The organism is Streptomyces sp. NPDC104761, assembly GCF_055583445.1.
This window is the reverse complement of sequence record NZ_JBVJNZ010000008.1, coordinates 277,047-390,046: the sequence shown is the minus strand read 5'-3', so window position 1 is coordinate 390,046 and position 113,000 is coordinate 277,047. Positions and strand designations below refer to the sequence as shown.

Here is a 113,000-nt window from a genome sequence, read left to right as displayed (position 1 = left end):
GGGCCCATTGGCGGCACTCAGTGCCGCCAACCTGCTCATCCTGCCCCCTTGTCTCTCTATGTGGAAGGGCTCTGTGACCTTCACGACTCATTTGATCGATCATTTTTCCGGAGATCGCTCCGGGCGAGCCGGAAGTCCAGCGCCGTACAGCGCCGACCTGCCGATACCGTGCGTACCGCCTGGCCGATCGCCTTGCGCGAACCGACGAGGACGACCAGCTTCCTGGCCCGGGTGACCGCGGTGTAGAGCAGGTTCCGCTGCAGCATCATCCAGGCTCCGGTGGTGACCGGGATCACCACCGCCGGATATTCACTCCCCTGTGAACGGTGAATGGTCACAGCGTAGGCATGGGCCAGTTCGTCCAGTTCGTCGAATTCGTACGGCACCTCCTCGTCCTCGTCGGTCAGCACGGTGAGGCGCTGGTCGACCGGGTCGAGCGAGGTGACCACTCCCACGGTGCCGTTGAAGACGCCGTTCTCGCCCTTCTCGTAGTTGTTGCGGATCTGGGTGACCTTGTCGCCGACCCGGAACACCCGCCCGCCGAACCGCTTTTCGGGCAGCTCGGGCCGGGCCGGGGTGATGACCTGCTGGAGCAGGCCGTTGAGCACGCCGGCGCCGGCCGGTCCGCGGTGCATGGGGGTGAGGACCTGCACGTCACGCCGCGGGTCGAGCCCGAACCTGGCCGGGACCCGACGGGCGGCGACGTCGACGGCCAGCTTGCCGGCCTCCTCCGTCTCGTCCTCCACGAAGAGGAAGAAGTCCTTCATGCCGTCGGTGACGGGGTGCTGTCCCGCGTTGATCCGGTGCGCGTTGGTCACCACCCCGGACTGCTGGGCCTGCCGGAAGACCCGGGTGAGCCGGACGGCGGGGACGGGACTGCCTTCGGCGAGCAGGTCGCGGAGCACCTCACCGGCGCCGACGCTGGGCAGTTGGTCGACGTCCCCGACGAAGAGGAGATGCGCGCCGGGGGGCACGGCCTTCACCAGTTTGTTGGCGAGGAGGAGGTCCAGCATCGAGGCCTCGTCGACCACGACCAGGTCGGCGTCGAGCGGCCGGTCCCGGTCGTAGGCCGCGTCCCCGCCCGGCTTCAGCTCGAGCAGCCGGTGCACGGTCGACGCCTCGGCCCCGGTCAGCTCGGCGAGCCGCTTGGCCGCCCGCCCGGTGGGAGCGGCGAGCACCACCTTCGCCTTCTTCGCCCGCGCCAGCTCCACGATCGACCTGACGGTGAACGACTTGCCGCAGCCGGGCCCGCCGGTCAGCACCGCGACCTTCTCCGTCAGCGCCAGCCTGACGGCCGCCTCCTGCTCGGGGGCGAGGTCGACGCCGGTGCGGTCCTTCAGCCAGGCGAGCGCCTTGTCCCACGCGACGTCGTGGAACGACGGCATCCGGTCGTCGTCAGTGTGCAGCAGGCGCAGCAGCTGGGATGCGAGGGCGACTTCGGCCCGGTGGAAGGGGACGAGGTAGACGGCGGTGACGGGTTCGGCGTCCGGGGCCGGGCCGGGGAGCTTCTCCCGTACGACGCCCGGGTCCTCCCCGTCCTCGGGCGGCGCCGCCAGCTCGGCGAGGCACTCGATGACAAGGCCCGTGTCGGCCTGGAGGAGTTTCACGGCGTCCGCGATGAGCCGCTCCTCGGGGAGGTAGCAGTGCCCCTGGTCGGCGGACTGGGAAAGGGCGTACTGCAGACCGGCCTTGACCCGCTCCGGACTGTCGTGCGGAATCCCGACGGACTGGGCGATCTTGTCGGCGGTCAGGAACCCGATGCCCCAGACGTCCGCGGCGAGCCGGTACGGCTGGTTCTTCACGACCGAGATCGACGCGTCCCCGTACTTCTTGTAGATCCGCACGGCGATCGACGTCGACACCTCGACGGTCTGGAGGAAGAGCATGACCTCCTTGATCGCCTTCTGCTCCTCCCAGGCGTCGGCGATCTTCTTCGTCCGTTTCGGCCCGAGCCCCGGCACCTCGACGAGCCGCTTCGGCTCCTCCTCGATGATCCGCAGGGTGTCCACCCCGAAGTGCTGGGTGATCCGGTCGGCGAACACCGGCCCGATGCCCTTGACCAGCCCCGACCCCAGGTAACGCCGTATCCCCTGCACGGTGGCGGGCAACACGGTCGTGTAGTTCTCGACGGTGAACTGCTTCCCGTACTGCGGATGCGACCCCCAGCGCCCCTCCATCCGCAGCGACTCCCCCACCTGGGCGCCGAGCAGCGCACCGACGACCGTGAGGAGGTCACCGGCGCCTCTGCCGGTGTCGACGCGGGCGACCGTGTACCCGTTCTCCTCGTTCGCGTACGTGATCCGTTCGAGCACGCCTTCGACGGTGGCGAGCCGCCGTTCGCCGGTGGGGGTCCCCGTCTGCTGAGCCATGGTCCGACGGTACCGGGGCGGTCTGACAGCGATGCCGTCGAGCGGCGGCGGGTAGGTGGGGGCTTGTCGCGCAGTGCCTCCCCCAGCCTTCGGCCGGGGGTGCCCCCAGCGCCCCTCATGGGCGCCCGTGCAGGCGCCCCTCCGCTGCCGGGCACCAAAAGTCGCACAGCTGTACGGCGATCACACCTTATGATCACCCCGCCCCGGCGTCCGCCACCGCCGCACACACCTCCGAGACAGGCCGAAGACGATGACGAGCGCCACCCGCACAGCTCCCCGCCGCCTTGCCCGCGCCGCGCAGACCGCGATCGCCGCGGCGGCCGTGACGGACGTGTTCCGTACGGTGGCGCTCCGGGACCACTATCTGCACCCCTCGGACGCGTCCCTGCGGAGGTCGGGCGACGTCTCCATGGTCTTCGTCGATCTGATGACCCTCACGACCGTCCTGTTCCTCGTGTGGCTCGCCCGGTCCCGGCGCAACGCCCAGGAGTTGTCCCCCGGGGCCACGGTTCCGAGCCCGGGCTGGACGATCGGCGCGTGGTTCATACCGGTGGTCAACCTCATCGCCCCGCGCGGTTGCGTCCTCGGCATCGGGCGTGCCGTCTCCCCCTCGTGGGAGAAGCGGGACACGACGCTGGTGAATCTGTGGTGGGCCGCCTGGGTCGGGCACGCGCTGGTGCTCACGGCGGCGAACCTGGCGGCCCCCGGCTCGATGGCCCTCCTCGTGGTGACGGAGGCGCTCTTCCTCGCGGCAGCCGTGCTGGTGGGGCTCGTCATCGAGCGGATCACGGCACTTCAGGGCGCCGCCCTCCGCGTCACGGTTCCTGTCGCCGCCCCGCAGCCTTGATCCCCTCGACGAAGCCGGCGAAGGCTCCGGCCGGGAAGGTGAGGGTGCGAGCGGCCGGGGCCTTGGAGTCGCGGACGGCGGTGTGGGTGGGGGTGGTGGATATCTCCACGCAGTTGTTGCCGTCGCCCTCGCCTGAGTAGGACGACTTGCGCCAGTTGTCCATAGGGGCCTCACAGCTCTTTCAGTAGCCGGTTGATGAAGTCGCGCGAGCGATCCGGTTCGAGCGATACACCCTCCACCTTATGGAAACGTGTTCGATAGGTGCCGAGTTGGGCCTCGGAATCGAGGAAGACCGAGCCATGGGGAGCGTCGCGGGAGACCGTGTCCAGCTTGGGTACAGGACCGCCTACGTACGTCATCGTGCTGGACGCCACAGCGAAGCCATCCAGGTCGAAGGGAATGGCTCGCAAGATGATGCGCTCCGTTTCGGACAGCTCCAGGAGTCGGATGAGTTGAGCCCTCGCGGCGGCACGGTCACCGACTCGGATGCGCAGCGCCGACTCGTGGATCACGATCTCGTGCGGGAAGTCGACTTTGGTCTGGCGGGCCATTCGGTGACTGACACGCAACTCCAGCTCCTCGCGGGTCAGTTCCGGGAGTCGGGAAGAGAAGACCGCGCGAGCGTACTCCTCCGTCTGCAGCAGGCCCGGCACGTACAGGATGGCCACGTCTTTCTGAAACGCTGCATGGTGGTCGAGTTCCGACAGGTCCATGAACGAGGTGGGCAGCAGTCCCCGGTACTCCTCCCACCAGCCCCGCGTCCGGTCGGTGGCCATCTCGACCAGCGCTTCGACGAACTCCGCGTCCGTGCAGGCGTAATGGGACGCCAGTCGACGCACCCGCTCCTCGCTGACGCCCGTGAGCCCCAGCTCGATGTGGCTGATCTGGACCCTGTTCGCCCCGAGAAGGGCTGCCGCCTGCGCACCGGTCATTCCGGCCGCCTCACGGAGCCTGCGCAACTCGACACCCAGACGCACCTGACGGGCTGTCGGCTCACGCCTCTGGACCATGAGTTGCTCTCCTCTTTCGGGGGCGGATCACGCGATCAGCTTGCCACGGGTAACAGATTACCCATACCGTCGGTGACGCAACGCTCACGCAGCGGAAGTGCACCGCCCCGTCCTGCCACGACGGGCGCGGCAACGCCACCGCGAGTGAAACTCCCCCACGATCACCGGAGTTGATGACGCATGCCCGAAGCCTGGGAGTACACGCTCACCATCCCCAACGACCTCCGCGCCGTCACCGTCAGCCGGCACACCCTCAGACTGATCCTCACCGCGCATCAGCTGACCCGGTTCCTCGACGTCGGCGAACTCCTCGCCACCGAGCTGGTCTCCAACGCCGTACGGCATACGAAGGGGCCCGCCGCGCTGCGGGTCCGCTGGTCACCGCCCGGCACCCTCCGGATCGGCGCGTGGGACGCCGACCCGGAACCGCCGGAGCCGCCCGCGCGGTTGGAGCGGCTCGGGGATGTGGAGGAGGGGCGCGGGCTGGCGCTCGTCCGGGCCTGTTCGGATCTGTGGGGGTGGCAGCCGCTGTCGAGGTTCGGGAACCGGGGGAAGTACGTGTGGTGCGAGCTGGCCGCGGCGTAGGCCGACCGCCGGCCCGCACCTCCCGCCGCTGGAGTCAGGCCACGGTGAACCCTCCGTCGACGGGCAGGATCGAGCCAGTGACGTAGGTCGCGCCGATGAGATAGCGGACCGCGTCGGCGACGTCCTCAGGCCGGCCGATCCGCTTCGCGGGCACGGTGTCGGCGGCCGCCGCGAACTGTGCCTGCTTCTGTTCTTCGGGCAGGAAGGACCACCACGGAGTGTCGATGGCCCCCGGCGAGACGGCATTGACCCGTACGGGCGCGAGTTCGGCGGCCAGGGGCGACACGCTGCGCTCGATCGCGCCGTTCACCGCGGCGAACGCCACCGTCCCGGCCAGACCCGACCGTGCTGTCGAGGCGGAGATCAGCGTGATGGAGCCGGTCACCCGGGCCTGCTGAATGGCGAACAGGTACGGGAAGAGTTTGCCGTCGAACGCCGCCCTGACGTCCGCCAACTTGGTGCCGGCGAGTGGTCCGAGGCCGACGGCGCCCGGACTGAACGCAAGGACCAGGTGATCGAACGTGCCGATCCGGCCGAAGAAAGCCGTGACGTCGTCCTCGGATGTGCCGTCGAGCCGTTCCGCGACAGCCGCGCACCGCTTGGCCGCGGCCAGCTTCTCCGGATCACGGCCGGTGACGATCACCTCGGCACCGTGGGCCGTCAGGTTCTGGGCAGTGGCCAGACCGATACCGGACGTGCCGCCCATGATGACAACGCGCATCTCGCCCCTCCTTTTCGAGTCGTAGCGTCTCGTTTCTATATCGAGACGTCGCGTCTTGTAAAGTGGGATCCATGACGAGTGATCGGCGACCAGGACGACCGCGCAGCGAGACGGCACGGCGGGCCATCCTCAGCGCGGCCATGGATGAGTTGCAGCAGCACGGGTATGCCGCGCTGACCATGGAGGGGATCGCCGGCCGCGCCGGGGTGGGCAAACAGACGATCTATCGGTGGTGGCCGTCCAAGGCGGACGTCGTGCTCGACTCTCTGCTCGACCTGGCAGCGGAGAGAATCACGGTTCCGGACGAGGGTTCCCTCCCCGCCGATCTGGTGGCGTTCCTGAGCGAGACCTTCGAGCAGCGCGGTCAGCGTCCCGTCCTGATCGGCCTGATGGCCCAGGCGCTGCTCGATCCGGTCTTCGCCGCGGCGTTCCGGGACCGGTTTCTGTTCGGTCGTCGGGCCGCGCTGCGGGAAATCCTGGATCGGGCGATCACACGCGGGGAGATCGCCCCGGACGTGGATCCCGAGCTCCTGATCGACGTCGTGTACGGCGTGCTGTGGTACCGACTGCTGCTGGACCACGCGCCGTTGGACGCGGTGGCGGGCCGACAGCTCGCCTCGCTGGTCGTCCGTGCGGTGCGCTGAGCACGGGCCCCGAGCCGCCCGCGGCGTAAGCCAGTCCACTTTGTTGGGACTGGCCATGTCCTCGCGGTCCGGGCGCCCGCTGTGATGGCGCTGATGCCGTCGACGAAAGGCCGTGATGACCATGCCGCCACGCACCCGCCCGTTCGTCCAGGTCGACGTGTTCTCGACGAGGCCCTATCAGGGCAACCCGGTCGCGGTCGTCCTCGACGGGGTGGATCTGACCGATGAGGAGATGCAGCTCGTTGCGCAGTGGACGAACCTGTCCGAGACCACGTTCGTGGTGGCTCCGACCCTCGGCGGGGCGGACTACCGGCTGCGGATCTTCACGCCGGATGGTGAGCTGCCGTTCGCGGGACACCCCACGCTCGGATCGGCCCGTGCGTGGCTGGACGGCGGCGGTGTGCCGCGGCACGCGGACCGGATCGTGCAGGAGTGCGGCGCCGGTCTGGTCACCGTGCGCCGCGGGGAGGGTGTGCTGTCCTTCGCCGCGCCGCCGCTGGTGCGGGACGGTGCGCTCGACGAGGGGTATGTGGAGCAGATCGCCGGCGCGTTCGGGATCGGGCGGGAGCGGGTTCTCGCCCATCAGTGGGTCGACAACGGGCCTGGGTGGGCCGTCGTCCGGCTGGCCACCGCCGAGGAGGTGCTGGCGCTCGAACCCGACCTGTCCCGGATCCCGGACGCGATGGTCGGCGCGATCGGGGCCTACCCCGAGGGGTCGCCGTACGACTTCGAGATGCGGACCTTCGCGCCGCGCTGCGGTGTGCCCGAGGACCCCGCCTGCGGCAGCATGAACGCCGGCGTCGGGCTGTGGCTGACCTCCACCGGCGCGGCCCCGGCCGCCTACCGGGTCTCCCAGGGCGCGCGCGTGGGACGGGCCGCGACCATCGAGGTCGGCGCCGACGCGGACGGCACGGTGTGGGTGAGCGGTGCGACGACCGTCTGCATCCGGGGCACGATCACCGTGTGAGCATGAAATTGCGCAGAATCTGCTACTAGCACAATCCTGCGCCCCGGTCGCCGCGCAATATACTGCCGATGTTGCCGGGATTCGTTCGCCTCCCCGGTTCCGTCGGTCACGCTTGACCGCGTCACACCGACCGACCACGGAAGGGGCTCGCAACCATGCCGGGCAGCAGCACAGTCACCGTCCACGCCGATCGCGAGGTCCTTCCGCAGCGCGCCGTGGCCCCGCCCATCTACCAGACGGCGGCCTTCTCGGCCCCGGACGGCGAGACGTTCGCGCGGGCCGCCGTGGACCCGCGCGGCCAGGACTTCTACACCCGCTTCGGCAACCCGAACCACGCCCAGGTCGCGGCCGTCGTCGCGGAGTTGGAGGGGACCGAGGCGGCCATGGTGACCGCGTCGGGGATGGCCGCGCTCACCACCGCCGTACTGGCTCTGGTCTCCGCGGGTGACCATGTCGTCGGGCAGCGGTCGACCTACGGCGGGACGGCCTCGGTGCTGCTGAACCTGCTGCCCCGGTTCGGCGTGACGACCACGCTGGTCGACCAGACCGATCCGGGCGCGTTCGACAAGGCGCTGACCCCCCGGACCCGCCTGATCCTGGTGGAGACGCCGAGCAATCCCCTGCTCCAGATCACCGACCTGCGCGCCGTCACGGACCTCGCCCGCGCGCACGACGTGCCGACCATGGCCGACAACACCTTCGCCACCCCGCTGAACCAGCGCCCGGCGGACTTCGGCGTCGACCTGGTCTGGCACAGCGCGACCAAGTACCTCAACGGCCACACCGATGTGTCCGCCGGAGTGCTGGCCGGTCCGGCCGAGCTCCTGGACAAGGTCTGGGACACCGGTCTGCTCACCGGTGCCGTACTCGGGCCGTTCGACGCGTGGCTGCTGCTGCGCGGGATGCGCACCCTGCCGTTGCGGATGCCCCGGCACAACGCCAACGGCCAGGCGCTCGCGGAGGCGCTGGACGCCCATCCGGCCGTGAGCCGGGTGCACTATCCCGGCCTGGCCTCCCACCCGCAGCACAAGCTGGCGGCCGATCAGATGACCGGGTTCGGCGGAGTGTTGAGCGTCGAGTTCACCGGCGGTTTCGAGGCGGCCGACGCGTTCCTCGGCCGGCTGCGCTACGCCCGCCGGTCGGCCAGCCTCGGCGGCGTGGAGTCGCTGGCCGTGCACCCGGCCTCCATGTGGCGGGGCATGCTCGACGAGGAGCAGATCGCCGCCGCGGTCCCACCGGGTCTGGTCCGGCTGGCCGCGGGCACGGAGGACACGGCCGACCTGGTCGCCGACGTGGTCGCGGCGGCCGACTCGGTGGCCGCGGGCAGCCGCACCTGAGTCAGAGCGTCTTCATGGTGACGTAGCTGCTGACCGTGGCGACTCCGGGCAGGTCGGCCAGCCGGTTGGCGTGGAAGGCCTCGTAGGCCGGCAGGTCGGCGACCTCGACCTGGAGCAGGTAGTCGTAGTTGCCGGTGACGTGGTGAACATGGACCACCTCGGGAAGCTGGACGACCGCGCGTTCGAACGCGGCCACGTCACCGCGGTTGTGCCGCATCAGGCGGACACCCGCGAACACCCGGAGACTGCGGCCCACGGCCGCCGGGTCGATCTCCGCCCGGTAGCCGCGGATCACCCCGGTCTCCTCCAGGCGGTGCACGCGCCGCAGGCACGGTGACGGCGACAGGCCGACCCGCGCGGCGAGCTCCGCGTTGCTGATCCGCCCGTGCTTCTCGAGCACGGCGAGGATGGACCGATCCACATCATCCATGGGGGCAGATTATTGCTTCACCGCCTCCCTTTACCACCATCCAATGCCCTGCCTCGGCGCAATTTCCTGCCGACGTTGCCAGGATCGGCTTACATCCACGCGCCGCGCGACAAGACTTGTCCGCATCGTCAATGCGGACGAACCACCACTTTTCGCAGAGGAGTTTTCTGATGAGGATCCTGCTCACCGGCGGCACCGTGGTCAGCATGGACCCGGCCGTCGGCGATCTCGCACGCGGTGACGTACTGATCGAGGACGGTGTGATCGCCGAGGTGGCCGAGGACGTCGACGCCCCGGACGCCGAGGTGATCGACGCGACGGACCGGATCGTCATGCCCGGCTTCGTCGACACCCACCGGCACACCTGGCAGACCGCCTTCCGCGGGGTCGGCGCGGACTGGACGTTCCCCGAGTGGGCGCAGGCGATGCACAGGACGCTCAAGCCCCGCTACCAGCCCGAGGACGTCTACCTGGGCACCCTGCTCGGCCGCCTGGAGGCCCTGCACTCTGGGGTGACCACGATGCTCGACTGGTTCCACTGCGCGCGGAGCCCCGAGCACGCGGACGCCGGTGTCGCGGCACTGCGCGACGCTCCGGGGCGGTCGGTCTTCTGCCACGGTGCCGGGTGGGGCACCGCCGACCCGGTCGAGGCCGAGATCCGGCGCGTACGGGCCGTGCTCTCCTCGGACGACGGCCTGCTCACCATGTCGTTCGGGCTGCGCGGCGCGGAGGACACCTCCTTCGACACCGTCGCGGACGAGCTGAAGCTGGCGGCCGAACTCGGTCTGCGCAGCAGCCTGCACGTCGAGTCCGAAGGGGTCCGGCGCCCGGTCGCCGACCTGCACGAGCACGGACTGCTGCGGGACACCACGACGTTCGTGCACGCAAACGGGCTCGGCGACGACGAGCTGCGGATGCTCGCCGACGCCGGCGCCTCGGTGTCCGTCAGCCCGGACGTCGAGCTGAAGATGGGGTTCGGGTGGCCGATGACCGGCCGCATGCTCGCCGCCGGCCTGCGCCCGACCCTGTCCATCGACGACGTCCCGTCGGTCGGCGGCGACATGTTCTCCACCATGCGCACCACCTATGTCGTACAGCGCGGCCTGGACGGCGGCCTCGACTCCCGTGACCTGCTGGAGTTCGCCACCGTCGACGGCGCCCACGCCCTGGGCCTCGCCGCCCGCACCGGCAGCCTCACTCCCGGCAAGGACGCCGACGTGATCCTGCTGCGCACCGACGACCTCACCGTCTTCCCGGTCACCGACCCGGCCGGCACGATCGTCGCCGCCGGTCACCCGGGCCTGGTCGACACGGTTCTGGTCGCGGGCCGCGTGGTCAAGCGCGACGGCGTACTGGTCGACGTGGACCTGCGGGCACTGCGGACCCGCCTGCTGGAGTCCCGCGACCGGGTCGCGGCGGCCGCCGGCGTACCGCTGGACGGCACCTGGCAGCCACAGCCGCAGCCGAAGTCGGCGTGACCGCAGCTCATTTCGTATCGGCGTCGGCGTCGGCGTCGGCGTCGGCGTCGGCGTCGGCGTCGGCGTCGGCGTCGGCGTCGGCGTCGGCGTCGGCGTCGGCGTCGGCGTCGGCCAGGGTGAAACCGGCCCGGGTGAACTCCCGTCGGCTGTGCACGATCAGCTCGCGGACCGGCGGGTTGTGCGCGCCCCGCCAGACCAGGGCCAGCAGCGCCGGCGTCTCGACGTCGTCGACGGTGCGGGCGACGAGCCGGTCACGGTGGCCCGCGGCCATCGACTCGCTGAGGACTGCCACGCCGAGCCCGCGCGCGGCGAGGTCGGCGATGGCGTCCGGGGCACTGGCCTGCAGTGCGATCGTGGGCCGGAGATTCTGCGTGGCGCAGGCCTGGTCGAACACCGCGCGCAGGCCGGTCCCGGTCGGCATGCACACGATCGGATGGCTCAGCAGGTCCCGCAGGGCGAGGCGCTCCCGGCCGGCCAGGGGGTGCCCGGCCGGGACGGCGGCGACGATCCGCTCGCTGATGACGGTCAGCGCCTCCAGCCCGTCGGGGGTGGCGCTCGCGGTCCCGACGAGCGCCAGGTCCACGGCCCCGCTGCGGACACCGTCGACGAGCCGGTCCGAGCCGTCCTCGAGCAGCAGGAGCTCCACACCGGGATGCGCCCCGTGGAACGCGGCGAGGGCGTCGAACAGCGGGGTGAGGGTGCAGCCGATGACCATCCCGACGGTGAGCCGCCCCCGGATCAGGCCGGTCACCTCCCCCACCGCCTGGCCGACGGCCCCGGCCGCGGTGAGCGCGGCGCGGGCGTAGTCGAGCGCGGCCTGGCCCGCGACGGTGAGGGTGACCGTGCGGGCCGACCGGTCGAACAGCTCGGCACCGAGCTCACGTTCGAGCTGGCGGATCTGGGCGCTGACCCCGGACTGGCTGATGCGCACCCGCTCGGCAGCCCGTGTGAAGTTCCGCTCCTCGGCGACCGCGACGAAGTACTCCAGCTGCCTCAGCTCCATGACCTCAACTCCCGAACTCCCACGACCGCACCCGCACCCGCACCCGCACATCCATGACTGGGAATTCTAGTTCACAGAAGATCTATCTGTTGGAATTCTGGCACTTCGCCGACCACCCTGGAGGACACCGAAGTCCGAGCCGAGGAGGCGTCCCATGACGGAGTACGAGAAGGCCATGCGGCCCGAGGACATCACCCGCCTGTTCGTCGAGCGGTCCAACGCCGGCGACGCGGCCGGGGTCGCCGCGCTCTACGAGGAGGACGCGGTGCTGGCCTTCCCGCCCGGCGAGCTGACGGTGGGGCGGGAGGCGATCCGCGCGCTGTGGGAGAAGGTGCTGGCCGGCCGTCCGCGCTTCGAGCCGGAGCAGCCGCTGCCGACGCTGCTCAGCGGCGACATCGCCCTCACCTCGACCCCGCCGAAGGACGGGACCGGCGCACGGGCCCAGGTCGTCAGGCGCCAGCCGGACGGCAGCTGGCTGCGCCTGCTGGACCAGCCCGAGTTCCTGGCGCCGCCGCAGCGCCGGGGGGCGTGACCCGGCCGGGGACCGCCTCCCGGTGAGCGGACCGTAAAACCCCGGCCGTTCCGGTGGCGGAAACCGGCCAGGGCGGTGAGGGTGGGCGGCGGGGAACTTTTTCGCGCGCAGGGAGAGCTGGAGATGCCCGAAGTCACTACTCCGTACCCGACCGGAACCCCTTGCTGGGTCGATCTGATGGCGCAGGACCAGCAGGCCGCGCTGGACTTCTACCGTGACCTGTTCGGCTGGCAGGGCGAGGTCGGCGGGGCCGACTTCGGCGGGTACGCGGTCTGCACCCTGCACGGCAAGCCGGTGGCCGGCATCGGCTCGGCCATGGCACCCGAGGGGCAGCCGGAGCCGCCGACCGTCTGGACCACCTACCTGGCCAGCACCGACGCACAGGCCACCCAGGACACGATCGTCTCGGCGGGCGGCACGCTGATCGCCCCGGTGATGGACGTCGGTGACATCGGCCGGATGCTGATCGCGGCCGATCCGCAGGGCGCGGTGTTCGGGGTGTGGCAGCCGGGCGACTTCCACGGCGCGGGGATCGTCAACGAGCCGGGCGCGCTGATCTGGAACGAGCTGAACACCAGCGACGTACCCGCCGCCACCGGCTTCTACGGCGAGTCCTTCGGGATCGAGATCCAGCCGATGGAGGGCGCCGACGGGACCTACTGGTCGCTCAACGTCGGCGGCCGGAGCGTCGGCGGGGCCGCCCAGCTCGGCGACGACCGTCCCGGCGTCCCGCCGCACTGGCTCACCTACTTCGCGGTCGACGACGTCGACTCCACCGTGGACGCCCTGGTCAAGCGCAACGGCACCGTGTTCGCACCGCCGTTCGAGATGATGGCCGGCCGCATGTCCGTGGTCGCCGACCCGCAGGGCGCGACCTTCGCGGTGTTCAAGCCGAAGGAGATGTGAGCCACCGCGAGACACCTCCGGCAGAGCAGCCCCCTGCCGAAGGCGCCAGGTCCTGACCCCCTTCCGCTTTCCGCACGGCCCGGGATACCTCTGAGGAGACCTGCGGTACGGGAACGGAAGGGGACCGGGTCATGGGAACCGAACAGGCCGGGCACGGCTGGCGGGTGGACGGGCGCTGCACCAACTGCGATGTGGCGCGGCAGCTCGCCCCGGGGCTCGTCGGGGAGGTCGCGGGAAGGTCAGCCGTACTGCGCCAGCCGCGCGACACGGCGGAGGCGGCGCGGCTGCACGCGGCGGCGCACGCCTGCCCCACCCGGTCCGTCCGGCCACCGGGCGGGCGGCTGGACCCGGCCCGGGACCCGTTCCCGATGCCCCTGGACGACACCGGCACCGTGCTGCTGTGCGGCCACAACTCCCCGCACACCGCGGGCGCCAACTCCTACCTCCTGCGCCGCCCCGACGGCACGTCGATGATGATCGACACCCCGCGTTGGAGCCCGGCGCTCGCCGCCCGTTACGAGGCGCCGGGGCCCGTCACCGACGTACTCCTCACCCACCGCGACCACGCCGCGCACGGCCGCAGGTACGCCGACCGCTTCCACGCCCGGCTGTGGATCCACGAGGGCGACCTCGCCGCCGCCCCGGACGCCGACCGGGTACTGCGCGGCCCCGAACCGGCCGAGATCGCCGACGGCGTCCTCGCCGTCCCCTTCCCCGGACACACCCGGGGCAGCGTGCTCTACCTCGCCGACGAGCGGTACTGCTTCAGTGGCGACAGCTTCTACTGGTCGCGTACGACGGCGGACATCGAGGTGGCCGACAGCGTCACCTGGTACTCCATCCGCGAACTGGCCACCTCCCTGACCCGGACCGCCGACCGGCTGCACTTCGAGTGGCTGCTGCCGGGCCACGGCGACCGCCGCCACCTCCCCCACCAGGAAATGGCCGCGCGCATAAGGCACTTGACGACACGGACTCGCAAACTCACGCCCCGCCCGGTGGACTTCACCGCAGTCCGCTGGTGAGTTCGGCCCCGCCCGCCGCCGCTCGGTGGTAGGACGGGTCTGTGAACCGGTCTGCCGGGAAGGGGAACTGGGCATGACGGCACAGAACATCGACGACGTGGTGGACGGACTCGCCGGGATCGTGCGGGAGGCCGAACGCACCGGTGACCGGATCGGGTACTTCGCGGCGCTGTACCGGCAGGTGACCGTCGAGATCCGTACCGCCATACACGACGGGCTGTTCGACGACGGCCCCCGCATGGACCGTTTCGACACGCTCTTCGGCAACCGCTACTTCGACGCGTACGACGCCTGGCGCCGGGACCGGAGCGGGCCGCGCTGCTGGCGCGAGACGTTCGGGCTGCTGGACGACGCCGACACCGTCATCGTCCAGCACCTGGTGCTCGGCGTGAACGCGCACATCAACCTCGACCTCGCCGTCGCCGCCGCGGGCACCGACCCGGGCACGGACATACAGGCGCTGCGGCACGACTTCCTGCTGATCAACGACATTCTCGCGCGCGTGGTGCTGACGGTGCAGGACTCCGTCGACGCCCTGTCGCCCCTGCTGTCGCTGCTGGACAAGGTCGGCGGCCGCACGGACGAGCGGATCCTCGACTTCAGCATCCGCGAGTCCCGCGCGGAGGCCTGGTACAACGCCGTCCTGCTGGCCGGCCAGAACGCGGCGGAGCGCGCCGCCACCATCGAACGGCTCGACACCCGGGCCACCGTGCTCGCCCGGCTGATCGCACGCCCCGGCGGCATCGTCCGGCCGGCCCTGGAAGTGATCCGGCACACGGAGAGCACCGACGTACCGGCCGTCATCAGGCACCTGGACGGTGCCACGGCGGCGGCGACCGCCTAGCGGCCCTGGCGACGCCGGACGAGGTCCCGCACGTAGACCGCCAGGAACACCAGGTACAGCACCGACACCGTGACCGCCCAGGCCGGGGAGAGCTTCCCGGTGGCGATCAGGGAGCCTTCCATGAGGGCGACGAACAGCAGGAGCGCGCCCTCACGTCGTTCGCTTCGCGTCATCGTCATCGCCATGCCCGCAATCCCACAGGTCAGGCCGCAAGTGAGCCAGTCCCCTCCGGCTCACCTTCGGTCACGATTGGATTTCGGCCACCTCCAGGGCCTTGCCCCGGCGTCGTGTAATCGATTCCAATCCTCGGTACACGCAGCCGTGTAATCGATTCCACAAGGAGGTGGAGCGGCGATGGCGAGCATCAAGGACGTCGCCGCCGAGGCGGGGGTTTCCGTCGCCACGGTGTCCCGGGTCCTGAACGACCATCCGTCGGTCAGCGCCGACGCCCGTACCCGCGTCCTGGCCGCCGTCGCGACGCTGGGCTACCGCCCGAACGCCGTCGCCCGCTCCCTGCGCACCGACCAGACCCACACCCTCGGCCTGGTCATCAGCGACGTGATGAACCCCTACTTCACCGAGCTGGCCCGCTCGGTCGAGGAGGCGGCCCGCGCCCTCGGCTACAGCGTCATCATCGGCAACGCCGACGAGCGGCCGGAACTGCAGGACCACCATGTACGGACGCTGCTCGACCGGCGGATCGACGGCCTGCTCGTCTCCCCCACCGACGGCGGCTCGCCGCTGATGCTGGAGGCGGCGCGGGCCGGGACGCCGATGGTGTTCGTCGACCGGTGGATCCCGGGGGTGGACGTCCCCGTCGTGCGGGCGGACGGGCGGGCCGCGATCCGCGATCTCGTCGCCCACCTGTGTGGGCTCGGGCACCGGCGGGTCGCGATCATCGCCGGGCCTGCGGCGACCACCACCGGCAGCGAACGCGTCCAGGCCTTCCGCGAGGCACTCGCCGAGTACGGCGTCCCCCTCCCCGACGCCTACATCGGCCAGGGCGACTTCCAGGCGGAGAGCGGGCGCCGGGTCACCGAGGGGTTCCTGGACCTGCCCGAGCCGCCCGAGGTCGTGTTCGCCACCGACAACCTGATGGCGCTGGGGGCGCTGGACGCGGTGCGGGCGCGGGGGCTGCGGGTGCCATGTGACATAGCACTGGCCGCCTTCGACGACATCCCGTGGTTCGTGCACACCGACCCCCCGGTCACCGCCATCGCCCAGCCCACCCGTGAACTCGGCCGCGCGGCCGTACGCGCGCTGGTCGACCGCATCGAGGGACGGCCCCCGCAGTCCGTCACACTCCCGGCCCGGCTCGTCGTCCGCCGCTCGTGCGGCGAGGGCCGCGTCCCCCACCCCCCGCAGACCCCCACCCCTGTCCCGCAGACCCCCACCCCTGTGCAAAGGAGCACGTCGTGAGCAACCCGGACGAGTTGCTGCGCATCGAGGGCATACGGAAGTCCTTCCCCGGCGTGGTCGCGCTCGACGGCGTCGACTTCGACCTGCGCCGGGGCGAGGTGCACGTACTCCTCGGTGAGAACGGCGCGGGCAAGAGCACCCTCATCAAGATGCTCTCCGGCGCCTACACCCCCGACACGGGGCGGATCCTGGCCGGCGGCGAGGAGGTGCGCATCCACGGTGCGCAGGACTCCGAGCGGCTCGGGATCGCCACCATCTACCAGGAGTTCAACCTCGTACCCGACCTCACGGTCGCCGAGAACATCTTCCTGGGCCGGCAGCCGCGCCGCTTCGGGATGATCGACCGCAAGCGGATGGAGGCCGACGCCGAGGTCCTGCTGAAGCGGGTCGGTGTGAACGTGTCGCCGCGGGCCCGGGTGCGTGAACTCGGTATCGCCCGGCTCCAGATGGTCGAGATCGCCAAGGCCCTCAGCCTGGACGCACGCGTGCTGATCATGGACGAGCCGACCGCCGTCCTCACCTCGGAGGAGGTGGAGAAGCTCTTCGCGATCGTGCGGCAGCTGCGGGACGACGGCGTCGGGATCGTCTTCATCACACACCACCTGGAGGAGATCGCCGCCCTGGGCGACCGGGTGACGGTGATCCGCGACGGGAAGAGCGTGGGCCAGGTGCCCGCCACCACCCCGCAGGAGGAGCTGGTACGCCTCATGGTCGGGCGGTCCATCGAGCAGCAGTACCCGCGCGAACGCACCGAGACGGGGGCCGCGCTGCTCTCCGTCCAGGGGCTGACCCGCGACGGGGTCTTCCACGACGTGAGCTTCGAGGTGCACGCCGGAGAGGTCGTCGGGATCGCGGGCCTGGTGGGTGCGGGCCGTACGGAGGTCGTACGGGCCGTGTTCGGGGCCGATCCGTACGACAAGGGGGCCGTGCAGGTCGCCGGTACGGCGCTCAGGCGGTACGACGTCAACGCGGCCATGGCGGCCGGGATCGGGCTCGTCCCCGAGGACCGCAAGGGGCAGGGGCTGGTCCTGGACGCCTCCGTCGAGGAGAACCTCGGGCTGGTGACGATGCGCAGGGCCACCCGGGCCGGGATCGTCGACCTCAGGGGCCAGCATGTGGCCGCCGAGCGGATCGCCGGGCAGCTGGGTGTGCGGATGGCCGGGCTCGGCCAGCACGTGCGGACGCTCTCCGGCGGCAACCAGCAGAAGGTCGTCATCGGCAAGTGGCTGCTCGCCGACACCAAGGTGCTGATCCTCGACGAGCCGACGCGCGGCATCGACGTCGGTGCCAAGGTCGAGATCTACCAGCTGATCAACGAACTCACGGCAGCCGGGGCCGCCGTACTGATGATCTCCAGCGACCTGCCGGAGGTCCTCGGGATGAGCGACCGCGTGCTGGTGATGGCCCAGGGACGGATCGCGGGCGAACTGACCGCGGACGAGGCCACCCAGGACTCCGTGATGGCACTCGCCGTCAGCGCCCCCGGCACCCCGGGCACCCCGGGCACCCCCACCACCACAACCGACAAGGAGGCCGGACGTGGCCACTGACACGCTCAAGAGCGGGAGCGCGGGCGCCGGTGGCGTCTCCGGCGTGCGCCGGCTGCTCCTCGACAACGGCGCCCTCACCGCGCTGATCGTTCTCGTCATCGCCATGTCGGCGCTGTCCGGGGACTTCCTCACCACCGACAACCTGCTCAACGTCGGCGTCCAGGCGGCCGTGACCGCCGTCCTCGCCTTCGGCGCGACCTTCGTGATCGTCGCGGCGGGCATCGACCTGTCGGTCGGCTCGGTGGCGGCCCTGTCGGCCACCGTGCTGGCGTGGAGCGCCACCTCGCACGGGGTGCCGGTGTTCCTGGCCGTCGTCCTCGCCGTCGCCACCGGCATCGCTGCCGGTCTCGTCAACGGCTTCCTCATCGCCTACGGCAAGCTGCCGCCGTTCATCGCGACGCTCGCGATGCTGTCGGTGGCCCGCGGCCTGGCGCTGGTGATCTCGGAGGGCTCCCCCATCGCCTTCCCCGGCTCGGTCTCGCACCTCGGTGACACCCTCGGCGGCTGGCTGCCGGTGCCGGTGCTGGTCATGGTCCTCATGGGGCTGGTCGCGGCCTTCGTCCTCGGCCGGACCTACATCGGGCGCTCGATGTACGCGATCGGCGGCAACGAGGAGGCCGCCCGGCTCTCCGGGCTGCGGGTGAACAAGCAGAAACTCGCCATCTACGCGCTGTCCGGGCTGTTCGCGGCCGTCGCCGGCATCGTGCTGGCCGCCCGGCTGTCCTCCGCGCAGCCGCAGGCCGCCAACGGCTACGAGCTGGACGCGATCGCGGCCGTCGTGATCGGCGGCGCCTCGCTGGCGGGCGGCACCGGCAAGGCGTCCGGCACGCTGATCGGCGCGCTGATCCTCGCGGTGCTGCGCAACGGCCTCAACCTGCTCAACGTGTCCGCGTTCTGGCAGCAGGTGGTCATCGGTGTCGTCATCGCGCTGGCCGTGCTCCTGGACACCGTCCGCCGCAAGGCCGGGGCCACCCCGCTCGCCGCCGGCACCGGGGGCAACAAGGGCAGGCAGGCCGGGACGTATGCGCTCGCCGCGGTCGTGACCGTGGCCCTGGTGGCCGCGACCTCGCTGCTGCACACGGGCTCCTCGTCGGGCAGCACGAAGATCGGCCTGTCCCTGTCCACGCTCAACAACCCCTTCTTCGTGCAGATCCGGGCCGGTGCCCAGGCGGAGGCGAAGAAGCAGGGCGTGGACCTGACCGTCACCGACGCCCAGAACGATGCCTCGCAGCAGGCCAACCAGCTGCAGAACTTCACCAGTTCCGGGCTCGGCGCGATCATCGTCAACCCGGTCGACTCGGACGCGGCGAGCAACTCCGTGAAGGCCGCCGGCAAGGCGGACATCCCGGTGATCGCCGTCGACCGCGGTGTGAACAACGCGAAGACGGCGACGCTGGTCGCCTCCGACAACGTCACCGGCGGCGAACTGGCCGCCAAGACGATCGCCGAGAAGCTCGGCGGCCAGGGCAAGATCGTGATCCTGCAGGGCCAGGCCGGTACCTCCGCGGCCCGGGAGCGGGCGCAGGGCTTCGCCAACGGCCTGAAGGCCTACCCCGGCATCCAGGTGGTGGCCCAGCAGCCCGCCGACTTCGACCGCACCAAGGGCCTCGACGTGATGTCGAACCTGCTCCAGGCCCACCCGGACGTCCAGGGCGTCATCGCGGCCAACGACGAGATGGCCCTCGGCGCGATCAAGGCGCTGGGATCCAAGGCCGGTTCCTCGGTCTCGGTGATCGGCTTCGACGGCACGCCGGACGGGCTGGCCGCGGTCAAGAACGGCACGCTGTACGCGTCGGTGGCCCAGCAGCCCAGCCAGCTCGGGAAGATCGCCGTGGACAACGCGCTGAAGGCCGTCAAGGACCAGAAGATCCCCTCGGCGATCAAGGTGCCGGTGAAGGTGGTCACGAAGGACAACGTGGCCGGTTTCACGGGCTGACACACCGGAGCGGCGGCCGGGCGGTTGAATTGACCCCCCGGCCGCCTCACTCCGTCCGCCGTTCAGTCGTTTAGGGAGTCAACTGATGTACGACTACGACCTCCTGGTCGTGGGATCGGCCAACGCCGACCTGGTGATCCGTGTCGAGCGGCGGCCGGGCGCCGGTGAGACCGTGCTCGGCGGCGATCTCGCCACCCATCCCGGTGGCAAGGGCGCCAACCAGGCGGTCGCGGCCGCCCGGCTCGGTGCCCGCACCGCCCTGCTGGCCCGGGTCGGCGACGACGCGCACGGCAGGCTGCTGCTCGACTCGCAGCGGGCGGCCGGTGTGGACACGGTGGGTGTGCTGGCGGGCGGGGCGCCGACCGGGGTCGCCCTGATCACCGTGGACCCTTCCGGCGACAACAGCATCGTCGTCTCGCCGGGCGCGAACGGGCGTCTCACGCCCACGGACGTGCGGGCCGCGGTCAGCCTCTTCCACGCCTCCCGGGTGGTGTCCACGCAGCTGGAGATCCCGCTGGAGACGGTCCTCGAGGTCGTACGGAACCTGGCCCCCGGCAGCCGTCTCGTCCTCAACCCCTCCCCGCCGCGGCCTCTTCCCGGCGAGGTCCTGGCGGCCTGCGACCCGCTGATCGTGAACGAGCACGAGGCGCGGGTGATCCTCGGCGAGGCGTGCGTCAGCGAGGAACCGGCCGACTGGGCGCGGCTCCTGCTCGCCAAGGGCCCGAGGTCGGTGGTGGTGACGCTGGGCGCGGAGGGTGCGCTGGTGGCCGACGGCCACGGGGTCTCGCACGTCGCCTCCGTGAAGGTGGACGCGGTGGACACGACCGGCGCCGGGGACGCGTTCACGGCGGCCCTCGCGGTACGGCTCGGAGCGGGCGCGTCGCTCGCCGAGGCGGCGGCGTACGCGGCGCGGGTCGGGGCGGCGGCGGTGACCAGGCGGGGTGCGCAGGAGTCGTACCCGACGGCGGCGGAGGTCGAGGCGCTGTGAGGCGGGCGGGAATCCTCAACCGTCATCTCGCCGGTGCGCTGGCGGAGTTGGGGCACGGGCACCTGGTGCTGGTGTGCGACGCCGGGATGCCGATCCCGCAGGGCCCGCGGGTCGTGGACCTCGCGTTCCGGGCCGGGGTGCCGTCCTTCGCGGAGGTGCTGGAGGGGCTGCTGGCGGAGCTGGTCGTGGAGGGCGCGACGGCCGCGACAGAGGTGCGCGAGGCCAACCCGGCCGCCGCCGCCCTGCTGGACGGCCACTTCCCCGACCTGGCCCTGGTCCCGCACGAGCGGCTGAAGACCCTGTCCGCACAGTCCCGCCTGATCGTACGAACCGGCGAGGCCCACCCGTACGCGAACGTACTGCTGCGGTGCGGCGTGTTCTTCTGAACGCCGACCAGGTGACGCGCCCCGAAAGGGGCGCGGGGGTCCTTCTGCACCCCGGCCGCGGCCAACGCGCCCCAAAGGGGCGCGGGGAACTGCGCGACCAGCCACGACGGCGCCGCAGACGAAAGACGGCGGAGCGCTCAGGGCTCGGGAAACACCAGGGTCACGCCGTACCGCCGCTCCGCCGCCCGCAGGGCAGGGAAGAGCCGCTGGCGCAGGGTGCGGACCTCGGCGGCGTGGTCCGCGAGGAAACGCGTGCGCAGGCTCAGCCGGGCGGGGTCGCGGACGGCCTCGACGGGACGCATGCAGTCCGCGTAGACACGGCCCATGGCCCGCTCGGTGGCGGGGAGTTCGGCGGGGGCCACGGCCTGCTCGCGGGCGTCGGCCACCCCCATGAAGGCCCTCTCGTCCTTGGCCGGGGCCCCGTGCCCGGCCAGGCAGCCGGGCAGGCCACGCCGGGCCCGGACCGTGGCGGGGGTGCGGTCCACGGCGCCGAGTTCGCCGAACCACCGCTGCTCCAGGGGGAGATAGAGGTCACTCAGCGCGGCCGCGGCCTTCGCGCCCTGTGCCTGGCAGCGGCGCACCTGTGCCGCGCTGCCGGCGCGGGCCGTGGTGGGAGCGGCGGCGGCCGCGGGCACGTCGGCGCTGGCGCTCAGCCCGTGCCGGGCGACGAAGTCCAGGTCGGGCAGGGCGAAGAAGCGGATGAACGCGAGGGGGGGCTCGGCGGGCATCGCGAACCCGCCCTCACGGGCGCAGTCGGCGGCGGCGACCCGGGTCACCTGCTGCCCGAACACGTACAGGCCCTGGGTCCACCGGGTCTCGGCCCCCGTCGCCGGCAGGACCATGCGCACCGGGTCGTCGGGCAGGGTGCGGCCGAGGCGGGCCGGGGCCACGGTCGCGGCCGACGGGCCGGACTGCCGCACGGCGTCGGTGGCACACGCGGTGCCGAGCAGGGCGACGGCCGCCGCGAGCGCCGCGCGCACCAGGACCGGGCGCCGGAACATCCGGACCACTCCTCTCCCCTCCACTTCCTGTGTGTCCTGCGTGTCCTGTGTGTCCTGCGTGTCCTGTGTGTCCTGCTTGTCCTGCGTGTCCCGCACGCGGCGGACAGGGCCTCCGGACCCGCCGGGGACCGGAGGCCCTGGAGCCGGGTCAGTGCACGACGTGGACCGTGTCGCCGCCGTTCGCCGCACTCGCCACGGTGAACGTGGTGTTGTCGGAGACGTCGGTGCACAGCAGCTCGCTGTTGACGGCGTAGGAGCCGTCGTAGAGCCAGATGTAGCCCGCGTCGCACGTCTTCCAGGTGCCGGTGGAGCTGTGGTACAGGCGGCCGGCGTAACCGTCGTAGCCGTAGACCGTCGTGTCGTTGACGTAGGTCAGGTTGAGGTCGCTGCAGCTGCTGCTGGCCGACTTCTTGACGTGGGTACCGCCGGTGCCTTCGTACGCCGAGGTGGTGAGCGTGGACGTCACGCAGGCGTCCGGGGCGGCGGACGCGGCGGGCGCGAACACCAGACAGCCGGCGGCGGCGACGAGCGCGAACGCGCCGGCGGTGATGGCCTTCCTCATGGTTTCCCCCATCTGGTTCGGATGTGAGGTGGATCGGGCACCCGAAACGCTCGCAGAGCACGTGTCCCGCGGACCACACCCTTCGACAGGGGTCTAAAGTCCCCCGCCGGTCGCCGGAGTTCGCCGCTCCGGTGGTACGGGAGACACTCACGTGGCTCGTGGGGCGCGCCCCGAGGTCGACCTGAGCAACGCGGCCCCGAGCGGCGTGAGGGTGTGCAGCACGGTGTTGTGGCGGCGCCGGCTGATGACCAGGCCGGCGTCGCGCAGGACGGTCGTGTGATGGGTGGCCGTGGGCGTCGAGACGCCCAGCAGGCGGGCCAGTTCGGAGGTGGTCGCGCCGAGCGCGAGGAACCGCAGGGCGGCCGCGCGGGTACGGCCGAGCAGTGCGGCGAGCGTGGCGTCGGGCGGGAGTTCGGGGACGGTGCGGCGGGTCCCGTGCACGGGGTAGACCAGGACGGGCCGCAGGGTGTCGTCCGCCATCGAGACCGGTGACTGCCAGCAGAAGTACGAGGGGACCAGGCGCAGCCCGCGGCCGGCGAGATGCAGGTCCCGGTCCTCGACGTAGTCGACCTGGAGGACCGGCGGCTGCCAGCGGACGGCGGGCGACAGGCCGCGGAGCAGTCCGTCGGCCCCCGTGTCGAGGGCGTCGCGCGCCAGCAGGGCACGCTCCGCGGCGACGGCGGCGGCGACCCGGCTCTCGTGGGGTGCGATCACAGCTTCGTGGTAGGTGCGCAGAAGTTTGGCCAGTTCTTCCCTGGTCTGGCGTTCCACCAGCCGGGGCGCCCAGTCGGGGGCGCGGCTTGACCGGTCCAGCATCCGGACCTCGTGGGCGACCCGCTCGGGCGGTGTGTCGACGACGGCCGCGAGTCCGCGGTCCAGGCCGTCGGCGGCCTCGTGCGGGGTGAGGAAGTCGGGCAGGTAGCGGGCCCGGGGCAGGATCGGGATCAGGAGCCGGCGCACGGCCGCGCCGAGCGGGGTGTCGGCGAGGGTGGTCCGGGTCTCGCGGTACCAGTCCGCGTAGGCCCAGCGGCCTCGCGAGGTCTGTAATCGGTGCAGGCTACAGGTGATCTCCCAGAGCGGGTCCGGGGCGCTCGCGACCTCGATGCGGGTCAGATCACGAGGCGTGAAGTGGATGCGCAGCACGAGAACCGCCCCCCGAGTCGAACAGCAGTCCGGTCAGGAGCAGCCTGGAGCACACGGCTCCCGGGAACAACTCAGGAATCGGCCGCACCGGCGCCGGGACGTGCCCGGCCCGCCCGGGCAGGCCCGGACACCCCCGGGCACGCTTCGAGGGGGCCCGGTCCGTCGACCGAACCCCCTCGGCTCTTCCCCCTCCGCGTCAGAACCCCCACGATCCCCCCGGATCCCCCTCCGAAAGCCCTGACGCCAGCTATGACCAGCGGGGCGCCGCGACGGTTGTACGCCGGTCCGAGATTTTCCGTCCGGGGTCGTGTGTACCGCCCGGCGGGGCACCCGACCGTTCCGCAGCGTGCTCACGGGTCACGGGACGTAGCGCGCTCCCGGTCCTCCTCCGGGAGTGATGCGAACCCTGTGCCCGCCGTGCAGTCTGGAGGTGGGAGCGCGTCGTGCGACCGCGAGCGGCGTGGCCGGCAGCGGCGACGTCACCGCCGGCGCCAGACGCAAGGGGAAAGAGGCCCCATGAGCGAACGCCCGCTGATCGAACGCCATGGAATCATCGGTGACCTGCAGACGGCCGCGCTGGTCTCCACCGAGGGGACCATCGACTGGTTCTGCAGCCCGCGATTCGACTCGCCGAGTGTCTTCGGGGCGCTGCTCGACACGGAGAACGGCGGCCACTGGACGATCGCGCCGCGGGCACCGACGTACGCGACGCGGCAGCTCTACTACCCGGACACCTGCGTGCTGCTCACCAGGTTCATGACCGAAGAAGGCGTCGGATCGGTCGTGGACTTCATGCCGCCCGCCTCGCCACGGGCTCCGACGAACCGTCACCGGCTCGTCCGCATGCTGCGGTGCACACGCGGTGAGATCTCGTTCGACATGGAGATCGCCCCCCGGTTCGACTACGCACGCCAACCGCACGAGGTCACCTCGCACACGGGCGGCTGGCACTTCGCCGGCCGCGACACGGAGGTGACCGTCCACACGGTGGACACACCCGGCGAGGAGTGCGTGGGCGACCGGAGGATTCGCGACGACGACGTGTGCATGACCGTGAGGCTGCGGGCCGGCATGACCCGGGGCCTGGTGCTGGAGACGTTCGCCGACGGCCCGCCACGCACCGTCCCACCCGAGGAGTGTGAACGGCTCCTGGAGGACACGATCACCTTCTGGCACCACTGGCTGGCGCGTTCGCGTTACACCGGGCGGTGGCGGGAGATGGTCAACCGCTCCGCCATGACGCTCAAACTCATGACGTACGCCCCGACCGGGGCGATGGTCGCGGCTCCGACCACCAGCCTGCCGGAACAGGTCGGGGGCGAGCGCAACTGGGACTACCGCTACGCGTGGGTACGCGATGCCTCGTTGTCCCTGCACGCGCTGCTCGGGCTGGGATTCACCGAGGAAGCCGTGGCGTTCACCGAGTGGCTGGGCAACCGCGTTCAGGAGTACACCGGTCCGGGCGAGCACCCCCTGAAGGTCATGTACCGCATCGACGGCTCCTCCGACCTCGCGGAACAGACCCTGGGTCACTGGGAAGGCTACCGAGGCTCCGCCCCGGTACGGGTCGGCAACGGGGCCGCCGACCAGTTGCAGCTCGACATCTACGGGTCGGCACTGGAATGCCTCCATTTCGCCGACCAGCAGGGTCTGCCGACGACCTGCCGCATCTGGCAGGCGCTGATCAACACGGTGGACTGGGTGTGCAAGAACTGGGACCGTCCCGAAGCCGGCATCTGGGAGACCCGGGGCGGCGACAAGGACTTCACCTATGGACGGCTCATGAGCTGGACCGCGCTGGACCGGGCCGTCCGCATGGCCACCCGCAGCGGCCGCCCCGCCGAGGTGCAGCGCTGGACGAAGGAACGCGACGCCATCTACTGGCAGATCCTGCGGCGGGGGTGGGATCCGCAGCGGGCGGCGTTCACGCAGTACCTGGGCAGCGACGTCCTGGACTCCGCACTCCTGCGGATGCCCGCGGTGGGGTTCATCCCCCCACAGGATCCGCGGTGGCTCTCGACCCTGGACGCGATCAAGAATGACCTCGTGTCCGACGGCCTCGTGTACCGGTACGACCCCGCTGCCTCTCCCGACGGACTGCTCGGTTCCGAAGGCACCTTCTCCGCATGCACGTTCTGGTACGTCGAAGCCCTCGCCCGCGCCGGACATCTGCGGGAAGGGCGCCTCGTCTTCGAGAAGATGCTCACCTACGCCAACCACCTCGGCCTGTACTCGGAGGAGATCGGGCTGACCGGCGAGCAACTCGGCAACTTCCCACAGGCGTTGACCCACCTCGCCCTCGTCACCGCCGCACTGAACCTCGATGCCCATCTCGACGCCGCCAGGCCCGGCTTCCCTCCCACCTCCCCGTTGCCGGTTCCTTTCCTCGTCGCCCAGCCGATGTCGGCGGCGGCCGAAGGCACACCCCTCACGCCGACCACTCCGTACCCGTCGGACCACGTCATCCGCAGGTGAGCACACCGCCCGGCGCAGTCTCAGGCCGCCGCGTGGCGGCGGGGGCGGTGACGGGAGGCGATGGTCGCGGTCAGGGCTTCCACGGCGTCGACGGTCGCGGTGCTCAGAGCGACGGCGCGGCCGGCCGTGACACTGCCGGAGCCGTCGGTCGTCTCGGCCGGCAGACCCGAGCGGGCGGTGAAGGAGTCGAAAACACGCCGCAGTGCCCCCGGGGCCACGGTCTCGGCTCCGGCGGCGGCGCGGGCCAGGGCGGTGAGGTGTTCATGCAGCGGATCGACCAGTTCGGTCAGCTCCGGCACGGTGTCCTGCGGGGTGCGCGGCAGGTTCTCACCCAGCAGGGTGGCGCATCGGGCAACCGTGGACACCTGGGTCCTGATCTGCTCCAGCTGCGCACCCGACCAGGGGCAGCGGTGCTCGGCCGGCTCGGCATGCGACTGCTCGACCGCTGCTGTCAGGTGCCCCCTGAGCTGCCGTGACCGGGTGCGCAGTGCGTCGACGGCGGCCCGGTCGGCCGCCCCGACGTCGGCGTAGCCGGTCAGCAGCTCGGGCAGCAGCCGGTCCTGCACCCGTAGCCACTCCGCGAGGAGGCCCGGCACCCGCCGAGCGGACCAGGTCGGCCAGACCAGGAAGACGAGTACGGCGAGCACGGCGCCGACCACCGTGTCGGCGGCGCGCGCCCACGCCGTCGGCCCGGGCAGCCCGCCGACGTGGTGGATCAGGAAGACGATCCAGGTGGTCAGCCACAGGTTGAGCATCAGCTGCCCGGTCCGCAGGGTGACGAACGACGCCGCGGCCAGCACCACCGACAGGGCAGCGAGGCCGCCGGGCGACCAGTGCGGCAGGGACAGCGCCCAGGCGAGGACGCCGCCCAGCACGGCCCCGGCCGCCCGTCCCCAGGCGCGGGCGACGGTGTGTCCGTACTCGGGGAAGAGCACCAGCATGGTGGTCAGGGACACCCAGAATCCGTGCGCGGAGATGCCGAGACCACCCCACCCGCCGATCGAGCGGCCGATGACCTCGGCGACCACCACGGCGACCGCGAGCCGCACCGCATGGCGGAAGATCGGTGACTGGGGACGCAGCTGCGCCCGGATCCGCCGGGCGGTGCGCGCCACGGAAGGGGTGCCCGCGTACAGACCCGGCACCTCTGCGTGGGGCTCCAGCACATCGCCGAGGCGGTCGTCGGTCGAGGACCGGGCCAACTGCTCGGCCTGCCGCAGCCGCGCGGCCAGGTCGCGCGGGCCGCGCACGGGCGAGGCGGCCGCCCACGACTCCAGGAGGGTGCCGGCCGAGTCGGCGGGGCGGTGCCCGCGGCCGGAGGCCACCGTACGGGAGACGGCGCCCAGCACCTGCGCGGCGGCGGCCAGCGCCTCCTGGTTCCCGGCCGCCGGTTCCGTCAGCCGGACGGTGTGCAGCGCCCTGCGGATGCGCTCGGCCTCGCCCAGCAGCCCGAACAGGGGCGCCGCGGCCGGCCGGCTGAACTGGGGCAGCAGGTCCAGCATCTGCCGGGCCGTCGTGAACGGAGCGGTCCCGCCCAGGGCGGCGGGTTCGGCCGCGACCGAGGCCTCGGCGAGCGACCGGTACAGGGCGGCGAGGGCGCGGCGCTGGGCGGCGAACCGTGGCCCGTACGGCGGGAGCAGCTGCACCACCACGACGAGCCCGGTCCCGACCGCGATCCACCCGGCCATCACCAGCCCGCCGTGTACGCCGGGAGCGAGATCGGCCGTGATCATCAACCCGATGACCGCGAGGCAGCCCCGGATGCCGGACGCGACGCCCAGCGTCCGCCAGAGCCCGGTGGCGAACGCCGCGACCCCGAGCAACAGCAGGAACGCCCAGGTGGTTCCGTGCACCAGGGCCCCCAGCACCGCCATCGCGCTGAAGGCCGCGGCCATCCCGAGCGCGTTGACCACGGGGTGACGCAACGGGCTCACCATCGTGCCGATGCCGCAGATGAACGCACCGACTCCGGCCATGGCCCCGGCCACCGGGTCGTCCAGCAGCAGGCCGAGGACTGTGGCGAGCAGGACCCCGAGTACGGCCCGCGCGATCGCCGACGGGGCCGCGAACGCCCGCTGGATGCGCAGCCCGTCCCGGCCGATCCTGATCAGCGACGACCACCAGCGCATGTCCGGGCCTCCTCAGCGGCACGGCGCGGGAGCAGCGTTCCCATCCTCCGTCGGCCCCGGCGCGGCCGCCACTCGCCGTACCCAGCCCACAGGCCCCCACGACACCTGCCCCACCCCGGATCGGACGGGGTGGGGCAGGATCTCGGGGCACCCGTCAGTTCTCCAGCCGGACCGGCATCAGGAGCGAGAAGGCGTCCTCGCCGTCGGGCCGGCGGATCGCGATCGGCGCCGTGGGCGCGCCCAGCTCCAGAACCAGCCGGTCACGGGCCCCGGCGGCCAGCGCGGCCAGCAGGAACTCACGATTGACGGCGACGCGCTCGGGGTCGTCGTCGGCGTCGGCGCAGAGGGCGACCGTGCCGTCGTCCGCCACCCTGAGCACGCTGAGGTCGGGTGCCCCGGCCTCCGCGGAGCGGACGGGACCCGTCTCCAGGGCCTGCCGGAAGGCCGCCACCTCGACGACGGCGCGGCGCCCGCCGGGCCGGGGCAGGAGACGGCGGTAGTCGGGGAAGTCGTGGTCCAGGCAGCGGCCGGCCGCCTGCCGGTCCCCGGCCTCCAGTGCCACCCGGTCACCGTCGACGGAGAGCCCCACGGCTGTCTCGCCGTCCAGCAGCGGCCGCATCGCGTCGGCGAGCGGAGCGGGCACGACGACCTGCACCCGGCCGCCCTCGTACCCGGCGACAGCGGCCCGCGCGACCGCCATCCGGTACCGGTCGGTGGCCACGGCGTGCAGGCTGTCGCCCTCGATGTCGAACAGGATCCCGCCGAGCATGGGCAGGTCGGGGTCGGTGCTGGCCGCGAAGCGAACCGTGTCCAGCGCGGCCGCCAGCTCCGGTGCGGCGACGGACAGGCGGACGGCGGCGGTGCGGAGTGAGGTCATGACGTTCTCCCGGTGGTCGAGTAGGGCTCGGAGCGCGGAGAACTCGGTGCGGGCGTCGGACAGCCCCTGTTCCAGACGGCGCAGGTGCACCGCGAGCAGCTTGCGGACCAGGTCGGTGTCCGGGCCGGACCAGCCGGCCAGTACCAGCCGGACGTCCGCCAGCGGCATCCCGGCCCGGCGCAGGCGGGCCAGCAGCCGGGCCTCTTCGAGCTGCGCGGGTTCGTACCAGCGATACCCGCTCACCGGATCCACCCAGGCGGGGACCAGCACACCGGCCCGGTCGTAGAACCGCAGGGCACTCACGCCGAGGCCGCTGTCGTGGGCCATCTCCCCGATGCTGCGCATGTCGTTCTCCACACCCGGCACTCTGGGCCCTGCACCAGGTCGAGGGTCAACCCGCGGGGGCGTGGCCTGCCCGTCGGCACGGGAGCCGGGCAGGCCACCGGCCCGTCAGTCCGAGGTGTGCTCGAGGAAGCGTTCCGCCGTCTCCGCCAGCACCTCCCGTCCGTCCCGCGCCCACAGCCCGTCGTTGAAGAGCTCCACCTCGATGGGGCCGGTGTAACCGGCCGCCTCCACGTATCCCTTCCACTCCCGCATGTCGATCGCGCCGTCGCCGAGCTGGCCGCGGCCGTTGAGGACGCCCTCGGGCAACGGGGTGGTCCAGTCGGCGAGTTGGAAGGTGTGGATACGGCCGCCCGCGCCGGCCCGCGCGATCTGCTCGGGCGCCCGGTCGTCCCACCAGATGTGGTACGTGTCGACCGTGACCCCGACCTGGTGGGCCGGGAAGCGTTCCGCGAGGTCCAGCGCCTGGGTGAGGGTGGAGACCACGCAGCGGTCGGAGGCGAACATCGGGTGGAGGGGTTCGATCGCCAGGCGGACGCCGTGCTGTTCGGCGTAGGGGCCGAGTTCGCCGAGGGCGTCGGCGATGCGTTCGCGGGCGCCGTGCAGGTCCCTGGAGCCCGCGGGCAGGCCGCCGGAGACCAGGACCAGGGTGTCCGTGCCGAGGGTCGCGGCCTCCTCGACCGCCCGGCGGTTGTCGGCCAGGGCCGCCGCGCGCTCGTCCGGGTCGATCGCCGTGAGGAAACCGCCCCGGCACAGGGTGGTGACCGTCAGGCCGGCCTCGCGGACCAGCTTGGCGGTCGCGTCGAGGCCGTAGGACTGGACCGGCTCGCGCCACAGGCCTACGCCAGGTACGCCCAGCTCCTGGCAGGCGTCGGCCAGTTCGGGCAGCGTCAGCTGCTTGACGGTCATCTGGTTGATCGAGAAACGGGACAGGTCGCCGCTCACTGGTTGACTCCGTACAGGGCGAGGAGGGTCCTCATGCGGTCCTCGGCCAGCTTCGGGTCCGGGAACAGGCCCAGCCCGTCGGCGAGTTCGTAGGCGCGCGCGAAGTGCGGCAGGGAGCGTGCCGACTGGAGGCCGCCGACCATCGTGAAGTGGGTCTGGTGTCCGGCCAGCCAGGCCAGGAAGACCACGCCCGTCTTGTAGAAGCGGGTGGGGGTCTGGAAGAGGTGCCGGGAGAGCTCGACCGTGGGGTCCAGGAGGCCTCGGAAGGCAGCCGTGTCGCCCGTGTCCAGGAGCCGTACCGCCTGCGCCGCCAGCGGTCCCAGCGGGTCGAAGATGCCGAGCAGGGCGTGGCTGAAGCCCTGCTCGTCGCCCGCGATCAGCTCGGGGTAGTTGAAGTCGTCGCCGGTGTAGCAGCGGACCCCCTGCGGCAGGCGGCGGCGCAGCTCGACCTCGCGCTGCGCGTCCAGCAGGGAGACCTTGATGCCGTCGACCTTGTCGGGGTGGGCGGCGATGACCTCCAGGAAGGTCTCGGTGGCCGCGTCGAGGTCGGCCGAGCCCCAGTAGCCCGCCAGCGCCGGGTCGAACATCGGGCCCAGCCAGTGCAGGACCACCGGCTCGGCGGCCTGGCGCAGCAGGTGGCCGTAGACGTCGAGGTAGTCCTCGGGGCCGGTGGCCGTGGCGGCGAGCGCTCGGGAGGCCATCAGGATGGCCTGGGCGCCCGACTCCTCGACGAGCGCGAGCTGCTCCTCGTACGCGGCCCGGATCTCGGCGAGGGTGCCGCCGGTGATCTGGTCCGTGCCCACGCCACAGGCGATCCGGCCGCCCACCGCACGGGCCTCGGCGGCGCTGCGGCGGATCAGCTCGGCCGCACCCGCCCAGTCCAGGCCCATCCCGCGCTGGGCGGTGTCCATCGCCTCGGCGACACCCAGGCCGTGCGACCACAGGTGGCGGCGGAAGGCGAGGGTGGCGTCCCAGTCGACGGCAGCGGGCGCGTCGGGGTTGGTGTCGGCGAAGGGGTCGGCGACGACGTGCGCCGCCGAGAAGACCGTACGGGAGGTGAAGGGGGTGCCCGGGGTGACGGCGAGCGGCTCGGTGCGCGGCTCGTAGGCCCGCACCGACCCGTCCGCGGCCGGGAGATGGATGGTCACAGCGCGATCTCCGGGACCTCGATGCGGCGGCCCTCCGTCGAGGACTTCAGGCCCAGCTCGGCGAGCTGCACGCCACGGGCGCCGGCCAGCAGGTCCCAGTGGTAGGGGGCGTCGGCGTAGACGTGCTTGAGGAACAGCTCCCACTGGGCCTTGAAGCCGTTGTCGAACTCGGTGTTGTCGGGGACCTCCTGCCACTGCTCGCGGAAGGCGTAGGTGGCGGGGATGTCCGGGTTCCAGACCGGCTTGGGGGTGGCGCTGCGGTGCTGGACCCGGCAGTTCCGCAGGCCGGCGACCGCTGAGCCTTCGGTGCCGTCCACCTGGAACTCGACCAGTTCGTCGCGGTTGACGCGGACCGCCCAGGAGGAGTTGATCTGGGCGACGGCGCCGCCGTCGAGCTCGAAGATGCCGTACGCGGCGTCGTCCGCCGTCGCGTCGTAGGGCTTGCCGTCCTCGTCCCAGCGCTGCGGGATGTGGGTGGCGGTGAGGGCCTGGACGGACTTCACCCGGCCGAACAGCTCGTGCAGCACGTACTCCCAGTGCGGGAACATGTCGACGACGATGCCGCCGCCGTCCTCCGCCCGGTAGTTCCAGGACGGGCGCTGCGCCTCCTGCCAGTCGCCCTCGAAGACCCAGTAGCCGAACTCGCCGCGGACCGAGAGGATCCGGCCGAAGAAGCCGCCGTCGATGAGCCGCTTCAGCTTCAGCAGGCCGGGCAGGAAGATCTTGTCCTGGACGACGCCGGACTTGACGCCCTTGGCATGTGCGAGCCGGGCCAGCTCCAGGGCGCCGTCGAGGCCGGTGGCCGTCGGCTTCTCGGTGTAGATGTGCTTGCCGGCCGCGACGGCCTGCTGGATGGCCTCCTCGCGGGCGGAGGTGACCTGCGCGTCGAAGTAGATGTCGATGGTGGGGTCGGCGAGCACGGCCGCCAGGTCGGTGGAGATGTGCTCGTCGGAGAGGCCGTGGCGGTCGGCGATCTCGCGGAGCGCGTGCTCGCGACGGCCGACGAGGACCGGTTCCGGCCACAGCACCGTGCCCTCGCCGAGGTCGAGTCCGCCCTGCTCGCGCAGGGCGAGGATCGAGCGGACGAGGTGCTGGCGGTAGCCCATGCGCCCGGTGACGCCGTTCATGGCGATACGCACCGTCTTGCGGTTCACGTGTTTCCCTTCGTCCGCGTGCGTCTCAGCAACGCAGCAAGCGCTTTCTATATGGTCTGAAGTTAGCCTTTGACCCCTGGCCTGTACAAGACCGTGATGCGGTCGAGTTGTTCGAGGGGGCGAACAACAGGAGTGAATGGCCTTATGGTCTGCACGGCAAGGGGGCTTCCTTTGAGCAAGCTGTTGATCGCTCTGTCGATCAGGCTGGGTACGACGGCGTACGACGAGATGCGCGACCGGAGGACGACGAGATGACGGTGACCCTGGCGGACGTGGCGGCCCGCGCCCAGGTCTCGCCCGCGACGGTGTCGCGCGTACTGAACGGCAACTACCCCGTGGCGGCGACCACGCGGGAACGGGTGCTGCGGGCGGTGGACGAGCTGGACTACGTCCTCAACGGGCCGGCGAGCGCGCTCGCCGCGGCCACCTCCGACCTGGTCGGCATCCTCGTCAACGACATCGCCGACCCCTTCTTCGGAATCATGGCCAGCGCGATCCAGGCCGAGATCGGCGGTCCGGGCGGACGCGCGGGCGGCGAGCGGCTCGCGGTGACCTGCAACACCGGGGGGTCGCCGGAGCGGGAGCTGACGTACCTGACCCTGCTGCAGCGGCAGCGGGCGGCCGCGGTCGTCCTGACCGGCGGGGCCGTGGAGGACGCGCCGCACGCGGCCGCGGTGGCGGCGAAGCTGCGCAAGCTGGCGGACGCGGGGACCCGGGTGGTGCTGTGCGGGCGGCCGCCGGCGCCGGACACCGACGCGGTGGCGCTGACCTTCGACAACCGCGGCGGCGGCAAGCAGTTGACCGAGCACCTCATCGGGCTGGGCCACCGGCGCCTCGGCTACATCGCGGGCCCCGAGGAGCGGACGACCACCCGGCACCGCCTGGAGGGCCACCGGGCCGCGCTCGCCGAGGCCGGCATCGAGGAGGACCCGCGCTGGACCGTGCACGGGCGCTACGACCGGCGGGCGGGGTACGAGGCGACGCTGGAGCTGCTGCGCCGGGACCCGTCGCTCACCGCGGTGGTGGCGGCGAACGACTCGGTCGCGCTGGGCGCGTGCGCGGCGCTGCGGGAGTCGGGGCTGCGGATTCCGGCGGACGTGTCGGTGGCCGGCTTCGACGACCTGCCGTTCAGCATCGACGCGGTGCCGTCGCTGACGACGGTCCGGCTGCCGCTCGCGGAAGCGGGGGCGCGGGCCGGCCGCATCGCGATGGGCCGCGAGGAGCCGCCGCCGGGCGGCATCGCCACGGTGCGGGGGGAGCTGATGGTGCGCGGGTCGTCGGGGGTGCCGCGCGGCTGACGGGCGTTCCGCCAGAGCGGTCCGCCGGGAGCGCCGCGACCCACCGTCCGGCGACCGTCGTCTGCGGCACCGTCGTGGCTGGTCGCGCAGTTCCTCCCCCAGCCTTCGGCCGGGGGTACCCCCAGCGTCCCTTCGGGGTGCTGTCTCACCGGGGGCACGGCTCAGATGCCCCGGACGCCCGTGGGGCAAGAGGTTGCACGCACGGATCCGGGTGCCCGAAGGCCGGGCACCCGGATCCGTCCTTTGCTGTCAGCGAGTGTCACTCACCGGTGCTGTCAGGGAGTGTCACTCACCGGCCGCCACCGCCACCGCCGCCGCCGTGGCCGCCGCCACCGCCGCCGCCGTGACCGCCACCGCCATAACCGCCGCCGCCGTGACCGCCGCCGCCATAACCGCCGCCGCCGTAGCCGCCGCCGCCGTAGCCGCCGCCGTAGCCGCCGTGATCGCCATAGCCGCCGTGGTCGCCGTGGCCGCCGTAGCCATAGCCGTAGTCGTCGTCCCAGCCGCCCCAGCCGCCCCAGCCGCCGTAGCCGCCGTGGCCGCCGTAGCCGCCGCCGTAACCTCCGTGACCGCCGTAGCCGCCGCCACCGTAGCCTCCGCCACCGTGACCGCCGCCGCCGTAGCCTCCGCCGCCATGGCCGCCACCGCCGCCGCCGTGGCCACCGCCACCGCCGCCGCCGTGACCGCCGCCGCCACCGCCACCGCCGTTGTCCTGGTAGGTGACGACGTGGTCGGGCGCCGCGTGGGTGGCCGCACTGGCGATGCCGGCTCCGGCGCCGAGCGCCAGGATGGGTGCCGAAATCGCAGCGATGGCGACCCTCTTCATACGTGTGGTGTGCGCGCGCATGGTTTCGCCCCTCTCCGAGGGTGTGGGTTGTTACGACGGCCGCCGTGTCAGAAGGGCCGGCCGCCCTGTTTTGCGTTCCGGAGCCTGCGCGCAGCTCCGGGCGCGTCCGCCGCCCGTGATGCCGGTTCTCCGCACCCGTCCGGGCTGTCCGGCGGACCACGTCACCTTCTCGTTGAAACGGACATAAGTGACGTTCGTGTATAAACCTACGGCGCGGGCGCGGCGAAGTCAAAAGCAGGGCCACGGCTGCGCAAAAAAGAACAAGTAAAGCCTGCGGGGCCGCCGTTCGGGCCGAACGCCTTCCGGCCGGGCGGGGTGGCGGGATAGCCTCGGAGGCACGGTATCTCTGACTCAGTCAACCATCGGGGTCCAGCCATGACCGTCCAGGACGTCCGTGCCTTCAACCGCTTCTACACCAACCTCATCGGTGCCCTCGACTACGGCCGCCACCTCTACGCCCCGTACACCCTCACCGAGGCCCGGGTGCTCTACGAGCTCGCGCACGCCGCCGACACCGACGCGGCCGACCTGCGCTCCGATCTCGCGCTGGACGCCGGGTACTTGAGCCGGATCCTCAACAAATTCGAGGAGGCCGGGCTGATCGAGCGCGCGCCCTCCGCGAAGGACCCGCGGCGGCGGCGCGTCTCGCTCACCCCGGGCGGCCGGTCCGCGGCCGGGCTGCTGGACGAGCGGGCCCGGGAATCGGTCGGCTCGCTGCTGGGCGCGGTCGACCCTGGCGAGCGGGCCCGCCTCGCCGAGGCGATGCGCACCATCCGCACGATCCTCGGCGACGGGCACGCCCCCGAGGGATCCGGCGAGGTCGTGCTGCGCGAGCCGCACCCCGGCGACCTGGGCTGGATCGTGCAGCGCAACGCCGCCCTGTACGCGGCCGAGTACGGCTGGAACACCGACTACGAGGGCCTCGTCGCCCGGATCGTCGCCGACTACGCCGAGGACCACGACCCGCACCTGGAGCGGACCTGGATCGCCGAGTGGGCCGGGCGGCCGGTGGGCTGCGTGATGTGCGTGCGGGACGACGCCCCGGGCACCGCGCGGCTGCGGCTGCTGCTCGTGGAGCCGGAGGCCCGCGGGCTCGGCATCGGCGACCGGCTGGTCACCGCCGTGACCGACTTCGCGCGCGGGGTCGGCTACCGGGAGCTGGTCCTGTGGACCAACGACGTGCTGTCCGCCGCCCGCCGCATCTACCAGCGGCACGGCTTCGTCCTCACCGCAGAGAAACCGCACCGCTCCTTCGGCAAGGACCTGGTCGGCCAGGACTGGCGCCTGGACCTGCACGGAACCGGTGAGTGAGAAGTAGGTTGGTGGGCATGAAGTTCGCCTTCTCCACCCTCGGGGTTCCCGGTCTGCCGGTGCCCGACGTCCTGGCGCTCGCCACGGCCAACGGCTACCACGGCGTGGAGCTGCGCGCCCACCCGGAGGAGCCCGTCCATCCCGGCCTCGGCCCGGCCGCGCGGTCCGACGTGGCCGCCGAGTTCAAGGCGACCGGGGTGGAGGTCCTGGGCGTCGCCGGGTACGCGCGCCTCGCGGCGCCGGGTGACGACGCACCGGTCCTCGACGAGACCCGCCAACTCCTCCAGCTCGCCCACGACCTGGGCGCCTCCTACGTCCGCGTCTTCCCGGGCGCCGACCCGGACCTGCCGGCCGCCGAGTCCGACGCGATCGCCGCCCGGCGGCTCGGCACGGTCGCCGAGGACGCCGCCGCGCTCGGCGTACGGGTCCTCCTCGAGACCCACGACTCGCACCCCACCGGCGCCGCCGCGATCCGCGTCCTCGGCCCGGTCGGGCACCGCATGGTCGGCTCGCTCTGGGACGTCATGCACACCTGGCTGGGCGGCGAGCAGCCCGCCGAGAGCTACGCGGCGCTCGCCCCGCACCTCGGCTACGTCCAGGTCAAGGACATCGCCTCGGCCGACGACACCACCCCGCTGCCGCTCGGCGCCGGGGTCCTCCCCCTCTCCGAGTGCGTGGAGGTGCTCTCCCGGCACGGCTGGGACGGCTGGCTGTGCTGGGAGTACGAGAAGCGCTGGTACGAGGAGGCGGCCCCGCTGCCCGGGCTGCTGGCGGCGGGCCGGGAGCACCTGTCCCGGCTGCTCAACGAGTCGGCCTGACCTCCGCGATCACACGCCGGCGGCCGGGATCCCCCACCCCGCGGCCAGTTCCCCGAACGCCTCGTGGAAGCCGGGGAACGTCTTCCGCACGCATCCCGGGTCGTCGAAGGAGATCCCGGGCGTGCGCAGCCCGGTCACCGCGAAGGACATCACGACGCGGTGGTCGCCGTAGGTCTTGATCTCGGCCGGGGCGGGCGTGCCGGGCCGGATCTCGATCCAGTCCTCGCCCGTGGCGGTCTCGATCCCCAGCCGGCGCAGGTTCTCCGCGCAGGCGTCGAGCCGGTCGCACTCCTTCACCCGGGTGTTCGCCACGTCCTCGATCCGGACGGGACCGCTCGCGAAGGGGGCGATGGCCGCGAGGGTGGGCATGGTGTCGGAGATGTCCCGCATGGCGACGGTCAGGCCGCGCAGCTCGCCGGTGCGCCGGACGGTCGTCCGGTCCTCGCCGATCTCCACGTCCGCACCCATCCGCCGCAGGACGTCCACGAACCCCAGGTCGCCCTGGAGGGCGCCCCGCCCGAGCCCCGGGACGGTGACCTCCCGGCCGGTCACGGCCGCCGCGGCGAAGAAGTAGCTCGCGGTGGAGGCGTCGGGCTCGATCGCGTAGGTCGTGGCCCGGTAGCCGCCGGACGGCACGACGAAGACGTCGCCCTCGCGCGCCACCTCCACCCCGAACGACCGCATCATCGCGAGGGTGATCTCCACGTACGGCGCGGACACCAGGTCCGTCACCCGGATCCGCAGGCCCTTGCGGGTGAGCGGGCCGAGCAGGAGCAGGGCGGTGAGGTACTGCGAGGACTGCCCGGCGTCGAGCGTCACCTCGCCGCCCTCGACCCCGGCCGCCTCGATGCGCAGCGGGTGGTGGCCCTCGGCCGCCTCGTGGCGCAGGTCGACACCGAGGTCGCGCAGGGCGCGGGTGAGCGGGGCGAGGGGACGGCGGCGCATCTGCTCGGAGGCGTCGAAGCGGTAGCTGCCGTGGCCGGCCGCGGCGAGGGTGGGCAGGAAGCGGGCGGTGGTGGCGCCGTCCCGGCAGTAGACCTCGGCCTCGGGGAGGGCGGGGCCCTGCGGGCGGCCGTCCACCTGCCAGGTGTCGGGGGTGCGGCCGACGCGGTAGCCGAGCCGGGCCAGGCCCTCGGCGAAGCCCTCGGTGTCGTCGGAGCGGAGGGGGCGGACGAGGGTGGTGACTCCGTCGGCGGCGGCCGCGAGGAAGAGGGCGCGGGCGGTGACGGACTTGGAACCGGGGATGTCGACGAAGGGCATGCCGCCATGATCGCTTGCCGGGAGGCTCGGGTGGGGGTGTTTCCAGGGGCTGGAACAGGTCGTTCGTCGGGTGCGGGCGGTGGGGGCCGGCCGCGCAGTTCCTCCCCCAGCCTTCGGCCGGGGACCCCCGGCGCCCCTGACGGGAGCTGTCCCTGGCGTAACTTCCAGCTCCCCCCTCCCGAATTACGGAAACGGACCGCCCGACGGGAACCCCTCCCCCGTCCCGTCCGTCCAAAGCCCAGGCTGCCGGAAGAGTCTCCGTGGTGTGGTGTCGGCCCTCGCTGCTGGCTGCGATCGCTGACCTACCCTCTCCGCCGCACCACGGCCGTCGGCCCGCCGCCATCGACGTGCCCCCCTCCAATGCGCCGATGGCGGCCCCTTTCTGGTTACTGTGCATTCCCCACCAAAAGGAGCGCACGTGCCCTCCAGACGCAGCGTCCTCACCGCGACCGCGGGCGTCACCGCGGGACTGGCCGTCGGCACCGGCACGGATGCCTTCGGCTCCGACGGCAAAAGCCCCGGCGGCACAGGCCGCGACGACCGGAGGCCCGACGACCGGAGGCCCGACGACCGGAGGCTCCGCGCGATCGTCTCCCGGATGACGATCGAGGAGAAGGTCGGGCAGCTGTTCGTGATGCGGGTCTACGGGCATTCGGCCACCGACCCCGACCAGGCCGACATCGACGCCAACCTCAAGGAGATCGGCGTCCGCACCGCCGCCGAGCTGATCGCGAAGTACCGGGTCGGCGGGATCATCTACTTCACGTGGACGCACAACACCCGGGACCCGCGGCAGATCGCCGAGCTGTCCAACGGGATCCAGCGGGCCTCGCTGACGCAGCCGCGCGGCCTGCCCGTGCTGATCTCCACCGACCAGGAGCACGGCGCCGTCTGCCGGATCGGGAAGCCCGCCACCCTCTTCCCGGGCGCCATGGCCATGGGGGCCGGCGGCTCGCCGGCCGACGCCCGCACCCTCGGCCGGATCTCCGGCGCGGAGCTGCGGGCGATGGGCATCCGGCAGGACTACTCCCCCGACGCCGACGTGAACGTGAACCCGGCCAACCCGATCATCGGCGTACGGTCCTTCGGGGCCGGCCCGGAGGCGGCCGGGGCGCTGGTCGCCGCCGAGGTTCAGGGGTACCAGGAGGCGGGGGTGGCGGCCACCGCCAAGCACTTCCCCGGGCACGGCGACACCGCCGTGGACAGCCACACCGGCTTCCCGGTGATCACGCACAGCCGGGAGCTGTGGGAGAAGCTGGACGCGGTCCCGTTCCGGGCGGCGATCGAGGCGGGCATCGACTCGGTCATGACCGCGCACATCCAGTTCCCGGCCCTGGACGGCTCCGGCGACCCGGCCACCCTCTCGCACCCCGTCCTCACCGGCATCCTGCGCGGCGAACTCGGCTACGACGGGCTGGTGGTGACCGACTCCCTTGGCATGGAGGGGGTCCGGACGAAGTACGGCGACGACCGGGTGCCGGTGCTCGCGCTGAAGGCCGGCGTCGACCAGCTCCTCGACCCGCCCACCCTGGACGTCGCCTGGAACGCCGTCCTGAAGGCCGTACGGGAGGGCGAGCTGACCGAGGCCCGGCTGGACGAGTCGATCCTGCGGATCCTGCGGCTGAAGTCCCGGCTGGGGCTGCTCGACCGGCCGTACGTCGACACGAAGGACGTCGGCCGGGTGGTCGGCACGGCGCGGCACCTCGCCGCCGCCGACCGCATCGCCGAGCGCACCACCACCCTGCTGGTCAACGAGGGCGGGCTGCTCCCCCTCTCGCGCCGCACGCACCGCACGGTGCTGGTCGCCGGCGCCGACCCGGACTCGCCGTCCGGCACGACGGGCCCGCCGACCGGCGTGCTCGCCGCCGCCCTCACCGAACTGGGCTTCTCGGCAACCGCGTTGCCCACGGGCACGGCCCCCTCCCCCGCGACCGTCGACCAGGCCGTCGCGGCGGCGCGGTCGGCGGACGCGGTGGTCGTCGGGACGTACAACGTGACGGCGGGCAGCGGACAGCAGCAACTGGTGGAACGGCTGGTCGCGACCGGCGTCCCCGTGGTGGCGGTGGCGGTGCGCAATCCGTACGATGTCGCCCAACTCCCCTCCGTCAAGGCCTGCTTGGCGTCCTACTCCTGGACCGACGTCGAACTGCGGGCCGCGGCACGGGTGATCGCGGGCGAGGTGGCACCGCGGGGCCGTCTGCCGGTACCGGTGCAGCGGGCGGACGATCCGGCCCGGGTGCTGTATCCGATCGGCCACGGGCTGACGTACTAGACGTACGCCACAGAACCGGGCGTAATGCCCCCAACAGGCGGAAAGCCTCCCGTACAGCTGACGCGGACCGTGATCGCGGGCCACGCTGGCAGGGGGGTCGCTATGCGGAACAGGCGTTGTGCGGGGGTACTGGTGGCGGTGGCCGTCGTGCTGCTGCCGGCCGGTTGCCGGACGTCGTCGTCCGGGGCGCCGGCGGGCAGCGCGCGGTCGACGGCGAGCCCGGCGCCGGCCGGGTACGGCGCGCAGTTCCTCGCGGTCGGCGAGTGCAGCTCGTTCGGGACCGCCGGCTTCACCGAGGTGCCCTGCACCGGGGAACGCGCGGCGGCCCGGGTGATCGCCCGGTACGACGGCACCGTGGCCGACGGGCCGCTGTGCCCGGCCGTCACCGACTTCGTGCTCCACATAGGCGCCCAGCGCACGGGCGGCGGCGAGGACGGCGACGGAACGATCCCGCAGGGCTACGCCTGCATGCGCAACCTGGAGCCGCCGCACCCCGGTGACCCGGGCGGGGGCGGCGGGCCGCGCACCGTCGTCGGCGACTGCGTCTACGGTTCGGGCCACGGCCAGGTCCGCGAGACCGCCTGCGACGGCTCGGGGAAACGGAAACCGCAGTACCGGGTGGTCCGGGCGGTGACCTCGCGGGACGCCTGCCCGGCGTCCACCGCCCTGTACGTCCAGCTGGGCGGGGAGCAACCGGTGGGCTGCGCACGGCGGTTGTGAACGCCCGTGTCGGCCTGGACCGGGGTGTGCGGAGCCCGGGCCGGAAAGCCGGCGGGCGTCGCGGTCATCCTGCGGGCACCACCACGGTCACCACGACTCGGCCTGCCGGAACAGCGCGACCGCCGCCGCGAAGAACCACACGCAGAACACCAGACACGCACCCCACAGCGCCCACAGGACCCACCGGACCTCTCGTCGTACGCGCACCGGCGGTTCGTCCTTCCTCAGCAAAGGATCCAGCCCGAGCTCACCGAGCTCCCCCCGACCGTGCCCCGCACCCACACGCAGCGGTGTCCCGCGTGGACCGTGACCGGGCCCGCGCGGTGGCTGTACCTGCCCTTGTCGACGACCGGCCGGTTGCCGCGGGCCTGGACGCTGACGGACATCGTCCGCCTGCCGCCGGAGCTCTTGGGCAGGGTGATCGCGCAGACGTAGCCGCCCTGCCGGTAGACGTGCACGGTGCCGCCGGCGAAGGACAGGGTCCGCACCTCGCGTCCGGCGCAGTTCGTGGCCGTCGCGGCCTGCGCCTCGGCCGGTACCACGAGCGCGAGCGCCCCGGAGGCGGCCAGCACGGCCGCACCGAGCGCCAGCCGCCGGCGTATCGCACCACTGTCCACAGTCGTTCCCTCCCGTACCGCAGCCGTGCCCCCACCATGACCGTACTGATGTACGGACGCCCGACATGTGTCGGATGGTTGCACGGCCGTCAGGGAGGCGAGCTCACCGGGTCGCGCCCACCGGCTCCTCCGGCTCCTCCTCGGGCCGGCCGATGAAGGTGCGCCACAGTTCGGCGTACCGGCCGTCGAGGGCCAGCAGTTCGTCGTGGGTGCCGTCCTCGGCGACCCGGCCGTGGTCCATGACCACCACCCGGTCGGCGCGGGCCGCGGTGGTCAGCCGGTGGGCGACCACGAGGGTGGTACGACGCCCCGTCAGCCGGTCGGTGGCCATGTTGACCTGGGCCTCGGTGGCCAGGTCCAGGGCCGCCGTCGCCTCGTCGAGGAGCAGCACGTCGGGGTCGACCAGCTCCGCGCGGGCGAGGGCGATGAGCTGGCGCTGGCCCGCGGAGAGGTTGCGGCCCCGCTCGGCCACCTCGTGAAGGTAGCCGCCCTCGAGGGTGGCGATCATCTCGTGGGCGCCGACCGCGCGGGCCGCCGCCTCCACCTCGGCGTCGGTCGCGTCAGGGCGGCCGTAGGCGATGGCGTCCCGGACGGTCCCGGGAAAGAGGTACGCCTCCTGCGGGACGACCCCGAGCCGGTGGCGGTACGAGGTGAGGTCGAGGTCGCGCAGGTCCGTGCCGTCGACCGTCACCCGGCCGCCCGTCGGGTCGTAGAACCGCGCGACCAGCTTGACCAGGGTCGACTTGCCCGCGCCGGTCTCGCCGACGAAGGCGACGGTCTGCCCGGCGGGGATGGTCAGGTCGATGCCGCCCAGAGCCGCGTCGCCCTCGTCGGCGGCCCCGTATGCGAAGTGCACGTTCTCGAAGGCGATGTCGCCGTGGAGCGACCGCACCTCCCGCGGTCGCTCGGCCGGCCTGGTGGAGGTCGGCTCGCGCAGGAGTTCCTGGATGCGGCCGAGGGAGACGGTCGCCTGCTGGTATCCGTCGAAGACCTGGGAGAGCTGCTGGACGGGGGCGAAGAACAGGTCGATGTAGAGGAGGTAGGCGACCAGGGCGCCGGTGGTGAGGGTGGCCGCCTCGACCCGGTGGGCCCCCGCCATCAGCACGCTCGCCGCGGCCACCGACGACAGCAGCTGGACGAACGGGAAGTAGACCGATATCAGCAACTGCCCCCGGATACGGGCCCTGCGGTAGCTCTCGCTGCGCTCGGTGAAGCGGCGGCCGCTGTCCCGCTCGCGCCGGAAGGCCTGCACGATCCGCAGCCCGGCCACCGACTCCTGGAGGTCGGCGTTGACCACCGACACCCGCTCCCGGGCGAGTTCGTACGCCTTCACGCTCGCCCGGCGGAAGAAGAAGGTCGCGACGATCAGCGGCGGCAGGGTGGTGAAGACGACGAGCGCGAGCTGCACGTCGATCACCAGCAGGGCGACCATGATGCCGAAGAAGGTGACGACCGAGACGAACGCGGTGACCAGACCCGTCTGCAGGAAGGTGGAGAGGGCGTCCACGTCGGTCGTCATCCGCGTCATGATCCGGCCGGTCAGCTCCCGCTCGTAGTAGTCGAGACCGAGCCGCTGGAGCTGCGCGAAGATCTTCAGGCGGAGGGAGTAGAGGACCCGTTCGCCGGTACGGCCGGTCATCCGGGTCTCGCCGATCTGGGCCGCCCACTGGGCGAGCACCGCGAACAGACCGAGCAGCGCGGCCGCCCACACCGCGCCGAGCGCCAGCTTGCTGACGCCCTGGTCGATGCCGTGCCGGATCAGCACCGGGAGCAGCAGGCCCACGCCGGCGTCCACGGCGACCAGCGCGAGGCTGACCAGCAGGGGCGCGCCGAAGCCGCGCAGCAGGCGGCGCAGGCCGTAGGAGTCCTCGGGGCGGACGGCGCCGGCCTCGTCGATGTCGGGGACGTCGGTCGCCGGGGGCAGCGCCTCGACCTGGGCGAGCAGTTCGGGCGTGGCCGGGGTGCCGGCGAGGGCGAGGTCACGGGGCGTGCGGTCGCCGGTCCACAGCCGCGGCGTCACGCCGCGCTCGGCGTCGAACTCGGCGTCCAGCTCGTCCCGCACGGAGGTGTCCTCGCGCGGTTCGAGGGGCAGGGCGTGCCCCGGGGAGACCCCGCCGAGCTCGTCCGGGTCGGTGAGGAGCCTGCGGTAGAGGGCGGACCGCTGCTGGAGCTCCTCGTCGGTGCCGATGTCGGCGAGCCGGCCGCCGTCGAGGACGGCGATGCGGTCGGCGAGGTTGAGGGTGGAGCGGCGGTGCGCGATGAGCAGCGTGGTGCGTCCCCGCATCACGTGCGCGAGGGCCTCGTGGATCTCGTGCTCCACGCGGGCGTCGACGGCCGAGGTGGCGTCGTCGAGGACGAGGAGCCGGGGGTCGGTGAGCAGGGCACGGGCGAGGGCGATGCGCTGGCGCTGGCCACCGGAGAGGGTGAGGCCCTGTTCACCGACCTTGGTGTCGTAGCCGTCGGGCAGATCGGCGATGAACCGGTCGGCCTGGGCGGCGCGGGCGGCGGCGAGGATCTCGTCCTCGGTCGCCTCGGGACGGCCGTAGGCGATGTTGTTGCGGACCGTGTCGGAGAAGAGGAACGAGTCCTCGGGGACCAGGCCGATGGCGGCCCGGAGCGAGTCGTGGGTCAGCTCGCGGACGTCGTGGCCGCCGATCAGGACGGCGCCGTGGGTGACGTCGTAGAAGCGCGGCAGGAGGAGGGAGACCGTGGACTTGCCGGAGCCGGAGGAGCCGACGACTGCGAGGGTCTCGCCCGGCCGGATCTCGAAGCTGAGTCCCTTCAGGACCGGGCGCTCGTCGTCGTACCCGAACGACACGTCGTCGAACTCGACGGTCGCGGGCGCGTCGGCGGGGAGGGTCTTGGTGCCCTCCTTCATGGTGGGCTCGGTGTCGATCAGCTCGAGCACCCGCTCGGTGCCCGCGCGGGCCTGCTGGCCGACGGTGAGCACCACGGCGAGCATCCGGACCGGGCCGACCAGCTGGGCGAGGTAGGAGGAGAAGGCGACGAAGGTGCCGAGGGTGATGTGACCGCGGACGGCGAGCCAGCCGCCGAGCGCGAGCATGGCGACCTGGCCGAGGGCCGGGACCGCCTGGAGGGCCGGGGTGAACCTGCTGTTCAGCCGTATCGTGCGCAGCCGCCCGGCGAAGAGCCTGCGCCCGACCTCCTTCAGCTTCCCGGTCTCCTGCTCCTCCTGCCCGAACCCCTTCACCACGCGCACGCCGCTCACCGCGCCGTCGACCACCCCGGCCACGGCCGCGGCCTGGGCCTGGGCGTACCAGGTGGCGGGGTGCAGCTTGCTGCGGCTGCGCTTGGCTATCCAGTACAGGGCCGGGGCGACGGCGAGGGCGACCAGGGTGAGCGGCGGCGACAGCCAGGCCATGATCGCGAGGGAGATCAGGAAGAGGAGGACGTTGCCGATGGTCATCGGCAGCATGAAGAGGAGCCCCTGGATGAGCTGGAGGTCGCTGGTGGCGCGTCCCACCACCTGGCCCGTGGACAGCTCGTCCTGCCGCCGTCCGTCGAGCCGGGTGAGGGTGCCGTACATCTCGGTCCGCAGGTCGTGCTGGACGTCGAGGGCGAGCCGGCCGCCGTAGTAGCGGCGCACGAAGGTGGCCGCGTAGACGAGGACGGCGGCACCGACCAGGGCACCGGCCCAGGGCCCCATGGACCGGCTGTGGTCGCCGATCACGTCGTCGATGATCACCTTGGTGATCAGGGGTACGACGGCGAGCACCGCCATACCGGCCAGCGAGGACCCGAGCGCGAGCACGACGTCCCGGGGATGCCGCCAGGCATACCCCGCCAGCCTGCGCGCCCAGCCGCCCTGCTGCCGCTCCCCCTGTTGCGCTGCCACGCGGGTGCCCTCCGTTCGCCCTGTTCTTCCACAAGGTCCCAACACGGAACGAAGCGGATTTCATCCTTCCGCAACAAAACGGGGGCGGGGCGCAGGGGGGCTCACCGCGGACGCCTACTCGCGGGGCGCCGATCACCCCGCTCGCGCCGAGCACGACGGACACCCCGTCGGCGTCGAGCCCGGCGTCCCACCTTCGTGACCTTGGCGCAGCGGCGGCGATTGCCGCCAGGGCCGCGGAACGGCCGGTACGGCAGGCACCGCGCGTGGTCGTCGTCGGGATCCCCCTCGGCCATCAGGACGCTCTGTCCTGCGCCCGGTGAGACGGCGCTCGGGCAGGGGGGTGTTCATCGGGTTCCGTCCGGGTTCGGTAACAGGAACGGCCGTCCCGGTGCACGGAGAGTCGGTCGTCCGCGTTCGCTGAATCCCGGCCGAGTCACCAGGATGCATGCTCAGGGGAGCGTGTCGGTGCCGCCCCCGCAGGAGGACCGAGGCGTTCCGGGCCGGCGAGGAGGTGTCCGTCGTCGTCTCGGAGGTCGATCGGTCCCGGCGCAGGGTGTTTCTCGCCGCGCCGGAGCCGCTAGGAACCTGACCGGCCGGCCCCGCCCCGGCGGCCGACCGTGATCGCCCACCGCACGCCCGCCGTCGCGGTCACCTGCACCGTGCCCGGCGTGTGGGGCCGTACCCCGCCGCCGTTCATGTTCATCTCGTTGTCGATGGTGCTGACTTGACCGTCGACGCAGCCGAACGGGAAGTGGAGGCCGAGCGGTTCGACGGTGACGGTCAGTCTGCCCCTGCCTTCGCAGTTCACCTGGACGGAGAGGACGCCGCTGCCGACCCCGCCCTTGATCTCCATCTCCCGGCCGCCGGTGGCGTTCGCCGCCCGGGCGACGACCTCGCCTTCGAGGAGCGCCGGCGCCTTGGTGACGGAGTCATACGTCCTGGCGACGGAGGTCGTCGCCCTCGTCGCCGGAGTGGGCGATGCGGGGGTGGGCGCGGCGTGGCCGGGTCCGCCGGTGCAGCCGGCGGCGAACAGCACGACCGTGGCCGCGGACATCGTCACGGCCGGCACACTCGGGCTTCTCATGGCGCCATCCTCGGGCACGGACCGGACAGCGAGGCACCCGGCCCAGATGACGGTTGCTTAAAGCCCTGACCGCTCGTACAACCATTCGTGCGAATCCGTGTGTCAACGAGGGTATGACTCACAGACGAAGGAGAGGGCTGGTCGCCACCGCGCTCGGCACCGGGTTTCTCATAGCCGGCGTGGCCGCCGCCGCGCCCGCCTCCGCCGCCGCGCCCGCCGTCAGCTGTACGTCCGCCAAGGCGGCTCTCGCCACGAAGCTGAAGAAGGACATCACAGCGGCCATCGCGAACCGCAAGGGGACGATCGCCGTCGGCCTGTACGACCGTTCGACGAAGACGACCTGCACCCTGCGCTCCACCACCCACTACGACTCGGCCAGCACGGTCAAGGTGACCGTCCTCGCCACGCTGCTGTGGGACGCGAAGAAGCACAACCGGTATCTGACCACCACCGAGCAGACGCTCGCCAAGGCCATGATCACCAAGTCGGACAACGACGCCACCACCAAGCTGTGGAAGCAGCTCGGCCTGACGAAGATCAAGGGCTTCCTGAGCGCGGCCGGGATGACGCAGACCACCCCGGGTGCCAACGGCTACTGGGGCCTGACCCAGATCGACGTGCACGACGAGCAGCGGCTGCTCGCGCTCGTCACCGCCAAGAACAGCGTGCTCAGCGACAATTCGCGCGCCTACATCCTGAAGCTGATGGGGCAGGTCGTCTCGTCCCAGCGGTGGGGCACCCCGTACGGCGCCCCGTCCGGTGTCGCCGTGCACGTCAAGAACGGCTGGCTGCAGCGCGCCACGCACGGCTGGCGGGTGCACAGCCTCGGCACGTTCACCGGCGGCGGCCACGACTACCAGATGACCGTCCTGACCCAGGACAACAGCACCATGAGCTACGGCATCAACACCATCCAGGCCGTCGCGAAGGTCGTCCACAAGGACCTCGCGGCCTCCTGAGGCGCGGCGCCGGTTCGCGCGGCGAAGTGCGGTCCCGGCGGCCGGAAACCGACCCTTTCCTTCACGGGGCGGTCTCCACCCCGTCACCGGTTCCCCCTACGGTGACCGCCATGCGCCTGCGAACCGTACTCGCCACCGTCACCGCCGGCCTGGCGGCGGCCACCTGTCTGTCCGCCGCCGGGTCCGCCAACGCCGTCGCGACCCGCACCGACGCGGCCAACACCGCCTCCGCTCACGCGTGTTCGTCCTCGGTCTCCCTCGACAGCTTCTCCGACGCCCTCGACAAGACGACCTTCGGCGGCTACTTCGTCGGCAACCTCTCCGCGCTCGCCGTGGACAAGGACGGCTCGCTCGCCGCCCTCGCCGACCGGTCGTACCTCTTCGACCTGGACGCCAGGACGCTCGCGCCGAGGAAAGTCGTCGGGCTCGCCGACGAGAACGGCGCCGCGCTCGATTCCGAGGGCCTGGTCGTGGACCGGGACGGCACCCGGCTGATCACCTCCGAGACCGAGCCGTCCGTCCGCCGCTACTCGGCGGACGGCACGATCCTGGACCGCCTCCCCGTGCCGTCCTCGCTCCTCGTCTCCCCTGCCGGACGGGCCACCTCCAACCAGACCTTCGAGGGCCTGACCCTCCTGAACGGCGGCCGCACCCTGCTGGCCTCCATGGAGTACGCCCTCTCCGGCGACACCGCCGGGATCGTCCGCTTCCAGACCTGGACCCGGACCAAGGGCGACCACTTCAAGCTGTCGGCCCAGTACGCCTACCGCACCGACGACCCGGTCCTCGGCGTCCCCGAGGTGCAGGCGCTCCCCGACGGCCGGCTCCTCGTCCTGGAGCGCGGCTTCACCTCCGGCGTCGGCAACACCGTCCGCCTCTTCCTGGCCGACCCGCACCGCGCCACGGACACCAGCCGCATCGAGAACCTCACCGGGCAGACCGGCGTACGGCTGATCAAGAAGACCCTGCTCACGGACATCGCCACCTGCCCGACGCTCGGCGCCACGGCCAAGCAGCCGCAGCCCAACCCGCTCCTCGACAACATCGAGGGCATGGTCGTCACCGGCCGCGCGAAGGGCGCGTACCAGGTCCTCCTGGTCAGCGACGACAACCAGAACGCGGCACAGACGACGCGGTTCTACCGGCTGTCGGTCCGCGTGCACTGACGCGGCGCTACAGCGGTACAGCAGGCGCGGAGGGCGGTCGTACCGGCCGTCCTCTTACCGACATCTCACCCATCCACAGCCTGTGCCCAGGATCGGCACAGCCCGCGCCCATCGGCCGCACGCAGGGTGGCATGGTGACATCTGCCACCGATCCCACCCCCCACTCGCCCGTGTCCCCCGACTGGGGCCCGCCCACGGCGACCCCCGCGCCGGCCTCCGCGGCTCCCCTGCCGGGCAAGGCGCCGCGCTGGTCGCTCCCCGCGCTGATCGCGATCCTGATCCTGGCGGCGGTGCTCTACTCCTGGAACCTCTCCGGTTCCGACATGAACACCTTCTACAGCGGCGCCATCTGGGCCGGTACGAAGAGCTGGAAGGCCTGGTTCTTCGGTTCGCTGGACCCGGGCAACTTCCTGACCGTCGACAAACCGCCGTTCGCTCTCATGGTCATGGGCCTGTCCTGCCGTATCTTCGGCTTCGGCACCTGGCAGATGATGGCGCCCGAGATCGTGGTCGCGCTCGCCACGATCTGGATCCTGCACTCCACCGTGAAGCGGGTGTGGGGGCACGGCGCGGCGGCCGTCGCCGCCCTGGTCCTGGCGCTGACCCCGATCACCGTCGCCATCAACCGCGACAACAACCCGGACACCATCCTCGTCTTCCTGATGGTGTCGGGCGCGGCGCTCGCGTTCCGCGCCACCCGTGACGAGAAGCTGCTGCCGCTGCTCGGCTCGGCGGCGTGCTTCGGACTCGCCTTCAACACCAAGCTGCTCGCGGGCTGGATCGCGCTCCCGGCCGTCTTCGCGCTCTACCTCTACGCGTCGAAGGCCACCTGGGCGAAGCGCGCCGTCAACCTGGCCCTCGCCGCGGTCGTGCTGGCCGTCTCCAGCTTCTGGTGGGCGGTCGCCGTCTCCCTGGTCCCGGCCTCGGACCGGCCGTACATCGGCGGCTCCACGGACGGCTCCGCCTGGAACCTGATCATGGGGTACGACGGTCTCGGCCGCGTCTTCGGCGGCGAGGGCAACGGCGGGGGCGGCGGCGGAGGCGCCAGCTTCGCCGGCTCCGCGGGCCTCGGCCGGATGTTCAACGACGTCCTCGGCGGCCAGATCTCCTGGCTGCTCCCCTTCGCGGGCATCGCCCTGGTCGGCGGCCTGGTGCTGTGCGGCCGCGCCCCGCGCACGGACCTGAGGCGGATGGCGCTGGTCCTGTGGGGCGGCTGGACCTTGCTGCACTACGTGATCTTCGCGACCGCGCAGGGCACCATGCACCCGTACTACACGACCGCGCTCGCCCCGGGCATCGCGGTGCTGTGCGGCGGCGGTGGCGCGATGCTGCTGGAGGCGTTCCGCACCGACAAGCGGTGGATCTGGGTGCTCCCGGCCGCCTTCGGCGTCACCGGCATCTGGGCGATCGTGCTGCTGCGCCGGGCCTCGGGCTGGAACACCTGGCTGTGGCCGACGATCGGTGTGCTGACCGTGGCCGGCATCGTGGGCATGGTCCTCTTCCGGTCCGGCAACAAGGCCCGGCTGCTGGCGGCCTCGCTGGCGGCGGCCGTGGTCGCGGCGCTCGCGGGTCCGACGGCGTACGCGGCGACCCTGCCGTTCGGCAGCGGCAGCGGCGGCGGTATGCGCGGCGGCACCAACCCGACCGCCGGCCCCTCGACGGGCAGCGGCTTCGGCGGCGGACCCGGCGGCGGAAACCGGGGCGGCTTCCCGGGCGGCGGCGAGATGCCGGGCGGCACGCAGCAGGGTGGTGGCCAGAACAGCCAGGCCGGCGGCGAGACGGGCGGCGGCTTCCCGGGCGGCGCGAACGGCGAGGCCCCGACCGGCGGCACGAACGGCGGCTTCCCCGGCGGCGGCAACGGGCAGATGACGCCCGGCGGCGGCACCGGCGAACTCCCGAGCGGCGGCAGCGGCAACGGCGAACTGCCCGGCGGCAACGGGGAGATGCCCGGCGGCGGCACCGGTACCGACAGCACGCGCGGCGGCTTCGGCGGCGGCATGGGCGGCGGCGGTGGCATGGGCGGCGGCGTGAGCAGCGACCTGATCGCCTACCTGATGAAGCACATGGACGGAGCCACCTGGCTGCTCGCGGTCTCCAACTCCCAGTCCGCTTCACAGATCGAGCTGAGCTCGAACGAGCCTGTCATCTCCATGTGGGGATTCACCGGCACCGACGGGGCGATGACCGTCGCCAAGCTCAAGGAACTGGTGAAGGCGGGCAAGCTGCACTACATCCAGGTCGGCGGTGGCGGTATGGGAATGGGCGGCAACAACTCGCTCAGCTCCGCGGTGACCGCCTGGGTGGAGAAGAACGGCACGGCGGTCAAGGAGAGCGAGTACAGCAAGACCACGACGAGCGGCTCGACGTCGAACTCGAAGTCCTCCGGCTCCGCTTCGTCCTCGTCCTCCTCGTCCGCCACCTCGCAGAGCACCACCTCCACGCTCTACCGGCTGGACCCGTCGGACGTCAGCTGACGCACCGGCAGCCCCGGGGCCCCCGACCGCACGGTCGGGGGCCTCCTTCGTACGCCCCGTTGCGGACCGGGACCGGTCGTACTACTTCCCTCACACCAGTGAAGTCGATCTTGGGCTCGGGCGTGTCCGCGTGACCGCCAAGGAGCATGGGGGCGCCCCGGCAGCTGGGCCGGGCTCCCCCAACTCCCTTTTCCGGAGGCTCCCGTGAAGCTTCGCACCTGGTCCCTCGCCGCCGCCCTCGCCCTGACCGCGCTCGTCGTCCCCGCCCAGAGCGCCTCCGCCCACGCGGCCGCCGCCCCGTCCTGTCCCGACGGCTCGGTCTGCTTCTGGAGCGGCGAAGGCTTCGGCGGCGACTACTGGGAATGGACGGCCCGCAGCGGCTACCGCGACATGCCGGCGAACCTCCACGACAACGTCGGTTCCTTCGTCGCCTCCACCCGCGCCTGCTTCGTCAACTGGTCGCCGACCGAGAAGCGCGACGTCTTCAACGGCGACTGGCGCTCCCAGTACCGCGGCGACTTCGGGGGCCGGATCGACGGGGTGGGCGCGGGGGCCTGCTGAGCGCTCCGCCGGCAGTGCCACGACAGGCCGTCAGTCGACCGCGGCACCGTCGTGGCTGGTCGCGCCGTTCCTCCCCCAGCCTTCGGCCGGGGGTACCCCCAGCGCCCCTTCGGGGCGCTGGACCGGCTCAGTCCGCCAGGTGCGTCGGCGCGAACATCCGCAGCAGGGCCGGGAGTACGACCACCGAGGGGCCCGGTTCGGCGAGGGCCTTCGCCAGGTCCGTCTCCAGGGTCTCCGGGGAGGTGCGGATCCCCGGGACGCCGAAGGACTCGGCGAGGGCCACGTAGTCGGGGCGGGTCAGTTCCGTCGCGGTGGGCTTGCCGAAGGCGTCGGTCATGTACTCGCGGAGGATGCCGTAGCCGCCGTCGTCGACGATGAGCCAGGTGACCGGGAGGTCGTGCTGCCTCGCGGTCGCCAGTTCGGCGATGGAGTAGAGGGCGCCGCCGTCGCCGGAGACCGCCAGGACCGGGCGGCTCGGGTCGGCGGCGGCCGCGCCGAGGGCCGCGGGGAAGCCGTAGCCGAGGCCGCCGGCGCCCTGGGCGGAGTGCATGAGGTTCGGGGCCTGGGCGTCGAAGGCCGACCAGGCCCAGTACGCCAGGATCGTCATGTCCCAGAAGGACGGGGCGCCCGCGGGCAGGGCGCGGCGGACCGACGCCAGCACGTCCTGTTCCAGGGTGAGTTCCTGGGCGGCGATGCGGTCGGAGACCCGCGCGAGCAGGGTTCGTACGCGCTCCGGTGCCGTCGGGTCCTCGCGTTCGGAAACCGTCTCAAGGAGGGCCTGGAGCGCGAGCCGGGCGTCGGCGTGGATGCCCAGCGCCGGATGGTTGGACTCCAGCTTGCCGAGGTCCGCCTCGATCTGGATCACGCGGCCGCGCGGCTTGAACGTGTGGTAGTTGGAGGAGAGTTCGCCGAGGCCCGAGCCGACGACGAGCAGGACGTCGGCGTCCTCCAGGAAGTCCGTGGTGTGCCGGTCCTCCAGCCAGGACTGGAGGGACAGGGGGTGGTGCCAGGGGAACGCGCCCTTGCCGCCGTACGTGGTGACGACCGGAGCGTTCAGCGTCTCCGCCAGCTGCCGGAGCTTGCCGGACGCGTCCGCCCGTACGACTCCGCCGCCCGCGATGATCGCCGGGCGGGCCGCGCGCGAGAGCAGGTCGGCCGCGACCGCGGTCAGTTCGGGGCGCGGGGGGAGTTCGTCGGGGGTCGCGTCCACCGCCGTCACCACGGGCAGCGAGGTCTCCGCGAGGAGCACGTCCTGCGGGATCTCCACCCACACCGGGCCGTGCGGGGCCGTCAGCGCCGACTGCCAGGCGGCTGCGATCGCGGACGGGATCTGCGACTGGGTGCGGACGGTGTGGACCGACTTCACCACGCCCCGGAAGGAGGCCGCCTGGTCCGGGAGTTCGTGCAGGTAGCCGTGGCGGCCGCCGCCCAGGCCCGCGGTGGGGATCTGGCTGCTGATCGCGAGGACGGGCGCCGATGCCGAGGCCGCCTCGTGCAGCGCGGCCAGCGAGGTCAGCGCGCCGGGGCCGGTGGAGAGGAGCAGCGGGGCCGCCTCGCCCGTGATCCTGCCGTACGCGTCCGCCGCGAAGCCCGCGTTGTTCTCCACCCGCAGGCCGACGTAGCGCAGCGAGGAGCGGCGCAGGGCGTCGAACATGCCGAGGGCGTGCTGGCCGGGCAGCCCGAAGACGGTGGTCGCGCCGAGCCCGGCCAGGGTCTCCACGACCAGGTCCCCGCCGCCTCGGCCGGCGGGCGGGTTCAGGGCTGCGGCCGTCTGCGCCTCGGTCGGGCGGAGCACCAGGTCGTGGTCGTGCGTCACTTCGAACGAGCCTCGGCAATCTGTCGGGTCATGATCGTGGTCAGTTCGTACGCCGTGTGCGAGGCCGCCACCGAGGTGATCTCGGCGTGGTCGTACGCGGGGGCCACCTCGACGACGTCCGCCGAGACGAGGTGGCATGCGGCCAGGCCGCGCAGGATCTCCAGCAGCTCCCTGGACGTCATACCACCCGCCTCGGGCGTGCCGGTGCCCGGGGCGTGAGCGGGGTCCAGACAGTCGATGTCGATCGAGATGTAGAGCGGGCGGTCGCCGATGCGCTGCCGCAGCTGGTCGGCGACCTCGTCGGCGCCCCGGCGGTAGACGTCCGCCGAGGTGACGATGCCGAAGCCCATCTTCTCGTCGTCGGTGAGGTCCTGCTTGCCGTAGAGCGGGCCGCGGGTGCCGACGTGCGAGAGGGCCGAGGTGTCCAGGATGCCCTCCTCCACCGCCCGCCGGAACGGGGTGCCGTGCGTGTACTCGGCGCCGAAGTAGGTGTCCCAGGTGTCGAGGTGGGCGTCGAAGTGGAGGAGCGCTACCGGCCCGTGCTTCCTGGCGACGCTGCGCAGCAGGGGCAGCGCGATGGTGTGGTCGCCGCCGAGGGTCATCAGGCGGGCGCCGGTGCCGAGGAGCTCGTCCGCGGCGGCCTCGATGGTCTCGACGGCCTCGTTGATGTTGAAGGGGTTCACCGCGATGTCGCCGCCGTCCGCCACCTGCGCCAGTGCGAAGGGGGAGGCGTCCTGCGCCGGGTTGTAGGGGCGCAGCAGCCTGGACGCCTCGCGGATGGCGTTGCCGCCGAAGCGGGCGCCGGGCCGGTACGAGACGCCCGAGTCGAACGGCACGCCCACCACGGCGACGTCGGCGCGGCCGACCTCGTCGAGGCGGGGCAGCCGGGCGAAGGTCGCGGGTCCGGCGTACCGCGGTATGCGGGAGGAGTCGACGGGGCCGCGGGGCGTCTCGTTGCTGCTCATGGGGTGCTGCCTTCTTTCCTACGCTTCATCGCGTACGTACCGCTATGCACTGCTTCTCGTACGACTCTACTGGTGGGCCGGGACCGGTTCGGACACGAGTTCGGGACCACTGCGGCCGGCGAGCCGTTCCCGCCAGTTCGCCAGCACCGCCGCGTCGGTCGGCTTCGTCGCCAGCGAGACGGCGACGTACGCGACGAGGGAGGAGAGCAGGCCGTAGTAGACGGGTTCGTTGGCGAGGATGCCGTAGCCCGCCATCAGACCGATCACCGCGAGGCCGCCGACGGTCACGGCGGCCAGGGCGCCCTGGACCGTGCCGCGCTTCCACAGCAGCCCGCCGAGGATCGGGACGAGGAGACCGCCGACGAGCAGGTTGTAGGCCACGGTCAGCGCCTCGACCACGTCGTTGAGGGCGATGGCCGTGCCGATCACGCCGAGTCCCATGACCAGGATGAAGACCCGGTTGCCGCGCACCTCGTCGTGCGCCCGTCCGCCGGAACCGGCCCGCCCCCGCAGCCGCGACCAGATGTCGTTGTTGGCGACGGTCGCGCAGGCGATCAGCGCCCCGGAGGACGTCGACATCACCGCGGCCAGGGCCGCCGCCAGCACCAGCCCCCGCACCCCGACCGGGAGTTCGTCCTTGACGATGGTCGCGAAGGCGTCGTCCGGGCTGCCCAGCTTCGGGTACAGCACCTTGGCCGCCGTACCGATCACCGCCCCGGCGAGGGCGTAGACGAGGCAGTAGGTGCCGGCCACCGTGCCGCCCCACTTCGCCGTCCGGTCGCCGCGCGCCGTGAAGACCCGCTGCCAGATGTCCTGCCCGATGAGCATGCCGAAGGTATAGATCAGCACGTACGTGAAGATGGTCTCGCCGCCGATGCCCAGCGGGTCGAAGTACGTCGTGGGCAGCTTCGCCCTCATCGCGCCGAAGCCGCCCGCCTTCACGACCGCGATGGGCAGCAGGAGCAGCAGCACGCCGATCGTCTTCACCACGAACTGGACCATGTCCGTCAGCGTGATCGACCACATGCCGCCGAGCGTCGAGTAGGCGACGACGATCGAGCCGCCCAGGATGATCGCGACGGTCCGGTTCATGTCGAAGAGGACGTCGAAGATGGTGGCGTACGCGATGGTCGAGGTGACGGCGAGCATGAGCGTGTACGCCCACATCACGACACCCGAGATCACGCCCGCCCGGCCGCCGTACCGGAGGTCCAGCATCTCGGAGACGGTGTACACCTTGAGGCGGGCGATCCGGGCGGAGAAGAAGACGGAGAGGGCGAGCAGTCCGAGGCCGATGGTGAAGACCATCCAGGCGCCGGACAGCCCGTACTGGTAGCCCAGGCCGACCCCGCCGATGGTGGACGCGCCGCCGAGGACGATCGCGGCCATGGTGCCGGAGTACATGGCGGGCCCGAGCCGGCGCCCGGCGACCAGGAAGTCGCTCTTCGACCTGGCCCGGCGCATGCCCCACCAGCCCATGGCCAGCATGCCGGCCAGGTACAGGACGATCACGGTGTAGTCGACGGCCACAGGGCCCTCCTTCGCTGGGGATCTCGCCGGCGGGTGACGTGCCTCGACATTAGGTGGCCGTAAAGCGGCTGCGAAGTGTACGTTTCATCCATTCGAGCCGCACCGGATGGAGGAAACGCACACCATGCCGGATCCCGCGGTTCCCCCCACGCCACCCGTGCCCCTCGCCGCCCTGCTGGCCCGCGAGGACCTCGGTCTGCGCCGGATCGCCGGTCCTTGCGACCCCTCCCTGGTCATCCACGCGGCCCACACCTCGGAGATGGCGGACCCGTACCCGTACCTGCTGGGCGGCGAGCTGCTGCTGACGGCGGGCGTGCACATCCCGGACGCGGCGGGCTCGGGCACCTACTTCGACGACTACGTCTCGCGGATCGTCGCGGCGGGCGGCGCCGCCCTCGGCTTCGGGCTGGCCCCCGTGCACGACACGGTCCCGCGCGCCCTGGTCGAGGCCTGCGACAGCCACGGCCTCCCGCTCCTGGAGGTCCCGCCGCAGACCCCCTTCACCGCCGTCGCCCGCGCGGTCTGGCAGTTGCTGGCCCAGGCCCGCCTGACCGAACTGCGCCGCGTCACGGAGGCCCAGCAGAGCCTGGCCGCCGCCGCGGCCCGCCCCGACCCGGTGCCGTCGGTCCTGCGGCAGCTGGCCCAGCGGACGGGCGGCTGGACGGCCCTGTACGGCCCGGAGGGCACGGAGATCGCGTCGGCGGGCCGGCGCCCCGAACCACCGGTGACCACGTCCCTGGCCGAGCTCGCGCAGGTGGTCCGCCCCTCCGGCCCCGGCACCCCCACCTCCGCCACCCACGCCACCGCCGGCACCCACCTCGCCGCCTACACCCTCAGCACCGGCTTCGCACTCGGCATGGCCACCCCCAGCCGCGAACCGGGCGACCACACCATCGCCTCGGTCGCCACGGTCCTGCTCACCCTCCTCACCGGCGAACAGCAGAGCGGCTCGGGCGCGGCCCGCACCTCGGCGCTCGTACGGCTCCTGCTGGGCGGCACGGCGGAGGAGGTCGCGCCGCTGCTGGGCGGGGACGGCACCTGGCTCGTCGTGCACGCCTCGCCGGACCACCGACGGGACCTTCCCGCGCCCTCAGGGACGCGGGACCCGGTCGACATGCGGCTCCGCCGCGGGGCGCGACCGGCGCCCACGCACCCGCAGCCGCCCGACCTCCTGGCCGCCACCGCACTGGGCGCCGCACTGGGCTCGGCTCTCATCGACCCCGTAGGGGACATCGTCCAGCTCCTCGTCCCCGCCGGCCGGACCCTTCAGCCACAGCCCGGCTGGACCCTCGGCGTCAGCGCCCCCGCCCCCGCCCGGCAACTGGCCCTCGCCGGTACCCAGGCGGCACGCGCAATCGCCCGCGCCCGAGCGACCCGCACCCCCCTGGTCCGGCACGGCACCCGCCCCGCCCTCGACGACCTGGTTCCCCGCCGGGAGGCCCAGGCCCACGCCCGCGCCCTCCTCGGCCCCCTCGCGGAGCACCCCGCCCTCGTCGACACCCTGCGCACCTGGCTCTCCCTGCACGGCAGTTGGGACCGCACGGCGGTGGCCCTCTGCGTCCACCGCAACACCGTGCGGCAGCGCATCGCGCGGTGCGCGGCACTGCTCGGTGCCGAACTCGACGACCCGGACGTCCGGATGGAGCTGTGGTTCGCCCTCCGCCAGGAGTGAGTGACCCACGTCCCAGCGGGCGATACGCAGGGCGGACGCGCGGCGCCCTGCCTCACAATGGAGCCATGCCGATACCCGGGACGCCCAGCCGCGCCGAGCTCGTAGAGCACCTTGTGAAGACCCGTATCGCGGGCGATGTCGCCACCCCCCGCGAGAACAACCTGCTCCACTACCGCAAGCTGGCCAACGGCGAGCGCAACTGGTGGCTGGGACTGGAACTCGGCGACCGCTGGACCGACGAGCAGGACGTGCTGGCCGTGATGGCCGAGCGGGTCGGGGTGAACGACGACCCCGAGTACCGGTACGGCCAGGACACCATCGACCCGGAGCTGACCGTGGACGGCCTGGACCGGCTGGCGGCGCGGCTGCGCAAGGCGGCCGAGGGCCGCCAGCGGGTGCTGTTCGCGACCGGTCACCCGGGCGGCCTGCTGGACGTGCACCGGGCGACCGCGGCCGCCCTGCGCGGCGCCGGCTGCGAGATCGTGGTCGTCCCGGACGGTCTGCAGACGGACGAGGGGTACGTCATGCAGTTCGCCGACGTGGCCGTCCTCGAACACGGCGCGACGCTGTGGCACACGCACTCCGGGGAGCCGATGAAGGCCGTCCTGGGCGGCCTGGAGCGCGCGGGGCGGCCGCAGCCCGACCTGGTCGTCGCCGACCACGGCTGGGCCGGCTACGCGGCGCAGGCGGGCCTGGACTCGGTCGGGTACGCGGACTGCAACGACCCGGCGCTGTTCCTCGCCGAGTCGGAGGGCACCCTCCAGGTGGCCGTACCGCTGGACGACCATGTGCTCAGCCCGCGGTACTATGACCCGATGACCGCGTACCTGCTGGCCGCGGCGGGGCTGGCGTGACCCGATGTGCGCCGATGTGCGGCCCCCGGCAGCGGGAGCCGCACATCGTGGCCTGGCCCTAGACCCTTGGTGAGACCCTGGTTTCCCGGTCTGCTGTCGTCGGTCGCTCAGAACCCGATTCCGCCGAAGCCGAGGCCACCGAAGCCACCGAACCCGGCGGTGTAGCCGACGCCGACGACAGGGACGACCGCGACGGGGACGACCGCGACGGTGGCCGGGTAGTACCCGTAGCCGTAGCCGCCGTATCCGTACCGGCAGTTGAACCCCCCGCCGCGGAAGCCGTTGCAGCCGCCGAAGTTGCCGCCGGTGACGACGGACTGGTGAGTGGAGGCGGGAACCGCCGAAGCGGTACCCGCGGCGCCGATCGCGGCACCACCGGCCAGCAACAGGCCGGCGGCGGACATCGCGGCGAGACGCCTCGCGCGCTGTACTCGCATGGGAAATACCTTTCTGCCGGACTTACGTCCGCTACGCGGCACGTCCGCTATGCGGCACATGCATGGTGCGGCATTTCACTCATAGAGCTTAATTCGGGACAAAGACGACGGCCACCTCGGGCCGTCACCGCCCGTCATCGGCCCAGCTCACAGGCTCGAAATCGGGCCCGGGGCCGGAGCCGGAACCGGGGCCGGGGCCGGTTACGCGGCCGGCCCCGGAGTGGGGTCCGGACACAGCCCGGCGGCGGTGTCCGGCGGGGTGCCACCCGGCCGATCGCGGGGAACGCCGCCCGCAGCCGCTGCCCGGCCCGCCGGCACGCCCACTCGATCTCGGCCGCCGTCGACACGTCCCGGAAGTCCACCCCGGCGGCGAGCAGGGCCCAGACGTACCGCTCGGGGCCGTGGCCCAGCGGGCGCTCCTCGTCGGCCGGCTTCCCGCTGCGCGAGCGCGGTCCCGAGATCGGCGACGGCGGCGACGGTCACCGCGAAGGTGCTCTCGCCGCCGCCGTGCCGTGTCCTCGGGGCCTGCCGCGTCCCCGCTTGCGTCCCGCCCGTCAGTCTGCCCTGGGGACGCGGACCACACCCTCCTGGATCACGGAGATGGCGAGGGAACCGTCCTGCGTGTAGATCCGGGCCTGGCCGAGCCCGCGGCCGCCGTGCGCGGACGGCGACTCCTGGTCGTAGAGCAGCCACTCGTCGGCGCGGAACGGCCGGTGGAACCACATGGCGTGGTCGAGCGAGGCGCCCACCACGTCCCCGACCGCCCAGCCGCCACGGCCGTGCGCGAGCAGGACGGAGTCGAGGAGGGTCATGTCGGAGACGTACGTCGCGAGGACGACGTGCAGCAGCGGGTCGTCGTCGAGCTTGCCGTTCGTCCGGAACCACACCTGGCTGTGCGGCTCGCGGGGCTCGCCGTACTTGCCGAACGGCGGCTCCTCGACGTAGCGCAGGTCGATCGCCTCGCGGGCCTCCAGGAACTTCTCCACGACGGCCGGGTCGAGGTGGCCGTAGCCGCGGAAGCGGTCCGCCGAGGTGGGCAGGGTCGCCGGGTCGGGTGCGGCGGGCATCGGGGCCTGGTGGTCGAGACCCTCCTCGTCGAGCTGGAAGGAGGCCGACAGGGCGAAGATCGGCCGGCCGTGCTGGACGGCGACCGCGCGCCGGGTGGTGAAGGAGCGGCCGTCGCGGATGCGCTCGACGGTGTAGACGATGGGCGCGCCCGGGTCGCCGGGCCGCAGGAAGTACGCGTGCAGCGAGTGGGCGTGCCGGTCCGCCGGGACGGTGCGTCCGGCGGCGACCAGCGCCTGGGCCGCCACCTGTCCGCCGAAGACGCGCGGGACGACGGCGGAGCGGGACTGGCCGCGGAAGATGTTCTCCTCGATCTGCTCCAGGTCGAGCAGGTCGAGGAGATCACTTAGTGCCTGGTTCATGGCACCTTTTCTACTGGCGGGTTGTTGCGGCAGCCCTACAGGCCCATGTCCTTCGCGATGATCGTCTTCATGATCTCGCTGGTGCCACCGTAGATGCGGTTGACGCGGTTGTCCGCGTACAGGCGGGCGATCGGGTACTCGTTCATGAAGCCGTAGCCGCCGTGCAGCTGGAGGCAGCGGTCGATCACGCGGTGCGCGACCTCGGTGGTGAACAGCTTGGCGCTGGCGGCCTCGGCCGGGGTCAGCTCACCGGCGTCGAGCGCTTCCGTGGCCCGGTCGACGACGGCCTCGGCGGCGTCCACCTCGGCCTGGCAGGCGGCCAGCTCGAACTTGGTGTTCTGGAAGGCGGCGACGGGCTGGCCGAAGACCACCCGCTCCTGCACGTACTGCTTGGCGAACCGGACGGCGGCCTTGGCCTGCGCGTAGGCGCCGAAGGCGATGCCCCAGCGCTCGGAGGCGAGGTTGTGGCCGAGGTAGTAGAAGCCCTTGTTCTCCTCGCCGAGGAGGTCCTCGACGGGGACCTTGACGTCGACGAACGCGAGCTCGGCGGTGTCGGAGGTCTTGAGACCGAGCTTGTCGAGCTTCCGCCCGACCGAATACCCCTCCGCCTTCGTGTCGACCACGAAGAGCGAGATCCCGTGCCGGCGGTCTTCCTTGGTCGGCGCGGAGGTCCGGGCGCACACGATCATCCGGTCGGCGTGCACGCCGCCCGTGATGAAGGTCTTGGCGCCGTTGAGGACGTAGTGCGTGCCGTCCTCGCTGAGCTTGGCGGTGGTCTTCATGCCCGCGAGGTCGGAACCGGTGCCCGGCTCGGTCATCGCGATCGCCCACATCTCCTCGCCGGAGACGAACTTAGGCAGGTACCGCTTCTTCTGCTCGTCCGTCGCCAGCAGCTTTATGTACGGCAGGCCGAGCAGCACGTGCACGCCGGAACCGCCGAAGGCGACGCCCGCACGGGCGGTCTCCTCGTACAGGACGGCCTCGAACTTGTAGGAGTCGATGCCGGCGCCGCCGTACTCCTCGTCGACGCGGATACCGAAGACGCCGAGCTCGGCGAGCTTGTAGTAGAAGTCACGGGGGGCCTGGCCAGCGGCGAACCACTCGTCGTACACCGGTACGACCTCGGCCTCGATGAAGGCGCGGATGGTCTCCCGGAACGCCTCGTGATCCTCGTCGAACAACGTACGGCGCACGGCCGCCACCTCCACGGACTTCGGCATGTCTAAGCGCTTGCTCAGACACCCACGGTACCGGCGGGTAGGCCGACGGGTCCAGGCCACGAGGGGGAACGACCGGGGTAACGCTCGTCACGCCGCCCGTCGCGTCGGGAAGAGCGCGCGGCATTTCGACCGGCGGTGGTGGCGGCCGACGTGAAGGGGCGCGGGGAACTGCGCGCCGAGCCCCCACCGGCCGGTCTGGCACCGCCGGGCACCGGCGTGGTGGCAGGGCGCCGCTGCGGCGGGGCGGGGGGAGGCCGCGGGTATGAGGGAGCGGCGGGATGTGAGGGGACCGGCGGGGCGTTTCGATCGGCGGTGGGGCAGCCGACGTAAGGGGGCGCGGGGAACTGCGCGGCGAGCCCCCACCGGCCCGCGGGTGCCCACTGCCCGGTCTGGCACCGCCGGGCACCGGCGTGGTGGCTGGGCGCCGTTGCGGCGAGGCCGTGGATGTGAAGGAGCGGCGGGATGTGAGGGACCGGCGGGGCGTTGCAACCGGCGGTGGACCAGCCGACGCAAAGGGGCGCGGGGAACTGCGCGACGAGCCCCCACCGGCCCGCAGGCGCCCACTCCCCGGCTCGGCACCGCCGGATACCGCCGTTGCGACGGGGCGAGTAGAGGCCGCGCGAGGGACCGGCGGGGCGTTTCGACCGGCGGTGGGGCAGCCGACACAAAGGGGCGCGGGGAACTGCACGGCGAGCCCCCACCGGCCCGCAGGCGCCCACTGCCTGGCTCGGCACCGTCGGTGCGGCGGGGCAGGGGTGCGGTCAGTGGGCGGGGGCGGTGTCGTAGCTCGCCCTCACTCCCCCGCCGCCGCCTCGAACGCGCCCCTCGCCATGCGGTGGAGCAGGATCGCGGTCGCGCCGCGGCCGGGGAGGGAACCCGGTCGGCCCAAATGCGGGGTGGAGTTCAGGAGGCCGAAGACGGAGTGGACCGCGGAGCGGGCGGCCGGCTCCGGGAGCGCCGGGTAGACGCCGCGGACCACCTCCACCCACAGCTCGACGTACTGCCGCTGCAGCTGCCGCACCAGCTTGCGGTCGCTGTCGCGCAAGCGGTCCAGCTCCCGGTCGTGCAGGGTGATCAGTGGACGGTCGTCGAGGGCGAAGTCGATGTGGCCCTCGATGAGGGAGTCCAGGACCGCCGAGGGCCCGGTGTCGCCGTCGGCCTCCGCCAGGCGGCGCTTGGCCCCCGTCAGCAACTGCCCGCTGATCCCCACCAGCAGCTCCGCGAGCATCGCGTCCTTGCCCGCGAAGTGCCGGTAGAGACCGGGCCCGCTGATGCCGACCGCGGCCCCTATCTCGTCCACGCCGACACCGTGGAAGCCGCGCTCGGCGAAGAGCCGGGCGGCCTCCTTGAGGATCTGCTCGCGGCGCGTCGGGGCGTCGGTTCTCGTGACCATGAAGGCAATTCTAGACAGGGAGGTTAGCGGTCGTTAACCTGGAGGAAATGCGTTAACGCTCATTAACAAGAATGAGGGGTTCGCGGCATGGACCAGGCACCGGAGCTGACGAGCGCGGCGGACCCCGCGTCGGAGGCCTTTCGGGCCAACGAGGAGGCGCATCGCGTCCTCGTCGAGGAGCTGCGCGGCAAGCTCGCCGCGGCCGCGCTCGGCGGCGGCGAGAAGGCGCGGGCCCGGCACACCGCGCGCGGCAAGCTGCTGCCCAGGGACCGGGTGGACACCCTCCTCGACCCCGGCTCCCCCTTCCTGGAGCTGGCCCCGCTCGCCGCCGACGGCATGTACGACGGGGCGGCCCCGGCGGCCGGCGTGATCGCCGGGATCGGCCGGGTCAGCGGCCGCGAGTGCGTGATCGTCGCCAACGACGCCACGGTCAAGGGCGGCACGTACTACCCGATGACCGTGAAGAAGCACCTGCGCGCACAGGAGGTGGCCCTCGACAACCGGCTGCCGTGCGTGTACCTGGTCGACTCCGGCGGCGCCTTCCTCCCCATGCAGGACGAGGTCTTCCCGGACCGCGACCACTTCGGGCGGATCTTCTACAACCAGGCCCGGATGTCGGCGGCCGGCATCCCGCAGATCGCCGCGGTCCTCGGGTCGTGCACGGCGGGCGGGGCGTACGTCCCGGCGATGAGCGACGAGGCGGTCATCGTCAGGAACCAGGGGACGATCTTCCTGGGCGGCCCCCCGCTGGTGAAGGCGGCCACCGGTGAGGTCGTCACCGCCGAGGAGCTGGGCGGCGGCGAGGTGCACTCCCGCGTCTCCGGCGTCACCGACCACCTCGCCGAGGACGACGCGCACGCGCTCAGGATCGTCCGGAACATCGCCGCCACCCTCCCGGCCCGGCGCGCCCTTCCCTGGGAGGTCGCGCCCGTCACCGAGCCCAAGGTCGACCCCTACGGCCTCTACGGCGCCGTCCCCGTCGACTCGCGCACCCCCTACGACGTCCGCGAGATCATCGCGCGGGTCGTCGACGGCTCCCGGTTCGCCGAGTTCAAGGCCGAGTTCGGGCAGACCCTGGTCACCGGCTTCGCCCGCATCCACGGCCACCCGGTCGGCATCGTCGCCAACAACGGCATCCTCTTCTCCGAGTCCGCCCAGAAGGGCGCCCACTTCATCGAGCTGTGCGACCAGCGCGGCATCCCGCTCGTCTTCCTGCAGAACATCTCCGGCTTCATGGTCGGCAGGGACTACGAGGCCGGCGGCATCGCCAAGCACGGCGCGAAGATGGTCACGGCGGTGGCCTGCACGCGGGTGCCGAAGCTGACGGTGGTGGTCGGCGGCTCGTACGGCGCCGGGAACTACTCCATGTGCGGCCGGGCCTACTCCCCCCGCTTCCTGTGGATGTGGCCCAACGCCAAGATCTCCGTCATGGGCGGCGAGCAGGCCGCGTCCGTGCTGGCGACGGTCAAGCGGGACCAGCTGGAGGCCCGGGGGGAGTCCTGGGCCGCCGAGGACGAGGAGGCCTTCAAGGCACCCGTCCGCGCCCAGTACGAGCGGCAGGGCAGCGCCTACTACGCGACCGCCCGCCTGTGGGACGACGGGGTCATCGACCCCCTCGACACCCGGCAGGTGCTGGGACTGGCCCTGACGGCCTGTGGCAACGCGCCGCTGGGTGAACCCCGGTTCGGCGTCTTCCGGATGTGAGGAGGGGACTCGTGTTCGACACCGTACTCGTGGCCAACCGGGGCGAGATCGCCGTCCGGGTCATCCGTACGCTGCGGTCGCTGGGCGTGCGCTCGGTGGCCGTGTACTCCGACGCCGACGTGGACGCGCGGCACGTCCGGGAGGCCGACACCGCGGTCCGGATCGGTCCGGCGCCGGCGGGCGAGAGCTATCTGTCCGTGGCGCGGCTGCTGGAGGCGGCCGCGGCCGGCGGTGCCCAGGCGGTCCACCCGGGGTACGGCTTCCTCGCCGAGAACGCGGCCTTCGCCCGGGCCTGCGAGGAGGCCGGGCTGGTCTTCATCGGCCCGCCCGCGGATGCCATCGCGCTGATGGGCGACAAGATCCGCGCCAAGGAGACGGTGGCCGCGGCCGGGGTGCCGGTGGTGCCCGGCGGCCGTGACCCCGAACTCGCCGAGGCCGTCCGCGCGTTGGGGGCGCCCGTGCTCCTCAAGCCGTCCGCGGGCGGCGGCGGCAAGGGCATGCGGCTGGTGCGCGACTTGACCCTGCTGGACGAGGAGATCGCCGCCGCCCGCCGCGAGGCCCGCGCCTCCTTCGGCGACGACACCCTCCTCGTCGAGCGGTGGGTCGACCGTCCCCGGCACATCGAGATCCAGGTCCTGGCCGACGGCCACGGCAACGTCGTCCACCTCGGTGAGCGCGAGTGCTCGCTCCAGCGCCGCCACCAGAAGGTGATCGAGGAGGCGCCCAGCGTGCTCCTCGACGAGGCGACGCGGGCGGCGATGGGCGAGGCCGCGGTACAGGCGGCGCGCTCGTGCGGGTACGTCGGCGCGGGCACGGTGGAGTTCATCGTGCCGGGCGGCGACCCTTCGTCGTACTACTTCATGGAGATGAACACCCGCCTCCAGGTGGAGCACCCCGTCACCGAGCTCGTCACCGGCCTCGACCTGGTGGAGTGGCAGCTGCGGGTGGCGGCCGGGGAGCGGCTCGGGTTCGCGCAGGAGGACGTCCGCCTGACCGGGCACGCGGTCGAGGCCCGGATCTGCGCCGAGGACCCGGCGCGCGGCTTCCTGCCCACCGGCGGCACGGTGCTGCTGCTGCGCGAACCGCAGGGCGACGGCGTCCGCACCGACTCCGGGCTCAGCGAGGGCTCCGAGGTCGGCAGCCTGTACGACCCGATGCTGTCCAAGGTGATCGCGTACGGCCCGGACCGGGAGACCGCGCTCCGGAAGCTGCGCGGTGCCCTCGCGGAGACGGTCACCCTCGGCGTGCAGACCAATGCGGGTTTCCTGCGCCGCCTCCTTGCCCATCCGGCGGTGGTGGCGGGCGAGTTGGACACCGGCCTGGTCGAGCGGGTGGTGGACGGCCTGGTCACCGGCGACGTACCGGACGAGGTGTACGAGGCGGCGGCGGCCGTACGCCTGGAGGCGCTGCGGCCGGTCACGGCCAACGGCAACGTGGCGAGCGGCGTCGCGGCGACCGGCGTCGCGGCGACCGGCACCGGGGCGAACGGCGTCGCGGCGGACGGGCGCTGGACAGACCCCTTCTCGGTGCCCAGCGGCTGGCGCCTGGGCGGTACTCCCAAGCCGGTCGGCTTCCACCTCCGGGTGCAGGACCCGGTGGAGTACGCCCCGCGCGGCACGCACACCGTCACCGCCGACCGCGTGTCGGTCACCCTGGACGGCGTCCGGCACACCTTCCACCGCGCCGCCGACTGGCTCGGCCGCGGCGGCGACGCCTGGCAGGTCCGTGACCACGACCCGGTCGCCGCCTCGCTGAACCGCACCGCGCACGCCGGCGCCGACTCCCTCACCGCGCCCATGCCCGGCACGGTGACCGTCGTGAAGGTCGCCGTCGGGGACGAGGTCACCGCCGGGCAGAGCCTGCTGGTGGTGGAGGCGATGAAGATGGAGCACGTCATCTCCGCCCCGCACGCCGGCACGGTCGCCGAACTCGACGTGAAGCCCGGCGCCACGGTCGCCATGGACCAGGTGCTGGCCGTGATCGCCCCGCACGAGGAGGAGACGGCATGACCGCCCCGGAGAGCGCCCTCCCCATGGTCGTACCGGCCACCGATCTGCCCGCCCGGGTCCGGATCCACGAGGTCGGTGCCCGCGACGGCCTGCAGAACGAGAAGACGGCCGTACCGACCTCGGTGAAGGCCGAGTTCGTGCACCGCCTGGCGGACGCGGGCCTGACGACGATCGAGGCGACCAGCTTCGTGCACCCGAAGTGGGTGCCCCAACTGGCGGACGCGGAGGACCTGTTCCCGCAGCTCGCCGATCTCCGGGGCGTCGCCCTCCCGGTCCTCGTCCCCAACCAGCGCGGCCTGGACCGGGCCCTGACCCTCGGCGCCCGCCGGGTAGCCGTCTTCGCCAGCGCCACCGAGTCCTTCGCCAAGGCCAACCTCAACCGCTCGCTGGACGAGTCGCTGGCCGTCTTCGACCCGGTCGTCCGGCAGGCGAAGGACGCGGACGTGCACGTCCGCGGCTACGTGTCGATGTGCTTCGGCGACCCCTGGGAGGGCGCCGTCCCGTTCCACCAGGTGGTCCGGGTCTGCAAGGCGCTGCGCGACATGGGCTGCGACGAGCTGAGCCTCGGCGACACGATCGGGGTCGCCACTCCGGGCCATGTCCTGGAGCTGCTGTCCCTGCTCAACGAGGAGGGCGTGCCGACGAACGTCATCGGCGTGCACTTCCACGACACCTACGGCCAGGCGCTCGCCAACACCTACGCGGCCCTGGAACACGGCGTGACGACGATCGACGCGTCCGCCGGCGGACTCGGCGGCTGCCCGTACGCCAAGTCCGCCACCGGCAACCTCGCCACCGAGGACCTGGTCTGGATGCTCCGGGGCCTCGGCATCGAGACCGGGGTAGACCTCGGCAAACTCACCGCCACCAGCGTGTGGATGGCCGAACAACTGGGCCGACCCAGCCCGTCCCGTACCGTCCGCGCCCTCTCCCACCAGGAGTGACGACCATGGACCACCGCCTCTCCCCCGAACTGGAAGAACTCCGCCGTACGGTGGAGGAGTTCGCGCACGACGTCGTGGCGCCGAAGATCGGCGACTTCTACGAACGGCACGAGTTCCCGTACGAGATCGTCCGCGAGATGGGCCGCATGGGCCTGTTCGGCCTGCCGTTCCCCGAGGAGTACGGCGGCATGGGCGGCGACTACCTGGCCCTCGGCATCGCCCTGGAGGAGCTGGCCCGCGTCGACTCGTCGGTGGCGATCACGCTGGAGGCCGGGGTCTCCCTGGGCGCCATGCCGATCCACCTCTTCGGGACGGAGGAGCAGAAGCGCGAGTGGCTGCCGAGGCTCTGCGCCGGGGAGATCCTGGGCGCGTTCGGGCTGACGGAACCGGACGGCGGCAGCGACGCCGGCGCCACCCGCACCACGGCCCGCCTCGACCCGGCCACCGGCGAGTGGGTGATCAACGGCAGCAAGTGCTTCATCACCAACTCGGGCACGGACATCACGGGGTTGGTGACGGTCACCGCGGTCACCGGCCGCAAGCCCGACGGCAAGCCGCAGATCTCGTCGATCATCGTCCCCTCCGGCACCCCGGGCTTCACGGTCGCCGCCCCCTACTCCAAGGTCGGCTGGAACGCCTCCGACACCCGCGAGCTGTCCTTCGCCGACGTCCGGGTGCCGGCCGCCAACCTGCTCGGCGCGGAGGGCCGCGGCTACGCCCAGTTCCTGCGCATCCTCGACGAGGGCCGCATCGCCATCGCGGCCCTGGCCACCGGCCTGGCCCAGGGCTGCGTCGACGAGTCGGTGAAGTACGCGAAGGAGCGGCACGCCTTCGGCAGGCCCATCGGCGCCAACCAGGCCATCCAGTTCAAGATCGCGGACATGGAGATGAAGGCCCACACGGCCCGCCTGGCCTGGCGCGACGCGGCCTCCCGCCTGGTGGCCGGCGAGCCCTTCAAGAAGGAGGCGGCCCTCGCCAAGCTGTACTCCTCGACGATCGCCGTCGACAACGCCCGCGACGCCACCCAGGTCCACGGCGGCTACGGCTTCATGAACGAGTACCCGGTGGCCCGCATGTGGCGCGACTCCAAGATCCTGGAGATCGGGGAGGGGACGAGCGAGGTGCAGCGCATGTTGATCGCGCGGGAGCTGGGCCTGGTGAGCTGAGGCCGGCGAGTCCGCGCGCGTCAGGTCGCGGTGGCGGTGCCGGTACCGGCGCCGCTGCCACTGCCACTGCCGCTCCCGGTGCCGGTGATGTGGTGCGGCCGGTTGCGTATCAGCAGGGCCGAGACCACGGCCGCGCACAGGAACACGGCGGCGACGACGGTCATGCCGACGTGGACGCCGGAGGTGAAGGCGTCGCCGACCGCGGCGGTCACGTCGGGCGGGGTCGCCCCGTGACCGCCGGTGCCCGTGGAGACGGCGTGCTCGACGGCGGGCCAGGCCGCCCGGGGGACGTGGTGGGCGTCGAGCCGGCCGGGCAGCCGGGACTGCAGCCGGCTCGCGAGCAGGGCGCCGAGCAGGGCGGAGCCGGTGACGGAGCCGATCTGCCGGAAGGCGTTGACGGCTCCGGAAGCCATGCCGGCGTGTTCGTGGGAGACGCTGACCAGGGCGGCGGCGGTGCTCGGCGCGGCCACCATCCCGGACGCGGCGCCGAAGAGCACGTACAGCCACCACACCCGGCCGTAGGAGGTGGCCGGATCCAGCGTGGTGGCGAACCCGGCCGTGGCCGCGGCCCCGACGAGGAAGCCCACGGTGAGCGGGAGCTTGAAGCCGGTACGGCGGATCACGCGCCCGGTCGCGTAGGCGACGACGACGTAGACGCCGAAGAAGGCCAGCAGCCGCCAGCCCACGTCCAGGGCGGAGAGCTGCTGGACGCGCTCGTAGAAGAGCACCGAGAGGATGGCCACTCCGGTGAATCCGAACAGGGAGACGGCCGCGACGAACATGACGGCGCTGAACGACGCCGACCGGAACAGGCTCATGTCCAGCATGGGGGTGCGGGCGGCCCGCTCGACGAGGACGAAGCCGCTCAGGGCAGCGGCCGCGACGACCCAGGCGGCGATGATCCGGGGGCTGGTGTAGCCGTCGTGCCCGCCTTCGATGAGGGCGTAGACGAGGGCGGCGATGCCGAGGGCGGCCAGCACCTGGCCCGGTATGTCCAGCTTGCCGGCGGGGCCGCGCGACTCGGCGACGAAGACGGCGGCGGCCATGGTGACGACCGCGAGGGCGGCGGTCGACAGGAAGACCGTGTTCCAGTGGAAGTGGTCCAGCAGGGTGCCGGCGATCAGCGGTCCGGCGGCGAGTCCGATGCCGGAGGCGGCCGCCCAGGCGGTGACGACCTCGGTGCGCCGGTGGGGGTCCGGGAAGGCGGCGCCCAGGATGGCCAGGCTGTTGGGCAGGATGAGGGCGCCGCCGAGGCCGGAGACGAGCTGGCCGGCGATGACGCCCGCCGTCGACCCCGAGGCGTAGACGGTGAGCGACCCGGCGATCATGACCGCGGCCCCGGCCAGGAACGCGCGCTTACGGCCGTAGAGGTTGCCGATGGTGCCCGCGGACATCACCAGGCTGGCCACGAGCAGGGTGTACGCGGAGGGGATCCAGACGAGGCCGGTCGGGGAGACGTGCAGGTCGTCCTGGATGGCCGACAGCGCCGACACCGAGGCGGTGATCAGCAGGAAGGTCGTCATGGCGCCCAGGCACATCGCGACGAGGGTGAGCGCCGCCGCACGCCGGGAGGGCTGGCTCTGGCGGGAGTTCTGGTGAGAGTTCTGGTGGGAGGGGGGCCGGTCGCCGGGCTGCCGGTCGGTCGGCTTGAGCCGGCCCGGGGCGGGGGAAGGGGTGGAAGCCATCGAGTCCTCGTCTCGGCCGAGCTGCGGGCAGCGGGCAGCAGCGCCCGTGACGACCCGAGCTGACTTACGATTGCAGAAGTCAGCTGTGACGCTATAGGCTGACTTCGCATGAGGCAAGTCAGATGGAGGGTGGAGGTCGGAGAGATGACGGACCTGCTGCGGGAACGGGACGCCTGGTCCATGGCCAACTGCTCCGTCGCCCGGACCCTGGAGGTCGCCGGCAACAGGACGGCGATGCTGATCATGCGCGAGGCGTTCTTCGGCACCCGCCGGTTCGACGACTTCGCCCGGCGGGTGGGCATCGGCGAACCCGCCGCCTCGGCGCGTCTGAAGGAACTCACCACCGCCGGGCTCCTGGAACGCGTGCCCTACCAGGAACCCGGCCAGCGGACCCGGTACGCCTACCGGCTGACCGAGAAGGGACGGGACTTCCTGCCCGTCCTCACGGCGTTGCGGCAGTGGGGCGACACCTGGGCCACGGACGAACAGGGCCCACCGGTGGTCGTACGCCACCGCGACTGCGGCGCCGCGGTGCACGCGGTGCTGCGCTGCGACGACGGCCACGACGTGCAGCTCGGCGAATCGCTCGTCGACGCCGGCCCGGGTCTCATCCGCGTAGCCCCGCCTGCTCCCGACGCCGCCCCCGACGGCGACTGAGACATCCGGCGGGACGACCACGGTGGCGCCCGCGCTCACCCACCACGAGGAGTTGCCTTGACGCTCGACTTCCACCCCGGGCAGGACCCCAGGTCACGTACGTTCGGCTGGGAGGACCCCGCGATATCCGCCGGCGCCGTCCCGGACCACAGCGGCCTCGGCTTCCTCCGCGAGATCCTGGCCGGCCGCCTGCCCGCCCCGCCGATCGCCGCCACCCTCGGTTTCAGCCTCGAGGAGGCCGAGTACGGCCGGGCGGTCTTCGCCCTGGTGCCGGGCGAGGAGCACTACAACCCGATCGGCAGCGTCCACGGCGGCGTCTACGCCACGCTCCTCGACTCCGCGGCCGGCTGCGCGGTCCAGTCCGTACTCCCCCAGGGCACCGGCTACACCTCCATCGACCTGACCCTGAAGTTCCTGCGCCCGGTCACCGTCGACACCGGCAAGGTCCGCGCCATCGGCACCGTCCTCAACAGCGGCCGCCGCACCGCCCTCGCCCAGGCGGAACTCCGCGACTCCGAGGACCGGTTGCTGGCCCATGCGACCAGCAGCTGCATGCTCTTCCCGGTTACGGGACGCCAGGGCACGTAAGCCTGGGGAACGGTGTCCGGGACCCCTTCATCAGTCCGGCAGACAGGCGCGGAACCGGTGGAGCAGTTCGAGTGCGGCAGGGCTCTCCGCGTCGAAGGTCTGGCCCCGCTGGTCGGCAGGAAGACCCGGCGCCCAGACACGGGCGCCGTGGCAGCGGAAGCAGAAGGCGATCTCGAAAAGCGGACCGGCGATGCCGTGCGCCCGGATTCCCCAGCCCGGGAGGAAGCAACGGTACGGCTCGCTTCCTGGAAGGCCGGTGATCAGGGACAGGGCCTGCTGGGCCTGGTCCCCCTCCCAGATCGCGACGGTGTCGCCGTCCAGGTCCTCCGAACCGAGGTGCCGGACGGGGTCGGTGATGCGGACGACCTCGACGAGTTCGGTCTTCCCCTGGGCCGGTGGGAGCAGCATGCCCCCAGCCTCTCACCGACGGCGCCTGGACACCGGGCAGGCCACCGCAGACTGCTCCGGCCGTTCGGCCCAGCGCCGTAGGCCGGTCCGCGAGCGGCTCCTCGGACAGCCCGGACTCCGGGTTGATCTACCCTCTCCTGGTGGACGACTCCCCCTGCCTCTGCATCCTCTGCGAACCGCCCCCGGACGGCCCGGCCTTCGAAGAACGGGACAGCCGAATAGCCAGGAGTGTCACCGACTTCGGCTGGCACGTCATGGGTGTGGGCGCCGGCGGCGACGCACCCGCGGACTGGGCGTACTCCATCGGGCTGTGGCACACGCTGCGCAGTCCCGAGGTCTGCGTCTTCGGCCTGCGGACGGACGTCGCCATGCCCGTCGTGAACGCGGCCGGGGCCGGAATCCGCGGTGGTCTTCCACTAAAGCCGGACCAGCGCAGGGACGACGTCCTCAACGGCTACGACGTCGCCGTCCGGCCTGTCCACCCCAGCTGGTACCGGGACTTCTTCGGCGCCGGCATCGACTTCTGCCAGGCCCCTCCGTGGCCCGTCACGCAGTTGTTCTGGCCCGACAAGTCCGGACGCTTCCCCTGGGAGGACGGCGTGACCGACTACTGCCGCACGAGTCAACCACTGCTCTGGATCCCGAAGTCCGACACGGAGGGACCGTGGTCGCAGGTCACTTGAGGATCACCCGTGCTCCCTCCCGCACACATCGCACCGAGGGCAGCACCTTCTGATCCGTGGCTCAACGCCCCGCGGATGTCAGTGGCCTCGCCTACTCTCCGGCCATGAGCATGATCGGCGAGTACCTGCGTGTCACGGCTGCTGAGCTTGGCCGAGCGATCCAAGACCCCGACTGGGCTCTGGAACTCGTCGAAGAGGTCCAGGACGCAGAGGACGAGTCGGAGCCTGTGCCGGCCGAAGCGCGTCATTTCAGCACGTACAAGACCTGGGACATGCTCCGCTTCCTCCTGGAGCGCGCCGAGTTCCCCGTGAACGTGATCCACGGCGAGGAGCCGTTCGCCGAGGATGAGGATTGGGGGTACGGACCTCCGAGGTACCTGCGGCCTGAACGGGTCCGGCTCGCGGCGGAAGCCCTGCGGGCCACCACCTATGCCCAGCTGATCAACGGGGTGGACCCCGCTGAACTGACCAGCGCCGAGGTGTATCCGCTCGGGTGGAGTGAGCCCGGCTCGCTGGAGTGGGGCTGCTCCTGGTTCGACGGCCTCACACAGTTCTTCGAGGCTGCTGCCAGGGCGGACGACGCGATGCTCGTCTGGCTGGACTGACCACCACGGCAGAGGTGAGACCTCAGCTTGGGAAGCTGCGGTCATTTGTGGCCGGGTAGGGCGATGACCTGGGCGAACGGCCGCGGAAAGGCCTCGTGGTGCTCGGCATCTCTGACCGTGGCTCCACGCTGTTCCCCGCTCGATCTGGTGCGCCTATCGCTTCTGCGTTCGGTAGCGCTTCATCAGCGCGGTGATCTGCGCCTGGTCCGTCTGCCCGTTGAGCGCGGCCAGGAGACCGTCAGGGCACAACTCGTAGAGATCGCCCCACCACCGGCGTCCTCGGTTGTCCCAGATCCGGTAGCCGCCCGGCACACCCCGGGCAACGTAGCGTCTCCTGCTCACCGTCCCCCTGCTCCCGGCACAGCTCGTGCCCGTCACCGAACCTCGTCCTCGGCGCAGACCATACGCAGGGTGGGGCCGTCCGGCGAGGCAGTATGCAGCAGCCACCCCACGTTCACCTGCGTCCATGGATGGCCGATACGAGGATGCCGCCTGGCCACGCTTCGGCGGCCCTGGGTCCCATCAGCACCCGTAAACTCACGCCATGGCATTCACGAGTACCCCGCACTACTGCTTCCTCTGAGCGGAGGGTGTTGAGGGCGAGGCCGGTCGGCGTCGCCCTCCTTGGTGTGCCTGTGGTGTGAACCTCGTTGCTCTCGCTGCCCGTTGGCGGTCTCCTGTGTGTGCACGCAGGCACGGTCCTTCTCCCTCCGCCGTTGCCAGGAGTGCCTCGTGCCCGTGTCGCTTCCCCCTGCCCTCGAACTCGTCCTCGACCTGCTGTGCTGTCCGACGTGCCGCACGCACCGCCTCCGTCCCGACCGCGGCGCACTGCGCTGCCCGGCGGGCCACGCCTTCGACATCGCCCGGCACGGCTACGCCGGGCTGCTGACCGGCACCCGCGCCACCAGCGGCGACGACGCGGCCATGGTCCGGGCCCGGGAGCGGTTCCTGTCCACCGGCGGCTACGCACGCGTCCGTGACGTCGTGGCGCGGCTGGCGGCCACGGCCGCGGCCGCGGCCGAGCAGGCCACGGTGCTCGACGTGGGCTGCGGCACGGGCTACTACCTGGCCGGCGTTCTCGACCGGCTGCCGGGTGCCCGCGGCCTCGGGCTGGACACGTCGGTGCGTGCGCTGCGCGCGGCGGCGCGGGTCCATGACCGAGCCGGCACCGCGGCCTGGGACGTCTTCCGTCCCCTTCCGCTGGCCACCGGGATCGCCGATGTCGTGCTGGACGTGTTCGCCCCGCGGAACCCGGCCGAGTTCCACCGGGTGCTCCGCCCGGCCGGGCGGCTGATCGTGGTCCGCCCCACCGGGCGCCACCTGGCCGAACTGCGCGAGCGACTGCCTGCGACGGTGACCGTCGATCCGGCCAAGGAACGGCGCCTGCACCGGGCGCTGGATCCCTTCTTCGCCGTGGCCGCCACCGAACAGGTGGAGTACGGCGCGGCCCTGTCCCGGCAGGAGGTCCTCGACCTGCTGGCGATGACTCCGAGCGCACGCCACCTGAGCCAGGCGGACCTGGGCGGCGAGGCCCCGCTGCCCGGCCGGGTCACCGTCTCCGTGCTGGCCACCGCCTACCGGCCCAGGTCACCGCGAAAGGCCTGACCCAGCGGGAAGGAGGCCCGCCGTTCCCAGCGCCTCCCGTCGTCCGCCATCGCACCCTGTCTATCAGCAGGTCCCGGCCCCGGGGGGAGCCCTGCGGCGCAATGAGACGTGCCGGTGCGGGAGTTGGGCACGGGTGGACCGGCCTCGGGCGGAACGCCGGGGGCTGGAACTGGACGTGATCTGAGGTTAGGCTAACCTAAGCTTCATCCCGTCCGGCGGTGTTTCCGCACGTCCGAAAGCAGCCACCCCATGTCCAACGTCAGAGCAGCCCACCTCACCCGCCGTGGCATCCTCGCCGCCGGTGGCGCCGCCGGTCTCGGCGCCGTGCTTGCCGCCTGCGGTGACGACGGCAAAAGCGGTGGCTCCTCCGACAAGGAGACAACGGCAGCCGCCAAGTCCGGCCCCTGGACGTTCAAGGACGACCGGGGCACGACGGTGAAGCTGGACAGGGTTCCGGCGAACATCGTCGCGTTCGTCGGCGTCGCCGCCGCCCTGTACGACTACGGCGTCAGCGTCAAGGGCGTCTTCGGGCCCACGAAGACCAAGGCCGGCAAGGCCGACGTCCAGGCCGGCGACATGGACGTCAGCAAGCTGACCGTCCTCGGCAACGAGTGGGGCCAGTTCAACGTCGAGAAGTACGCGGCGCTCGCCCCGGACGTCCTGATCACCACCATGTTCGACGGCGCCGGCACCCTCTGGTACGTCCCGGAGGAGTCCAAGGACAAGATCGCCAAGCTCGCCCCGAGCGTCGGCATCTCGGCCTACGACCGCCAGTTGACCGTCCCGCTCCAGCGCGTCTGGGCCCTAGCGGAGTCGCTCGGCGCGGACATGACGGCGAGCAAGGTGACCGACGCGAAGAAGCGGTTCGAGGAGGCCTCGTCCCGGCTGCGCGCCGCGGCCAAGGCGCACCCCGACATCAGGGTGCTGGCCGGTTCCGCCGCCCAGGACATCTTCTACGTGTCCGGCTCCAACCTCTCCGTGGACCTGGAGTACTTCAAGGCCCTCGGCGTGAACCTCGTCGAGCCCTCGGCCTCCGTGCTGAAGGCGAGCGGCGGCTGGTACGAGTCGCTGAGCTGGGAGAACGTCGACAAGTACCAGGCCGACATCATCATGATGGACGACCGTACGGCGACCATCCAGCCCGCCGACATCACCCAGGCCACCTGGAAGAAGCTCCCCGCGGTCAAGGCCGGCCAGGTCATCGCCCGCTCCCCCGAGCCGATCTTCTCCTACGACAAGTGCGTCGCGATGGTGGAGAACCTCGCCAAGGCGATCGAGACGGCCAAGAAGGTCGGCTGACCCTCGAGCAGTAAGCACGTCCACACAACTTCCTGACTCTCAGGAGCTCATATGACGACGGCCGTAGCCGCCCCGTTCCGTTTCTTCTCCCTCCAGGTCGTACGGACGAGGCGGCTCGGTCCGTCCCTGGTCCGGGTCACCTTCGCCGGTGCCGATCTGGCGCACTTCCACTCCCACGGACGCGACCAGTCGCTCTCCCTGTTCCTCCCGGCCGAAGGGTGCGCCGAGCCCGTCGTACCGATCGAGCTCGGCGAGGGGTGGTGGCAGGGGTGGCGCGACCTGCCGGACGGCGTGCGGGCCGTGATGCGGTCGTACACGCTGCGGGAGATGCGCCGGGATCCCGACGAGGTCGACATCGACTTCGTGCTGCACGAGGTCGGGCCGGGGGCCGCCACCCCTGCCGGGCCCGCCTCCCGGTGGGCGTCGCGGGCCGCTGCCGGGGACCGGGTGATCCTGCTGGGACCCGCCGTCGCCGACAACCGGGCGATCCGGTTCCGGCCGCCCGAGGACACCGACCTGGTGGTGGTGTGGGGCGACGAGACCGCCGTACCCGCCGCGACCGCCATCCTCCAGTCGCTGCCCGCCGGCACCCGCGTGCGCGCCTGGCTGGAGGTGCCGTGCGCCGGGGACGTCCAGGACGTGGTCACCGCAGCGGACGCGGAGATCACCTGGCTGGTGGGCGGCCGCGACGCCGTCGAGGAGATCCGCGCCGCGCACCTGCCCTCCCACGCGCACCCGTACGCCTGGGTCGCCGGGGAGTCCGGGCGGGTGAAGGAGCTGCGCCGGCACCTCGTCGGCGAGCGCGGGATCGACCGGCGCCGGGTCACCTTCGTCGGGTACTGGCGGCAGGGCCTGACGGAGGAGCAACTCCGGGCGGCCGGCGGGTAGTTACGGCCACCGGTTGGTCGCGGCCGTCGACGTGACGGCCGTCACGGGAGGGCAGCGTTTCCCTCTCGTTACTTAGGTTAGGCTAACCTAAGTGGAGAGATCGCTCCCCTCCCCCGCACGGATCGTCCCGGAGGACCCCCTCATGCGCTCGCACCTGCTCAATGACCTCACCGCGGAGCAGTACCGCCGCTCCGTGACCGATGGAGTAGAGCGAGTGGCGGCCAAACTCGCCACTGCCGACCGTCCGTTCACGGGTGTCACCGTCGACGCCCTCTCCCTCCGCATCGACGGCATCGACCTCGACCGCCCGCTGCACGACACCACGGCGGTGCTGGACGAGCTGGAGGACGTCTACCTCCGCGACGCCGTCTACTTCCACCACCCCCGCTACCTCGCCCACCTCAACTGCCCGGTGGTCATCCCGGCGGTGCTCGGCGAGGCGGTGCTCTCCGCCGTCAACTCATCCCTGGACACCTGGGACCAGTCGGCGGGCGGCACCCTCATCGAGCGGAAACTGATCGACTGGACGACCGCCCGCATCGGCTTCGGTGCCGCGGCCGACGGCGTGTTCACCTCGGGCGGCACCCAGTCCAACCTCCAGGCGCTGCTCCTCGCGCGGGAGGAGGCCAAGGCCGAGAACCTCGCCGACCTGCGGATCCTCGCCTCCGAGGTCAGCCACTTCAGCGTGCGCAAGTCGGCGAAACTGCTCGGCCTCGGCCCGGACGCGGTGGTCTCCGTCCCCGTCGGCGCCGACAAGCGGATGCAGACCGTCGCCCTCGCCCGCGAGCTGGAGCGGTGCGGGAACGACGGCCTGGTGCCCATGGCGGTCGTCGCCACCGCCGGCACCACCGACTTCGGCTCCATCGACCCGCTCCCCGAGATCGCCGGGCTGTGCGAGCAGTACGGCGTGTGGATGCACGTCGACGCCGCCTACGGCTGCGGTCTGCTCGCCTCGCTGAAGCACCGGGACCGGCTCGCCGGCATCGAGCGCGCCGACTCGGTCACCGTGGACTACCACAAGTCCTTCTTCCAGCCGGTGAGTTCGTCCGCGGTGCTGGTCCGGGACGCGTCGACGCTGTGCCATGTCACATACCACGCCGACTACCTCAACCCCCGCCGCATGGTCACCGAACGCATCCCCAACCAGGTCGACAAGTCCCTCCAGACCACCCGCCGCTTCGACGCCCTCAAGCTGTGGATGACCCTGCGCACCATGGGCGCCGACGGCATCGGCGAACTCTTCGACGAGGTCTGCGAACTGGCGCAGGAGGCCTGGAAGCTGCTCGTGGCCGACCCGCGCTACGACGTCGTCGTCGAGCCGTCCCTGTCCACCCTCGTCTTCCGCTACATCCCGGCGGCCGTCACCGACCCGGCCGAGATCGACCGCGCCAACCTGTACGCCCGCAAGGCCCTGTTCGCCTCCGGCGACGCGGTGGTCGCGGGCACCAAGGTCGGCGGCCGCCACTACCTCAAGTTCACCCTGCTCAACCCCGAGACCACGACGGCCGACATCGCCGCCGTCCTCGACCTGATCGCCGGCCACGCCGAGCAGTACCTGGGAGAGTCCCTTGACCGCGCGTCCTGAACACCCGCCCAAGACCTACGACTTCGTGGGCATCGGGCTCGGGCCCTTCAACCTCGGCCTCGCCTGCCTGACCGAGCCGATCACCGGACTCGACGGCGTCTTCCTCGACTCGAAGCCCGACTTCGAGTGGCACGCCGGCATGTTCCTGGACGGCGCGCACCTCCAGACGCCGTTCATGTCGGACCTGGTCACCCTCGCCGACCCCACCTCGCCGTACTCCTTCCTCAACTACCTGAAGGAGAAGGGCCGGCTGTACCCGTTCTACATCCGCGAGAACTTCTATCCGCTGCGGGTCGAGTACGACGACTACTGCCGCTGGGCCGCGCACAGACTGACCAACGTCCGCTTCGGCACCACGGTGACGGAGGTCCGGTACGAGGCGGAGCACTACCTGGTCGCGACGGCGGCCGGCGAGACGTACCGCGCCCGGCACCTGGTCCTCGGCACCGGCACCCCGCCGCACGTCCCCGAGGCCTGCCGGGGCCTGGGCGGTGACTTCATCCACAACTCGCGCTACCTGCGGCACAAGCAGGAGCTCCAGTCCAAGGAGTCGATCACGCTGGTCGGCAGCGGCCAGTCCGCCGCCGAGATCTACCACGACCTGCTCGGCGAGATCGACGTCCACGGCTACCGCCTGAACTGGGTGACCCGTTCCCCCCGCTTCTTCCCTCTCGAATACACCAAGCTCACGCTGGAGATGACCAGCCCGGAGTACGTCGACTACTACCACGCCCTGCCCGAGGCGACCCGCTACCGGCTCACCGCCGAGCAGAAGGGCCTCTTCAAGGGCATCGACGGCGACCTGATCAACGAGATCTTCGACCTGCTCTACCAGAAGAGCCTCGGCGGCCCGGTCCCCACCAGACTGCTGACCAACTCCTCCCTGCGGGCGGCCGCCTACGACAACGGCACGTACACGCTGAAACTGCGCCAGGAGGAGCAGGGCAAGGACTACGAGATCGAGAGCCAGGGCCTCATCCTGGCCACCGGCTACCGGTACGCGGAACCGGAGTTCCTGAAGCCCGTCCGCGACCGGCTGCGCTACGACACGCACGGCAACTTCGACGTCGCCCGCAACTACGCGATCGACGTCACCGGCCGGGGCGTCTTCCTGCAGAACGCCGGCGTCCACACCCACAGCATCACCAGCCCCGACCTGGGCATGGGCCCCTACCGGAACGCGTACATCATCCGCGAGCTGCTCGGCTCCGAGTACTACCCGGTGGAGAAGACGATCGCCTTCCAGGAGTTCGCCGTATGAGCACGACGACGATGACCTTCACCTTCCGCCCCCTGGACCCCCTCCAGGACGCCGAGCTGCTGCACCGCTGGGTCACCCACCCCAAGGCGGCCTACTGGATGATGCAGGACGCGAGACTGGAGGACGTCGAGCGCGCGTACATGGAGATCGCGGCCGACGAGCACCACCACGCGCTGCTCGGCCTCGGCGAGGGCGGCGAGCCGGCCTTCCTCATGGAGTACTACGACCCGGCCCACCGGGAGCTGGCCGGGCTGTACGAGGCCGAGCCGGGCGACGTCGGGATGCACTTCCTCACCCCTGCCACGGACACCCCCGTGCACGGCTTCACCCGGGCCGTCATCACGGCCGTGGTGGCCCGTCTCTTCGAGGACCCGGCGACCCGCCGGATCGTCGTCGAGCCGGACGTCGGCAACAAGGCCGTGCAGGCGCTGAACGAGGCCGTCGGGTTCGTGCCCGTACGGGAGATCCGGAAGCCGGAGAAGAAGGCGTTGCTGAGCTTCTGCACCCGGGAGCGGTTCGAGACGGCGGTGGCCGCCGTATGACCCTCGCCGACGCCGTGGCCCACCTCTCCCCCGAGCGCTGGGAGAAGGCCAACCGACTGCTCATACGCAAGGCCCTCGCCGAGTTCGCCCACGAGCGCCTCATCACCCCGGAGCGGGACGGGGAGTCGTACGTCGTCCGCAGCGACGACGGGCTCACCCGCTACCGCTTCACCGCCGTCCGCCGCGCCCTGGACCACTGGCAGGTGGACCCGGACTCCCTCACCCGTACCCGGGACGGTGCCAAACTCCCGCTCGCCGCGCTGGACTTCTTCATCGAGCTGCAGAAGTCACTGGGGCTGAGCGACGAGATCCTGCCGGTCTACCTGGAGGAGATCTCCTCCACCCTCTCCGGCATCTGCTACAAGCTCACCAAGCCGCAGATCACGGCCGCCGAGCTCGCCGCAAGCGGCTTCCAGGCGATCGAGAGCGGCATGACCGAGGGCCACCCCTGCTTCGTCGCCAACAACGGGCGGCTCGGCTTCGGTGTCCACGAGTACCTGTCGTACGCGCCCGAGACCGCGAGCCCGGTCCGGCTGGTGTGGCTGGCGGCCCACCGGTCGCGGGCCGCGTTCACCGCGGGCGTCGGCATCGAGTACGAGTCGTTCGTGCGGGACGAGTTGGGCGAGGCGACCGTAGAGCGCTTCGACGGCGTCCTGCGCGAGCGGGGCCTGGACCCCGCCGACTACCTCCTCATCCCGGTGCACCCCTGGCAGTGGTGGAACAAGCTCACGGTCACCTTCGCCGCCGAGGTCGCCCGCGGGTACCTGGTCTGCCTGGGCGAGGGCGACGACGAGTACCTGGCCCAGCAGTCCATCCGGACCTTCTTCAACAGCTCGCACCCCGGGAAGCACTACGTGAAGACCGCGCTCTCGGTCCTCAACATGGGCTTCATGCGCGGGCTCTCGGCCGCCTACATGGAGGCCACTCCGGCCATCAACGACTGGCTCGCCCAGCTCATCGACAACGACCCGGTGCTCACCTCCACCGGCCTGTCGATCATCCGGGAGCGGGCGGCCGTCGGTTACCGGCACCTGGAGTACGAGCGGGCGACCGACCGCTACTCGCCGTACCGGAAGATGCTGGCCGCGCTGTGGCGGGAGAGCCCGGTCCCGTCCCTCCGGGAGGGCGAGTCCCTGGCCACCATGGCCTCCCTGCTGCACGTGGACCACGAGGGCGCCTCGTTCGCGGCCGCCCTGATCGAGCGGAGCGGGCTGCCGGCGAAGGAGTGGCTGCGCGCCTACCTCCGGGCCTACTTCACGCCCCTCCTGCACAGCTTCTACGCCTACGACCTGGTGTTCATGCCGCACGGCGAGAACGTCATCCTGGTGCTGGAGGACGGCGTCGTACGGCGGGCGGTCTTCAAGGACATCGCCGAGGAGATCGCGGTCATGGACCCGGACGCGGTGCTGCCGCCGGCGGTGGAGCGGCTGCGGGTGGAGGTCCCGGAGGAGAAGAAGCTCCTGTCGATCTTCACGGACGTCTTCGACTGCTTCTTCCGCTTCCTCGCCGCGAACCTCGCGGCCGAGGGGGTCCTGGCCGAGGACGACTTCTGGCGGACGGTCGCCGAGGTCACCCGCGCGTACCAGGCGTCGGCACCCGGACTCGCCGACAGGTTCGCTCGGTACGACATGTTCGCGCCCGAGTTCGCGCTGTCCTGCCTGAACCGGCTCCAGCTGCGCGACAACCGGCAGATGGTGGACCTGGCGGACCCGTCGGGCGCCCTCCAGCTGGTCGGAACCCTGGAAAATCCCGTCGCGGGGTTCTGATCCGGGCCGGTGGGCTCCCCCGAGTACGGTCCTCGGGGGAGCCCACCGGTCATGTCACCCTAGGCTGCGGGCCAGGGCACCTGCGGCGAGCGGTAGTAGGGGATGCCGAGGGCGTCCCAGCGCGGGGCCTGAGCGGCGAGCCGCACCTTGTACGCGTCCCAGGAGTGGGTGGCGGCCGGCGACCAGCCCAGCTCCGCCACTCCCGGCAGCCTCGGGAAGGCCATGTAGTCGATGTCGGCGTCCGTGACGATCGTCTCGGTCCACAGCGGCGCCTCGACGCCCCTGACGGCCGAGGCGGGGGCGCCGGCCAGGTAGCTGCCCGGGTCCCAGTCGTAGGACCGCCGCACCTCCACCAGTCCGGCCCAGTCCTGGCCCAGCGGGGTGTCCTCGGTGTACTTCATGTCGAGGTACGCCCGGTCGGCGGGCGAGAGGATCAGCCCGGTGCCGTTCCGGGCGGCGTTCACGACCTGGGCCTTCTCGTCGGCGCCGGTGTCGTCCAGGCCCCAGTACTGCGCCAGGGCCCCCTGCGCCGGGTGGGCACCGGTCAGCTGGTGCCAGCCGATCACGGTCTTGCCGTACTTCGCGACGACGGGCTGGACCCGGTCCATGAACGCGACGTAGTCCGCGTGGCTCGTGGAGTGCGCCTCGTCGCCGCCGATGTGGAGGTAGCGGCCGGGGGTCAGGGCGGCCAGTTCGCGGACGACGTCGTCCACGAAGTCGTACGTCACCTGCTTGCCGACGCACAGCGAGCTGAAGCCGACCTCGGTGCCGGTGTACAGCGGCGGCGCCGTGCCGTCGCAGTTGAGGCCGGCGTAGGAGGCGAGGGCGGCGTTGGTGTGGCCGGGCATGTCGATCTCGGGGACGACTTCGAGGTAGCGGGAGGCGGCGTACCTGACGATCTCCCGGTACTCGGCCTTGGTGTAGGAGCCGCCCTTGCCGCCGCCGACCTGGGTCGAGCCGCCGTAGCCCGCCAGGCGCGGCCAGGAGTCGATCGCGAGGCGCCAGCCCTGGTCGTCGCTGAGGTGCAGATGCAGCTCGTTGATCTTGTAGAGGGCCAGCTGGTCGATGTAGCGCTCGACCTGGGCCACGGTGAAGAAGTGCCGGGAGACGTCGAGCATCGCGCCCCGGTAGGCGTAGCGCGGGCGGTCGGTGACGGTGCCGCCCGCGACCAGCCACGGGCCGGGCTGCACGGTGTCCTTCTCGACGGCCGCCGGGAGGAGCTGGCGCAGGGTCTGGACGCCGTGGAAGAGGCCGGCGGGCTCGGCGGCGGTGATGGTGACGCCGCCGCGGCCGCTGTCGAGCCGGTAGCCCTCGGCGCCGAACGGGCCGTGGGACAGGACGAGCCGGATGCCCGCCGCGCCGTGGGTGGTCACGGGCAGCCGGTAGCCGGTCGAGGGGCGCAGCAGGTCCGCGAGGTACTCGGCGACCCGGTGGGCGGCTCCGGAGCCGTCGACGCGGATCGCGGTGGAGGGGGTGATGCGGTACGGCGTGCCGCCGGGGGTGACCGAGGCGGGCGCCGGGACGACCCGGCCGAGCGGGGCCGGCACGGACGCGGCGGAGGCCGGGGCGGCACCGGCCGTGAAGGCGCCGGCCGCCGCGACGAGCAGCAGGGACCCGAGGACGCGGCCCATACGGGGGGTTCGGGGAGTCGTTCTGTGGTGCGATCGCACATGCGCTCCCTTCAGCGGGGGTCGAGACCGACCAGGTTTGGTCGAGACCGACCAGGATTGGTCGAGACCACTCTCCCGCACTTCCGGTGGAACAATCCCCGGGTGGCGGAAATCATCCAGAAGGATGGCACTTGGGTCTTCGACGGCGCCGCGCTGCGGCTGACTCCCGGGCGGGACAAGAACGTCGGGGTGCTGCGCCGGGCCCTGGGTGAACTGGTCGTCCCGCTGGGCGCGCTGGCGGGGATCTCGTTCGAGCAGGGCCGCAGGCAGGGGCGGCTGAGGCTGCGGCTGCGGGACGGCGCCGATCCGCTGCTGCAGGCCACCGGGGGCCGCCTCGCCGAACCCCACGATCCCTATCGGCTGACCGTCGAGCCGGACCGGTACGGGGTCGCCGAGTACCTCACGGACGAGGTGCGCGACGCGCTGCTCCTGGAGGGGGTGCCGGGGACGCCGGTGACCGGGTACCTGCTGCCGGGGCCGCCGCTGCCGCTGTCGGTCTCCGCCGGGGACGGCACGGCGTCCTTCGACGGGGAGCGGGTGCGCCTGGAGTGGAACTGGAAGACGGAGGACGCCAAGGCCGCCGTGGGTCCGCGCACGCTGGCCCTGGCGGACATCCTGGGCGTGGAGTGGCAGCCGTCCGCCGGTCTTGAGAACGGTCATCTGCGGTTCCGGGTGACCGGCGCGCCGGTCCGGGAGCGGGCCAAGTACGACCCGAACGCGGTGGAGTTGTGGGGGTTCAGGCGGGATCCGCTGATGGCGCTGGTCGCGGCGGCGGTGCAGGCCCGGCTGCCGCACCCGTCGGCGGCCGCCACGGCGGCGGAGGCGTCCCGGGAGCCGGACGCGCCGGCCGGGGACGACCACGACGCGCTGCTGCGCCGGCTGCGGGAGCTGGGTGAACTGCACCGCGCGGGCGTGCTGACCGACGAGGAGTTCACGAGGGCCAAACAGGCGGTCCTCAAACGCTTGTGAGGACCGCCTGCGGGATGCCGTGCGCCCTGCCTCCGGCGCACGGCACTGCTGCCTGCTCCCGCCGGGCCCTACTTCGCCTTGCGGGCCACCGTGAAGTGGTCGATGCGGTCGCCGGTCTCGGCGATGCCCGACACCTTCAGCTTGGCGTACTGGCCGCGCGGAGCGGGCTCGACGTCGACGCGCAGGAAGGAGTAGTTGAGGTAGCGCACCCGGGACCAGGTGACGGTCTCGTTGACCTTGCCGTCCTTGGTGTTGATGAAGGAGGCGACGGAGTCGACCTCGTTCAGGTGGCCCTCGTAGGAGTCCGGGGCGGAGAACGCGTAGAGGCTGCGGCCGGCCGCGCCCGCGGTGACGTAGACGACACCCTCGGTCTCGGGGTAGGCGGTCTCGCCGATCGGGAGCTTCTTGACGACGGTGTTGCCCTTGATGACGTCGGTGCGCTCGTACTGGTGGTTGTGGCCGTTGATGACCAGGTCCACCGTGTACTTCTCGAACAGCGGCACCCACTCCTGGCGCACGCCCCCCTCCGAGGCGTGCGCCGTGGAGGTGCAGTAGGCGCAGTGGTGGAAGAACACGACGATGAAGTCGATGTCCTTCGAGGCGCGGAACTTCTTCAGCTGCGCCTCGAACCACTTGGTCTGGGTACCGCCCGAGATGCCCAGGTTCGCCGGGATCTCGAAGGAGACGTCGTTCGGGTCGAGCGAGATGACCGCCGTGTTGCCGTGGACGAAGGAGTAGACGCCCGGCAGGTGGTTCTTGTCCGGCCCGTTGTCGGGCAGGGTGAAGCGGGCCTCCTCGCCGCCGTAGCCGTTGGGCGAGTACCAGGCCTCCATGTCGTGGTTGCCGTACGACACCATCCACGGCACGGACTTGGCGACCGACTCGGTCTGGGCCAGGAACTGGTCCCAGGTGCGCGAGTCGAAGACCGTGTCCGAGGTCTTGCCCTGGCCGGCCGGGTCGGCGTAGGCGATGTCGCCGGCGTGCAGGTGGAAGCTGGGGTTCTGGCCGAGGATCAGGCTGTCGTTGGCCAGCGCGTGGTAGCTGACGCCCTGGTCGCCGAAGGCCGTGAAGGTGAACGGCTGCTTGTTCCGGGGCGCGGTGGTGAAGGTGCCTATCGTGCTGGCGAACTGCGGCGAGGCCGGGTCGAAGCCCTCGTGGCCGACGCCGTAGAAGTACTGCCGGCCCGGCTTGAGGTTGGCCAGCTTGGCGTGCACGTAGTACTGGGTGTGGTCGCCGCTGGCGCCGATGCCGGCCGGGGTGTAGAGGGTGCGGATCTCGGCCTCGATCTTGACCGAGAGGTGCGAGGCGTGGGTGCCGATGCGGACGAAGGGCTTCTTGACCGCGACCGGGACCTGCCAGGAGATCGTCATCTCCGTGCTGGCGTCGCTGCCGAAGGCCAGGTGACGGCCGAACGGCGCCACGTAGGCGCCGTCGACGTACTGGGCGGCGGGGGCGGAGGACTGCGTGGGGACGGCGGCCTGGGCGGTGCCGCCCAGGACGAACGAGCCGCCCGTGACGGCGCCGAGGGTCACGGCACCGCCTCTGATCATGGAGCGCCGGGAGAACTTGGCGCGGAGGTACTCGTGCTGCTCCGCCATGCTCATGCGGTCGGCGAGCTCATCGGGTACGCCCATACGAGGAATGTCCATGGCGTCTGAAAATCGTCTCCACAAGCAACGTGGCGCAAGACACAGGATGGACAGGCTGCGAACAGCACCCCATAAGAGATTCAACAGCCTGTTGCCCGGAATCGGGCAGGATTCTTGCGAATCCGGCGCCGGTACCCGAGGATCTACCGGGTGCACGACGAACTCGTTGATCATCTGATGCGGTCCTCGCCCCTGAGCCGGGGCGAGGCGCTGCGGGTGATCCAGGACGTGCTCGCCTACTTCGACGAGACGACCGCGGACTTCGTCCGTCGCCGCCACCGCGAGCTCCAGGCGGAAGGCCTGGTCAACGCGGAAATCTTCGATCGGATCGCGGCGGATCTGAAGTACCGGGCCGTCGCCCCGCCGGAGCTCACCCTCCGGCAGCTTCGTCGCATGGTCTACGGATGACTACGGCTTAGAGATACGGAACACCCATACATGTGCGGAATTGTCGGATACATCGGTAGGCGCGACGTCGCCCCCCTTCTCCTCGAAGGTCTCCAGCGGCTGGAATACCGCGGCTACGACTCGGCGGGCATCGTCGTGTCGGCCCCGAAGACGGCCGGCCTGAAGATGGTGAAGGCCAAGGGCCGGGTCCGCGACCTGGAGGCCAAGGTCCCGGCGCGCTTCAAGGGCACCACCGGCATCGCCCACACCCGCTGGGCCACCCACGGCGCCCCCTCCGACGTGAACGCCCACCCGCACATGTCGGCGGACCAGAAGGTCGCCGTCGTCCACAACGGGATCATCGACAACGCCGCCGAGCTGCGCCGCAAGCTGGAGGCGGACGGTGTGGCGTTCCTCTCGGAGACCGACACCGAGGTCCTCACCCACCTGATCGCCCGCTCCCAGGCGGAGACCCTGGAGGAGAAGGTCCGCCAGGCGCTGCACGTGATCGAGGGCACCTACGGCATCGCGGTGATGCACGCCGACTTCCCCGAGCGGATCGTCGTCGCCCGCAACGGCTCCCCGGTGGTCCTCGGCATCGGCGACAAGGAGATGTTCGTCGCCTCCGACATCGCGGCCCTGGTCACCCACACCCGCCAGATAGTGACCCTCGACGACGGCGAGATGGCCACCCTCAAGGCCGACGACTTCCGGACCTACACCACCGAGGGCACCCGGACGACGGCCGAGCCGACCACCGTGGAGTGGGAGGCCGAGTCGTACGACATGGGCGGCCACGACACCTACATGCACAAGGAGATCTTCGAGCAGCCCGAGGCGGTCGACCGCGTGCTGCGCGGCCGCATCGACGACCGCTTCTCCACCGTGCACCTGGGCGGCCTCAACCTGGACGCCCGCGACGCGCGTGCCGTGCGCCGGGTGAAGATCCTCGGCTGCGGCACCTCGTACCACGCGGGCATGATCGGCGCCCAGATGATCGAGGAGCTGGCGCGCATCCCCGCGGACGCCGAGCCCGCCTCCGAGTTCCGCTACCGCAACCCGGTCGTCGACCCCGACACCCTCTACATCGCGGTCTCGCAGTCCGGTGAGACGTACGACGTGCTCGCCGCCGTCCAGGAGCTGAAGCGCAAGGGCGCGCGGGTGCTGGGCGTGGTGAACGTGGTGGGCTCGGCGATCGCGCGGGAGGCGGACGGCGGCACGTACGTGCACGCGGGCCCGGAGGTCTGCGTGGTCTCGACGAAGTGCTTCACGAACACGACGGTCGCGTTCGCGCTCCTCGCCCTGCACCTCGGCCGCATCCGCGACCTCTCGGTCCGGGACGGCAAGCGGATCATCGACGGCCTGCGCAAGCTGCCGGCCCAGATCTCGGAGATCCTCGCCCAGGAGGCGGAGATCGAGAAGATGGCCGCGGAGTACGCCGAGGCCCGCTCGATGCTCTTCATCGGCCGCGTCCGGGGCTATCCGGTGGCCCGGGAGGCCTCCCTGAAGCTCAAGGAGGTCTCCTACATCCACGCGGAGGCCTACCCGGCGTCCGAGCTCAAGCACGGGCCGCTGGCCCTCATCGAGCCGGCCCTCCCCACGGTGGCGATCGTCCCCGACGACGACCTCCTGGAGAAGAACCGCGCGGCCCTGGAGGAGATCAAGGCCCGCAGCGGCAGGATCCTCGCGGTGGCCCACCAGGAGCAGGAGAAGGCCGACCGCACGATCGTCGTCCCCAAGAACGAGGACGAACTCGACCCGATCCTGATGGGCATCCCGCTCCAACTCCTCGCGTACCACACGGCGAAGGCCCTGGGCCGGGACATCGACAAGCCTCGGAACCTGGCGAAGTCGGTGACGGTGGAGTAGGGGTCATCCGGTCGCGTTGACCGTGCGGGTGCGTGGGGGGTTGCTCGCGCAGTTCCCCGCGCCCCTAAAAGCAAAAGAAGGGGCGCCCAGTGCGCCCCGTAAGGGGCGCGGGGAACTGCGCGACCAGCCCCCACCGCCCCGCACGGGCCGACGAACCGAACGGACCCCCACGTGTGCCACCAAACCACGGGGGGTCCGCTCTATTTGTCGCCGGGGACGCCCAACTCCCCGGCGTCGGCTGCCATATCAGCCGTGGGCCGTCACCCCCCGACCGGCAGCCCGCCCCGGCAGCACCGTCGGCCAGTGCGCGAGCGCGGCCGTCGCGGCGTACCAGGCCACCGCCCCCGCCGCCACCGCAACCCAGCCGCCGACCTTGGTCAGTGACGAGCTGTCGGCGAACTGGGCGACGGCGAGCAGGAGCATCGCCAGGAACAGCAGACCGTGCATGCCCTGTCCGAGCTGGTCGCCGCCCGCGAGGGTCAACGACAGGGCCACGAGGGCGAAGAGAAGCAGGAAGAGCCCGGCGCCGTTGGCCGAGGTGTGGCCACCGGACGAGACGGCCCAGGTGAACCAGAGGGCGCCGAGGGCCACATAGCCCGTGCCGTTCGCGGCGTCACGGTCACGGAAGGCCAGCAGGCCGACGAGGAAGAGGGCGACTCCGCCCACGTAGTGGGCGATTGACACGGCGTCGGAGGTGGTGACGTTGTCGATGACGCCGGTGGTACCGAGTCCGAACGCCAACAGGGTGATTCCCAGGGCGAGTCGGCCGGCCACGGTGGTGGTTCCGCTTCCCGCAGAGACGTCGTTGTCCACGGCGGGCTCCCTTCATGCTTTGTGCAGTTGTGCGCGGTGACCGATATATGCCCTTCACAAGGGCACAAACACCTCTGCACGCCAGGAATTTCAGGCACAGCACGAAGAGAGCCGGACCGTTCCCACGGCGCATCTCACCTGGGAGAACGTGGAGTTACGGAATGACAACGACGGGCCGCTTGGCCCGCTTGGCGAGCCGCCCGGCGACGGAGCCGAAGATCCGCCCGACGAGCCCGTGGGTCGACCCCACGACGATCGCGTCGGCCTCGTACTCCCGCCCCACCTCTTCGAGTTCGTGGCAGATGTCACCGCCGCGCTCGACGAGGATCCAGGGCACTTCGGCCAGGTAGTCCGCGCAGGCGAGTTCGAGACCGAGCACCTCGGTCCGGTGGTCCGGAACATCGACGAAGACGGGTGGCTCGCAGCCGGCCCACACGGTGGTCGGCAGTCGGTTGGCGACGTGGACGATGATCAGCCCTGCGCGGGAGCGGTGTGCCATCCCGATCGCATAGGCGAGGGCGCGCTCACTGGAGGTGGAACCGTCGAAGCCGACGACCACTCCGTGCTGGAAGGCGGGATCGCAGGAAGGGCGTGCCTCTTCCGCCGCCAGCGCATCGGCCGCCGTGGGGTCGGCGACCGGCCGCTTGCGGTCCGCTGGATCGAAGAATTCGTGACCGGCCATGGCTGTCTCGGCGTTGTGATCCTTGTGTGGGAGGGACGGTGTGCGGCGAGCTTGTGTCCGGGAAACATCTTCCCGACCCCATACCCCCAAGGGTACGGCGGCACGCCTCCTCGGCCCAGATCCCGCGCACTCTCCGTAGGGACCTTCCCCGGAGTCGGTTAGGGGTTCCAGGGAGCATGCACGAGCCGCGCCCGTAACGCAATGGTTGCTGCCCCGTACAGGCGGTTTGCACAGGATTCGGACAGCGCCGGGGCCCACGCACGGTGACCGACCGCTCGAACGCGCGTTGATCCCGGTACGAGTGCGTCACGAGGGAGTACCACCATGTCCGGACCGCGCCGCACCACCCCCGCCCCGCACCGCGCCCCCACCTCGCGCCGCGCCCCCGCCCCACTCCGTGCCGCCGACCCGCACCGCGCCCCTGCCCCGCACCGCGCCCCCGCCCCGCACGGCGCTCCGGACAGCGCCGGCGACGTGGTCCGCTGGGCCGCGTTCTCCTGCGTACTCGTCCCCGTGGTGCTGCTCTGGTACGGCACCTCGGCGGCCGGTGCGGCCGGTACCGCCCTGGGTCTCGCCGCCGTCACCGCCGCGTGCCGCTTCCTGCTGCGCCGCTCGGAACTCGGTGCGAGGCTCGGCGCGGAGCGCGGGACGGCGGCCCGGGGAGGCGGACGTCACACCCGGAGCACGACACCGGTCGACTGACCGGTTTCCGCGCACGCCAACGCTTCTTTTCAGCCAACTTGGCGGACCTGTGCAAGAGGGGCACCAACCACCCCCCAACCCCCGTTCCACCTGCACGGAAAGGGTCCGCGGGCCCCTCCGCACCCTACGCGGTTTGGCCACTGCGACGAGGCGCACTTCCCTGCACGGCCCGTGAGTGCAACCCTTCGTGATCGAATGCTTCACGCCAAGTTGTCATGTCGACAATCGACGGCGTGTCGAACTGGTCAACGCGACACCGCGGAAACCAGTAGATTCGATCTTGACGTCTTACGGCGGGGGACTCGTGCAGGACCGAGGGGAAACGTGCAGGAGCGACACAACCGAGGAGCCGCGACCACCAAGGGGGGCTTAGCAGGATGAGCCACGACTCCACTGCCGCGCCGGAAACCGCGGCCCGGAAACTGTCCGGGCGACGCCGCAAGGAGATCGTCGCGGTGCTGCTGTTCAGCGGCGGCCCCATCTTCGAGAGTTCCATACCGCTGTCGGTGTTCGGGATAGACCGCCAGGACGCCGGCGTACCGCGCTACCGACTACTGGTGTGCGGTGGCGAGGAAGGCCCGCTGCGGACCACAGGGGGCCTGGAACTCACCGCGCCGCATGGCCTGGAAGCGATCTCACGCGCCGGCACGGTCGTCGTACCGGCCTGGCGTTCGATCACCGCGCCGCCACCGGAGGAGGCACTGGACGCGCTGCGGCGCGCCCATGAGGAGGGGGCCCGCATCGTCGGGCTGTGCACGGGCGCGTTCGTGCTGGCCGCCGCAGGCCTGCTGGACGGCCGCCCGGCCACCACCCACTGGATGTACGCGCCGACGCTGGCCAAGCGCTATCCGTCGGTGCACGTCGACCCACGGGAACTCTTCGTGGACGACGGCGACGTCCTCACGTCCGCCGGCACGGCGGCCGGAATCGATCTCTGTCTCCACATCGTGCGGACGGACCACGGCAACGAGGCGGCCGGCGCGCTCGCCCGCCGTCTGGTGGTCCCACCGCGCCGCTCGGGCGGTCAGGAGCGCTACCTCGATCGATCTTTACCAGAGGAGATCGGCGCCGACCCGCTCGCCGAGGTCGTCGCCTGGGCGCTGGAGCACCTCCACGAGCAGTTCGACGTGGAGACGCTGGCGGCTCGCGCGTACATGAGCCGCCGCACCTTCGACCGCCGCTTCCGTTCCCTGACAGGGTCGGCGCCGCTCCAGTGGCTGATCACGCAACGGGTCCTCCAGGCGCAGCGCCTCCTGGAGACGTCGGACTACTCGGTGGACGAGGTGGCGGGCCGCTGCGGCTTCCGCTCCCCCGTCGCCCTGCGCGGTCACTTCCGCCGCCAGCTGGGCTCGTCCCCGGCGGCGTACCGGGCCGCGTACCGGGCACGCCGTCCGCAGTCCGACCGCCCCGAGGCCCCGGAACCGTCCCCGCTGCCGCCCACGGGCCCGCTCCCGGTCCAGTACCCCGAGGGCGTACTGCCGATGCAGACCCGCAGGACAGCGGCGGTGGGCCTGTCCCCCAGCCTCCCGGGCCCCCGCACGGGCAGCTGACCCAATCCGGCCCACCCGAGACCCTCGGGTGGGCCGGAGCGTGCGGTGCGGCGGCGTCAGCCCCGCAGACGTCGGCGTTGTACCGGGGGGCACCCAAACGCCGACGTCAGCTTTAGGGTGGTCGCATGAACGATCGCATGGTGTGGATCGACTGCGAGATGACCGGCCTCTCGCTGTCCGACGACGCGCTCATCGAGGTGGCCGCACTGGTCACCGACTCCGAGCTGAACGTGCTCGGCGAGGGCGTGGACATCGTCATCCGTCCGCCGGCCAAGGCACTGGAGACGATGCCGGAGGTGGTGCGGCAGATGCACACCACGTCCGGCCTGCTCGACGAGCTGGCCGGCGGCACGACGCTCGCCGAGGCCGAGGAGCAGGTCCTGGCCTATGTACGGGAGCACGTGAAGGAACCCGGCAAGGCCCCGCTGTGCGGAAACTCCGTCGGCACCGACCGCGGCTTCCTGGCCCGGGACATGGCGGCCCTGGAGGGATACCTCCACTACCGGATCGTCGACGTGTCCAGCGTCAAGGAGCTGGCCCGGCGCTGGTACCCGCGGGCCTACTTCAACAGCCCGGAGAAGAACGGCAACCACCGCGCCCTGGCCGACATCCGCGAGTCCATCGCCGAACTGCGCTACTACCGCGAGGCCATCTTCGTACCGCAGCCCGGCCCGGACTCGGACACCGCGCGGACGATCGCGGCCAAGCACGTCCTGCCTGCGGAATAGGCCCCGGGGGGCCTCGGCAGCGGCTCCCGGAAAGCCGTGCGCGAGCACCCCTTCGGACCCTGTACACTTTTTCTCGGCCGGTCGGAGAAACCACAAAGTCACCGTCGGTCGTGGTGGGTGTAGCTCAGCTGGTAGAGCACCTGGTTGTGGTCCAGGATGTCGCGGGTTCGAGTCCCGTCACTCACCCTTATAGGACGGGCCCCTGACCTGCGGAAACGCGGGTCAGGGGCCCGTCTGCCGTTTGGTCACGGCCGAACTACGGCCCATACACCCGGGATTCGAGTCGCCCGGGAAGAAGCCATAGCCGTGGGTCCGCAGGCAATCTCACTCAACGCATGCATCCAGTCGCAGACTGTGCGGTTTCTGTGCACCGATCCGTCGGTGAGTGACGGGATCCTGATCAGGGCCGCGGCACCGACACCGAAGCCAGCCCGCAGTTGTTCCCAGAGCTGCGGTCGACAGCAATGTCGGTGGCCCGCGCTGACCGAGGCGCCTGGAGGCCCGCCGGCTCGTGCACGCCGAAAGTCTGTCGGTATGTCAGAGCGGGTCATGCCCGGGCGCGCGGACGGCCTGATCACCCTGGATACCGCGGACGCTCTGTGGGTCGATCTGACGGCCGCCAGTGCCGTGCCGACGGCTTCCGGGACACCGACACGGCCTGGCCGCATCGGCCCGTTTCGCGGAACGCCGAGGCAGGGATGCAACGAGGAAACGCAGCTGCCGAAGGACACGTCCCCATCGGCATCGAGTGCGTGACCGGCGTCCTCGTCGTCAACGAGCTCACCCTTGACCCGGCGGGCGAGATGCCCCTAACCCCTTCCGGGCGTGTACGAGGGCTACGCATGGTGGGCCGGACGAGCTGCAGCCCCGCCTACTACGACGACATCCCGGGCAGGACCGACGAGGACCGGACCCCCGAACTGATCGATCTGGCGGTCGTCCGGGAGCCCGAACCGGACGACGAGGAGAGGATGACGAGTGACAGCCCGCTTGTCAGGCACTGAGACTCTTCGCGGAGATGCGCGCACAGTCAGGCAACTGTGCCACCCGAGGCGAGTGACCAGGAAAACCGCCGCCGAGGGGCGGACCGCGTACGTTTCTTCTGTGCTCCCCTCAGGCCCGCTCATAGGCCTCCCCGAACCATCTGCAGCACGTCCGAACACCTACACGCGCCTTTGGCACCGGACCGGCGAGACAACGCGATACCGGTTCAGCATGCAAAGTGCGTTGTCCTGTGGGACCCCCTGCCACCTCAGTGGCGAGCCCGCCTGATGAGGGACTCGCCCTCGGCGGCATGATTCGCCCAGGAAGCGGCTTCCCTGATTTCCTCGTCCGTCATCCGATCCGCCAGCTGGTGTGCCTCGTCCATACCGTCACCGTCCCCGATATCCAGGAGCTTCAGGAAACAACCGAGGGCTCGGACCAGGTCGATGTCTCCACCTACGCCGTCACGGCACATCGGGGCGAGTTCCTTGAGGCCGACATACGCGCCCTGATCGGCCGACAGTTCCATGTAGCGTCGTGCCGCGTTGTAGTCCCGCTCAGCCAACTTGATGTCCCCGAGCTGCCAGGAGGCCGTACCCTCTCCGGCCGCGGACGCTGCTTCGAGGTACTGGAGTGCCTTGCCCTTGGACTTTGGCACCACATCTCCTCTGAGGTACATCGCGCCCAGGTTGTACTGCGCGGCACTGTCACCCTCTGCAGCGGCCACCTGGAACAGTTCCACCGCCTTTTCGGGGTCTTTGTTACCGCCCAAGCCCCGGAGCAACATGTACCCGAGCCCTCGCAGCGCCGCGACATTCCCCGCCTTGGCGGCCTGCCCGAAATACCAGCGCGCCGCACCCGGGGAGGTGACCCCCTCGGCGGGCTGGGCCTTGACCTGCTTGACCAGGTCAGCCGCCTTCCCGACCGGGCATCAGATCAACAAACCGCCATCTTCCGTAAGTCGAGTCTCGGTGACACTCTGTTCACATGACGGTCAGCGACAACCTGGATCTGGGCCGCGCCCAAGAGGAGTTCGAAGACGTCCGCGACCAGGCCGCCAAGAAGGCGGCCCGCGCAGATCAGCGAGTCAAGTTCTGGAACGTCGCACACGTCGCGACGGGAGCTACCGCAGCAGCAGCTGCTGCGGCTGCTGGCGGAGCCGGTCTCGCCGATGCCGGAATGCGAGTGCTGGCTGGCGTTCTCGCCCTCATCTCGGCCTCCTTGACGGCAGCTCTGGGTTTCGTGCGCACAGATCAACGAGTCGCCAACAACAAGAAATCTCATCAGGCATGGGCCGCTGTAGAACGGGCGGCACGGGCAGAACTCGTGATGCTGCCGGTCATGACCCCTGAAGAGACCCGAGCCGCCCTCGTCCGGGTTCACGAAGCTTTCAACGCAGCTCCCCTGGCATACGGCACCATCGTTCCCCAGGCCTAGCGAGAGGATCCGGCCATGCGGCGCCTCATGGCGGCGAGCTGCTCCTGTCGGTCACCCTCGGACTGGGTCATGAACTCGGCGGCCGTGGAGCCCGGAAGCCCCAAGGTTTCCTGGCCGGCCGCTCCAGCTTGCCGGGCTTGGCATCCTCGTCGACCAGGGCCGCCGGGGCGCTCGGGACGGGCCCCGGCTCGGCCTCCTCGTCCAACTCCATCCAACGCCTCCAGTCGGCCTCCGTAGCCCCCGCGAACGCGTGGAGGAGCCGCTCCAGGTCCTTGCGGTTCTGGGGCTCTCCGCCTCGTCCAGGACGGGCTGGAGGTACGAGGCGTACTGAGCGTCCTGCCAGGCCCTGCGGCGCACCTCAATCTCCTCGAAGGAGGCCGGGCGCTGGATGCGCTCCTGCTCGCGGGCATGCTGGTTCTGGAGCTTCTTCGCCCGGACCATCCGGTCCTCGGCGTTCTCCTCCACCATCCGGTGCTGTACCGACCAGTCCAGGGTGTACCGGGTCGCTCGGGCCTTCCCGGTCCGGGTGGGGACGTCGTGGGCGTCTATCTTCTTGGCCAGCCGGGCGGCCTTCTTCTCGTCACCGACCAGCTCCCGCCAGGCCTTGGCGTTCAGCTCGACCGTCCGGAAGCCCAGGATCACCCCGACCCTCCAGCCCTCCGAGCCCAGTTCCGTCCTGCTCCTCCTCCACAGCTCCAGGGAGGGGTCCGCCAGGGCCATGACCCGCTCGTCAGAGAATCCCCCCGCGAAGACGTCACGGTAATCATCAAGATCTTCAAGGCCCTCCAGGGCCACCACCCCCTGGGGGTAGGGGGTTCTCGAGAGATTCAGTACTGGTGACGTCTTTACGGGGGGATTCGGCGAGGGCGTACTGACCCTTCTCCCGGCCCTCGGAGGTCCAGAAGGACCCGCGCTCGATGGTGAGGACCAGGCCGTACGTGGACAGGCCACCGTCGACCGAGGACGTGATCTCCCAGACCTGCTTGTCGGAGAGACCGGAGGCGACTTCAAGGGGACGGAGGCCCTTGACGGGTCCGTGGAGCAGAAGGGTGGCGATCCGGCACTCCGGAACGGCTTCGGGATTCAGCACGGTCGGCTGGATGGCCCTGACGGCGTCGAGACCCGAGTGGAGCTGACCGGTAGAATCGGAAATTGCATTCATGGTGGCTCCGCTTCTTGGAGATGGGAGGAGCTGCCGGTCTCGGAGGGTGGGAGCCCTCCCGGACCGACCCGGCTTTTTAAAAAGCTGCCTGACGTTGCCCCGGTTCCCGCCGGGGCTTCGTCGTGTCTGAGGTCATCATAAGCGCGCATATACCGCAACCACAAAGCTCGGAATCGCTCCAAGATTTCCTGTAGAGAATGCCAATACAGGAATCCTTGGAGTAATTAAGATTGCAGACTCGCGTTGAATTCCTGCGCATTGTCGTGCTAATTTAGGCACGTCACTAAGGGCGAATGCACGACGACTCCTCTGAAGGCCACCCCGCCCGGGGAAGGTCTCCGGGCGCTCCTCACACCCGGGAGCGTGTGCAATGCCGCAGGAAGTCGACCTGACGCGCGTGTCCAGGGCGAGAACGGCCGCGTCATCCAGCTCGGCTCCGCTGCCGCCTGGGAGCGCTGGGCCTGCGAGGCGGACCACGGCTCCGGCCCCTGCCACGAGCCACTCCTGAAGCTGGACCGGGCCGCCACGCTGGTCGGCCAGCCCGCGGACTTCTGCCTCATCTCCCCGGCCATCGCGCCTACACGTCCGGGAGGGCTTCAGTGGAGGACGAACTCTGGCTGACGGCCCGAGAGGCCGCCGATCTGACGGGCGTCAGCATCATGACGGTCTACTCGTGGGTCCGCCGAGGACACCTGAAAGTCGAAGGCCTCGATCACCGAGGCCAGAAGCTCTTCCGGCATATCGCCGTCGCCCAGGCCGAGCTGGCCACTCGCAAGGCCCGGCCCCGGCTGGACGGCCCGCGCGTGTACCTGACCGCGTGACGGGGGTCAGCAGATCCTCGACAAATCCGGCCACCAGTTGGAGTGCTCGCCGACCATGGCCCGCAACGTGGGGCTATGGGTGACCACAAACCGGCAGAAGGACATCCAATCCTCCGCAGACTCGTTGTCCGGGATACGCCGTGTCGCCTGGATCCCGCTGTCCAGCACGTCAGCCAGCATGTCTGCGAAGATCAACACTCGCTCGCGCTCGACCCCACGCCGGGGGCAGGGTTTGCCCTCGTAGAAGTACGGCCGGATGCCGGGGTATTCGAGCATTTTGAAGTGGATCTCGCGAAGGTGCGTGAGCGTAGGCGTCAAAGACTCTGTGGCGTTGAGGTTGTTGGCTGCCCGCACCTGCTCGGAAACGGCCCTGGTCTGAAAGCCCAGGAACACCAGCGAGACAAGTCCAACCAGACCGCCGATCGCCGACACGATGGTTACCACGCGCTCCCCCTCCAGCAATGGATCGGAGTACTACCCGGCTCGTCGGTTGATCGCACCCTCCGCTCTTGGAGCTGGCGTTGTTCGCCAAGCGGGTCAAGGACGAGACCGCGAAGGACCTCAAGGCCCAGCTCGGTCCTCGGAACGTCGACGACGCATACGTCACCGGAGAGTTCCGGAAGGGCTGACGGCCGTCTGACGCCCCGGAGCGCCAGAGGGCGGGCTCACTCAGCTGTCCTCTTCCGCCTCCTGGGACGCCTGGCAACGACCGTGGTCTCGGCGGTCGCGGAGGATGCGGACGACCTCAGCTCCAAGGGCGAGGGCTGCTGCGGCTGCACCGAGTGCCGCGTTGAGGGTGTTCACTGCGGTAGGTCCCTTTCTCCGGGACCTGTGGCCGCTCTCAGGCGTGCCAAGGTCCCGGCACGTCTGAATGCATGCCTGGGATTCCTTGGTCACGCCCGTTGGTTGCCTGTGCCCCCAACCCTGGGGCAACCGCCCCTCCCGGGGCTCGCGGGTCGTTGCGGGCTTCCGGCGCTTACGCCTCCTCCTGGAAGTCCATCCGGCGATGGACTACCCAAGTGCCAACGTCAGAAATCCCGGAGTGCCGAGTTCCTCTGACGGCCGTCAGGAACTCGCCGACTCCGACGGCTGATGCAGGACCGCTCCGTTGGCGCTGGGTTGCGGAGAGGCCGCGGCGGGCTTCAGGACACCGTTCAGTTCGGGAAGCTTCGCGGCGGAGAACTTGAGGATCAATGCCGCCTGGAGATGGGCCTTGAGTGTCGAATCCGTGACGTCCTCCAAGAGCTGGATCGCCTGACCGGCATCCCGCTCGACCTTCATGTCCTGCCGGAGCAACTGGGTCTGCGACTCCATGTGCTTGAGCGCCAGATCCGCCCGGCGGTGGAACAAGGTACCGATGACCGTCATGAGGAGGCCCGCCACGCTCGCCGTGACGGATGCGTACTGTTCTCCGTTACTCTCGGCCCTGAAGATCGCCATGCCGATGCCGGAGAGCAGGACGAGACCGCCCACCACGGAGCAGGACAGGCTGACGCTGAAACTGCGGCGGGCTTGGGTCAGCCCGTAGGCGTAGTACTCGATCAGCAGAGCAGCGAATCGCTGATCCGCCAACGTCTGCGGGGAAGCCTTTGTCCCAACCTCTGGAGTTGGGCCCTCTTCTACAGGATCCGCTTCGGGTCCAGCTTCTGCTGTCGGATCGGTTGAAGCTTCATCACCACCGGGGAATGGCGGGAAGTCCGATCCCATGCCCTGCAACTCACCCAACACCTCGGCTCGGAGCCGATCCCTCATTGCAGTGACAGATCGATCAAATTGGGACTGCGCCCATCGCAGCCCGGCCGACATAAGAACGCTGCTGACAGCACCGATTAGGACCACCACGACGTCCATCCACTGCATGCGGTCACCCTCTCATCAGGTTGGCTGTTACAGCACAGCAGTTACTCGAACGTGACGCCTGACCTGTCACCCGTCACCGCACGCGTGCGAGGGGGGTGCCGGCCGTGGCACGAACCTTCTCCGAAGAAGACGAGCAGCGCCTCCGTCAGCTCCACGCTTGACGGGCTCTCCCGCAACGAGATCGCCCGTCAGATGGAGTGGTCCGTCGGCACGATCACGAACCACGCGAACCGTCTCGGTCTCTCCTTCAACCGGGAGGCCGTCAGGGGCCGCCACCGACGCCCGTCAGGTCGACCTGAGTGGCCGACGGGCGCGGATCCAGGAACAGCTTCTGGGTCTCGCGGAGAGGTCCATCGAGCGGGCACAGACCCGGTACCTCCTGACGGGCTTCAGCCACACCGGCGAGGTGACCGCCGTTTGGCTCCAGCAGCCCCCGGCCAAGGAGACCAAGGACTTCACACTGGCCGCCTCCAGCGCCATCACGAGCGCCTTGAAGCTCGCGCAAGTCGACGCTGGGGACGAGGGTGTATCGGAAGCCCGCTCGATGCTCGGAGACCCTGGGCAGGCGCTGACCAGGGCAGCCCGGCAGATGGGCGAGGCCGACGACGGCAACCTGGTCGGCAACTGACGTGATCAGGCCGTCAGCAGCGTCCACGCACGCTTCACGAGCAGAGGCATCAGCCGATCTCGCCACGTGCAGATATCGATGTATCCGCTGGACATGCCGCCATGAGCGTATTGCTCCTTGTACACGTGCGGCTCCTGCTCGGTGACGAGGTCGATCCCCACGACCTCGCTGAAAGACGCCCAAAGAAGGCTGAGCACCTCGTCAGCCGATGTTGGAATGTCGATACCAGACAGGTGGTCGCGAAGGTCCCGCCAGGCATAGGGGTCGCCGCGCAGACCCCACCCCTCCGGCTCGGGATCGAAGAGGTCGGCCATAGTCACCGCTGCGTCATCGTGTGGCATGGCGGCAGCCTCGCACGGGCGTGCTCCTGATCAACAGGTCAAGGCGCCAGCACAGCGGTTAACCCTGAGGATTGGGGGCGCCGGTGGATCTCAGCCCGCTCCCGCTCTCGCGCAAGCAGATCATCTCCATCGCCGAATCCGAACGGCACCGCCTGTCCATCTGGAGTGGTGCTGTTCGCTCGGGTAAGACGATCGCTCCGGTGGCCGGCTCGGTCGAGCTGAAGCTCCACCACAGCCACGGCCCCGGCTTCCTCATCGTCACCAGCGTCTCGGCCCTCTCCGGCGTGAAGGACGAGCCGTGAGAGCAGTCATCAAGGCAGCGGAGTGGACGCTCGGGCCCGAGACGGCCGAAGGCGCCCCCAAGGAACCGATGTACGAGGCCGAGTGCCTGTCGTGCGAGGACCAGTCGGGCGCCACAGACGGAGATCGCCTCCCGGCCGAGATCTGGGCCCGGCAGCGCACGGGCTCCAACCCGACCCACCGGACCTACCGGGCGATCATCACCAGCTTCTGGCGAGTCGATCCCGCCGAGGGCAACTCATGTCGAGAGCTGGAGGCGCAATGACCAAGTGCGTCCACGAAGACCACGAGTTCCCGGTCGAGGACTCCATCGGCGCCTACTGCGAGGAGCACGGCGTGACGGTCCTGTGGAACTCCCCGCACTTCGACTGGGACGACCTGCTCGCGGAGCCGAGCCATCCCCAGAGCACCCCTCCTGGCGACGCACACCAGGGCTCGCGAGGAGTGCCGTGCACAGCAGCGCCTTCCCCTGGCTCAGCGACCTGACGGATGAGCAGGCGTACGACTTCCTGGACGAGGTGATCCAGGCGGCTCATGACGCCGGGACCCACACGGCCTTCCTACACGCGCTGGACGTCCTGGTGAGTCAGCACGCGTCCATCCCCACGCTCCCTCACGGCGCCATGTCCTGACGGCTCCCCCGGCCATGAGACGAGAAGCGCCCCGGCTCTCCCTCGGAAGGGTCGGGGCGCTTCGCTGTGCTGCCTCAGTCGTCCAGCTCGACTGATTCCACATCGCCGCCCTGAACTGTCACGGCCCTGAACCAACGACCGCTCTCGGTGTCAAAGTGGAGGCCTTCATCGTCCCACTGCCTCTCATCCTCTTCGGCATCCGAGTAGGTGGTCTCGTCGGCCTCCAGGCGGGTGAAGTGGACATCGCCCTCCCGTTGCCAGCGGTACGACCAGTCGATCTCGCTCGTGATCGCCTTGATGCTGTCGGACGGCAGCACCCTCGTCGCTTCGCTGATCGCCGCCTGGGTGGCCGCCTCGTAAGCCGCACGGGCGCGCGTGTAGTGGACCGTCGATCCGTCGGTCTGAAGGTCGAAGTCGATGGTGATCGTCAGGTGCTTCGGTGCAGGCCTCTTAGCCACGACTACCCCCCTTGGTGTCCTTGTGGGCCCTCAGTATCGACTGGCACCACAGCGGACTGCGGGCGATCTCGGAAACCCCCTCCTAAGGTGTCGATGACAGGACCAGAGCCGCTGAGTGATCGCCCTCCAGTTGGTGTGGACGCGGCCACACGCGTGGCCACAAGGACGACATCAAGTGCAAGCCAGAGAACGGCAAATGCAACCCAGATGTCCCCTTTTGGGTATAGTCCCAGGACAAGCCTTTGCAAAAGGTAGGGTTCGAGTCCCGTCACTCACCCTTGGGTGAAAGGCCGTCGGCCCGCGGAAGCGCGGGCCGACGACCTTTCTGTTGCTCTCCCGCCCGCGCCAGTGTCCCGGAGGTCGGGGTACACAACGATGCCCCGTCGGCCGGCGCGGTCGACGGGGCATCGCGGTCATGTGTCGGTGGGCGTCAGCCGATGTAGCCGGCCACGTCCGCGATCACGTGGGTGGTGCTGCTCGCGTAGAAGTCCACCTTGCCGTCGGAGCCGACGGGCACGATGACCTGGTTGGCGATCGTCTTGCCCTGCACCCAGTTCAGGTTGGAGGCCGTCGGACGGCTGCCGCCGTCGGCCCAGGCGCTGAGGTATCCACTGCCCGTGGTGCCGGTGACGGTGACCGTCAGCACGACCGCCTTGACGCCGGTGGACGGGATGGCGTCGCGCCCCGAGATCTGCAGGGCCAGCGTCTTGCCGGAGCCCAGCGCCGTCGTCTGACGGGTGTCCAGCAGGCGCAGCGGCGTGACCGTGTGGAAGGCCGAGCCGCTGGTGGAGAAGTAGCCGGAGACGTCGGCGATCACGTGGCTGGTGCCGTGGACGTAGATGCTGACGTTGCCGTCGCTGCCGATCGGCACGACCACCAGGTTGGGGATGGTGGTCCCGGTGGCCGACCAGTTGACGTTGGACGCGGTCGGGCGGGTGGCGCCTTCGGGGTAGGCCTCCAGGTAACCGCCGCCGACGGTCTGGGTGGCCGTCAGGTTGAGCACCACGGAGCCGGCGCCGGTCGGCACGCCCCCGTGGCCGCGGACCTTGAGGCTGATCACCTTGTTGGAGATCTTGCTAGTGGTGGAGATGCCGACCTTGGAGCGGGTGTCCAGCAGGCGGGCCGGGGCCAGCGCCGTGTACTTCGCGCCGGTGGTGCCGCTGGTGTAGTAGCCCTGGACATCGGCGATCAGGTGGGTGGTGCTGCTCGTGTAGAGGTCCACCACGCCGTCGCCTGCCACCTTGACGGTCGCCGAGGCGGCGATGGTCTGGCTCGCTCCGGTCCAGTTGAGGTTGCTGGTCGACGGCTTGCTGGTGCCGTCGGCCCAGGCGATCACCGAACCCGCGCCGGTGGTGCCGGTGACCGTGAGGTTGAGCACGACAGCGGTCACGCCGCTGCTGGGGATCCCCCCGGCTCCCTCGATCTTGACCGGGGCGGTGCCGCCCGCGACCAGGGGCTTCGTCGCCGGGACGGAACTGAGGCCCCAGCCGGTGCCGTTGCGGGTGTCCAGCAGGCGCTTGGGGCTGCTGAGCGGGTGGAAGGTGGAGGCGCCCGTAGCGGCCGTGCCCTTGGCCGCGCACAGTGCGGCGGTCAGGCCGGCCTCCTTGGGCGAGCCCAGGCCGGTCACCTCGTCGTAGCCGGCCGCCGCCGTGTAGCCGGTGGCGTACACGGAGTTGTTGCCGCTGGTGACGTCCCAGAAGTTCGTCGGGTAGCTGCTCCGTGCGGCCTTGTAGAGGGCGTTGTTGAGGAAACCCACCGGGCCGTTGGTCTGGCAGGCCGTGCCGGCGTTGGCCTGGACGATCGCGGCGGCCCAGGTCGGGGCCGCTCCGCTGGTGCCGCCGACGAGGCCGGGGACGGGGCTGGAGGACTGGCTGTCGTCCTGGTAGTAGATCGGATACCCGTCGGCCGGGTCCGCCAGAGCGGAGACGTCCGGAACGGCACGCTTGGTGGTGGTGGCGACACCGCCCTGGTAGACGACGGGAGCCCAGCGCGAGGAGACGCCGCCACCGGTGCCGCCGGAGGCGTTGCCCCACGTCGTCTGGGTCGTGGTGCTGCCCGAGGTGGTCATCGTGGTGCCGCCGACCCCGGTGACGTAGGGCTGGCTCGCGGGGTCGTCGACGGCCTTGGCCGTGGAGCCGGTCGCGCGGTAGCAGTCGCTGGAACCGTCGTCGCCCGAGGCGGCGACGACGCTCTGGCCCTGTGCGGCGGCCTCCGCGAAGACGGTGTTCTCGGCGTTCGCGGTCGCGCTGCTCTCGACCGCCTCGCATTCACCCCAACTGGTGGAGATTACCTGCGCCTGGTCGTCGGTGACCATCCGCTGGTAGACGTCGAGCACGTTCTGGTCGGTCGCCGACGCGGCGTCCGGTCCCTGGTAGTCGATGACGGCGGCGCCGGGCACCAGGCCTATCAGGTCCTCGATGTCGAGCGCGGATTCCACGCCGACCTCTCCGTCGGTGGCCGGCGCTCCGGCTCCCGCCGTCGTGTCGACGTACACGTGGGACACCGAGGTGCTGGTGCCGACGCAGGACTGGTACGCGGCGATGCTGCCGTCGTCGACGTTCTCCAGCTCGAACACGGCCACGGTCTGCCCGGCACCGGCGGTGGCGGAGCTGGTCATCCCGTAGGCGCCGGCCAGCTTGCCGGGGCTGTAGTAGTCGGTGCCGTCGGTCAGGCCCGAGCCGGTGAAGTCCGCGCAGAGCGCGGGGGTGTACGTGTGCGGGGTCACCGTGTGCGAGGCGCGTCCGGAGACGGTGGCTGCAGAACCGTTCCTGCTCGCACGACGCACCGCGGAGTGGTGGCTGCTGACGGTGTTGATGCTGCTCAGGCCGACGATCCCGGTCACCGAGGACGCCACGTCCGCGGGCAGCGAGGGGGCCGAGGTGTTGAGGTAGTCGGTGGTGCCGTCCTTGAGCCGGACGTTGCGGAAGCCGGTGCCGAAGGCGTGGGAGGCCTGCGCGGCGGTGGCGGTGACCGGGATGGACAGGCCGTCCGGGCTGACCTTGCCGGGGGTGAGACCGGCCGCCTTCAACGCGTGTGAGACTCCCGCGATGGTGGCCCGGGTGGGACCGAAGACCTCGGCGAACTGCCCCTTGGCCAGGTAGTGGTGGTACTGGGCGTTCCCCGGTGTGGACACCGCGGTGACGAAGTCCGCCAGCGCCTGCGGGTCACGCGGAGCCAGGTTCACGCTGAGGTGCAGCGTGGTTTTCGACGCGGTCGCGCCGGTCACCGTCGCACCCGCCGGGACGCGCGGGGCCGCCCCTATGCGCCGGGGTCCGTCCGATCCGGCCGCTCCGCCCTGGGCGACCGCTCCGGTGGCGGTTCCGGTGACGGCGATGAGAGCGATGGCAGCGGCGGAGGCCGCAGTGATCGCCCTGGCCCGTCTGCCGGTCTTTGCTGCCGCGCGTCGGGGACGTCCCGGCGCGGCGTGGACCTTCTTGGCCATGCAGAAATCTCCTAGAAACTGACGCGCCGTCACACCTGTGGCCGTGACAGCGGTCGAAGCGTCACTCGGGCCTACGGGTGCGTCCACGCCACAACGCGCGCGGGAGCTATCACGCTCAACCGAAGTGTGCGCATTTCTTATCAGGTCATGACGGTTACTGTCCCTGTTCGACCGAGAACCATGAACGGATCTTTACGCCGCACCAGAGCCGGCACTGGGGTGCCTCCCCGGCGCGAGGGCACCGGGGTTCCCGGTTTCGTGGGCTTACGCCGGGTCAGGACACCGACAAAAGAGGCCGTCCGCGCCCGGGCGGCCGGGCGACCCCGACACCGTCGAGGAGGTGCGCCAGAACCCCCTCAGATCATGGGCGTTCTGCCGCTGCCGCTGTCCGCGCCGAAGGCGACGCTCCCTCCCCGCGCCGCGCAGGCCGCAGCCCGACCGATGAGCTCCATGTTCCCCCCCACCAGCCGGGTCCCCCGGACTCGGTCTGATGGGAAGGTCGGCCTACCGCGCCGCGGCCGACGCCCGGGGTCATCATTGTGGATTGACTACTCCACAAAGTGAGCTACTCTTTCGGCATGGCACGCACCAGGGAATTCGACGTCGACCGGGCGATAGACCGGGCCATGGACCTGTTCTGGCGCCGCGGCTACGCCGAGACGTCCCTGCAGGACCTGCTGCAGGAGCTGTCCATAGGCAGCGGCAGCTTCTACGCGGCCTTCGGCTCGAAGGAGCAGCTCTACCTCCGCGCCCTGGAGCGCTACACCTCCCTCCAGGGCAGCGACCTGGAGAAGATCCTGGACGGGACGACCGGGATCCGGCCCGCGATCCGCAAGGTGCTCACCTCCATGATCGAGGCGGACCTGGCCGACCCCACCCGAGGCTGTCTCGTGGTCAGCGCCTCCACGCAGTGCGGCGAGCAGCCTTCGGCGGCGGACCGGGTCACCACGGCCGTCCGGCAGGTCGAGTCCTTCCTCGCCGGAGCACTGGAGCAGGCGCAGGTCCGGGGCGAGCTCGCCCCGGACAAGGACCCGAGGGAGCTTGCGCGGTTCCTCACCACCTTCATCCAGGGGATCCGCATCGTCGGCCAGGCGCGCACCGGAAGGGAGTTCGCGGAGGACGCCCTGTCCGTCGCGATGCGCGCGCTGGACTGACCGCCACAGGCGTCCCGCCGCACCTGCACCCGCACCTGCACCCGGGGCAAACCATACCGTAATTATGTATTGATCAATCCAGAAAGGGACCGTCATGGAACTGCACCTCAAGGACAAGGTCGCCGTCGTCACCGGAGCCAGCAAGGGCATCGGCCTGGCCGTGGTCGAGAAGCTGGCCCGCGAGGGGGTCAAGGTCGTGGCCGGCAGCCGCACCTCCACCCCCGAACTGGACGCCCTGGCAGCCGACCACGACGTCACGTTCGTACCGGGCGACCTGTCCACCACCGCGGGCGCGGAGGCCCTGGTCCAGCAGGCCGTGGAGCGCCACGGGCGCCTGGACATCCTGGTCAACAACCTCGGCGCCGCCGAACCCCGCGAGTCGTTCCTCGAGGTCGACGACGCCGCCTGGCAGCGGATCTTCGACCTGACCTTCTTCAGCGCCGTCCGCACCACCCGCGCCGCCCTCCCCCATCTGATCGCGGCGGGTGACGCGGCCATCGTGAACATCAGCTCGATCAACGCCCGGCTGCCGTTCCCCATGGTGGTCGACTACTCCGCGGCCAAGGCGGCGCTGACCAACCTGAACAAGTCCCTGTCGGAGGAGTTCGCGCCGCAGGGCGTGCGCGTCAACTCCATCGCCCCGGGCCCGGTCCGCACGCCGTTCTGGACCGCGCCGGGCGGCTTCGCCGACGCCACCGCCGCAGCCGCCGGGACCACCGCGCAGGAGGCGCTGGACGTCGTCGTGCCGCAGAGCATGGGGATCACGTCCGGGCGGATCAGCGAGGCGCACGAGATCGCCGACCTCACCCTGTTCCTCGCCTCCCCCCTGGCCGCCAACATCACCGGCACGGAGACCCTCGTCGACGGCGGCCAGACCAAGACGCTCTGAGAGGACTAGGGCCTGTCTGACAATTCCCGCCTGCCTCACGACGCCATGCACGCACTCTCGCCGCACCGGGCCCTGACCCAAGTACGTCCAGTACGTGGGCCAGGGCCCGGCACACCGAGAGCACGCACCTGACGCCGCGAGGCCGCCCTCCGGGCGACGACGGGAATTGTCAGACAGGCCCTAGGAGGACGCCCGGGCCACCAGTGCCGTCGGCAGTACCGCGTGCCGGCGCTGCAGCCCCCCGGCACCGGCCGGACGCCGGTCGGCGATCTCGGCCAGCAGCAGGTCGATCATCGCGCGGCCCATCCCCTCGATCGGCTGGCGGACGCTCGTGAGCGGCGGGTCCATGTGGCGGGCGATGGCCGAGTCGTCGTACCCGACCAGCGCCACGTCCTCGGGGATACGGCGGCCTGCCACGCGCAGCACCTGGCGGGCGCCCGCCGCCATCACGTCGGAGCCGGCGAACACGGCGTCGAGGCCGGGCTCGCGCTCCAGCAGCCGGGCCATCGCCCGCCGGCCGCCCTCCTCGGTGAAGTCGCCCGGCTCGATGAGGAGTTCGTCCGCCGTACGGCCGGCGTCGCGCAGGGCGTCGCGGTAGCCGTCGACGCGGCGCTGGGCTCCGTACACGTCGAGCCGGCCGGTGATGTGGGCGATCGTGCGGCGGCCCCGGGCCAGCAGGTGCTCCACGGCCGACCGGGCGCCGCCGTAGTTGTCGGAGTCCACCGAGGTCAGCGTCTCCTCCGCCGAGCGCGGGCCGCTGATCACGGCCGGGATCTCCAGCTGGGCGAGCAGGTCGGGCAACGGGTCGTCGGCGTGCACGGACACCAGCAGCACCCCGTCGACCCGGTGCGCGGCCAGGTACTGGGCGAGCCGGCGCCGCTCGCGGTCGCTGCCCGCGAAGATCAGCAGCAACTGCATCTCGGTTTCGGAGAGTTCGGCACCGACGCCGCTGAGCATGTCGGAGAAGTACGGCTCCGCGAAGAACCGGGTCTCCGGCTCGGGCACGACCAGCGCGATCGCGTCGGTGCGGTTGGCGGCCAGCGCGCGGGCGGCGGGGTTGGGGACGTAGCCGAGTTCGTTGACGGCCGCCTCCACGGCCGCGCGGGTCGCGTCGCTGACCCGGGGCGAGCCGTTGATCACGCGCGACACCGTGCCGCGGCCCACCCCGGCGCGGGCGGCGACCTCCTCCAGGGTCGGCCGCCGAGTACCTCGGCCCCGCTCACCCTTGACCGTCATCGTCGCCGCCTTCCGTTCGCAGCCTTCAGGCCAGGAAATGTAACAGCCGTGACCCGGCAGCTCCGGGCCCCGTCGCCCCGCGGGGCCGTACCGGGTCAGCCCTGCTCGCCGGCGCCCGGCAAGGCGTTCCGGCGGATCACCTCCGCGTACCAGTGTGCGCTGGCCTTGGGGATGCGGCGCTGGGTGCCGTAGTCGACGTAGACGGCGCCGAAGCGCTTGGAGTAGCCGTAGGACCATTCGAAGTTGTCCAGCAGCGACCACAGGAAGTAACCCCGTACGTCCGCTCCGTCGGCGACCGCCTGCCGGACGGCTTCCAGGTGGGAATGGAGGTAGGCGATCCGCTGCGGGTCGTTCACCCGGCCCTCGGGCGAGACGTAGTCGTCGAAGGCGGCGCCGTTCTCGGTGACCATCAGCGGCAGCCCCGGGTGCGAGGCCGCCAGGCCGGTCAGCAGGGTGTGCAGTCCGCTCGCGTCGATGGCCCAGTTCATCGCGGTGAGCTGGTCGTTGGCCAGGTGGAAGGCGACGTGGTCGGCGCCCGTCCACGGCGAGTGGGCACTCGCGCCGTGACCGTCGTCGCGGGTACTGGCGCCGTCCCCCGCGGCCGCGGAGACCACGGTCGGGGAGTAGTAGTTGACGCCGAGCAGGTCGATCGGACGGGAGATCTCGGCCAGGTCGCCGTCGTGCACCAGCTCCGCCCAGTCCACCAGGTGCGCGGTGTCGGCGAGCAGGTCCTCGGGGTAGGCGCCGTCCAGGATCGGGCCGGTGAAGATCCGGTTGCCGACGGCGTCGATACGCCGGGCCGCCTCGGCGTCCGCGGCGCTGTCGGTCAGCGGGCGCACCTGGTGCAGGTTGAGGGTGACGGAGGTCTGCGCGGTCGACGGCAGGTTCTCCCGCAGCGCCCCGACCGCCAGCCCGTGTGCCAGGTTCAGGTGGTGTGCCGCGCGCAGGGTGGCGGCCGGGTCGGTGCGCCCCGGGGCGTGCACGCCGGAGCCGTAGCCCAAAAAGGCGCTGCACCAGGGCTCGTTGAGGGTGGTCCACACCCCGACCCGGTCGCCCAGGGCGCGGGCCATGATCTCGGCGTAGTCGGCGAAGCGGTGCGCGGTGTCCCGCTGCGGCCAGCCGCCCGCGTCCTCCAGTTCCTGGGGCAGGTCCCAGTGGTAGAGGGTGGCGACGGGGGTGATGCCCGCTTCGAGGAGTTCGTCGGTGAGCCGCCGGTAGAAGTCCAGGCCGCGCTCGACCGCGGGCCCCCGGCCGGTGGGCTGCACCCGGGACCAGGAGACGGAGAACCGGTAGGCCTTGAGGCCGAGGTCCTTCATCAGCGCCACGTCGTCCTTGTACCGGTGGTAGTGGTCGGCGGCGATGTCACCCGTGTCGCCGTTGCGGACCCTGCCCGGGGTGTGGCTGAAGGTGTCCCAGATGGACGGCGTCCGACCGTCCTCGGCGGCGGCGCCCTCCACCTGGTACGCGGCGGTGGCGGCCCCCCAGACGAAGCCGGGCGGGAAGGAGGTGTCTGAGGCCGACTGGGCAGTGGTCTCGGTTCGTACGGCGGTCATGGTGAGAACGCTCCCGAAGTGGCGTGGGGAAGGGGGAAGAGAGAAGGGGGGCGGCACGGTGCTGCGGGGAGGGCGGCCGGGACGCGCGCGGGCGTCCCGGCCGGGTACGGGCCCCGCCCGGGACGGCCCGGTACGGGACGGAGGTCGCGCGGGGCGCCGGACCGCGAGGGGGCGGTCTGCCCGGCGTCAGCCCTTGACGGCGCCCGCCATGATGCCTCCGACGATCTGCTTGCCGAAGATCACGAAGACCAGCAGCAGCGGCAGGGTGCTGATCAGCGCGCCGGCCATGACGATGCTCTGGTCGGGGGTGTAGGAGGCGCTGAGCTGCCCGAGGGCGACCTGGAGGGTGGGGTTGTCCTGGTTCAGGGCGAGGAAGGGCCAGAAGAAGTCGTTCCACGCCTGGACGAAGGTGAGCATGCCGAGCACCATCATCGCGGGCCGGGCCGCGGGCAGGACGACGTTCCACACGATGCGGATGTTGGTCGCCCCGTCCACCTTGGCGGCCTCGATGAGCTCGTAGGGCAGCGCCTCCAGCAGGTACTGGCGCATGAAGAAGACACCGAAGGCGCCGACCAGGGTCGGGAAGATCACCGACTCCAGTTTCCCGCCCCACCCGATGTCCGCCATCATCATGAACAGCGGGACCACGCTGAGCTGCGGCGGGATCGTGAGGGTGGCGATGACGGCGGTCATCAGGGCGCCCCGGCCGCGGAACCGCATCTTGGCGAAGGCGTAGCCGGCCAGGGTGCAGAAGAACAGGGTGGCCGCGGTGATGCAGCCCGCCACGATCACGCTGTTGACGATGGCCTTGCCCAGATGGGCCTGTTCCCAGGCGGTCTGGAGGTTGCTCCACAGCCTGCCGCCCGGCAGCAGCGGCGGCGGGCTGTCGAGGACGCGCTGCTGGTCGTGCGAGGCGGCCACCAGCGTCCAGTACAGCGGGAAGACCGAGCCCAGGCCGACGACGACCAGGGCGAGGTAGGTGAGGGGGCCGCCCTTGAGCTGCTGCCCGGCGCCCAGCTTCAGACGGACGCGGTTCCTGGCCGGGGAGGTGACCGGCGGGACCGGGTCGAGGCCCGGCGCGGTGTTGGTGGGGCTGGTCGTGGTCATCGATATCGCTCCCGTCAGACCGCGCTCTTGCGCAGGAACCGGCCGACGATCAGGTTGATCAGGGCGATGAGCAGCAGCAGGGCGAGCATCGCCCAGGCGACCGCCGCGGCCGGGCCCAGATGCCCCAGCTTCCAGCCGTAGTTGTAGAGGTAGATGCTGAGGGTTTCGTACTGGTGCTCGTTGCCGCCGGTGGAGCCGAGCGTGCCGCCCTGGAGGAGCAGCGGCTCACCGAACAGCTGCATGGAGCCGATCGTCGAGATGACGATGGTGAACAGGATCGTCGGGCGCAGCGAGGGGATGGTCACCTTGCGGAACTGCTGCCAGCGCGTCGCCCCGTCGATGGACGCGGCTTCGTACAGATCGGTGGGCACGGCCTGCATGGCCGCCAGGTAGATCAGCGCGTTGTAGCCGGTCCAGCGCCAGATGACGATGACCGAGATGGCGATCTTGGAGGTCCATTCGCCGTTGCCCCAGTCGGTGTTGCCGATGCCGACGAAGTGCAGCACCCAGTTGAGGATGCCGCCGTCGGCCCGGAACACCAGGGCGAAGACCAGGGCCGCGGTCGCCACCGAGGTGGCGTACGGGGTGAGGACGACCGTCCGCCAGAACGTGCTGGCGCGCAGCTTGTAGTTGAGCAGGTGGGCGAGGCCCAGGGCCACGAGCAGCTGCGGGACGGTCGAGATGACACCGATCAGGAAGGTGTTCGTGACGGCCGTCCAGAACTCCGAGTCCTGGAGGATCTTGGTGAAGTTGTCGAAACCGACCCACTCCGACGTGCTGAGGCTCGTCATCTCCACCCGGTGCAGGGCGATCCAGCCCGTGTAGAGGAGCGGGTAGAGCCCGAAGGCACCGAAGACGAGGAAGAACGGAGCGATGTACGCGTACGGGGACGCGAGGTCGTCGAGGCGCCACAGCCGGCTGCGCCAGGTACCGCGTCCGTTCGGTACGGCACCGGAGCCGCCGGCGGGCGGGGTGGGGGCACCCCGTGTGGGTGTCGTCGTTGCCACGGGGGATTTCCTTCCTGGGGGATTCGGCCGGGGAACAGGGGCGGGACAAGGTGGGCCGGACGGCGACGTCGGGGTCTGCCACCGCACCGGACCCGGCCGGGAGACGCGGCGCGCCGGTGTCCGGCGCGTCCTACCCACGCGCCGGGCACCGGACCCTCGTACGGCACGGCGCGGGGGGGGGGGGGGGGGGGGGGGGGGGGGGGGGGGGGGGGGGGGGGGGGGGGGGGGGGGGGGGGGGGGGGGGGGGGGGGGGGGGGGGAGGTGT

103 protein-coding genes, 1 tRNA gene and 1 pseudogene are annotated in these 113,000 nt (G+C 71.3%); 58 read left to right on the top strand and 47 right to left on the bottom strand.

The genetic code is table 11. From position 1 onward, the window contains the following. Positions 1-80: 80 nt before the first annotated feature. Entirely contained in the window at positions 81-2,369 is a 2,289-nt protein-coding gene (gene recD2 / locus ACZ63F_RS23695) for an SF1B family DNA helicase RecD2 (RefSeq protein ID WP_469713492.1), read from the bottom strand. A 250-nt stretch (positions 2,370-2,619) separates the two neighbouring features. On the opposite strand from recD2, the gene ACZ63F_RS23690 reads away from it, so the two are divergent. Beyond that, positions 2,620-3,216, top strand: coding sequence for a DUF4328 domain-containing protein (locus ACZ63F_RS23690; protein ID WP_469713490.1), 597 nt, complete (start codon positions 2,620-2,622; stop codon positions 3,214-3,216). Here the strand turns inward: ACZ63F_RS23690 and ACZ63F_RS23685 are convergent. Both ACZ63F_RS23685 and ACZ63F_RS23680 read right to left on the bottom strand, forming a co-directional pair. Beyond that, a complete protein-coding gene (locus tag ACZ63F_RS23685; RefSeq protein WP_469713489.1) occupies positions 3,185-3,379 on the bottom strand; it encodes a DUF397 domain-containing protein in 195 nt (64 codons plus the stop codon). The two genes, ACZ63F_RS23690 and ACZ63F_RS23685, sit on opposite strands and share 32 nt — an antisense overlap. Before the next feature lie 7 nt (positions 3,380-3,386). Further along, positions 3,387-4,226, bottom strand: a complete 840-nt coding sequence (locus tag ACZ63F_RS23680) for a helix-turn-helix domain-containing protein (protein WP_469713488.1) — start codon at positions 4,224-4,226, stop codon at positions 3,387-3,389. A 180-nt stretch (positions 4,227-4,406) separates the two neighbouring features. Between ACZ63F_RS23680 and ACZ63F_RS23675 the strand changes: the two genes are divergently transcribed. Beyond that, positions 4,407-4,811, top strand: coding sequence for an ATP-binding protein (locus ACZ63F_RS23675; protein ID WP_469713487.1), 405 nt, complete (start codon positions 4,407-4,409; stop codon positions 4,809-4,811). Positions 4,812-4,845: 34 nt separating this feature from the next. Here ACZ63F_RS23675 and ACZ63F_RS23670 read toward each other — a convergent pair whose 3' ends face one another. After that, positions 4,846-5,532: an SDR family oxidoreductase gene (locus ACZ63F_RS23670; protein WP_469713485.1), complete on the bottom strand. Its 687-nt coding sequence runs from the start codon at positions 5,530-5,532 to the stop codon at positions 4,846-4,848. 71 nt (positions 5,533-5,603) lie between these two features. Here ACZ63F_RS23670 and ACZ63F_RS23665 point away from each other — a divergent pair, with 71 nt between their 5' ends. From ACZ63F_RS23665 to ACZ63F_RS23655, 3 genes are all read left to right on the top strand, one after another. Continuing rightward, on the top strand, positions 5,604-6,176 hold the full coding sequence (locus tag ACZ63F_RS23665) for a TetR/AcrR family transcriptional regulator (RefSeq protein ID WP_469713484.1): 573 nt from the start codon (positions 5,604-5,606) through the stop codon (positions 6,174-6,176). Between the two features lie 115 nt (positions 6,177-6,291). Continuing rightward, complete coding sequence (locus tag ACZ63F_RS23660) at positions 6,292-7,143, top strand: PhzF family phenazine biosynthesis protein (protein WP_469713483.1); 852 nt, start codon at positions 6,292-6,294, stop codon at positions 7,141-7,143. A gap of 155 nt (positions 7,144-7,298) precedes the next feature. Beyond that, positions 7,299-8,480: a trans-sulfuration enzyme family protein gene (locus ACZ63F_RS23655; protein ID WP_469713482.1), complete on the top strand. Its 1,182-nt coding sequence runs from the start codon at positions 7,299-7,301 to the stop codon at positions 8,478-8,480. 1 nt (position 8,481) lies between these two features. Here the strand turns inward: ACZ63F_RS23655 and ACZ63F_RS23650 are convergent, their stop codons facing one another. Continuing rightward, positions 8,482-8,910, bottom strand: coding sequence for an Lrp/AsnC family transcriptional regulator (locus ACZ63F_RS23650; protein ID WP_469713481.1), 429 nt, complete (start codon positions 8,908-8,910; stop codon positions 8,482-8,484). A gap of 170 nt (positions 8,911-9,080) precedes the next feature. Between ACZ63F_RS23650 and ACZ63F_RS23645 the strand changes: the two genes are divergently transcribed. Next, positions 9,081-10,388, top strand: coding sequence for an amidohydrolase family protein (locus tag ACZ63F_RS23645; RefSeq protein ID WP_469713479.1), 1,308 nt, complete (start codon positions 9,081-9,083; stop codon positions 10,386-10,388). A gap of 7 nt (positions 10,389-10,395) precedes the next feature. On the opposite strand, the gene ACZ63F_RS23640 is transcribed toward ACZ63F_RS23645, so the two are convergent. Beyond that, positions 10,396-11,391: a LysR family transcriptional regulator gene (locus tag ACZ63F_RS23640; protein WP_469713478.1), complete on the bottom strand. Its 996-nt coding sequence runs from the start codon at positions 11,389-11,391 to the stop codon at positions 10,396-10,398. Between the two features lie 154 nt (positions 11,392-11,545). On the opposite strand from ACZ63F_RS23640, the gene ACZ63F_RS23635 reads away from it, so the two are divergent. The 4 genes from ACZ63F_RS23635 (at position 11,546) to ACZ63F_RS23620 (ending at position 14,698) form a co-directional block, all read left to right on the top strand. After that, complete coding sequence (locus ACZ63F_RS23635; RefSeq protein WP_469713477.1) at positions 11,546-11,923, top strand: YybH family protein; 378 nt, start codon at positions 11,546-11,548, stop codon at positions 11,921-11,923. Between the two features lie 123 nt (positions 11,924-12,046). Beyond that, the gene (locus tag ACZ63F_RS23630; protein ID WP_352359452.1) at positions 12,047-12,829 is read left to right on the top strand and encodes a VOC family protein; all 783 of its coding nucleotides are present in this window, start codon (positions 12,047-12,049) and stop codon (positions 12,827-12,829) included. Between the two features lie 131 nt (positions 12,830-12,960). Then, on the top strand, positions 12,961-13,854 hold the full coding sequence (locus ACZ63F_RS23625; RefSeq protein WP_469713476.1) for an MBL fold metallo-hydrolase: 894 nt from the start codon (positions 12,961-12,963) through the stop codon (positions 13,852-13,854). Positions 13,855-13,927: 73 nt separating this feature from the next. Next, complete coding sequence (locus ACZ63F_RS23620) at positions 13,928-14,698, top strand: DUF5995 family protein (protein ID WP_469713474.1); 771 nt, start codon at positions 13,928-13,930, stop codon at positions 14,696-14,698. Here ACZ63F_RS23620 and ACZ63F_RS23615 read toward each other — a convergent pair. Further along, positions 14,695-14,883 carry a hypothetical protein gene (locus tag ACZ63F_RS23615; RefSeq protein ID WP_469713473.1) on the bottom strand — a complete coding sequence of 63 codons (189 nt, stop codon included), beginning with the start codon at positions 14,881-14,883 and terminating at the stop codon, positions 14,695-14,697. The genes ACZ63F_RS23620 and ACZ63F_RS23615 overlap by 4 nt on opposite strands. A gap of 169 nt (positions 14,884-15,052) precedes the next feature. Here ACZ63F_RS23615 and ACZ63F_RS23610 point away from each other — a divergent pair, with 169 nt between their 5' ends. The 5 genes from ACZ63F_RS23610 (at position 15,053) to rbsD (ending at position 20,977) form a co-directional block, all read left to right on the top strand. Continuing rightward, positions 15,053-16,117 (top strand): LacI family DNA-binding transcriptional regulator, encoded by a 1,065-nt coding sequence (locus tag ACZ63F_RS23610; protein WP_457698454.1) that lies wholly within the window; start codon positions 15,053-15,055, stop codon positions 16,115-16,117. Next, on the top strand, positions 16,114-17,667 hold the full coding sequence (locus ACZ63F_RS23605) for a sugar ABC transporter ATP-binding protein (RefSeq protein ID WP_469713471.1): 1,554 nt from the start codon (positions 16,114-16,116) through the stop codon (positions 17,665-17,667). Before ACZ63F_RS23610 ends, ACZ63F_RS23605 begins: the two co-directional genes overlap by 4 nt. Beyond that, positions 17,657-19,603 carry an ABC transporter permease/substrate-binding protein gene (locus ACZ63F_RS23600; RefSeq protein WP_469713470.1) on the top strand — a complete coding sequence of 649 codons (1,947 nt, stop codon included), beginning with the start codon at positions 17,657-17,659 and terminating at the stop codon, positions 19,601-19,603. The genes ACZ63F_RS23605 and ACZ63F_RS23600 overlap by 11 nt, the downstream gene beginning before the upstream one ends. Positions 19,604-19,688: 85 nt before the next feature. Further along, positions 19,689-20,591 carry a ribokinase gene (locus ACZ63F_RS23595; RefSeq protein WP_457698459.1) on the top strand — a complete coding sequence of 301 codons (903 nt, stop codon included), beginning with the start codon at positions 19,689-19,691 and terminating at the stop codon, positions 20,589-20,591. Further along, entirely contained in the window at positions 20,588-20,977 is a 390-nt protein-coding gene (gene rbsD / locus ACZ63F_RS23590; RefSeq protein ID WP_469713467.1) for a D-ribose pyranase, read from the top strand. Before ACZ63F_RS23595 ends, rbsD begins: the two co-directional genes overlap by 4 nt. 137 nt (positions 20,978-21,114) lie before the next feature. Here rbsD and ACZ63F_RS23585 read toward each other — a convergent pair whose 3' ends face one another. The 3 genes from ACZ63F_RS23585 to ACZ63F_RS23575 all read right to left on the bottom strand — a co-directional run bounded on the left by ACZ63F_RS23585 (position 21,115) and on the right by ACZ63F_RS23575 (position 23,683). Continuing rightward, positions 21,115-21,978, bottom strand: a complete 864-nt coding sequence (locus tag ACZ63F_RS23585; RefSeq protein ID WP_469713466.1) for a hypothetical protein — start codon at positions 21,976-21,978, stop codon at positions 21,115-21,117. Between the two features lie 148 nt (positions 21,979-22,126). Further along, the gene (locus ACZ63F_RS23580) at positions 22,127-22,540 is read right to left on the bottom strand and encodes a hypothetical protein (protein ID WP_469713464.1); all 414 of its coding nucleotides are present in this window, start codon (positions 22,538-22,540) and stop codon (positions 22,127-22,129) included. 147 nt (positions 22,541-22,687) lie between these two features. Continuing rightward, positions 22,688-23,683 carry an ArsR/SmtB family transcription factor gene (locus ACZ63F_RS23575; RefSeq protein WP_469713463.1) on the bottom strand — a complete coding sequence of 332 codons (996 nt, stop codon included), beginning with the start codon at positions 23,681-23,683 and terminating at the stop codon, positions 22,688-22,690. 516 nt (positions 23,684-24,199) lie between these two features. On the opposite strand from ACZ63F_RS23575, the gene ACZ63F_RS23570 reads away from it, so the two are divergent. After that, entirely contained in the window at positions 24,200-26,158 is a 1,959-nt protein-coding gene (locus ACZ63F_RS23570; protein WP_469713461.1) for a glycoside hydrolase family 15 protein, read from the top strand. Between the two features lie 20 nt (positions 26,159-26,178). Here ACZ63F_RS23570 and ACZ63F_RS23565 read toward each other — a convergent pair whose 3' ends face one another. From ACZ63F_RS23565 to ACZ63F_RS23545, 5 genes are all read right to left on the bottom strand, one after another. Then, positions 26,179-28,287 (bottom strand): FUSC family protein, encoded by a 2,109-nt coding sequence (locus tag ACZ63F_RS23565; RefSeq protein ID WP_469713459.1) that lies wholly within the window; start codon positions 28,285-28,287, stop codon positions 26,179-26,181. Positions 28,288-28,441: 154 nt separating this feature from the next. After that, positions 28,442-29,509, bottom strand: coding sequence for a DNA polymerase III subunit beta family protein (locus ACZ63F_RS23560; RefSeq protein WP_469713457.1), 1,068 nt, complete (start codon positions 29,507-29,509; stop codon positions 28,442-28,444). A 105-nt stretch (positions 29,510-29,614) separates the two neighbouring features. Continuing rightward, positions 29,615-30,415 carry a sugar phosphate isomerase/epimerase family protein gene (locus ACZ63F_RS23555; RefSeq protein WP_469713581.1) on the bottom strand — a complete coding sequence of 267 codons (801 nt, stop codon included), beginning with the start codon at positions 30,413-30,415 and terminating at the stop codon, positions 29,615-29,617. Between the two features lie 32 nt (positions 30,416-30,447). Continuing rightward, positions 30,448-31,599, bottom strand: a complete 1,152-nt coding sequence (locus tag ACZ63F_RS23550; RefSeq protein WP_469713455.1) for a dihydrodipicolinate synthase family protein — start codon at positions 31,597-31,599, stop codon at positions 30,448-30,450. Continuing rightward, positions 31,596-32,753: a Gfo/Idh/MocA family protein gene (locus ACZ63F_RS23545; RefSeq protein WP_469713453.1), complete on the bottom strand. Its 1,158-nt coding sequence runs from the start codon at positions 32,751-32,753 to the stop codon at positions 31,596-31,598. The genes ACZ63F_RS23550 and ACZ63F_RS23545 overlap by 4 nt, the downstream gene beginning before the upstream one ends. A 251-nt stretch (positions 32,754-33,004) precedes the next feature. Here ACZ63F_RS23545 and ACZ63F_RS23540 point away from each other — a divergent pair, with 251 nt between their 5' ends. After that, positions 33,005-34,051 carry a LacI family DNA-binding transcriptional regulator gene (locus ACZ63F_RS23540; RefSeq protein ID WP_469713451.1) on the top strand — a complete coding sequence of 349 codons (1,047 nt, stop codon included), beginning with the start codon at positions 33,005-33,007 and terminating at the stop codon, positions 34,049-34,051. A 289-nt stretch (positions 34,052-34,340) separates the two neighbouring features. On the opposite strand, the gene ACZ63F_RS23535 is transcribed toward ACZ63F_RS23540, so the two are convergent. Beyond that, positions 34,341-34,877, bottom strand: a complete 537-nt coding sequence (locus tag ACZ63F_RS23535) for a hypothetical protein (RefSeq protein WP_469713449.1) — start codon at positions 34,875-34,877, stop codon at positions 34,341-34,343. Positions 34,878-35,273: 396 nt separating this feature from the next. Between ACZ63F_RS23535 and ACZ63F_RS23530 the strand changes: the two genes are divergently transcribed. Both ACZ63F_RS23530 and ACZ63F_RS23525 read left to right on the top strand, forming a co-directional pair. Beyond that, a complete protein-coding gene (locus tag ACZ63F_RS23530; RefSeq protein ID WP_469713447.1) occupies positions 35,274-36,209 on the top strand; it encodes a bifunctional helix-turn-helix transcriptional regulator/GNAT family N-acetyltransferase in 936 nt (311 codons plus the stop codon). Between the two features lie 17 nt (positions 36,210-36,226). Next, entirely contained in the window at positions 36,227-37,027 is an 801-nt protein-coding gene (locus ACZ63F_RS23525) for a sugar phosphate isomerase/epimerase family protein (RefSeq protein WP_390639720.1), read from the top strand. 9 nt (positions 37,028-37,036) lie between these two features. Here ACZ63F_RS23525 and aroA read toward each other — a convergent pair whose 3' ends face one another. Further along, positions 37,037-38,287 (bottom strand): 3-phosphoshikimate 1-carboxyvinyltransferase, encoded by a 1,251-nt coding sequence (gene aroA / locus ACZ63F_RS23520; RefSeq protein ID WP_469713446.1) that lies wholly within the window; start codon positions 38,285-38,287, stop codon positions 37,037-37,039. A gap of 418 nt (positions 38,288-38,705) precedes the next feature. Here aroA and ACZ63F_RS23515 point away from each other — a divergent pair, with 418 nt between their 5' ends. Together ACZ63F_RS23515 and ACZ63F_RS23510 are read left to right on the top strand one after the other, a co-directional pair. After that, positions 38,706-40,559: a glycoside hydrolase family 3 protein gene (locus ACZ63F_RS23515; RefSeq protein WP_469713445.1), complete on the top strand. Its 1,854-nt coding sequence runs from the start codon at positions 38,706-38,708 to the stop codon at positions 40,557-40,559. Between the two features lie 102 nt (positions 40,560-40,661). After that, complete coding sequence (locus ACZ63F_RS23510) at positions 40,662-41,279, top strand: hypothetical protein (protein WP_469713443.1); 618 nt, start codon at positions 40,662-40,664, stop codon at positions 41,277-41,279. Between the two features lie 224 nt (positions 41,280-41,503). On the opposite strand, the gene ACZ63F_RS23505 is transcribed toward ACZ63F_RS23510, so the two are convergent. From ACZ63F_RS23505 to ACZ63F_RS23495, 3 genes are all read right to left on the bottom strand, one after another. Further along, entirely contained in the window at positions 41,504-41,896 is a 393-nt protein-coding gene (locus tag ACZ63F_RS23505; protein WP_469713442.1) for a hypothetical protein, read from the bottom strand. Positions 41,897-41,999: 103 nt separating this feature from the next. Next, positions 42,000-45,752 carry an ABC transporter ATP-binding protein gene (locus ACZ63F_RS23500; protein ID WP_469713441.1) on the bottom strand — a complete coding sequence of 1,251 codons (3,753 nt, stop codon included), beginning with the start codon at positions 45,750-45,752 and terminating at the stop codon, positions 42,000-42,002. A gap of 577 nt (positions 45,753-46,329) precedes the next feature. After that, a complete protein-coding gene (locus tag ACZ63F_RS23495; protein ID WP_469713439.1) occupies positions 46,330-46,836 on the bottom strand; it encodes a hypothetical protein in 507 nt (168 codons plus the stop codon). A gap of 113 nt (positions 46,837-46,949) precedes the next feature. Between ACZ63F_RS23495 and ACZ63F_RS23490 the strand changes: the two genes are divergently transcribed. The 4 genes from ACZ63F_RS23490 to ACZ63F_RS23475 all read left to right on the top strand — a co-directional run bounded on the left by ACZ63F_RS23490 (position 46,950) and on the right by ACZ63F_RS23475 (position 51,996). Beyond that, positions 46,950-47,795 (top strand): serine hydrolase, encoded by an 846-nt coding sequence (locus ACZ63F_RS23490; protein WP_469713437.1) that lies wholly within the window; start codon positions 46,950-46,952, stop codon positions 47,793-47,795. A gap of 110 nt (positions 47,796-47,905) precedes the next feature. Then, entirely contained in the window at positions 47,906-48,961 is a 1,056-nt protein-coding gene (locus ACZ63F_RS23485; RefSeq protein ID WP_469713436.1) for an esterase-like activity of phytase family protein, read from the top strand. Between the two features lie 134 nt (positions 48,962-49,095). Beyond that, complete coding sequence (locus tag ACZ63F_RS23480; protein WP_469713579.1) at positions 49,096-51,435, top strand: ArnT family glycosyltransferase; 2,340 nt, start codon at positions 49,096-49,098, stop codon at positions 51,433-51,435. Between the two features lie 204 nt (positions 51,436-51,639). Continuing rightward, positions 51,640-51,996: a peptidase inhibitor family I36 protein gene (locus tag ACZ63F_RS23475; RefSeq protein WP_469713434.1), complete on the top strand. Its 357-nt coding sequence runs from the start codon at positions 51,640-51,642 to the stop codon at positions 51,994-51,996. Positions 51,997-52,123: 127 nt separating this feature from the next. Here ACZ63F_RS23475 and ACZ63F_RS23470 read toward each other — a convergent pair whose 3' ends face one another. The 3 genes from ACZ63F_RS23470 to ACZ63F_RS23460 form a co-directional block, all read right to left on the bottom strand. Next, positions 52,124-53,812: a thiamine pyrophosphate-binding protein gene (locus tag ACZ63F_RS23470; RefSeq protein WP_469713433.1), complete on the bottom strand. Its 1,689-nt coding sequence runs from the start codon at positions 53,810-53,812 to the stop codon at positions 52,124-52,126. Further along, positions 53,809-54,777, bottom strand: coding sequence for an agmatinase (speB, locus tag ACZ63F_RS23465; RefSeq protein WP_469713432.1), 969 nt, complete (start codon positions 54,775-54,777; stop codon positions 53,809-53,811). Before speB ends, ACZ63F_RS23470 begins: the two co-directional genes overlap by 4 nt. A gap of 66 nt (positions 54,778-54,843) precedes the next feature. Continuing rightward, positions 54,844-56,307, bottom strand: coding sequence for a sodium:solute symporter family protein (locus ACZ63F_RS23460; RefSeq protein ID WP_469713430.1), 1,464 nt, complete (start codon positions 56,305-56,307; stop codon positions 54,844-54,846). Between the two features lie 124 nt (positions 56,308-56,431). Here ACZ63F_RS23460 and ACZ63F_RS23455 point away from each other — a divergent pair, with 124 nt between their 5' ends. Both ACZ63F_RS23455 and ACZ63F_RS23450 read left to right on the top strand, forming a co-directional pair. Beyond that, on the top strand, positions 56,432-57,979 hold the full coding sequence (locus ACZ63F_RS23455; protein WP_469713428.1) for a helix-turn-helix domain-containing protein: 1,548 nt from the start codon (positions 56,432-56,434) through the stop codon (positions 57,977-57,979). A 65-nt stretch (positions 57,980-58,044) separates the two neighbouring features. Then, positions 58,045-58,833: a phosphatase gene (locus ACZ63F_RS23450; protein WP_469713426.1), complete on the top strand. Its 789-nt coding sequence runs from the start codon at positions 58,045-58,047 to the stop codon at positions 58,831-58,833. Between the two features lie 107 nt (positions 58,834-58,940). Here the strand turns inward: ACZ63F_RS23450 and ACZ63F_RS23445 are convergent, their stop codons facing one another. From ACZ63F_RS23445 to ACZ63F_RS23425, 5 genes and pseudogenes are all read right to left on the bottom strand, one after another. Beyond that, positions 58,941-59,270: a hypothetical protein gene (locus ACZ63F_RS23445; RefSeq protein ID WP_469713425.1), complete on the bottom strand. Its 330-nt coding sequence runs from the start codon at positions 59,268-59,270 to the stop codon at positions 58,941-58,943. A 353-nt stretch (positions 59,271-59,623) separates the two neighbouring features. Further along, positions 59,624-59,828 (bottom strand): annotated as a pseudogene (locus ACZ63F_RS23440) (cation transporter); the annotation flags it as partial. Further along, on the bottom strand, positions 59,825-60,697 hold the full coding sequence (locus ACZ63F_RS23435) for an acyl-CoA thioesterase (protein ID WP_352359366.1): 873 nt from the start codon (positions 60,695-60,697) through the stop codon (positions 59,825-59,827). The pseudogene ACZ63F_RS23440 and the gene ACZ63F_RS23435, both read right to left, overlap by 4 nt. 35 nt (positions 60,698-60,732) lie before the next feature. Continuing rightward, positions 60,733-61,890: an acyl-CoA dehydrogenase family protein gene (locus ACZ63F_RS23430; RefSeq protein ID WP_294005894.1), complete on the bottom strand. Its 1,158-nt coding sequence runs from the start codon at positions 61,888-61,890 to the stop codon at positions 60,733-60,735. A gap of 820 nt (positions 61,891-62,710) precedes the next feature. Then, positions 62,711-63,310, bottom strand: coding sequence for an SACE_7040 family transcriptional regulator (locus ACZ63F_RS23425; protein ID WP_469713423.1), 600 nt, complete (start codon positions 63,308-63,310; stop codon positions 62,711-62,713). 87 nt (positions 63,311-63,397) lie between these two features. Here ACZ63F_RS23425 and ACZ63F_RS23420 point away from each other — a divergent pair, with 87 nt between their 5' ends. From ACZ63F_RS23420 to ACZ63F_RS23405, 4 genes are read left to right on the top strand one after another with little or no spacing between them, the layout of a single operon-like run. Further along, the gene (locus ACZ63F_RS23420) at positions 63,398-65,014 is read left to right on the top strand and encodes a carboxyl transferase domain-containing protein (RefSeq protein ID WP_469713422.1); all 1,617 of its coding nucleotides are present in this window, start codon (positions 63,398-63,400) and stop codon (positions 65,012-65,014) included. An 11-nt stretch (positions 65,015-65,025) separates the two neighbouring features. Further along, positions 65,026-67,023: an acetyl/propionyl/methylcrotonyl-CoA carboxylase subunit alpha gene (locus ACZ63F_RS23415; protein WP_469713420.1), complete on the top strand. Its 1,998-nt coding sequence runs from the start codon at positions 65,026-65,028 to the stop codon at positions 67,021-67,023. After that, on the top strand, positions 67,020-67,967 hold the full coding sequence (locus ACZ63F_RS23410; RefSeq protein WP_351958057.1) for a hydroxymethylglutaryl-CoA lyase: 948 nt from the start codon (positions 67,020-67,022) through the stop codon (positions 67,965-67,967). Before ACZ63F_RS23415 ends, ACZ63F_RS23410 begins: the two co-directional genes overlap by 4 nt. A 5-nt stretch (positions 67,968-67,972) precedes the next feature. Next, positions 67,973-69,133, top strand: coding sequence for an acyl-CoA dehydrogenase family protein (locus tag ACZ63F_RS23405; protein WP_469713418.1), 1,161 nt, complete (start codon positions 67,973-67,975; stop codon positions 69,131-69,133). A 20-nt stretch (positions 69,134-69,153) separates the two neighbouring features. Here the strand turns inward: ACZ63F_RS23405 and ACZ63F_RS23400 are convergent, their stop codons facing one another. Continuing rightward, positions 69,154-70,818, bottom strand: coding sequence for an MFS transporter (locus ACZ63F_RS23400; RefSeq protein WP_469713417.1), 1,665 nt, complete (start codon positions 70,816-70,818; stop codon positions 69,154-69,156). Positions 70,819-70,926: 108 nt separating this feature from the next. Here ACZ63F_RS23400 and ACZ63F_RS23395 point away from each other — a divergent pair, with 108 nt between their 5' ends. Together ACZ63F_RS23395 and ACZ63F_RS23390 are read left to right on the top strand one after the other, a co-directional pair. Continuing rightward, complete coding sequence (locus ACZ63F_RS23395) at positions 70,927-71,475, top strand: winged helix-turn-helix transcriptional regulator (RefSeq protein WP_469713415.1); 549 nt, start codon at positions 70,927-70,929, stop codon at positions 71,473-71,475. 57 nt (positions 71,476-71,532) lie between these two features. Next, on the top strand, positions 71,533-72,063 hold the full coding sequence (locus ACZ63F_RS23390; RefSeq protein ID WP_352359352.1) for a PaaI family thioesterase: 531 nt from the start codon (positions 71,533-71,535) through the stop codon (positions 72,061-72,063). Between the two features lie 30 nt (positions 72,064-72,093). Here the strand turns inward: ACZ63F_RS23390 and ACZ63F_RS23385 are convergent, their stop codons facing one another. Beyond that, positions 72,094-72,471 (bottom strand): hypothetical protein, encoded by a 378-nt coding sequence (locus tag ACZ63F_RS23385; protein ID WP_469713414.1) that lies wholly within the window; start codon positions 72,469-72,471, stop codon positions 72,094-72,096. A 140-nt stretch (positions 72,472-72,611) separates the two neighbouring features. Here ACZ63F_RS23385 and ACZ63F_RS23380 point away from each other — a divergent pair, with 140 nt between their 5' ends. Beyond that, a complete protein-coding gene (locus ACZ63F_RS23380; RefSeq protein WP_469713412.1) occupies positions 72,612-73,154 on the top strand; it encodes a DUF4262 domain-containing protein in 543 nt (180 codons plus the stop codon). 104 nt (positions 73,155-73,258) lie between these two features. Continuing rightward, a complete protein-coding gene (locus ACZ63F_RS23375) occupies positions 73,259-73,759 on the top strand; it encodes a YfbM family protein (protein WP_469713410.1) in 501 nt (166 codons plus the stop codon). 153 nt (positions 73,760-73,912) lie between these two features. Here ACZ63F_RS23375 and ACZ63F_RS23370 read toward each other — a convergent pair whose 3' ends face one another. Further along, positions 73,913-74,101 (bottom strand): hypothetical protein, encoded by a 189-nt coding sequence (locus tag ACZ63F_RS23370; protein WP_469713408.1) that lies wholly within the window; start codon positions 74,099-74,101, stop codon positions 73,913-73,915. A 390-nt stretch (positions 74,102-74,491) separates the two neighbouring features. Between ACZ63F_RS23370 and ACZ63F_RS23365 the strand changes: the two genes are divergently transcribed. The 7 genes from ACZ63F_RS23365 (at position 74,492) to ACZ63F_RS23335 (ending at position 82,705) form a co-directional block, all read left to right on the top strand. After that, positions 74,492-75,364, top strand: coding sequence for a methyltransferase domain-containing protein (locus tag ACZ63F_RS23365; protein WP_469713406.1), 873 nt, complete (start codon positions 74,492-74,494; stop codon positions 75,362-75,364). 249 nt (positions 75,365-75,613) lie between these two features. Then, positions 75,614-76,663 carry an ABC transporter substrate-binding protein gene (locus ACZ63F_RS23360; protein ID WP_469713405.1) on the top strand — a complete coding sequence of 350 codons (1,050 nt, stop codon included), beginning with the start codon at positions 75,614-75,616 and terminating at the stop codon, positions 76,661-76,663. Between the two features lie 51 nt (positions 76,664-76,714). Further along, complete coding sequence (locus tag ACZ63F_RS23355) at positions 76,715-77,551, top strand: siderophore-interacting protein (RefSeq protein WP_469713403.1); 837 nt, start codon at positions 76,715-76,717, stop codon at positions 77,549-77,551. Positions 77,552-77,693: 142 nt separating this feature from the next. After that, complete coding sequence (gene desA, locus ACZ63F_RS23350; RefSeq protein WP_469713578.1) at positions 77,694-79,136, top strand: lysine decarboxylase DesA; 1,443 nt, start codon at positions 77,694-77,696, stop codon at positions 79,134-79,136. Next, complete coding sequence (locus ACZ63F_RS23345; RefSeq protein WP_469713401.1) at positions 79,120-80,397, top strand: lysine N(6)-hydroxylase/L-ornithine N(5)-oxygenase family protein; 1,278 nt, start codon at positions 79,120-79,122, stop codon at positions 80,395-80,397. The genes desA and ACZ63F_RS23345 overlap by 17 nt, the downstream gene beginning before the upstream one ends. Continuing rightward, positions 80,394-80,939: a GNAT family N-acetyltransferase gene (locus tag ACZ63F_RS23340; protein ID WP_469713400.1), complete on the top strand. Its 546-nt coding sequence runs from the start codon at positions 80,394-80,396 to the stop codon at positions 80,937-80,939. Before ACZ63F_RS23345 ends, ACZ63F_RS23340 begins: the two co-directional genes overlap by 4 nt. After that, positions 80,936-82,705 (top strand): IucA/IucC family protein, encoded by a 1,770-nt coding sequence (locus ACZ63F_RS23335; RefSeq protein ID WP_469713398.1) that lies wholly within the window; start codon positions 80,936-80,938, stop codon positions 82,703-82,705. The genes ACZ63F_RS23340 and ACZ63F_RS23335 overlap by 4 nt, the downstream gene beginning before the upstream one ends. Positions 82,706-82,764: 59 nt before the next feature. On the opposite strand, the gene ACZ63F_RS23330 is transcribed toward ACZ63F_RS23335, so the two are convergent. Continuing rightward, on the bottom strand, positions 82,765-84,336 hold the full coding sequence (locus tag ACZ63F_RS23330) for a beta-N-acetylhexosaminidase (protein WP_469713397.1): 1,572 nt from the start codon (positions 84,334-84,336) through the stop codon (positions 82,765-82,767). A 141-nt stretch (positions 84,337-84,477) separates the two neighbouring features. On the opposite strand from ACZ63F_RS23330, the gene ACZ63F_RS23325 reads away from it, so the two are divergent. After that, complete coding sequence (locus ACZ63F_RS23325) at positions 84,478-85,344, top strand: DUF4429 domain-containing protein (RefSeq protein ID WP_469713396.1); 867 nt, start codon at positions 84,478-84,480, stop codon at positions 85,342-85,344. A gap of 68 nt (positions 85,345-85,412) precedes the next feature. On the opposite strand, the gene ACZ63F_RS23320 is transcribed toward ACZ63F_RS23325, so the two are convergent. Continuing rightward, entirely contained in the window at positions 85,413-86,978 is a 1,566-nt protein-coding gene (locus ACZ63F_RS23320; RefSeq protein WP_469713394.1) for a purple acid phosphatase family protein, read from the bottom strand. A 165-nt stretch (positions 86,979-87,143) separates the two neighbouring features. Here ACZ63F_RS23320 and ACZ63F_RS23315 point away from each other — a divergent pair, with 165 nt between their 5' ends. Together ACZ63F_RS23315 and glmS are read left to right on the top strand one after the other, a co-directional pair. Further along, positions 87,144-87,401, top strand: coding sequence for a hypothetical protein (locus tag ACZ63F_RS23315; RefSeq protein ID WP_352359318.1), 258 nt, complete (start codon positions 87,144-87,146; stop codon positions 87,399-87,401). 30 nt (positions 87,402-87,431) lie between these two features. Further along, positions 87,432-89,249 carry a glutamine--fructose-6-phosphate transaminase (isomerizing) gene (glmS, locus tag ACZ63F_RS23310; protein ID WP_469713393.1) on the top strand — a complete coding sequence of 606 codons (1,818 nt, stop codon included), beginning with the start codon at positions 87,432-87,434 and terminating at the stop codon, positions 89,247-89,249. 246 nt (positions 89,250-89,495) lie between these two features. Here the strand turns inward: glmS and ACZ63F_RS23305 are convergent, their stop codons facing one another. Together ACZ63F_RS23305 and ACZ63F_RS23300 are read right to left on the bottom strand one after the other, a co-directional pair. Further along, positions 89,496-90,062 carry a GPR1/FUN34/YaaH family transporter gene (locus ACZ63F_RS23305; RefSeq protein ID WP_469713391.1) on the bottom strand — a complete coding sequence of 189 codons (567 nt, stop codon included), beginning with the start codon at positions 90,060-90,062 and terminating at the stop codon, positions 89,496-89,498. A 154-nt stretch (positions 90,063-90,216) separates the two neighbouring features. Beyond that, positions 90,217-90,744, bottom strand: a complete 528-nt coding sequence (locus ACZ63F_RS23300) for a universal stress protein (RefSeq protein ID WP_469713390.1) — start codon at positions 90,742-90,744, stop codon at positions 90,217-90,219. Positions 90,745-91,068: 324 nt separating this feature from the next. On the opposite strand from ACZ63F_RS23300, the gene ACZ63F_RS23295 reads away from it, so the two are divergent. From ACZ63F_RS23295 to ACZ63F_RS23275, 5 genes are all read left to right on the top strand, one after another. Next, a complete protein-coding gene (locus tag ACZ63F_RS23295; RefSeq protein WP_469713389.1) occupies positions 91,069-91,446 on the top strand; it encodes a hypothetical protein in 378 nt (125 codons plus the stop codon). A 377-nt stretch (positions 91,447-91,823) separates the two neighbouring features. After that, a complete protein-coding gene (locus tag ACZ63F_RS23290) occupies positions 91,824-92,996 on the top strand; it encodes a GlxA family transcriptional regulator (protein WP_351958083.1) in 1,173 nt (390 codons plus the stop codon). A gap of 125 nt (positions 92,997-93,121) precedes the next feature. After that, positions 93,122-93,724: an oligoribonuclease gene (gene orn / locus ACZ63F_RS23285; RefSeq protein ID WP_351497616.1), complete on the top strand. Its 603-nt coding sequence runs from the start codon at positions 93,122-93,124 to the stop codon at positions 93,722-93,724. A gap of 113 nt (positions 93,725-93,837) precedes the next feature. Then, a tRNA-His gene (locus tag ACZ63F_RS23280) sits at positions 93,838-93,910 on the top strand. Between the two features lie 512 nt (positions 93,911-94,422). Beyond that, positions 94,423-94,728 (top strand): hypothetical protein, encoded by a 306-nt coding sequence (locus ACZ63F_RS23275; RefSeq protein WP_469713386.1) that lies wholly within the window; start codon positions 94,423-94,425, stop codon positions 94,726-94,728. Positions 94,729-94,976: 248 nt separating this feature from the next. Here the strand turns inward: ACZ63F_RS23275 and ACZ63F_RS23270 are convergent, their stop codons facing one another. Further along, positions 94,977-95,513 (bottom strand): tetratricopeptide repeat protein, encoded by a 537-nt coding sequence (locus tag ACZ63F_RS23270; RefSeq protein ID WP_469713576.1) that lies wholly within the window; start codon positions 95,511-95,513, stop codon positions 94,977-94,979. Positions 95,514-95,695: 182 nt separating this feature from the next. On the opposite strand from ACZ63F_RS23270, the gene ACZ63F_RS23265 reads away from it, so the two are divergent. Further along, complete coding sequence (locus tag ACZ63F_RS23265; protein WP_469713383.1) at positions 95,696-96,145, top strand: hypothetical protein; 450 nt, start codon at positions 95,696-95,698, stop codon at positions 96,143-96,145. 51 nt (positions 96,146-96,196) lie between these two features. Here ACZ63F_RS23265 and ACZ63F_RS23260 read toward each other — a convergent pair whose 3' ends face one another. Further along, the gene (locus ACZ63F_RS23260) at positions 96,197-96,943 is read right to left on the bottom strand and encodes a hypothetical protein (protein WP_469713382.1); all 747 of its coding nucleotides are present in this window, start codon (positions 96,941-96,943) and stop codon (positions 96,197-96,199) included. Then, positions 96,921-97,307 (bottom strand): hypothetical protein, encoded by a 387-nt coding sequence (locus tag ACZ63F_RS23255; protein WP_469713380.1) that lies wholly within the window; start codon positions 97,305-97,307, stop codon positions 96,921-96,923. Before ACZ63F_RS23255 ends, ACZ63F_RS23260 begins: the two co-directional genes overlap by 23 nt. A 599-nt stretch (positions 97,308-97,906) precedes the next feature. On the opposite strand from ACZ63F_RS23255, the gene ACZ63F_RS23250 reads away from it, so the two are divergent. After that, on the top strand, positions 97,907-98,128 hold the full coding sequence (locus ACZ63F_RS23250; RefSeq protein ID WP_469713379.1) for a helix-turn-helix domain-containing protein: 222 nt from the start codon (positions 97,907-97,909) through the stop codon (positions 98,126-98,128). Positions 98,129-98,134: 6 nt separating this feature from the next. Here the strand turns inward: ACZ63F_RS23250 and ACZ63F_RS23245 are convergent, their stop codons facing one another. Both ACZ63F_RS23245 and ACZ63F_RS23240 read right to left on the bottom strand, forming a co-directional pair. Then, positions 98,135-98,572 carry a hypothetical protein gene (locus tag ACZ63F_RS23245; RefSeq protein WP_469713378.1) on the bottom strand — a complete coding sequence of 146 codons (438 nt, stop codon included), beginning with the start codon at positions 98,570-98,572 and terminating at the stop codon, positions 98,135-98,137. 621 nt (positions 98,573-99,193) lie between these two features. Then, a complete protein-coding gene (locus ACZ63F_RS23240) occupies positions 99,194-99,988 on the bottom strand; it encodes a TRADD-N-associated membrane domain-containing protein (RefSeq protein WP_469713376.1) in 795 nt (264 codons plus the stop codon). Between the two features lie 406 nt (positions 99,989-100,394). Here ACZ63F_RS23240 and ACZ63F_RS23235 point away from each other — a divergent pair, with 406 nt between their 5' ends. After that, positions 100,395-100,616 carry a hypothetical protein gene (locus tag ACZ63F_RS23235; protein ID WP_469713374.1) on the top strand — a complete coding sequence of 74 codons (222 nt, stop codon included), beginning with the start codon at positions 100,395-100,397 and terminating at the stop codon, positions 100,614-100,616. Between the two features lie 5 nt (positions 100,617-100,621). Here ACZ63F_RS23235 and ACZ63F_RS23230 read toward each other — a convergent pair whose 3' ends face one another. Next, positions 100,622-100,957 carry a hypothetical protein gene (locus ACZ63F_RS23230; protein WP_469713373.1) on the bottom strand — a complete coding sequence of 112 codons (336 nt, stop codon included), beginning with the start codon at positions 100,955-100,957 and terminating at the stop codon, positions 100,622-100,624. Positions 100,958-101,040: 83 nt separating this feature from the next. On the opposite strand from ACZ63F_RS23230, the gene ACZ63F_RS23225 reads away from it, so the two are divergent. The 3 genes from ACZ63F_RS23225 (at position 101,041) to ACZ63F_RS23215 (ending at position 101,889) form a co-directional block, all read left to right on the top strand. Then, positions 101,041-101,259 carry a hypothetical protein gene (locus ACZ63F_RS23225; protein WP_469713371.1) on the top strand — a complete coding sequence of 73 codons (219 nt, stop codon included), beginning with the start codon at positions 101,041-101,043 and terminating at the stop codon, positions 101,257-101,259. Beyond that, positions 101,256-101,522 (top strand): DUF7848 domain-containing protein, encoded by a 267-nt coding sequence (locus tag ACZ63F_RS23220; protein WP_469713370.1) that lies wholly within the window; start codon positions 101,256-101,258, stop codon positions 101,520-101,522. Before ACZ63F_RS23225 ends, ACZ63F_RS23220 begins: the two co-directional genes overlap by 4 nt. A gap of 184 nt (positions 101,523-101,706) precedes the next feature. Beyond that, entirely contained in the window at positions 101,707-101,889 is a 183-nt protein-coding gene (locus ACZ63F_RS23215; protein WP_469713368.1) for a hypothetical protein, read from the top strand. A gap of 74 nt (positions 101,890-101,963) precedes the next feature. Here ACZ63F_RS23215 and ACZ63F_RS23210 read toward each other — a convergent pair whose 3' ends face one another. Beyond that, positions 101,964-102,347 (bottom strand): hypothetical protein, encoded by a 384-nt coding sequence (locus tag ACZ63F_RS23210; protein WP_469713367.1) that lies wholly within the window; start codon positions 102,345-102,347, stop codon positions 101,964-101,966. 430 nt (positions 102,348-102,777) lie between these two features. Continuing rightward, positions 102,778-105,789 (bottom strand): S53 family peptidase, encoded by a 3,012-nt coding sequence (locus ACZ63F_RS23205; RefSeq protein ID WP_469713364.1) that lies wholly within the window; start codon positions 105,787-105,789, stop codon positions 102,778-102,780. A gap of 578 nt (positions 105,790-106,367) precedes the next feature. On the opposite strand from ACZ63F_RS23205, the gene ACZ63F_RS23200 reads away from it, so the two are divergent. After that, on the top strand, positions 106,368-106,943 hold the full coding sequence (locus ACZ63F_RS23200) for a TetR/AcrR family transcriptional regulator (protein WP_469713363.1): 576 nt from the start codon (positions 106,368-106,370) through the stop codon (positions 106,941-106,943). Between the two features lie 94 nt (positions 106,944-107,037). Next, positions 107,038-107,832 (top strand): SDR family NAD(P)-dependent oxidoreductase, encoded by a 795-nt coding sequence (locus tag ACZ63F_RS23195; RefSeq protein WP_469713362.1) that lies wholly within the window; start codon positions 107,038-107,040, stop codon positions 107,830-107,832. Positions 107,833-108,012: 180 nt separating this feature from the next. On the opposite strand, the gene ACZ63F_RS23190 is transcribed toward ACZ63F_RS23195, so the two are convergent. The 4 genes from ACZ63F_RS23190 to ACZ63F_RS23175 form a co-directional block, all read right to left on the bottom strand. Beyond that, on the bottom strand, positions 108,013-109,068 hold the full coding sequence (locus tag ACZ63F_RS23190) for a LacI family DNA-binding transcriptional regulator (protein WP_469713361.1): 1,056 nt from the start codon (positions 109,066-109,068) through the stop codon (positions 108,013-108,015). A gap of 95 nt (positions 109,069-109,163) precedes the next feature. Next, positions 109,164-110,621 (bottom strand): GH1 family beta-glucosidase, encoded by a 1,458-nt coding sequence (locus ACZ63F_RS23185; RefSeq protein WP_469713360.1) that lies wholly within the window; start codon positions 110,619-110,621, stop codon positions 109,164-109,166. Positions 110,622-110,807: 186 nt separating this feature from the next. Beyond that, positions 110,808-111,728 carry a carbohydrate ABC transporter permease gene (locus tag ACZ63F_RS23180; protein WP_469713358.1) on the bottom strand — a complete coding sequence of 307 codons (921 nt, stop codon included), beginning with the start codon at positions 111,726-111,728 and terminating at the stop codon, positions 110,808-110,810. Between the two features lie 14 nt (positions 111,729-111,742). Continuing rightward, positions 111,743-112,735 (bottom strand): carbohydrate ABC transporter permease, encoded by a 993-nt coding sequence (locus ACZ63F_RS23175; protein WP_469713357.1) that lies wholly within the window; start codon positions 112,733-112,735, stop codon positions 111,743-111,745. Positions 112,736-113,000 lie beyond the last annotated feature (265 nt).

Excerpts from the sequence above, each read along its gene's own strand:
- recD2 (WP_469713492.1), bottom strand. The coding sequence starts at position 2,369 with ATGGCTCAGCAGACGGGGACCCCCACCGGCGAACGGCGGCTCGCCACC.
- ACZ63F_RS23690 (WP_469713490.1), top strand. The coding sequence starts at position 2,620 with ATGACGAGCGCCACCCGCACAGCTCCCCGCCGCCTTGCCCGCGCCGCG.
- ACZ63F_RS23685 (WP_469713489.1), bottom strand. The coding sequence starts at position 3,379 with ATGGACAACTGGCGCAAGTCGTCCTACTCAGGCGAGGGCGACGGCAAC.
- ACZ63F_RS23680 (WP_469713488.1), bottom strand. The coding sequence starts at position 4,226 with ATGGTCCAGAGGCGTGAGCCGACAGCCCGTCAGGTGCGTCTGGGTGTC.
- ACZ63F_RS23675 (WP_469713487.1), top strand. The coding sequence starts at position 4,407 with ATGCCCGAAGCCTGGGAGTACACGCTCACCATCCCCAACGACCTCCGC.
- ACZ63F_RS23670 (WP_469713485.1), bottom strand. The coding sequence starts at position 5,532 with ATGCGCGTTGTCATCATGGGCGGCACGTCCGGTATCGGTCTGGCCACT.
- ACZ63F_RS23665 (WP_469713484.1), top strand. The coding sequence starts at position 5,604 with ATGACGAGTGATCGGCGACCAGGACGACCGCGCAGCGAGACGGCACGG.
- ACZ63F_RS23660 (WP_469713483.1), top strand. The coding sequence starts at position 6,292 with ATGACCATGCCGCCACGCACCCGCCCGTTCGTCCAGGTCGACGTGTTC.
- ACZ63F_RS23655 (WP_469713482.1), top strand. The coding sequence starts at position 7,299 with ATGCCGGGCAGCAGCACAGTCACCGTCCACGCCGATCGCGAGGTCCTT.
- ACZ63F_RS23650 (WP_469713481.1), bottom strand. The coding sequence starts at position 8,910 with ATGGATGATGTGGATCGGTCCATCCTCGCCGTGCTCGAGAAGCACGGG.
- ACZ63F_RS23645 (WP_469713479.1), top strand. The coding sequence starts at position 9,081 with ATGAGGATCCTGCTCACCGGCGGCACCGTGGTCAGCATGGACCCGGCC.
- ACZ63F_RS23640 (WP_469713478.1), bottom strand. The coding sequence starts at position 11,391 with ATGGAGCTGAGGCAGCTGGAGTACTTCGTCGCGGTCGCCGAGGAGCGG.
- ACZ63F_RS23635 (WP_469713477.1), top strand. The coding sequence starts at position 11,546 with ATGACGGAGTACGAGAAGGCCATGCGGCCCGAGGACATCACCCGCCTG.
- ACZ63F_RS23630 (WP_352359452.1), top strand. The coding sequence starts at position 12,047 with ATGCCCGAAGTCACTACTCCGTACCCGACCGGAACCCCTTGCTGGGTC.
- ACZ63F_RS23625 (WP_469713476.1), top strand. The coding sequence starts at position 12,961 with ATGGGAACCGAACAGGCCGGGCACGGCTGGCGGGTGGACGGGCGCTGC.
- ACZ63F_RS23620 (WP_469713474.1), top strand. The coding sequence starts at position 13,928 with ATGACGGCACAGAACATCGACGACGTGGTGGACGGACTCGCCGGGATC.
- ACZ63F_RS23615 (WP_469713473.1), bottom strand. The coding sequence starts at position 14,883 with ATGGCGATGACGATGACGCGAAGCGAACGACGTGAGGGCGCGCTCCTG.
- ACZ63F_RS23610 (WP_457698454.1), top strand. The coding sequence starts at position 15,053 with ATGGCGAGCATCAAGGACGTCGCCGCCGAGGCGGGGGTTTCCGTCGCC.
- ACZ63F_RS23595 (WP_457698459.1), top strand. The coding sequence starts at position 19,689 with ATGTACGACTACGACCTCCTGGTCGTGGGATCGGCCAACGCCGACCTG.
- ACZ63F_RS23585 (WP_469713466.1), bottom strand. The coding sequence starts at position 21,978 with ATGTTCCGGCGCCCGGTCCTGGTGCGCGCGGCGCTCGCGGCGGCCGTC.
- ACZ63F_RS23580 (WP_469713464.1), bottom strand. The coding sequence starts at position 22,540 with ATGAGGAAGGCCATCACCGCCGGCGCGTTCGCGCTCGTCGCCGCCGCC.
- ACZ63F_RS23570 (WP_469713461.1), top strand. The coding sequence starts at position 24,200 with ATGAGCGAACGCCCGCTGATCGAACGCCATGGAATCATCGGTGACCTG.
- ACZ63F_RS23565 (WP_469713459.1), bottom strand. The coding sequence starts at position 28,287 with ATGCGCTGGTGGTCGTCGCTGATCAGGATCGGCCGGGACGGGCTGCGC.
- ACZ63F_RS23560 (WP_469713457.1), bottom strand. The coding sequence starts at position 29,509 with ATGCGCAGCATCGGGGAGATGGCCCACGACAGCGGCCTCGGCGTGAGT.
- ACZ63F_RS23555 (WP_469713581.1), bottom strand. The coding sequence starts at position 30,415 with ATGACCGTCAAGCAGCTGACGCTGCCCGAACTGGCCGACGCCTGCCAG.
- ACZ63F_RS23540 (WP_469713451.1), top strand. The coding sequence starts at position 33,005 with ATGACGGTGACCCTGGCGGACGTGGCGGCCCGCGCCCAGGTCTCGCCC.
- ACZ63F_RS23535 (WP_469713449.1), bottom strand. The coding sequence starts at position 34,877 with ATGAAGAGGGTCGCCATCGCTGCGATTTCGGCACCCATCCTGGCGCTC.
- ACZ63F_RS23530 (WP_469713447.1), top strand. The coding sequence starts at position 35,274 with ATGACCGTCCAGGACGTCCGTGCCTTCAACCGCTTCTACACCAACCTC.
- ACZ63F_RS23525 (WP_390639720.1), top strand. The coding sequence starts at position 36,227 with ATGAAGTTCGCCTTCTCCACCCTCGGGGTTCCCGGTCTGCCGGTGCCC.
- aroA (WP_469713446.1), bottom strand. The coding sequence starts at position 38,287 with ATGCCCTTCGTCGACATCCCCGGTTCCAAGTCCGTCACCGCCCGCGCC.
- ACZ63F_RS23510 (WP_469713443.1), top strand. The coding sequence starts at position 40,662 with ATGCGGAACAGGCGTTGTGCGGGGGTACTGGTGGCGGTGGCCGTCGTG.
- ACZ63F_RS23495 (WP_469713439.1), bottom strand. The coding sequence starts at position 46,836 with ATGAGAAGCCCGAGTGTGCCGGCCGTGACGATGTCCGCGGCCACGGTC.
- ACZ63F_RS23490 (WP_469713437.1), top strand. The coding sequence starts at position 46,950 with ATGACTCACAGACGAAGGAGAGGGCTGGTCGCCACCGCGCTCGGCACC.
- ACZ63F_RS23485 (WP_469713436.1), top strand. The coding sequence starts at position 47,906 with ATGCGCCTGCGAACCGTACTCGCCACCGTCACCGCCGGCCTGGCGGCG.
- speB (WP_469713432.1), bottom strand. The coding sequence starts at position 54,777 with ATGAGCAGCAACGAGACGCCCCGCGGCCCCGTCGACTCCTCCCGCATA.
- ACZ63F_RS23455 (WP_469713428.1), top strand. The coding sequence starts at position 56,432 with ATGCCGGATCCCGCGGTTCCCCCCACGCCACCCGTGCCCCTCGCCGCC.
- ACZ63F_RS23450 (WP_469713426.1), top strand. The coding sequence starts at position 58,045 with ATGCCGATACCCGGGACGCCCAGCCGCGCCGAGCTCGTAGAGCACCTT.
- ACZ63F_RS23445 (WP_469713425.1), bottom strand. The coding sequence starts at position 59,270 with ATGCGAGTACAGCGCGCGAGGCGTCTCGCCGCGATGTCCGCCGCCGGC.
- ACZ63F_RS23435 (WP_352359366.1), bottom strand. The coding sequence starts at position 60,697 with ATGAACCAGGCACTAAGTGATCTCCTCGACCTGCTCGACCTGGAGCAG.
- ACZ63F_RS23425 (WP_469713423.1), bottom strand. The coding sequence starts at position 63,310 with ATGGTCACGAGAACCGACGCCCCGACGCGCCGCGAGCAGATCCTCAAG.
- ACZ63F_RS23420 (WP_469713422.1), top strand. The coding sequence starts at position 63,398 with ATGGACCAGGCACCGGAGCTGACGAGCGCGGCGGACCCCGCGTCGGAG.
- ACZ63F_RS23410 (WP_351958057.1), top strand. The coding sequence starts at position 67,020 with ATGACCGCCCCGGAGAGCGCCCTCCCCATGGTCGTACCGGCCACCGAT.
- ACZ63F_RS23405 (WP_469713418.1), top strand. The coding sequence starts at position 67,973 with ATGGACCACCGCCTCTCCCCCGAACTGGAAGAACTCCGCCGTACGGTG.
- ACZ63F_RS23400 (WP_469713417.1), bottom strand. The coding sequence starts at position 70,818 with ATGGCTTCCACCCCTTCCCCCGCCCCGGGCCGGCTCAAGCCGACCGAC.
- ACZ63F_RS23395 (WP_469713415.1), top strand. The coding sequence starts at position 70,927 with ATGAGGCAAGTCAGATGGAGGGTGGAGGTCGGAGAGATGACGGACCTG.
- ACZ63F_RS23385 (WP_469713414.1), bottom strand. The coding sequence starts at position 72,471 with ATGCTGCTCCCACCGGCCCAGGGGAAGACCGAACTCGTCGAGGTCGTC.
- ACZ63F_RS23375 (WP_469713410.1), top strand. The coding sequence starts at position 73,259 with ATGAGCATGATCGGCGAGTACCTGCGTGTCACGGCTGCTGAGCTTGGC.
- ACZ63F_RS23360 (WP_469713405.1), top strand. The coding sequence starts at position 75,614 with ATGTCCAACGTCAGAGCAGCCCACCTCACCCGCCGTGGCATCCTCGCC.
- ACZ63F_RS23355 (WP_469713403.1), top strand. The coding sequence starts at position 76,715 with ATGACGACGGCCGTAGCCGCCCCGTTCCGTTTCTTCTCCCTCCAGGTC.
- desA (WP_469713578.1), top strand. The coding sequence starts at position 77,694 with ATGCGCTCGCACCTGCTCAATGACCTCACCGCGGAGCAGTACCGCCGC.
- ACZ63F_RS23340 (WP_469713400.1), top strand. The coding sequence starts at position 80,394 with ATGAGCACGACGACGATGACCTTCACCTTCCGCCCCCTGGACCCCCTC.
- ACZ63F_RS23335 (WP_469713398.1), top strand. The coding sequence starts at position 80,936 with ATGACCCTCGCCGACGCCGTGGCCCACCTCTCCCCCGAGCGCTGGGAG.
- ACZ63F_RS23330 (WP_469713397.1), bottom strand. The coding sequence starts at position 84,336 with ATGGGCCGCGTCCTCGGGTCCCTGCTGCTCGTCGCGGCGGCCGGCGCC.
- ACZ63F_RS23320 (WP_469713394.1), bottom strand. The coding sequence starts at position 86,978 with ATGGGCGTACCCGATGAGCTCGCCGACCGCATGAGCATGGCGGAGCAG.
- glmS (WP_469713393.1), top strand. The coding sequence starts at position 87,432 with ATGTGCGGAATTGTCGGATACATCGGTAGGCGCGACGTCGCCCCCCTT.
- ACZ63F_RS23300 (WP_469713390.1), bottom strand. The coding sequence starts at position 90,744 with ATGGCCGGTCACGAATTCTTCGATCCAGCGGACCGCAAGCGGCCGGTC.
- ACZ63F_RS23295 (WP_469713389.1), top strand. The coding sequence starts at position 91,069 with ATGTCCGGACCGCGCCGCACCACCCCCGCCCCGCACCGCGCCCCCACC.
- ACZ63F_RS23290 (WP_351958083.1), top strand. The coding sequence starts at position 91,824 with ATGAGCCACGACTCCACTGCCGCGCCGGAAACCGCGGCCCGGAAACTG.
- orn (WP_351497616.1), top strand. The coding sequence starts at position 93,122 with ATGAACGATCGCATGGTGTGGATCGACTGCGAGATGACCGGCCTCTCG.
- ACZ63F_RS23275 (WP_469713386.1), top strand. The coding sequence starts at position 94,423 with ATGCAACGAGGAAACGCAGCTGCCGAAGGACACGTCCCCATCGGCATC.
- ACZ63F_RS23265 (WP_469713383.1), top strand. The coding sequence starts at position 95,696 with ATGACGGTCAGCGACAACCTGGATCTGGGCCGCGCCCAAGAGGAGTTC.
- ACZ63F_RS23255 (WP_469713380.1), bottom strand. The coding sequence starts at position 97,307 with ATGAATGCAATTTCCGATTCTACCGGTCAGCTCCACTCGGGTCTCGAC.
- ACZ63F_RS23240 (WP_469713376.1), bottom strand. The coding sequence starts at position 99,988 with ATGCAGTGGATGGACGTCGTGGTGGTCCTAATCGGTGCTGTCAGCAGC.
- ACZ63F_RS23230 (WP_469713373.1), bottom strand. The coding sequence starts at position 100,957 with ATGCCACACGATGACGCAGCGGTGACTATGGCCGACCTCTTCGATCCC.
- ACZ63F_RS23205 (WP_469713364.1), bottom strand. The coding sequence starts at position 105,789 with ATGGCCAAGAAGGTCCACGCCGCGCCGGGACGTCCCCGACGCGCGGCA.
- ACZ63F_RS23200 (WP_469713363.1), top strand. The coding sequence starts at position 106,368 with ATGGCACGCACCAGGGAATTCGACGTCGACCGGGCGATAGACCGGGCC.
- ACZ63F_RS23195 (WP_469713362.1), top strand. The coding sequence starts at position 107,038 with ATGGAACTGCACCTCAAGGACAAGGTCGCCGTCGTCACCGGAGCCAGC.
- ACZ63F_RS23190 (WP_469713361.1), bottom strand. The coding sequence starts at position 109,068 with ATGACGGTCAAGGGTGAGCGGGGCCGAGGTACTCGGCGGCCGACCCTG.
- ACZ63F_RS23185 (WP_469713360.1), bottom strand. The coding sequence starts at position 110,621 with ATGACCGCCGTACGAACCGAGACCACTGCCCAGTCGGCCTCAGACACC.
- ACZ63F_RS23180 (WP_469713358.1), bottom strand. The coding sequence starts at position 111,728 with ATGACCACGACCAGCCCCACCAACACCGCGCCGGGCCTCGACCCGGTC.